The 115343-nt window shown below is 72.0% G+C and carries 89 protein-coding genes, 2 tRNA genes and 1 pseudogene (2 of these 92 cut by a window edge); 44 read left to right on the top strand and 48 right to left on the bottom strand.

Going from position 1 to position 115343, the window contains the following annotated elements:
- From ACFYL4_RS14770 to ACFYL4_RS14745, 6 genes are all read right to left on the bottom strand, one after another.
- Positions 1-309: the 5' end (the start) of an alpha/beta hydrolase gene (locus ACFYL4_RS14770; RefSeq protein WP_357763969.1), read on the bottom strand. Its footprint begins 528 nt before the window's first position; 309 of the gene's 837 nt are visible here — the first part of the coding sequence; it begins with the start codon at positions 307-309; the stop codon falls past the left edge of the window.
- A 9-nt stretch (positions 310-318) separates the two neighbouring features.
- Entirely contained in the window at positions 319-1719 is a 1401-nt protein-coding gene (locus ACFYL4_RS14765) for an acyltransferase (protein ID WP_387518747.1), read from the bottom strand.
- Between the two features lie 363 nt (positions 1720-2082).
- On the bottom strand, positions 2083-2913 hold the full coding sequence (gene nadE, locus ACFYL4_RS14760; RefSeq protein ID WP_357763975.1) for an ammonia-dependent NAD(+) synthetase: 831 nt from the start codon (positions 2911-2913) through the stop codon (positions 2083-2085).
- Between the two features lie 75 nt (positions 2914-2988).
- A complete protein-coding gene (locus ACFYL4_RS14755; protein WP_387518744.1) occupies positions 2989-3567 on the bottom strand; it encodes a putative glycolipid-binding domain-containing protein in 579 nt (192 codons plus the stop codon).
- Positions 3568-3706: 139 nt separating this feature from the next.
- Complete coding sequence (gene putP / locus ACFYL4_RS14750; protein WP_387518822.1) at positions 3707-5299, bottom strand: sodium/proline symporter PutP; 1593 nt, start codon at positions 5297-5299, stop codon at positions 3707-3709.
- Between the two features lie 351 nt (positions 5300-5650).
- Complete coding sequence (locus ACFYL4_RS14745; protein WP_387518742.1) at positions 5651-6379, bottom strand: FadR/GntR family transcriptional regulator; 729 nt, start codon at positions 6377-6379, stop codon at positions 5651-5653.
- A gap of 289 nt (positions 6380-6668) precedes the next feature.
- Here ACFYL4_RS14745 and ACFYL4_RS14740 point away from each other — a divergent pair, with 289 nt between their 5' ends.
- Entirely contained in the window at positions 6669-8561 is a 1893-nt protein-coding gene (locus ACFYL4_RS14740) for a serine protease (RefSeq protein ID WP_387518740.1), read from the top strand.
- Between the two features lie 241 nt (positions 8562-8802).
- A complete protein-coding gene (gene fxsT / locus ACFYL4_RS14735) occupies positions 8803-12720 on the top strand; it encodes an FxSxx-COOH system tetratricopeptide repeat protein (RefSeq protein WP_387518738.1) in 3918 nt (1305 codons plus the stop codon).
- A 49-nt stretch (positions 12721-12769) separates the two neighbouring features.
- On the opposite strand, the gene ACFYL4_RS14730 is transcribed toward fxsT, so the two are convergent.
- Positions 12770-12970, bottom strand: coding sequence for a DUF397 domain-containing protein (locus tag ACFYL4_RS14730; protein WP_387518736.1), 201 nt, complete (start codon positions 12968-12970; stop codon positions 12770-12772).
- Positions 12971-13132: 162 nt separating this feature from the next.
- Between ACFYL4_RS14730 and ACFYL4_RS14725 the strand changes: the two genes are divergently transcribed.
- Positions 13133-13459: a CU044_2847 family protein gene (locus ACFYL4_RS14725; RefSeq protein WP_387518735.1), complete on the top strand. Its 327-nt coding sequence runs from the start codon at positions 13133-13135 to the stop codon at positions 13457-13459.
- Positions 13460-13499: 40 nt separating this feature from the next.
- Here the strand turns inward: ACFYL4_RS14725 and ACFYL4_RS14720 are convergent, their stop codons facing one another.
- The 6 genes from ACFYL4_RS14720 to ACFYL4_RS14695 all read right to left on the bottom strand — a co-directional run bounded on the left by ACFYL4_RS14720 (position 13500) and on the right by ACFYL4_RS14695 (position 24907).
- A complete protein-coding gene (locus tag ACFYL4_RS14720; protein WP_387518733.1) occupies positions 13500-14693 on the bottom strand; it encodes an acyl-CoA dehydrogenase family protein in 1194 nt (397 codons plus the stop codon).
- A 235-nt stretch (positions 14694-14928) separates the two neighbouring features.
- Positions 14929-16011 carry a ribonucleotide-diphosphate reductase subunit beta gene (locus ACFYL4_RS14715; RefSeq protein ID WP_357767728.1) on the bottom strand — a complete coding sequence of 361 codons (1083 nt, stop codon included), beginning with the start codon at positions 16009-16011 and terminating at the stop codon, positions 14929-14931.
- Positions 16012-16120: 109 nt separating this feature from the next.
- Positions 16121-18676: a ribonucleoside-diphosphate reductase subunit alpha gene (locus tag ACFYL4_RS14710; protein ID WP_387518731.1), complete on the bottom strand. Its 2556-nt coding sequence runs from the start codon at positions 18674-18676 to the stop codon at positions 16121-16123.
- 778 nt (positions 18677-19454) lie between these two features.
- Positions 19455-20024 (bottom strand): hypothetical protein, encoded by a 570-nt coding sequence (locus tag ACFYL4_RS14705; protein ID WP_357767733.1) that lies wholly within the window; start codon positions 20022-20024, stop codon positions 19455-19457.
- 26 nt (positions 20025-20050) lie between these two features.
- Entirely contained in the window at positions 20051-21796 is a 1746-nt protein-coding gene (locus tag ACFYL4_RS14700; RefSeq protein ID WP_387518729.1) for an NYN domain-containing protein, read from the bottom strand.
- Between the two features lie 210 nt (positions 21797-22006).
- Complete coding sequence (locus tag ACFYL4_RS14695) at positions 22007-24907, bottom strand: sigma-70 family RNA polymerase sigma factor (protein WP_387518727.1); 2901 nt, start codon at positions 24905-24907, stop codon at positions 22007-22009.
- A gap of 230 nt (positions 24908-25137) precedes the next feature.
- Between ACFYL4_RS14695 and ACFYL4_RS14690 the strand changes: the two genes are divergently transcribed.
- The 3 genes from ACFYL4_RS14690 to ACFYL4_RS14680 all read left to right on the top strand — a co-directional run bounded on the left by ACFYL4_RS14690 (position 25138) and on the right by ACFYL4_RS14680 (position 27760).
- Positions 25138-25893: a hypothetical protein gene (locus ACFYL4_RS14690; protein ID WP_357767742.1), complete on the top strand. Its 756-nt coding sequence runs from the start codon at positions 25138-25140 to the stop codon at positions 25891-25893.
- Positions 25894-26243: 350 nt separating this feature from the next.
- Positions 26244-26693 (top strand): hypothetical protein, encoded by a 450-nt coding sequence (locus ACFYL4_RS14685; RefSeq protein ID WP_357767745.1) that lies wholly within the window; start codon positions 26244-26246, stop codon positions 26691-26693.
- Positions 26694-27205: 512 nt separating this feature from the next.
- Entirely contained in the window at positions 27206-27760 is a 555-nt protein-coding gene (locus tag ACFYL4_RS14680; RefSeq protein ID WP_387518724.1) for a hypothetical protein, read from the top strand.
- Here ACFYL4_RS14680 and ACFYL4_RS14675 read toward each other — a convergent pair.
- The 3 genes from ACFYL4_RS14675 to cutA are packed head-to-tail and all read right to left on the bottom strand — an operon-like array spanning position 27757 to position 29367.
- Positions 27757-28413: a GNAT family N-acetyltransferase gene (locus tag ACFYL4_RS14675; protein ID WP_387518722.1), complete on the bottom strand. Its 657-nt coding sequence runs from the start codon at positions 28411-28413 to the stop codon at positions 27757-27759. The two genes, ACFYL4_RS14680 and ACFYL4_RS14675, sit on opposite strands and share 4 nt — an antisense overlap.
- Positions 28414-28459: 46 nt before the next feature.
- Entirely contained in the window at positions 28460-29029 is a 570-nt protein-coding gene (locus tag ACFYL4_RS14670) for a hypothetical protein (protein WP_387518720.1), read from the bottom strand.
- Entirely contained in the window at positions 29026-29367 is a 342-nt protein-coding gene (gene cutA, locus ACFYL4_RS14665) for a divalent-cation tolerance protein CutA (RefSeq protein ID WP_357767757.1), read from the bottom strand. The genes ACFYL4_RS14670 and cutA overlap by 4 nt, the downstream gene beginning before the upstream one ends.
- Before the next feature lie 69 nt (positions 29368-29436).
- On the opposite strand from cutA, the gene pyrE reads away from it, so the two are divergent.
- Positions 29437-29970, top strand: a complete 534-nt coding sequence (gene pyrE, locus ACFYL4_RS14660) for an orotate phosphoribosyltransferase (protein WP_387518718.1) — start codon at positions 29437-29439, stop codon at positions 29968-29970.
- Positions 29971-30080: 110 nt separating this feature from the next.
- Here the strand turns inward: pyrE and ACFYL4_RS14655 are convergent, their stop codons facing one another.
- On the bottom strand, positions 30081-30464 hold the full coding sequence (locus tag ACFYL4_RS14655) for a RodZ domain-containing protein (RefSeq protein ID WP_357767808.1): 384 nt from the start codon (positions 30462-30464) through the stop codon (positions 30081-30083).
- Positions 30465-30881: 417 nt separating this feature from the next.
- Between ACFYL4_RS14655 and fbaA the strand changes: the two genes are divergently transcribed.
- The 11 genes from fbaA (at position 30882) to ACFYL4_RS14600 (ending at position 42917) form a co-directional block, all read left to right on the top strand.
- Positions 30882-31904 (top strand): class II fructose-bisphosphate aldolase, encoded by a 1023-nt coding sequence (gene fbaA, locus ACFYL4_RS14650; protein WP_357767763.1) that lies wholly within the window; start codon positions 30882-30884, stop codon positions 31902-31904.
- Between the two features lie 332 nt (positions 31905-32236).
- A complete protein-coding gene (locus ACFYL4_RS14645; protein ID WP_387518716.1) occupies positions 32237-32644 on the top strand; it encodes a hypothetical protein in 408 nt (135 codons plus the stop codon).
- A gap of 42 nt (positions 32645-32686) precedes the next feature.
- Positions 32687-33448 carry an ATP-binding cassette domain-containing protein gene (locus ACFYL4_RS14640; protein WP_357767768.1) on the top strand — a complete coding sequence of 254 codons (762 nt, stop codon included), beginning with the start codon at positions 32687-32689 and terminating at the stop codon, positions 33446-33448.
- Positions 33445-34761 (top strand): ABC transporter permease, encoded by a 1317-nt coding sequence (locus ACFYL4_RS14635; protein WP_387518713.1) that lies wholly within the window; start codon positions 33445-33447, stop codon positions 34759-34761. Before ACFYL4_RS14640 ends, ACFYL4_RS14635 begins: the two co-directional genes overlap by 4 nt.
- Positions 34758-35402: a hypothetical protein gene (locus ACFYL4_RS14630; RefSeq protein ID WP_387518711.1), complete on the top strand. Its 645-nt coding sequence runs from the start codon at positions 34758-34760 to the stop codon at positions 35400-35402. The genes ACFYL4_RS14635 and ACFYL4_RS14630 overlap by 4 nt, the downstream gene beginning before the upstream one ends.
- Positions 35403-35427: 25 nt before the next feature.
- Complete coding sequence (locus tag ACFYL4_RS14625; protein ID WP_357767777.1) at positions 35428-35844, top strand: DUF3151 domain-containing protein; 417 nt, start codon at positions 35428-35430, stop codon at positions 35842-35844.
- Positions 35845-36122: 278 nt separating this feature from the next.
- Positions 36123-37406 (top strand): adenylosuccinate synthase, encoded by a 1284-nt coding sequence (locus ACFYL4_RS14620; RefSeq protein ID WP_357767780.1) that lies wholly within the window; start codon positions 36123-36125, stop codon positions 37404-37406.
- 47 nt (positions 37407-37453) lie between these two features.
- Positions 37454-38704 carry a phosphoribosylamine--glycine ligase gene (purD, locus tag ACFYL4_RS14615; RefSeq protein ID WP_357767783.1) on the top strand — a complete coding sequence of 417 codons (1251 nt, stop codon included), beginning with the start codon at positions 37454-37456 and terminating at the stop codon, positions 38702-38704.
- A gap of 120 nt (positions 38705-38824) precedes the next feature.
- Positions 38825-39730, top strand: a complete 906-nt coding sequence (locus tag ACFYL4_RS14610; RefSeq protein ID WP_387518708.1) for a phosphoribosylaminoimidazolesuccinocarboxamide synthase — start codon at positions 38825-38827, stop codon at positions 39728-39730.
- 375 nt (positions 39731-40105) lie between these two features.
- Positions 40106-41401: a UDP-N-acetylglucosamine 1-carboxyvinyltransferase gene (gene murA / locus ACFYL4_RS14605; RefSeq protein ID WP_357767788.1), complete on the top strand. Its 1296-nt coding sequence runs from the start codon at positions 40106-40108 to the stop codon at positions 41399-41401.
- Positions 41402-41651: 250 nt separating this feature from the next.
- Positions 41652-42917: a hypothetical protein gene (locus tag ACFYL4_RS14600; RefSeq protein ID WP_017544398.1), complete on the top strand. Its 1266-nt coding sequence runs from the start codon at positions 41652-41654 to the stop codon at positions 42915-42917.
- 84 nt (positions 42918-43001) lie between these two features.
- On the opposite strand, the gene hisC is transcribed toward ACFYL4_RS14600, so the two are convergent.
- Positions 43002-44084 (bottom strand): histidinol-phosphate transaminase, encoded by a 1083-nt coding sequence (hisC, locus tag ACFYL4_RS14595; protein WP_387518705.1) that lies wholly within the window; start codon positions 44082-44084, stop codon positions 43002-43004.
- Positions 44085-44192: 108 nt separating this feature from the next.
- Between hisC and ACFYL4_RS14590 the strand changes: the two genes are divergently transcribed.
- The gene (locus ACFYL4_RS14590) at positions 44193-44912 is read left to right on the top strand and encodes a hypothetical protein (RefSeq protein ID WP_357767793.1); all 720 of its coding nucleotides are present in this window, start codon (positions 44193-44195) and stop codon (positions 44910-44912) included.
- Here ACFYL4_RS14590 and ACFYL4_RS14585 read toward each other — a convergent pair.
- The gene (locus tag ACFYL4_RS14585) at positions 44887-45873 is read right to left on the bottom strand and encodes a MauE/DoxX family redox-associated membrane protein (RefSeq protein WP_357767796.1); all 987 of its coding nucleotides are present in this window, start codon (positions 45871-45873) and stop codon (positions 44887-44889) included. The two genes, ACFYL4_RS14590 and ACFYL4_RS14585, sit on opposite strands and share 26 nt — an antisense overlap.
- A 3-nt stretch (positions 45874-45876) precedes the next feature.
- Entirely contained in the window at positions 45877-46839 is a 963-nt protein-coding gene (locus ACFYL4_RS14580; protein ID WP_387518702.1) for a hypothetical protein, read from the bottom strand.
- A gap of 466 nt (positions 46840-47305) precedes the next feature.
- Here ACFYL4_RS14580 and ACFYL4_RS14575 point away from each other — a divergent pair, with 466 nt between their 5' ends.
- From ACFYL4_RS14575 to ACFYL4_RS14565, 3 genes are all read left to right on the top strand, one after another.
- Positions 47306-47833 (top strand): SigE family RNA polymerase sigma factor, encoded by a 528-nt coding sequence (locus tag ACFYL4_RS14575; protein WP_387518700.1) that lies wholly within the window; start codon positions 47306-47308, stop codon positions 47831-47833.
- Between the two features lie 312 nt (positions 47834-48145).
- Positions 48146-50098 carry an ATP-binding cassette domain-containing protein gene (locus ACFYL4_RS14570; RefSeq protein WP_387518698.1) on the top strand — a complete coding sequence of 651 codons (1953 nt, stop codon included), beginning with the start codon at positions 48146-48148 and terminating at the stop codon, positions 50096-50098.
- A gap of 86 nt (positions 50099-50184) precedes the next feature.
- Positions 50185-50271, top strand: a tRNA-Ser gene (locus tag ACFYL4_RS14565).
- Positions 50272-50960: 689 nt separating this feature from the next.
- Here ACFYL4_RS14565 and ACFYL4_RS14560 read toward each other — a convergent pair.
- Positions 50961-51131, bottom strand: a complete 171-nt coding sequence (locus tag ACFYL4_RS14560) for a hypothetical protein (RefSeq protein ID WP_387518696.1) — start codon at positions 51129-51131, stop codon at positions 50961-50963.
- A gap of 306 nt (positions 51132-51437) precedes the next feature.
- Between ACFYL4_RS14560 and ACFYL4_RS14555 the strand changes: the two genes are divergently transcribed.
- The 7 genes from ACFYL4_RS14555 to ACFYL4_RS14525 all read left to right on the top strand — a co-directional run bounded on the left by ACFYL4_RS14555 (position 51438) and on the right by ACFYL4_RS14525 (position 57075).
- Positions 51438-52310, top strand: a complete 873-nt coding sequence (locus ACFYL4_RS14555) for a helix-turn-helix domain-containing protein (RefSeq protein ID WP_387518694.1) — start codon at positions 51438-51440, stop codon at positions 52308-52310.
- Between the two features lie 182 nt (positions 52311-52492).
- The gene (locus ACFYL4_RS14550) at positions 52493-52684 is read left to right on the top strand and encodes a DUF397 domain-containing protein (protein ID WP_387518692.1); all 192 of its coding nucleotides are present in this window, start codon (positions 52493-52495) and stop codon (positions 52682-52684) included.
- A 390-nt stretch (positions 52685-53074) separates the two neighbouring features.
- Complete coding sequence (locus ACFYL4_RS14545; protein WP_387518690.1) at positions 53075-53776, top strand: GPP34 family phosphoprotein; 702 nt, start codon at positions 53075-53077, stop codon at positions 53774-53776.
- 60 nt (positions 53777-53836) lie between these two features.
- A complete protein-coding gene (locus ACFYL4_RS14540; RefSeq protein WP_357766133.1) occupies positions 53837-54916 on the top strand; it encodes an NAD-dependent epimerase/dehydratase family protein in 1080 nt (359 codons plus the stop codon).
- 70 nt (positions 54917-54986) lie between these two features.
- Positions 54987-55745 carry a glycosyltransferase family 2 protein gene (locus ACFYL4_RS14535; RefSeq protein ID WP_387518689.1) on the top strand — a complete coding sequence of 253 codons (759 nt, stop codon included), beginning with the start codon at positions 54987-54989 and terminating at the stop codon, positions 55743-55745.
- Positions 55742-56407: a DUF2064 domain-containing protein gene (locus ACFYL4_RS14530; protein WP_357766132.1), complete on the top strand. Its 666-nt coding sequence runs from the start codon at positions 55742-55744 to the stop codon at positions 56405-56407. The genes ACFYL4_RS14535 and ACFYL4_RS14530 overlap by 4 nt, the downstream gene beginning before the upstream one ends.
- On the top strand, positions 56404-57075 hold the full coding sequence (locus tag ACFYL4_RS14525) for a class I SAM-dependent methyltransferase (RefSeq protein WP_387518688.1): 672 nt from the start codon (positions 56404-56406) through the stop codon (positions 57073-57075). Before ACFYL4_RS14530 ends, ACFYL4_RS14525 begins: the two co-directional genes overlap by 4 nt.
- A 100-nt stretch (positions 57076-57175) precedes the next feature.
- On the opposite strand, the gene ACFYL4_RS14520 is transcribed toward ACFYL4_RS14525, so the two are convergent.
- Both ACFYL4_RS14520 and ACFYL4_RS14515 read right to left on the bottom strand, forming a co-directional pair.
- Positions 57176-57670: a hypothetical protein gene (locus tag ACFYL4_RS14520; RefSeq protein WP_387518687.1), complete on the bottom strand. Its 495-nt coding sequence runs from the start codon at positions 57668-57670 to the stop codon at positions 57176-57178.
- Positions 57667-59037: a molybdopterin-dependent oxidoreductase gene (locus tag ACFYL4_RS14515; RefSeq protein WP_387518686.1), complete on the bottom strand. Its 1371-nt coding sequence runs from the start codon at positions 59035-59037 to the stop codon at positions 57667-57669. The genes ACFYL4_RS14520 and ACFYL4_RS14515 overlap by 4 nt, the downstream gene beginning before the upstream one ends.
- 185 nt (positions 59038-59222) lie before the next feature.
- Here ACFYL4_RS14515 and ACFYL4_RS14510 point away from each other — a divergent pair, with 185 nt between their 5' ends.
- The 4 genes from ACFYL4_RS14510 (at position 59223) to ACFYL4_RS14495 (ending at position 63899) form a co-directional block, all read left to right on the top strand.
- Positions 59223-60614 carry a hypothetical protein gene (locus tag ACFYL4_RS14510; RefSeq protein ID WP_387518685.1) on the top strand — a complete coding sequence of 464 codons (1392 nt, stop codon included), beginning with the start codon at positions 59223-59225 and terminating at the stop codon, positions 60612-60614.
- Positions 60615-60718: 104 nt separating this feature from the next.
- Entirely contained in the window at positions 60719-61108 is a 390-nt protein-coding gene (locus tag ACFYL4_RS14505) for a DUF2267 domain-containing protein (protein ID WP_387518684.1), read from the top strand.
- Positions 61109-61279: 171 nt separating this feature from the next.
- The gene (locus ACFYL4_RS14500; RefSeq protein WP_357766117.1) at positions 61280-62662 is read left to right on the top strand and encodes an NAD-dependent succinate-semialdehyde dehydrogenase; all 1383 of its coding nucleotides are present in this window, start codon (positions 61280-61282) and stop codon (positions 62660-62662) included.
- Positions 62663-62870: 208 nt separating this feature from the next.
- Positions 62871-63899: a methyltransferase gene (locus ACFYL4_RS14495; protein ID WP_357766154.1), complete on the top strand. Its 1029-nt coding sequence runs from the start codon at positions 62871-62873 to the stop codon at positions 63897-63899.
- Positions 63900-63992: 93 nt separating this feature from the next.
- Here the strand turns inward: ACFYL4_RS14495 and ACFYL4_RS14490 are convergent, their stop codons facing one another.
- The 3 genes and pseudogenes from ACFYL4_RS14490 to ACFYL4_RS14480 all read right to left on the bottom strand — a co-directional run bounded on the left by ACFYL4_RS14490 (position 63993) and on the right by ACFYL4_RS14480 (position 65559).
- Positions 63993-64643, bottom strand: coding sequence for a tRNA-dependent cyclodipeptide synthase (locus tag ACFYL4_RS14490; RefSeq protein ID WP_387518683.1), 651 nt, complete (start codon positions 64641-64643; stop codon positions 63993-63995).
- A 61-nt stretch (positions 64644-64704) separates the two neighbouring features.
- A pseudogene (locus ACFYL4_RS14485) lies at positions 64705-65021 on the bottom strand (DUF6092 family protein).
- Complete coding sequence (locus tag ACFYL4_RS14480; RefSeq protein ID WP_387518682.1) at positions 65002-65559, bottom strand: nitroreductase family protein; 558 nt, start codon at positions 65557-65559, stop codon at positions 65002-65004. The pseudogene ACFYL4_RS14485 and the gene ACFYL4_RS14480 overlap by 20 nt, the downstream one beginning before the upstream one ends.
- Before the next feature lie 124 nt (positions 65560-65683).
- On the opposite strand from ACFYL4_RS14480, the gene ACFYL4_RS14475 reads away from it, so the two are divergent.
- Positions 65684-66733: a methyltransferase gene (locus ACFYL4_RS14475; protein WP_387518681.1), complete on the top strand. Its 1050-nt coding sequence runs from the start codon at positions 65684-65686 to the stop codon at positions 66731-66733.
- Positions 66734-66819: 86 nt separating this feature from the next.
- On the opposite strand, the gene ACFYL4_RS14470 is transcribed toward ACFYL4_RS14475, so the two are convergent.
- The 11 genes from ACFYL4_RS14470 to eccD form a co-directional block, all read right to left on the bottom strand.
- Positions 66820-70110, bottom strand: coding sequence for a right-handed parallel beta-helix repeat-containing protein (locus tag ACFYL4_RS14470; protein WP_387518679.1), 3291 nt, complete (start codon positions 70108-70110; stop codon positions 66820-66822).
- A gap of 93 nt (positions 70111-70203) precedes the next feature.
- A complete protein-coding gene (locus ACFYL4_RS14465; protein ID WP_387518678.1) occupies positions 70204-71832 on the bottom strand; it encodes a hypothetical protein in 1629 nt (542 codons plus the stop codon).
- Between the two features lie 90 nt (positions 71833-71922).
- Positions 71923-83610: a hypothetical protein gene (locus tag ACFYL4_RS14460; protein WP_387518676.1), complete on the bottom strand. Its 11688-nt coding sequence runs from the start codon at positions 83608-83610 to the stop codon at positions 71923-71925.
- A gap of 5 nt (positions 83611-83615) precedes the next feature.
- Positions 83616-83972 (bottom strand): hypothetical protein, encoded by a 357-nt coding sequence (locus tag ACFYL4_RS14455; RefSeq protein ID WP_357766095.1) that lies wholly within the window; start codon positions 83970-83972, stop codon positions 83616-83618.
- 87 nt (positions 83973-84059) lie between these two features.
- Positions 84060-84365 (bottom strand): YbaB/EbfC family nucleoid-associated protein, encoded by a 306-nt coding sequence (locus ACFYL4_RS14450; protein WP_357766151.1) that lies wholly within the window; start codon positions 84363-84365, stop codon positions 84060-84062.
- A complete protein-coding gene (locus ACFYL4_RS14445) occupies positions 84286-87390 on the bottom strand; it encodes a hypothetical protein (protein ID WP_387518675.1) in 3105 nt (1034 codons plus the stop codon). Before ACFYL4_RS14445 ends, ACFYL4_RS14450 begins: the two co-directional genes overlap by 80 nt.
- Before the next feature lie 81 nt (positions 87391-87471).
- The gene (locus ACFYL4_RS14440) at positions 87472-87909 is read right to left on the bottom strand and encodes a hypothetical protein (RefSeq protein WP_357766089.1); all 438 of its coding nucleotides are present in this window, start codon (positions 87907-87909) and stop codon (positions 87472-87474) included.
- Between the two features lie 126 nt (positions 87910-88035).
- Positions 88036-88338 carry a WXG100 family type VII secretion target gene (locus ACFYL4_RS14435; RefSeq protein WP_357766086.1) on the bottom strand — a complete coding sequence of 101 codons (303 nt, stop codon included), beginning with the start codon at positions 88336-88338 and terminating at the stop codon, positions 88036-88038.
- 65 nt (positions 88339-88403) lie between these two features.
- Positions 88404-88733, bottom strand: coding sequence for a WXG100 family type VII secretion target (locus ACFYL4_RS14430; protein ID WP_357766083.1), 330 nt, complete (start codon positions 88731-88733; stop codon positions 88404-88406).
- 25 nt (positions 88734-88758) lie between these two features.
- Complete coding sequence (gene eccB, locus ACFYL4_RS14425) at positions 88759-90210, bottom strand: type VII secretion protein EccB (protein ID WP_387518674.1); 1452 nt, start codon at positions 90208-90210, stop codon at positions 88759-88761.
- 25 nt (positions 90211-90235) lie between these two features.
- Positions 90236-91633, bottom strand: a complete 1398-nt coding sequence (gene eccD, locus ACFYL4_RS14420) for a type VII secretion integral membrane protein EccD (RefSeq protein ID WP_387518673.1) — start codon at positions 91631-91633, stop codon at positions 90236-90238.
- A gap of 355 nt (positions 91634-91988) precedes the next feature.
- On the opposite strand from eccD, the gene eccCa reads away from it, so the two are divergent.
- A complete protein-coding gene (eccCa, locus tag ACFYL4_RS14415) occupies positions 91989-95936 on the top strand; it encodes a type VII secretion protein EccCa (protein ID WP_387518821.1) in 3948 nt (1315 codons plus the stop codon).
- Positions 95937-95995: 59 nt separating this feature from the next.
- Positions 95996-97192, top strand: coding sequence for a S8 family serine peptidase (locus tag ACFYL4_RS14410; RefSeq protein WP_387518672.1), 1197 nt, complete (start codon positions 95996-95998; stop codon positions 97190-97192).
- A 135-nt stretch (positions 97193-97327) separates the two neighbouring features.
- On the opposite strand, the gene ACFYL4_RS14405 is transcribed toward ACFYL4_RS14410, so the two are convergent.
- Positions 97328-99676, bottom strand: a complete 2349-nt coding sequence (locus ACFYL4_RS14405; protein ID WP_387518671.1) for a DEAD/DEAH box helicase — start codon at positions 99674-99676, stop codon at positions 97328-97330.
- A 233-nt stretch (positions 99677-99909) separates the two neighbouring features.
- Between ACFYL4_RS14405 and ACFYL4_RS14400 the strand changes: the two genes are divergently transcribed.
- A complete protein-coding gene (locus tag ACFYL4_RS14400; RefSeq protein ID WP_357766068.1) occupies positions 99910-100257 on the top strand; it encodes an STAS domain-containing protein in 348 nt (115 codons plus the stop codon).
- 13 nt (positions 100258-100270) lie between these two features.
- A complete protein-coding gene (locus tag ACFYL4_RS14395) occupies positions 100271-100825 on the top strand; it encodes an ATP-binding protein (RefSeq protein WP_357766065.1) in 555 nt (184 codons plus the stop codon).
- Positions 100826-100913: 88 nt separating this feature from the next.
- On the opposite strand, the gene ACFYL4_RS14390 is transcribed toward ACFYL4_RS14395, so the two are convergent.
- The 3 genes from ACFYL4_RS14390 to nth all read right to left on the bottom strand — a co-directional run bounded on the left by ACFYL4_RS14390 (position 100914) and on the right by nth (position 103563).
- Positions 100914-102092 carry a MarP family serine protease gene (locus tag ACFYL4_RS14390; protein WP_387518670.1) on the bottom strand — a complete coding sequence of 393 codons (1179 nt, stop codon included), beginning with the start codon at positions 102090-102092 and terminating at the stop codon, positions 100914-100916.
- A gap of 23 nt (positions 102093-102115) precedes the next feature.
- A complete protein-coding gene (locus tag ACFYL4_RS14385) occupies positions 102116-102769 on the bottom strand; it encodes an NUDIX hydrolase (protein WP_387518669.1) in 654 nt (217 codons plus the stop codon).
- Positions 102770-102906: 137 nt separating this feature from the next.
- The gene (gene nth / locus ACFYL4_RS14380) at positions 102907-103563 is read right to left on the bottom strand and encodes an endonuclease III (RefSeq protein ID WP_357766145.1); all 657 of its coding nucleotides are present in this window, start codon (positions 103561-103563) and stop codon (positions 102907-102909) included.
- Between the two features lie 413 nt (positions 103564-103976).
- On the opposite strand from nth, the gene ACFYL4_RS14375 reads away from it, so the two are divergent.
- Positions 103977-104651, top strand: a complete 675-nt coding sequence (locus ACFYL4_RS14375; RefSeq protein ID WP_387518820.1) for a Crp/Fnr family transcriptional regulator — start codon at positions 103977-103979, stop codon at positions 104649-104651.
- 139 nt (positions 104652-104790) lie between these two features.
- Here the strand turns inward: ACFYL4_RS14375 and ACFYL4_RS14370 are convergent, their stop codons facing one another.
- The 4 genes from ACFYL4_RS14370 to ACFYL4_RS14355 all read right to left on the bottom strand — a co-directional run bounded on the left by ACFYL4_RS14370 (position 104791) and on the right by ACFYL4_RS14355 (position 107226).
- Positions 104791-105597, bottom strand: a complete 807-nt coding sequence (locus ACFYL4_RS14370) for an MBL fold metallo-hydrolase (protein ID WP_387518668.1) — start codon at positions 105595-105597, stop codon at positions 104791-104793.
- A gap of 94 nt (positions 105598-105691) precedes the next feature.
- Positions 105692-106531, bottom strand: a complete 840-nt coding sequence (locus ACFYL4_RS14365) for an NUDIX hydrolase (RefSeq protein ID WP_387518667.1) — start codon at positions 106529-106531, stop codon at positions 105692-105694.
- A gap of 59 nt (positions 106532-106590) precedes the next feature.
- Positions 106591-107052 carry a RidA family protein gene (locus ACFYL4_RS14360; RefSeq protein ID WP_357766051.1) on the bottom strand — a complete coding sequence of 154 codons (462 nt, stop codon included), beginning with the start codon at positions 107050-107052 and terminating at the stop codon, positions 106591-106593.
- Complete coding sequence (locus ACFYL4_RS14355) at positions 107053-107226, bottom strand: DUF4177 domain-containing protein (protein ID WP_017546677.1); 174 nt, start codon at positions 107224-107226, stop codon at positions 107053-107055.
- A gap of 145 nt (positions 107227-107371) precedes the next feature.
- Between ACFYL4_RS14355 and ACFYL4_RS14350 the strand changes: the two genes are divergently transcribed.
- Entirely contained in the window at positions 107372-108439 is a 1068-nt protein-coding gene (locus tag ACFYL4_RS14350; RefSeq protein WP_387518666.1) for an ArsA-related P-loop ATPase, read from the top strand.
- Complete coding sequence (locus tag ACFYL4_RS14345; RefSeq protein WP_387518665.1) at positions 108436-109671, top strand: ArsA family ATPase; 1236 nt, start codon at positions 108436-108438, stop codon at positions 109669-109671. The genes ACFYL4_RS14350 and ACFYL4_RS14345 overlap by 4 nt, the downstream gene beginning before the upstream one ends.
- A gap of 153 nt (positions 109672-109824) precedes the next feature.
- Here the strand turns inward: ACFYL4_RS14345 and ACFYL4_RS14340 are convergent, their stop codons facing one another.
- Positions 109825-110151: a WhiB family transcriptional regulator gene (locus ACFYL4_RS14340; protein ID WP_357766042.1), complete on the bottom strand. Its 327-nt coding sequence runs from the start codon at positions 110149-110151 to the stop codon at positions 109825-109827.
- Positions 110152-110586: 435 nt separating this feature from the next.
- Here ACFYL4_RS14340 and ACFYL4_RS14335 point away from each other — a divergent pair, with 435 nt between their 5' ends.
- Positions 110587-112977, top strand: coding sequence for a penicillin-binding protein (locus ACFYL4_RS14335; RefSeq protein ID WP_357766142.1), 2391 nt, complete (start codon positions 110587-110589; stop codon positions 112975-112977).
- 83 nt (positions 112978-113060) lie between these two features.
- Here ACFYL4_RS14335 and ACFYL4_RS14330 read toward each other — a convergent pair whose 3' ends face one another.
- Positions 113061-113513 carry a GatB/YqeY domain-containing protein gene (locus ACFYL4_RS14330; RefSeq protein ID WP_357770038.1) on the bottom strand — a complete coding sequence of 151 codons (453 nt, stop codon included), beginning with the start codon at positions 113511-113513 and terminating at the stop codon, positions 113061-113063.
- A gap of 97 nt (positions 113514-113610) precedes the next feature.
- Here ACFYL4_RS14330 and ACFYL4_RS14325 point away from each other — a divergent pair, with 97 nt between their 5' ends.
- Positions 113611-114531, top strand: a complete 921-nt coding sequence (locus ACFYL4_RS14325; RefSeq protein ID WP_387518664.1) for a metallophosphoesterase — start codon at positions 113611-113613, stop codon at positions 114529-114531.
- Positions 114532-114604: 73 nt separating this feature from the next.
- Positions 114605-114678: transfer RNA gene (locus tag ACFYL4_RS14320), tRNA-Pro, on the top strand.
- Between the two features lie 400 nt (positions 114679-115078).
- Here ACFYL4_RS14320 and ACFYL4_RS14315 read toward each other — a convergent pair.
- Positions 115079-115343: the end of a sugar phosphate nucleotidyltransferase gene (locus ACFYL4_RS14315; RefSeq protein WP_387518663.1), read on the bottom strand. It continues 533 nt past the right edge of the window; 265 of the gene's 798 nt are visible here — the last part of the coding sequence; its start codon lies off the right edge, out of view; its stop codon occupies positions 115079-115081.

The raw sequence follows: 115343 nt of genomic DNA, 5'->3' as shown, positions 1-115343 counted from the left end.
CCCCTGGACCCCCAGTTCCAGGGCGATGGAACCGCCCAGGGAGTTGCCGGCCAGGTGCGGGCGCTCCAGGCCGTGGAGCTCGCAGAACTCCCGCACCACCCGCACCAGGCTGTGCACGTCGTAGGGTTGGCGCAGTTCCGGCGCCGGGGAGTCGCCGAACCCCGGGAGGTCCAGGCTGACCACCTCGAAGCGGTCGGTCAGCCTGGGCGACACCGACTTCCAACTCTGTCTGCGGTCGCCGAGGCCGTGCAGCAGGAGGACCGGGCGACCGCTGCCGCGCCGCTCGAACGCGATGTGCCTGGGGTTCATCCCACCGGTCTACCCGAGGTAACCGTCCCGGCCACCGGGTCGGACCAGGAAACTGGGCAAAAGCTGTGCCCCCGTTGACCCGGCGACCGGGCGCGAACGCGGGGCGGCGGTCAGCAGCAGACCCGACACGACGGCGACCAGGCCCAGCACCGGGGCGAGGCCGAAGCCCAGACCGGCCACGGTCAGGGCCAGCAGCCCGCCGCCGATCAGCGCCGCCGCGACCAGGACGCGGACCAGGCCCGGGTCGCCCCGCAGGACCTTGGGTGGCTCCTCGAAACGCACCGCCCAGTGGGCCAACGGCAGCAGGAGCGGCAGCAGGACCGCCACCCCGAGCACGCCCCACAGCAGCCACAGGCCGGTCATCGGTTCGGGGGTGTCGATCCCCAGCCCGTACACGACCGCCCCCGCGACCACCGAGATCGGCAGCATGTGCCACAGGTACACCGTCATCAACTGGGGCGACACGCGGTCCAGCATCCGCGCCGGGCCGGTCCGGTCCGACCACGCGGAGATCCGGTTCCGCAGGAGCATCGCCACACCGACCTGCACGGCGCCCAGCGCGGCCAGCACCAGGGTCGGCGGGGCCACGTTCGAGGTCTCGGCGGCGAACACACCCGTCATGTTCAGCGAGTAGGGGCCCACGTACACCAGGACCACGGCGGTGACGGCGCCGACCCCGGTCATCCACACCGCGTGAGGGCGGCGGATCGATGCCGTCGCGTATCGGAACCCGAGCTGGTGCACGGCCAGCCAGACGAAGGCCACGTTCAGGAAGCCGAAGGCCTCGACCCCGAAACCGAACCGGCTCAGGTCCACGACCACGGCACCGAGGAGCAGGGCCGCCGGGACCCACCAGCCGAACCGCTCCTGGGCGGCGACCAGGACGGGGGTCGCCACGACCACCAGCACGTACACGGCCAGGAACCACAGCACCATGCCCGCGGCGCCCGCGCCGACCAGGACCGGCTGTTGGGGGGCTCCGCCCAGCACCGCCAGGTGCGAGGCGAGAATCCACACCACCGCGAGGGGCACCACCGGCCAGGCCAGTCGCCGCAGCCGCTTGGCCCACCAGACCGGGGCCGACTCCCCCCGTCCCCGGGCCGAACGCCAGCTGATCAGGTTGGCCGCGCCGCCCACGAAGAAGATCAGCGGCATGACCTGGGAGACCCAGGTGAGCGCGAACCCTCCCGGCGTGCTCAGGACGCTGGTCGCCGCGAGGTCCCCCTCGGACTGCACGGTCAGCACCGGCAGCCACCAGTGCTGGACGACCACCAGGACCATCACGAACAGGCGCAGGGCGTCGAGGAAGCGGTCACGTCCTCTGGGACGGGGCATGCCCGCCGCCGGAGCCGCGGAGGGGGCCGGGGTCCGGTCCCCGCCCGCGTTCGCGGGATCGGCGATCAGGGTCATGGATTGTCGCTCCTTGGTCTTTCCCGGAGTCCGGGGGCCGTGCACGCCTTCCGTGCCCGCGCGCGCCATCCGGTCCGCGCGGCCCCGACGGGACCGGCTCGGGCCGACGCGCGCCCTCACCACGGGTGCCCGCAGCCGAGCGCGCGGTCGGGCACGTGGTGGCGCATCGCTGGTATCGACCCTAGGTTCGGGGCGCGGGGGGCCGCGAGGGCGCTGGGCACCCTCTCCCCCGGCGGCCAGCCCACCCCTCTGGGGTGGTGCCAGCACTACCGTGTCCTCTGGTTCCCTTGGGGCGCGGGGGTGTTCGCGTCACCGGAGGGGATGACCGGCCCGAATCCGGTGGGAGCGGTGGGCCGCGAGGGGTCAGGGAGCGGTGGGCACAGCCCGCTTGTGGGCGGTCACACCGTAGCGTTCCACGAGCGCGCGGACCACATCGTCCGCGACCGGCAGGCCCTCGAGGAAGTCGTCGATCTGATCGTAGGTCAGCCCGAGCGCCTCCTCGTCGGGCTTTTGCGGGGTGAGCGTCTCCAGGTCCGCGGTGGGCACCTTCTCGACCAGGTCCTTCGGGGCACCCAGCCTGGCGGCCACGGCGCGTACCCGGCGCTTGGTCAGACCGGCGAGGGGGACCAGGTCGACCCCGCCGTCACCGTACTTGGTGAAGAAGCCGGTGACCGCCTCGGCGGCGTGGTCGGTGCCGACCACCAGGCCGCGCGCGGCCCCCGCGATCGCGTACTGGGCGATCATCCGCTGCCGCGCCTTGACGTTGCCGACGACGAAGTCCTCGGCGAAGGCGTGTTCGTGGGTCACCCCGGCCCGGGTGAGGGAGGCCGCCATGGCGTCCGTGGCCGGACGCACGTCCACGGTCAGGCAGCGGTCCGGCGCTCCGAACTCCACGGCCCGGGTCGCGTCCTCCTCGTCGGCCTGGGTCCCGTAGGGCAGGCGGACGGCCACGTACTCGGCCTCGTGCCCGCTCTCGCGGGCCCGGTCGACGGCCAGGCGGCACAGGCGCCCGGCGGTGAGCGAGTCCACGCCCCCGCTGATCCCGAGGACCAGGGCCCGGGAACCGTTCGTGGTGAGCCGCTCCGCGAGGAAGGCCACGCGGCGCTCGATCTCTGCGTCGACGTCGAGGTGCTCGGGGACCCCCAGGTCGCGGATGATCTCACGGCGCTGTTCGTCCAGCTCGGTCTCGGTCACGGGAGCTCCCTGCCTCTGGTGCGTGGTCCACCGATTATCACCCGTGGCACGGAGCGCTTCACCACGTGGTCAGGCCTACGCGCGCAGGCGCTCGGCGAACCGCTCGTAGTCGACCACGACCCCGTCGCCGTCCACGGACAGCCGGTACTCGCCGTGGAGGGGGTCGCGGTAGGTGTACCGCTCCAGCCCGTCCTCCGCCGGGTGGCGGGTGTAGCGCTGACGGACACGGCGGACCCTCAGGGAGGGGACGTCGATCCACGCGACCGTGATGTCGCGGTGCTCCCCCGGCCGCAGGCCCAGGCGTCGGATGGGCAGCGTGTTCGTGAGCGGGGTGGCGGCGACGTCGGCGTCCAGGCAGCCCACGAGCTCGGGGAGGGGTCGGCCGTCCCCGTCGCTCCAGCGGCCGTCCCTGGCCCGGAGCGTGACCGCCCGGGGGCCGGAGGCGGAGAGCACCTCGGCACGGACCTCGCGCGTCGTCCACGCCAGGTCCGTGCGAACGGTGAAGCGCACGAAAAAGCGCTCCTCCCCCTCCACCACGGTCTCCCCGGCCTCCAGCCGGTGACCGTCGGGGTCGGGCAGCACGGCTCCCACCCCCAACCCCCGGGGGACGTCGGTGCGGGTCCAGGCGGCCGGGTGTTCCGTCAGTGACGACATGTGACCGTTCTACCGTTCTGGGCGGTGCCGCGCCAGAGCGCGAGCGTGCCCGTGCCGAACGTGACACGGGCACGGAAGCCTTTCGTTACGGGACCCGCGGCCCGTTCCGGGGAACGCCGCGGGTCCCGTGGGAGGGGTGTCAGGAGACGGTCTGCGGCTCCTCGTCCCGGCCGCCGGCCCTGACCTCGTCACGCATGCGGTCGAAGTCCTCCTCCATGTGCTTGCTGACCCTGCCCAGACCGTTGAAGGCCAGGATGCACAGCACGCTCAGGAGGACGGCGGGGACCATCGCGTAGATGCCGACGAAACCCACCACGAAGTCGCCGAACGCGTTCATGAGCACCGCGTCCGAGGGGGCGGCCATGACGGCGTACACCGCGGTGCCGGAGAACCACTCGCCCAGGGACTCCCAGACGATGGCGACCGTGGCACCGGCGACCATGCCCGCCAGAGCGCCCGCCCAGGTCATCCGGCGCCAGAACAGGGCGAAGAGCAGCACCGGACCGAAGCCCGCCCCGAAGCCCGCCCAGGCGTAGCCGACCAGGCCCATGACGGACTGGTCTCCATAGAGGGCGACCAGCGCCGCGACCACGGCCACCACCACGACGGCCAGGCGGCTGAGCCACATGAGCAGCTTGGGGCTGGCGTCCTTGTTGAAGTAGGCGCGGTAGACGTCCTCGGTGATGGCGGAGGAGGCCACCAACAGCTGGGAGTCGGCGGTGCTCATGACCGCCGCCAGGATCGCGGCCAGCAGGAAGCCCGCGACCCACGGGTTCATCAGGGCGTCGATGAGGCGGGGGAAGACCTGTTCGGGGTCGTCCAGCGGCGTGTCGAAGTAGGCGATGCCGACGAATCCGACGATCAGCGCGAGCGCCATGGCGGTGACCGCCCAGGAAACGCTGATGGTCGCGGCCTTCGGAATGTCCCGGAGGGAGCGGATGCCCATGTAGCGGGAGAGGATGTGCGGCTGGCCGAAGTAGCCGAAGCCCCAGGCCAGACCGGAGGCGATGACGACCCAGCCGAGCGTCTCCGCGGAGACCCAGGCGCCGTCGGCCAGGGACGAGCCGCCGAAGGCCGACATCAGGTTCTCGCCCTTGGCGTTGACGCCGTCGACGACCCCGCCGAGGCCGCCCACGACGCTGATGGCGACGACGGGAACGATGAGCAGGGCCAGCCACATCATCATCGCCTGCACCACGTCCGTCACGGAGACCGCGAGGTAGCCGCCGATGACCGTGTAGGCGACCACGATGCCGAGGCCGATGAGCACGGCCAGCTCCGGATTGAGCCCGAAGACCTGGTCGAACAGCGACATCATCGCGGTCATGCCGGAGGCGACGTAGAAGAAGTAGAAGACGATGATGACGATCGCCGAGACCGCGCGCAGGAGGCGCGTGCGGTCGTTGAACCGGTTCTCCAGGAAGGAGGAGAGGGTGAGCGAGTCCGACTCGCCCCCGTGCCGGGAGTCGGTGACGCGTTCGGTGTACACCCGCAGGCGCGGTGCGATGAGAATCCAGCTGCCGAGGAAGCCGGAGGCGAGTCCGACGGCGATCCAGGCCTCCCCGAGACCGGACATGTAGATGGCACCGGGCAGGCCCATCAGGAGCCAGCCGCTGAAGTCACTGGCGTTGGCGCTGAGGGCGGTGACCAGACTGCCGAGTTTGCGGCCGCCCAGGACGAAGTCGGACTGCGACTGCGTGCGGCTGTAGAAGTACACAGCCATCGCGACCATGAGGCCGAGATAGATCACGAAGGTCACGATCGGTCCGACCAAGGAGTCGGGATTCAACCGTCTCCTCCTTTCCCTGAAGAACGGCGACGTTCGGCCGCTTAGCGCTGATTGCGAAGAACAGGGCGATCATTACGGTTGGTAGCCCGGACCACAATGCCCTGTGTGCGAAACAACACCCGGTCGAGACCTGGTCGAGTTCTTGACCAGGCAGAATTGTCCACTCGGCCATCGACGCCGAGGGCTGTTTGTCTGATCGGACATACGGAGCCTCCTCGCGGCGCGCGATCGTCCCGCATGGTGAGACAGTGATCGCACCCGGTCACACCGGCGCCCCGCGCGGGCCCCGCGCGCTCAGGTGAACAGCTCCCGTAGCCGCCGTTCCACCCGGGCCAGGTGCCCGCCCAGGGCCAGCCGCGCCGCCTCGGGGTCGCGCGCCCGCACCGCACCGACGATCCGCCGGTGCTCGCCGTCACTGGCCGCCAGTCCGCCCTCGGACGGCGGTGCCGCGTCCATGAGCTGGTTGATGCGCATCCGCGCGTCCGTGAGGGCGGCGGCCGTCCACTCCGAGCCGGTCAGCTGGGCCAGGGTGATGTGGAAGACGGTGTCGCAGCGCCGGTAGTCGGCGGGCCCGGCGCCGGCGGCCACCCCCACCCGCCGGTCCAGGAGGTCGTGCTGGTCCACACTGAGCCCGGTCTCGGCCAGCCGGACCACGGCACCCGTCTCCAGCGTGCGGCGGAAAGCGAGCAGGTCCTCCAGGGCGGTGCCGTGCGCGCCCAGCCCGCGCCGCGCCTCGTCGGGCGTGGGTCTCGGGGGGAGGTGGGCGACGAAGGTGCCGCCGCCGCGCCCGCGCCGGGACCGCACGTGGCCGCGCTCGCGCAGGACGCGGATCGCCTCGCGCAGGGTGACGCGGCTGACGCCGAGCCGGGAGGAGAGGTCGCGCTCGGCCGGGAAGCGGCCGCCCGGCGGGACGACACCGAGCCTGATGGCGCACATCAGCCGCTCGACGGTGACCTCCAGGGCGTTGTCGGCGCGGACGCGGCGAAAGACCGCGTCGGCCGCGGGATCACGGGAAGGGATCACCCGGCCAGCTTAGGCCGTGTTCCCCACGCTCGCCCGGAAAAAGGCCTATCCTCACCTTATCGACCCGTCGTTTGTCTGTGGGATGAAAGGAACACGCAACTCACGGTGCATCTGCTTTCACATGAGCCACAAAAGAAACTCCAGAAACATCGAGCGATGAAATTCCCACAGGTCGCACCGAACCCCACCCCCTCCTGGTCACGCCCTCCCCCTCCTGATTTGCCCCGCCCCGTCAGGGGAAGTGTTGTGGGGTAGCGCGACGATCCGGTACCTAGAGAGGTCCGCGACTGTGGACACCCCCCGCCAGCCCCCACCCGACCCGCGTCCCAACGAGCCCTTCTGGCAGTTACGGGTGCTCGGTCGGCACGGAGCCGTGGTCGGGGGAGCCGTCCTGGTGTCGCCCGGCCTCCTGGTCACCTGCGCGCACGTCGTCTCGGACGTCCTCGGCACGGACCCCGCCTCCCCGGACCACCCCGGGACGGAGGAGCCGGTCGTCCTGCTCTCCTTCGACGGGCGCCCCTGGACGGCCTTCGTGAGCCCCGAGCTCTGGTCCTCCGGGCCGGGCAGCCGCGACCTCGCACTGCTCCAGTTCCCCAAAGGGCGCGGCCAGCCGGACACCGGGTTCCCCACCCTGGGCCGGGTCCGTGACCTGGAACGGGGGCAGCCGCTCACCACCGTCGGCTACCCGATGGACCTGCGCTCGCTCTCGGCCCAGCTGTCCTACGAGGGTATGAGCGGGCCCACCGACCACTCCCACCAGGTGCTCACGCCGCATCCGCACGCGGCACAGATCTCCCCCGGGTTCAGCGGATGCGCCGTGCGCGGCGCATCGGGCGAGGTCGTGGGCATCGTGCAGCACACCCTCGACGACGGCCGCCGGGACTCCGGCATCAGCTTCTTCCTCCCGGTGGAGGAGATGGTCGGGGCGCGCGACGGGGTGGGGGAGCCCGTCACCCTGGAGCGGCTGGCGGTCGAGGCCCTGTGCGGCCGCCAGACCTACGAGAGCCTGCACGACACCCTGGAGTCGGTCTCCGTCGACCAGGCGCCCCCCGAACACCTGTTGAGCCCCCTCGAACTCCGCCGGGCCCGGCAGCGGCACGGCGCGCTCACCAACGCGTGGGACGTGTTCGTCCCGCTGCTGGACCACGTGTCGCCGCGCGGCGAGCCCCCGCTGCACCTGGCCTGGGTCCACCACGTGTTCTGGGAACTACGGGGCTCGCGCCGGATCGTCCCGCCCGTGGTCTGGCGGTGGATCGGCGAGGAGGCCGACGGTCTCGGTCTCGGAAGCACCTGGGAGGAGGCCCTCAAGGAGCAGCGCGACCAGCGGACCGGCCGGACCGGTGAGCGGCTGGCGGACCGGAACGGCGCGCCCGGGGCGGACGCGCCGAAGCGCGCGCCCCAGCCCGAGACGATGGTGCTGTTCGAGCTCGAACAGGTGAGCGACGGCTACCAGCTGTCCCACAGCGTCGCCTACCACGTGGGGAGCGGTTACGATCTGCGCCCGCAGGACACCCGGCTGGTGCGCGAGGAACAGATCTGCGACCAGATCGGGGCGCTCATCAGGGACGTCTCCATGAACCGCCTGGTGCCGGCCAACGGCCGCCCGCTGCGGCTGCGGGTCCTGCTCCCCAAGAACCTCCTCCACCTGGACCTGGGCCAGGCCACGCTGCCGCACGACTCCGCCGCGATCCGTCCGCACCTGGGCGCGCTGCACGAGATCGTCTACCACATCCGCGACCGCGTCCTGGACCCCGACTTCATGACCTGGATGCCGGGCCAGTGGCAGGACCGTTCGCAGCGGCAGGCGCGCCAGGGGACCATCGGACCGCACAACCTCCTCCGCACCTGGGAACAGGAGGTGTCGGAGCTGGCCAACGTGCTCACCAACGACGACTACACGGTCTGCGTCGTGGACTCCGACGACCCGGACGCCGGACACGTGTACGAGGCGGTCATCCTCCAGGGCATCCCGACCATCCTGCGCGGCCCCAGGGCCGAGGTGGCCGCCCTGGTGAAGGAGATCCTCGAACAGGCGCCCGACGCACGGGTGCGGGTGGCCGCGCTCGCGGACCACCTGCGCAAGCGGTCGTGGTCCCACCCGGAGGGCCGGAGCGTGGCCCTCGTCCAGGACGACTTCGGCGACGAGCTGCTCCAGAGCGTGCTCACCAGGCCGCACCCATGAGAGGTGATCGGGATCTTCGGCAACGTGAACAAGTTTCACACGGAGCAATAACTCACGCAGGGGACCCACGACAGGAAAGACCTGACATAACACCGAAATCGGAGGAAACGACCACAGCTCGGGACGCATCTCGAACTCCGTTCCGCACGCATATGCTAGCGTGGAATGGTCCGGCATCCTTCGGCCGAAGAATGCCTCTCGCCGGAGCCTGCTTCTTGACGCCACAGGGCGGAAAAGACGAATGCCTCAGGATGATCTGACGCAGAAGTACCACCACGCGCTGCTCGAATTCGCCGAGACCGGTGGTCCCTCCGCCATCCTGATGGACGTCTCCCCCCTGATGGACCTCCACCACCGGACCGTCACCGCGCTCTCCCGCGCCGCACGTACCGCGCACCTGCCCGTGGTGCCCTTCGCCCCCGGCCGCTACCTGCCCCCGCAGGCCGAGCGGGCGGCGCCCTGGCCCCTGCTCTGCCCACTACCCCCCGAGGTCACCAGCGCGCTGGTCGTCACCGACGCCCACGACCGCGCCTGGCGCCAGCCCCGTGTGGGCACCTGGCTGGCCGCGCTGGGCGAACGGGTGTCCATCGCGCTCCTGCACCTGCTCGACCGCGGGTCCTGGGCCCGGGGACCGATCACCACCCAGCCGATGTCGTGGACGGGGCACGCGCCCAACGCGCCCGACGCGTGGGAGCCCGCCACGCCCCCGGACCCCGCCGACCCCGGACCGCCCCCAGGAGTGGTCCGCGCCGCGCCGGTCCTGGAGTGCTCGCCCGAAGCGATCACCGCCTGGGCCAGGGCCCTGCGTGATCCGGCGGGCGGCTGGGAGGCCGACGTGTGGGCCATCGGAGCCCCACGCCGACCGGTGCGCGGACCCGACGCCGAACCGGTGACCCAGTTCCTCACCCACTCCTCGGCCGGGGCCCGGGAACTCGCCGTCCGGCTCGCCCAGGCGCCCGTGAACCTGCCCGTCGCCGAGGTCATCCAGCGGAGCATCCCCCAGGCCCCGCGCGACGAGCGCGCCGCCATCACCGAGATCGCCGAGGTGTTCGGCAGCGACCTGATGGACCCGACCCACGTGCCCGGAGCGCTCAACGACCCGGCGAGCGCGGCCCTGCGGTTCCGTTCGGGGGCCCGGAGCGAGCTCCTCAGCCGCGACGGCGAGCTGAGCGCGATGCGGGCGGTCTTCTACGCCCTGGGCATCGAGTTCAAGGACCACGCCCGGGTCTACCAGTGGCTGTCCCGCATCGAGAGCGGGGTCTCCCAGGTGACGCCGGAGTCCCTGGAGGGCGAGGAGGAACTCGCGCGCGCGATGCTGCCCGCCCTGTCCGAGATGCCCGGCGAGTACCGCAGGTTCGCGGACCAGCTCCGCCTCGCCCTCGGCGACGCGCCGTCGGCCCCCGTGGCCGCGCGCGTCCCCGATCCGGTGCCGGGACCGGGGCCGACGGGTCGGCCGGTCGACCCGGCCCCCGTCACGGAACCGCCGCCCCGCAAGCTCCGCAAGCGCCACCGCCGACCCCCGCCCCTTCCACGAGAGGAACCCAGCGCCGCCGTGTCCGAGACGTCCACGCCCTCCACCGCCAGGGAGCCGTACGGTTCCGAGCCCATCCAGATCGGACGGGGCACCGGCGGTCAGCCACGGCACCAGCGCACACGGCAGATGGCCAGGTTCGGCGGAGTCCCGCCCACCAACCTGCACTTCACCGGGCGGGCGCTGGTCCTCGGGCGCATCCACGAGTCCCTGGAGGAGGCCGAGGGGCCCGGCACCTTCCTCCTGTGCGGCGGCGGCGGCATCGGCAAGACGCAGATCGCCACCGAGTACGCCCACCTGCACCGGGACGACTACGACCTCATCTGGTGGTTCCCCTCCCACAACGACACGGACGTACAGCAGTCCTACGCCGCGCTCGGCCGGTACCTGGGCATCCAGGACGAGGCGGGCGGCCCCAGCGTCACCTCCCAACGGGTCCGGGACGCTCTGGAGGACGACCCGGAGATCGGTCGCTGGCTGCTGATCTTCGACGACTTCACCGACCTGAGTCGGCTTGGGGTGCGCAACATCCCCCTGAACGGCCCCGGCAGCGTGCTGGTCACCTCCCGCGAGCAGACGTGGCTCTCCAGCGGACGCAGCAACGGGATCGTCGTCCCCAAGCTCACCCCCGAGGAGAGCGTGGCGCTACTGCGCAAGGTCTGCGCCCAGGGCCTGGAGGACGACACCACCGCCCTGGACATCGCCGAGAAGCTGGAGTACCTCCCTCTGGGCCTGGCCCAGATGGGCGCCTACCTGCGCGACTCGCTGATGAGCGCGGAGGACTTCCTCCAACTCCTCCAGGAGAAGTTCGCCGACCTGCTCGACCACGTGGAGCCGGAGGGTACCTACCCCGTCCCGCTCGCCGCCGCCTGGAACGTACAACTGGACGACCTGCGGCGCAGCAACGAACCCGAACGCGAGCTCAAACGGATGGTGCGGGAGTTCATCCAGCTGTGCTCCTTCTTCGCCCCGCGCCCCCTGCCGCGCACACTGTTCCACCGGGCCCGGGGCCTGAGCACCGACCCCGCGCTGTCCCGGCTCCTCGGCAACGAGATGTACCTGTCCCGGGTGCTGAGGTACGTGAGCAGGCACAGCCTCGCCGAGTTCGACCGCACCAAGCACACCTTCCAGCTGCACGGCACCTTCCAGGCCGTGGTCCGCAGCACCCTGAGCACCGAGGAGCGGGTGCGGCACCAGGACCTCACCCACCGGCTGCTGGCCCAGAGCGATCCGCTGGCCCCCGACCGGCCGCAGAACTGGGACGAGTACCAGCTGCTGTTCACGCACGTCCGGGCCTCCGAGGCCTGGCGCAGCCACGACCCGCAGGTGCGCGGACTGGTCCGCAACGTCATCCTCTACCTCATCGAGACCCGGCACCCGATCGCCGCCCTGGAGCTGGCCGACCACGCCATCGGGGCCTGGTACGACGACCCGGCCCAGCGGTTCCAGGTCCAGCTGATGCGCAACCGCATCCTCAGCAGCCGCGGCGACAACGTGACCGCCCTGGCCGAGGCGAGGGCGATGCACGCGGAGCAGGTGGAGCTGGAGGGGTCCGAGAGCGAGGAGGCGCTGGACGCCCACCGCGCCAGTGCGGTCGCCCTGACCAACCTGGGCCACTTCGAGGACGCCCGGCGGATGTACGAGGAGATCCACCGGATCAGGGTGAGCCGGAACGGTGAGGAGGACGAGAGCACTCTGTCCTCGGCCCACGACCTCGCCTACTCCCTGCGGATCGCCGGTCGGTTCCGGGAGGCGCTGGAGATCGACGAGCGCAACCTCGAACAGCGCACCTACGTCTTCGGACCCAACGGCATCCCCACCCTGCGCAGCCGCCTGTCCGTCGGGGTCAGCCAGCTGGAGCTGGGCCGCCTCGACCAGGCCAGGGCCACCCTGGAGGACGCCCAGCGCAGGTTCGAGGCCACCGAGGCGGACGGCAGTGTGCACTCCATGGAGATCCCGCTGTCCCTTTCGCTGATCCACCGGAGGCGGGGCGAGCACGAACGGGCGCTGGAGTTGTCCGAGGGGGCCGGGGAGGCGCAGGCCCGCTGGTACCCGGGTACGGCCCGCTCGATGCTGTACTTCCAGAACGTGCACATGGTGAACCTGGCCTTCGGGGGCGAGCTGGCCGAGGCCGAGCGGACCGCCCGTGCCCTGTTGGACGCGGTGGAGACCACGTACTCGGAACGGCACGTCTTCCCGTGGGTGGCCCGGGCCAACGCCGCCCTGGTATTCCGGCTGGCCGGCCACCACGCCGAGGCCCTCGAACTCGACCGGCTGGCCCTGAGCAAACTGCGCGAGACGCACGGGGACAACCCCATGCTCTTCGCCCCGGTGGAGATCAATCTCGGCAACGACCTGTTCGCCCTCGGGCGGCTGAAGGAGGCGTTGGCCCAGGACCAGGCCAGCGAGCGACTCTGCCAGGAGGTACTGCCCGAGGACCACCCCTCACAGTGGGTGATTCGACGCAACCTGCTGATCAGCCGACAGGCTCTGGGCGAGGACGTGGAGGAGTCCTGGACGGAGCTGCGGAACGGGTACGCGGTCCGGTTCGGCCCCGATCACACGTTCGTCACCAGCATGAACGGTTTCGAACGGCACGACTGCGAGGTCTCCCCCGTCGCACGCTGACCACCCCGGAACACGGGGGCGGCGGTCCACCGCCGTCCCCCGGGTGGCGTCAGCGCACCCTCGCCACCAGGGACAGCCACTCCTCGGGGTCGAACCGGAGGAAGCCCCGGTCGGGGTTTTGCGAGTCACGCAGGAGCACCCGCCCCCGTTCCCTCAGGGAGGCCTCGCAACAACCATTGTTGGGCTCCGACCAGGACGACTTGCGCCACCCGGTGCCGTCACGTCCGTCCCGCCAGGTAGAACTGGCCATTCCTCGCCCGGTCATAACTGTCAGGGCCCACCATCTCTTCACCACGCACGGCACCGTTGTGTAGTCGAATCAGGGACATCCTCCAACATTTTAACCTTTGGTCCACAACACCGCATTAATCGGTATCAGGAATGATCGAAGACTGGGGTCACAGTGAGCAATGTGATTGATTTTCGCACCGACGACGACGCCGTGATCAGCATCGAGGCCGTTCCCGTGCGTCGTACGGGCGCCCAGCCGGTCTCCCGTGGCGGGACCGTCACCGGCGACCGCCGGCTCGACGCGGTCGTCTCCCGCGTCCGCCAGGTCGCCGCCGCCGTCTCCAGGGAACTGGGGTCCTTCGACCCGCGGGAGTTCGGCCCCACCAAGACCGAGATCGAGTTCGGGGTCAGCGTGAGCACCGAGGCGGACGTGTTCGTCGTGAGGGGCGCCGCCGAGTCCTCCTTCAAGGTGAAGATGACCTGGGAGCACGGCGGGACCGGCGCGTAGCGTCCGGCCCGGCCGCCACGCGCACCCGCCCGGGACCGGGTCAGCCGGCCCCGGCGACCAGCCGATCGGAGAGACGGGCGGACCACTGACCCCGGTCCGTCCCCAGGGCCGCCTCCCCCAACCGCAGCAGCTGCACGTCCGAGGTCCCGGCGGGCGCGAAGACGTGGTGGGCGTCCCGCAGGTAGCGCTCGATCGGCCGGTGGGTGTAGAGCCCCTGAGCCGCGTGCACCTCCATGGCGTTGCGCGCGGTGTCCAGGACGTACTCCACGTTCACGAGCTTGGCGTTGATCAGCTCGTTGTCGCAGGGCCGCCCCCGGTCCAGCAAGGAGACCGCGTGGTAGAGCGACAGCGCCGCGACCATCAGCCGGGACTGCATCTGCCCGAGCCTGAGCTTGACCGACGGCACCTCAGCCAGCGGCTTCCCGTAGCGGAGGACCTCCGACGCGTAGGCGCAGGTCTCCTCGACCAGGGCCCGGTGGATGCCCAGGGCCACCGCCGCCAGGTTGGCCCGCCCGTACAGCACGCTCGACGAGTAGGCCACCGACAGTCCGTCCCCCTCCGCACCCAGCAGGTTCGCGGCGGGCACCCGGCAGTCCTCGAAGACCAGCTCGCCGAAGCTGAAACCGTGGAGGCCCATGGTGCCCCGGTGGTCACCGAGCGAGAACCCCGGACGGTCGGACTCCACCAGGAAGGCGGAGAGTCCCCGCGAACCGGGTCCCGTGCGGACCACCACCCCGTGCAGGTCACCGACGTGGCTGTTACCCACGAACACCTTCTGCCCGTTCAGGACGTAGTCGTCGCCGTCGCGCACCGCGCTGGCGGTCATCCCCAGGACGTGCCCGCCAGAGCCGTACTCGGTGACGGCGATGGTGGGCAGGCAGCGCCCCGCGGCGACCTCCGGTAACCACGTGACGCGCTGCGCCTCGTCGCCGAAGTGCACGATCTTGGCGACCCCCAGCTGGGAGGCCTGCACCATGGCGCCCATCGCGCCGCTGACCCGGGCGATCTCCTCGATCACGATCGTCTTCGCCAGGTGCCCGAGCCCCATCCCGCCGTAGGCCGGGTCGACGGTGATCCCGATCCACCCCTGCTCGGCGATCAGCCGGGAGAGCTCGTGGTCCACGCGACGGTCGCGCTCCATCGCCGCGACCCGGGGCCCGACCTCCCTCAGCGCGAAGTCGCGGACCCGCGCCCGCAGCTCGTCGTGGCGTCCGTCCCCGAAGTGCCGTTCCATGCCTTTCCCTTCCGCGCCAGGAACCTCCTGGTCGCATGGGGTTTCGACGCGCCGGGAGCGGCGTGGTTGCGGTTCTGGCCCCCTCCGGTCAGCGTCTGACCGGAAGCGGTCGGGCGCTGCTCCCCGCCCGGGCGGTCGCCTCGGCGCCCCGGTCCCGGGCGCGCGAACGGCCCGGGGCGCGCGCCCGCCCCGGGCCGTCGGGAGGGAGGGACTGCGTGTCCTCCCGGGTAAGGACCTAGTCCCAGTCCAGGCCGCCACCCGTCTGGTACTCGATCACTCGGGTCTCGAAGAAGTTCTTCTCCTTCTGGAGGTCCATCATCTCCGACATCCACGGGAACGGGTTCTCGGTCTCGCCGAAGATGGGGGCGAGGCCGATCTGCTCGGCGCGACGGTCGGTGATGAAGTGCATGTACTTCTCGCACAGCTCGGCGTTGAGGCCCAGCACGCCGCGCGGCATGGTCTCGCGGCCGTAGGCGACCTCCAGCTCGCAGGCGTCGGTGAGCATCTGCCGCACCTCGGCCTGGAACTCCTCGGTCCACAGGTGCGGGTTCTCGATCTTGATCTGGTTGATCACGTCGATGCCGAAGTTCAGGTGGATCGACTCGTCGCGCAGGATGTACTGGTACTGCTCGGCGATGCCGACCATCTTGTTGCGGCGGCCCAGCGACAGGATCTGCGCGAAGCCGGTGTAGAACCACATGCCCTCGAAGATCACGTAGAACGCGACCAGGTCACGCAGGAAGGCCTGGTCGGCCTCGGGCGTGCCGGTGCGGAACTCCGGGTTCTCCAGGTTCTGCGTGTACTTGAGCGCCCAGGCGTCCTTGGCGGTGATCGAGGGGACCTCGCGGTACATGTTGAAGAGCTCGCCCTCGTCCAGGCCGAGGCTCTCGCAGATGTACTGGAAGGTGTGCGTGTGCACCGCCTCCTCGAAGGCCTGGCGCAGCAGGTACTGGCGGCACTCCGGGTTGGTGAGCTGGCGGTACACGGCCAGGACGATGTTGTTGGCGACCAGGGACTCCGCGGTGGCGAAGAAGCCGAGGTTGCGCTTGAGCATGAGGCGCTCGTCCTCGGTGAGCCCGTCCTTGGACTTCCACAGCGCGATGTCGGCCTGCATCGCCACCTCAGTGGGCATCCAGTGGTTGTTGCACCCGGACAGGTACTTCTCCCACGCCCACGTGTACTTGAGGGGCAGCAGCTGGTTGACGTCGGCACGGGCGTTGATCATCGACTTGTCGTCGACGTTGACGCGCTCGGCGTCGCGCTCGATCTCGCCGAGGCCGCTGGTGGCCGCTGCGCTGTTCTCGGAAACCGCGGTCATGCTCGAACTTTTCCGTTCTCCGGTCGGGCCGGGGTCGTCTTCGGGGAGAGGAGGGGGCGCGAGGGAGCGGGGGCGCCCGCCGGTGCGGCGGGCGCCCCGGGGCCCCTCGTTACTGGCAGGCCTCGCACTCGGGGTCCTCGATGCTGCACGCCTGGCCGTCGACGATCTCGAACTCGTCCTCGGGCTCGGGCGCCACCGGCTCGGTCACCGGGGCCGGGCTGGGTGCCGGGCTCGCGACGGGGGCGGGCGACGGGGCGGCCACGGGAGCGGCGGGGGTGGAGGCGACCGCGTTCAGTCGGCCGTCCGTGCCCTTGAGCGTGCTCTTCTCCACGTGGGTGGCGCTCTGCGAACGCAGGTAGTAGGTGGTCTTGAGACCGGAGCGCCAGGCGCGGCGGTACAGGGCGTCCAGCTTCCTACCGCTGGGCGCGCCCATGTACAGGTTGAGCGACTGGGCCTGGTCGATCCACTTCTGGCGGCGCGAACCGGCGTCCACGAGCCAGTTGGGGTCGACCTCGAAGGCCGTGGCGTACAGGGCCTTGAGGTCGTCGGGCACGCGGTCGATGGCGCCCAGGCTGCCGTCGTGCATCTTCAGGGCGGACACCATCTCCTCGTCCCACAGACCCCGCTCCTTGAGGTCGCGGACCAGGTAGTCGTTGACGACGGTGAAGTCGCCGGACATGTTCGACTTGACGAACAGGTTCCGGTAGACCGGCTCGATCGACTGGCTGACGCCGGTGATGTTGGCGATGGTCGCGGTGGGCGCGATCGCCATCACGTTGGAGTTGCGCATACCGGTGGTCCGGACCCGCTCGCGCAGGGAGTCCCAGTCCAGGGTCTCGCCGCGGTCCATGTCGAGGTCGCCGCCACGGGAGTCGGCCAGCAGGCGCAGGGAGTCGATGGGCAGGACGCCCCGGCTCCACAGCGAGCCCTCGAAGCTCTCGTAGGAACCGCGCTCCTTGGCCAGCTCCATGGACGCCTCGATGGCGTAGTAGCTGATCAGCTCCATGCTCTCGTCCGCGAAGGTCACCGCGCCCTCGGAGGCGAACGGCGTGCGGATCTTGAAGAGCGCGTCCTGGAAGCCCATGAGGCCCAGGCCGACCGGGCGGTGGCGCATGTTCGCGCGGCGCGCCTCGGGGATCGTGTAGAAGTTCACGTCGATGACGTTGTCGAGCATGCGCACGGCGGTGCGGACGGTGCGGCGCAGGCGCTCGACGTCGACGCCGTTCGGGCCGACGTGCTGGGCCAGGTTCACCGAGCCGAGGTTGCAGACCGCGACCTCGTCCTTGCTGGTGTTCAGCGTGATCTCGGTGCACAGGTTGGAGGAGTGCACCACGCCGGTGTGCTGCTGCGGCGAGCGCAGGTTCGACGGGTCCTTGAAGGTGATCCACGGGTGGCCGGTCTCGAACAGCATGGTGAGCATGCGGCGCCACAGGTCCACGGCGGGCATCTTCTTGAAGACCTTGATACGCCCGGCCTCGGCGGCGGCCTCGTACTGCTCGTAGGCCTCGGCGAAGTCCTTGCCGTACTTGTCGTGCAGGTCGGGGACCTCGTCCGGCGAGAACAGGGTCCAGGTGCCCTGCTCCTCCACACGCTGCATGAACAGGTCCGGAACCCAGTTCGCGGTGTTCATGTCGTGGGTGCGGCGGCGCTCGTCACCGGTGTTCTTGCGGAGGTCGAGGAACTCCTCGATGTCGATGTGCCAGGTCTCCAGGTACGCGCAGACCGCGCCCTTGCGCTTGCCGCCCTGGTTGACCGCGACCGCCGTGTCGTTGGCGATCTTCAGGAACGGGACGACACCCTGGCTCTTGCCGTTGGTGCCCTTGATGTGCGAGCCCAGGCCGCGGACCGGGGTCCAGTCGTTGCCGAGGCCGCCCGAGTACTTGGACAGCATGGCGTTGTTGCTGATGCCGTGGAAGATGTCCTGGAGGTCGTCGCCGACCGTGGTGAGGAAGCAGGACGACAGCTGTGCGCGGACCGTGCCCGAGTTGAACAGGGTGGGCGTGGAGGCCATGAAGTCGAACGAGCTCAGCAGCTCGTAGAACTCGATGGCACGGGCCTCGCGGTCGTCCTCGTTGAGCGCCAGGCCCATCGCGACGCGCATGAAGAACGCCTGCGGGAGCTCGTAGCGGACCTCGTCGCTGTGCAGGAAGTAGCGGTCGTACAGGGTCTGGAGGCCGAGGAAGGTGAACTGCTCGTCACGGTCGGCGTGCAGGGCCTTGCCCAGGCGCTCCAGGTCGAACTGCGCCAGCGCCGGGTCCAGCTGTCCGAGGTCGATGCCGCGACCGACGTAGGCGGACAGGTAGGTGGCGTAGCGGTCCTCCATGTCGGACTGGCCGGCGGTCTCGGGGGCGCCGCTGACGAAGCTCAGGGCCTCGGTGCGGAGCTTGTCGAGCAGCAGGCGGGCGGCCACGTAGGAGTAGTTCGGGTCGACCTCCACGTAGCTGCGGGCGGCCATGACCAGGGCCAGCTCGACCTCGGAGTCGGCGATCCCGGGGTAGAAGCCCCGACGGGCCTCGGTGAGGACCTTGGCCGCCGAAACACCGGTGAGCCGCGCACAGGCCTCGGTTACGACGTGCTCGATCCGGTCGATGGCGGCGGGGGCGCCGCCGCCGTGGGTCGGCGCGGGCCGAACGGATGCGGGCACGGCCTCGACGTCAAGGGTCATACAGCGGCTCCAACCTCGGTAAAGAAGAGTCCCGGCGGGGAACGGGGTTCACGAGTAGCAGACGCGCGGCTCGCACCGGCGGTCCCATCGCACTGGATGCGGGTGGGCCCACGACCGGAGGGTCGCGGCGACTCCCCTCGAAGCCCCCTCGTCTGCGTTGTTGATGTCGGGTCCTGGAACCCGTGGGTGACCTACGCGATCTCCGCTTCCCGTGGCCGATCGGGCCTCGTGGCGCGGGCGGTCGTCGTTCCCGTCTGCTTCACCAGGGTGGGAACCCCGGTGAACCACCAACGGGACCCGATACTACATCTAGGGGGTGCCACCTTGGAACACCGCAAGATGATGGCGTGTCGCGGATTTCTCGGATTCATCGACGGATGTCGAACACACGCCTGGAGCGTGGTATGAGTGCCTCACGGGCGCCCTGTGACAGGGCGTCTCCGGCCGGGCTCGCGGGCCTTCGTGGGGGGTCGGACCCAGCCTAGGACGTCGGCGGGGCGGACGTGTCCGCACACCCGCCGGAGATCGGCCACAGGGCCCTGCCGACGCGCGGGAACGGGGTCGTAAGGCCGGGGGTCGACGACCGAACCTGGCGTACCCGGTCGGCCCGGATACGGGAATCGGACCCCGCGCGTCCGGAGGCGGACGATCACGACCCCGGGCGGGGCGGGAACGGGGGCGCGTCAGAAAGCTCACTTCCCGGGGGTGTCGCCCGCCGCGGCACGCCCCTTCCCCGTGCGGGGCGGCGTCCCGACCCGCGCGGCGCGCACCGTGCGGGTCACGCGTCCAGGAGGCGGTCCAGATCGTCCTCGGGCAGGCCCAGGTCGGTCCGGATGCGGAACCGGATGCGCAGGAGCTCCTCGAACAGGTCACGGGTGTAGGACGACAGCGTCCTGTGCGCGAACCAGCGCGCGCCCGCGGTGGCCCAGCGCTCCGCGCCCTCCAGGTCGTCGTGGGCGTAGAGGACCTCGGCGACGTGGATGTGGGTCTGGAGCCCGGGATGGTGACCGCTCTCCAGACGCTTGAGGTGTTCGTAGGCGAGCTCGCGCTCGTCCAGCTGGAGCAGCGCCCCGGCGCTCAGGGCGTGCGCGTCGACCACGGTGGGACCGCCGTCGTCCATGGCCCGCTGGTAGGCGGCGCAGGCCCGCTCGAACTCCTGGGCGATCTCCCACTGCTCACCCGCGCGCACGAACAGCTCCGCCCGGGTCACCTCACTGCCCGCGTCGACCCGGTTGGCCAGGTCCAGCAGCTGGGCGGCGATCCGGCCGTGCTCACCCGACCGGACGGCATGGAATTCCAGCCGGTCGAGTTCTGCCGTCGTCACCTGGGTCAACCGCATCGCCCCCATCCCCTACTCGCACTCGCGCGTGCCGGTCAGGGCCTGGCACGCTCCAGCGCCTGCCAGAACCCCTGGCGCAGTCCGTCACGGACCTCGTCACGCAGCAGGTGGTCGATCGGGAGTGAGGACCCCTGGAGAAGTCTGGCCTCCAGGTCGGAGGGCATCCTGGGCCTTCGGGCCAGGACGGCCTCCACCCACAGGGCGGGCGCCTCACGTGCGATCGACTCCGCGAAGTCGTTTCCTTCCTTGTGCGCGACATGCACCGCGTCATCAACGGTATGCGTGCCGGGGCCCGTCTGCTGGGCATATCCAGGACTGGGGATGGATTCCTGGTATCCAGACGTGCCGAACCGGCTGTCGTACTCGGGACCAGTAGGCCGCCGTTCCCCGAATCCGGGGGCGGCGCCACCGCGGCGCGCGGTGTCAGTTGCCGTACTGGTCCCATAGGTAGGGTTTGCGTCCGCCCCACCTCCGAAGCCTGGTTCCTCACCGGGACCGAACCGCGGGTCCGGGCCGGGCGGGGCCGCGTTTCTCTGCGGTGGCCCCTGCTGGAGGTCGGCGAAGGAGGCCTGGGGCCCGGTCCCCGCGTCGAAGGACCGTTGCGGGCCCGTGCCGTTGAAGGACGGCTGGGGCCCGGTTCCGTTGGTGAAGGCGGGCTGGGCTCCGGTCAGTGTGTGACCCTGCGGCGGCGCCTGACCCGGTCTGCCGGGGAGGCCGAAGGCGCCCGGGTCGGCTCCGCGCATGGAAGGGTGCCCGCCGGTGCCGGAGGGCGGGTAGCCGCCCTGGCCGTTGGGCCCGTGGCCGTTCTGCGCCGCGGCGGGGTTCGGGGCGGGATGCGCCCCGGAGGCGCCGGGGTAGGAACCGTTGCCGTTCACACCGGGCGGTGCCTGACCGCCGGACGGGAAACCGTTCGCGTCGATGCCCCCGCCCGGGGAGCCCTCCGTTCCGGGCCCGGCCAGGTGGTCGACGCCGCGCTGCTGCGCTATCGAGCGGCGCATCGCGCGCAACTGCTCCATGGCGCTGCCCTGGGGCACGGGCTGTCCGCCGGTGCCCGCGAACATCGCCTCCAGGCCGCCGGTGGAGGCGGTGACCGACTCGGGCCGGCCGTTGCCGCCGGACGGGGCCGTCGCGGGCTGGCGGGGCTGGGGGGCCTCGGGTGCGCGCGGGGGCTCGTTGGCGGAGCGGCCGCGGCCGTTGGCGAAGGGGGTGGTGGTCTTGGCCGCGGTCTCCTGTGTGGAGCCGCCGCCGGAGAGGAGGTTGACGTGCGGGCGCAGGTGACCGGCGCCGATCTCGATGAGGTCGTCGCTCTCCCGGCGCAGGGCGCGGGAGATGGTCCAGTTGCCCTCGACCGAGATGTGCACGACGGTGACGCGCACGCCCATGTCCTGTACGTCGGCGACCACGGGCGCCATGTCCTCGTCGCCGCTGACCAGGACCGCGTCGGACAGGACCCCGGTGCGGGCCAGGGTGGTGAGGTCGCGCTGGACGTAGCTCTCCACGCCCTCGCGGCGGCCCGGGCGTATCCGGGCGGCCCTGAACTTGATGCCGGGGATGTCGGCGATGCCGTCCTGTTCCTGGGCCCGCCGGTCGTCGGCGATCGCCTCGTACCAGTAGCAGCGCAGGAGCGGCAGCCCCGTGCGGTCCCGGGCGACCTCGTTGAGGAACTGGACGAGACCGGAGTAGTCCCAGGCGACGGAGTCCCGGTTACGGGTTCCGTGCACGGCCATCGCACCGTCGGCGAGAAGGTATCCCGCGTCGACGAACAACGCGCAGCGGTCCACGTGACACCGCCCCCTTCCCTGTCGATCTCTGGGGCCATATCCATGACCGGGGCACAGCCTAGCCAAGTCTGTCTCGTTTTGCGTGCCATCGACGGACACCGAAAGTGACTCGGCGACTACCCACGGGAGGGGATTCGGGGTCGCACGCGTCCCCCCGGATGCCCCACCAGGCCCGGAAGGGCCACGGAAGGGGCATCCCGACCACCGGGCTCAGGTGCGCATGGGAGCCGTGAGAGCGACGACCCCGACCACCACCGCGTCCTGGCCGGACGGGATTCGGATATCCGTTTCGCGCCCGAGAACCGCGTCGAATCGGGCGACGTCGGTCCCGAACGCCATCGGATCGCCCACCGCCCCGCGAGCGGAACCCACGAAGACGTTGTCGGCGCTCCCGTGCCCACCGGTCGGCGCGAGCGGGGTTCCGCCCACCATCACCCGGTCTCCGCCGAGGTCGGCGTCCCCCTCCCAGGCCACCACGTCGAACCGGGCCGGGACCGACTCCGGCAACAGGCCGGACACCGGGAAGCGCGCCCCCGTGTCGTCCTGGAAGACCGCGGTGGTCTCGTCGAGCACCATCGCCTGGTGGTAGCCCTCCACCGACGGGTCCTCCAGGACCACCACGAGGCTCCAACCGGCGTGCACGCCCCTGCCCTCGCTGGCCGGGACGTCGGCGACCCACCACTCGCCGCCGCCAGCGGAGCGCACCAGGGCGGTGACGTCGGCGAACGCCTGGTAGGCGCGGTAGCCGGGCAGGTCGGCGACGCGGGTGTCGGTGGCGGTGACGGTGGTGTAGGCGGCCATACCGGGGCCCTTGACCCGCGCGGTGGGCGACGCCGGCTCCCCCGCCGCCGAGAAGTACAGCCCGGCCCAGCGAACCGCGCCGCCCTCGGGGAGCTCCCAGACCGCCGAGCTGGACGAGGTGGTGGTGGGGTCCAGGTCGCGGTCGAGCGGGGCCATCACCCAGTTGTCGTTGTCGAGCCGGTCGCCGATCCGCTGGCGGGCGTCGGCGCAGGCCCCCGGGGCCTGCTCCGCGTGCTCTTCGTCCTCGTCGGTGTATCCGGGGTCGGTGGGTTCCGGGGAACCGGAGGGGTCGGAGGGCACCTCGGGTTCCGGCCCGCCGCCGTGACCGCCCTCGGCCCCCTCGCCGCCCCCATCGCCCTCGGGGGCGCCCGGTTCCTCCTCCTCCGGCTCGGGTGAGGAGCCTCCCGGGGCGTCACCGAGCAGGTCGCCGAGCCCGCCCCCACCGGAACCCGGCGCGGCGGGCTCGTCGGCGTCCGCCGGGGCCGGACGCAGGTCCGCGTCCGGCGGGGGGTCCACCCGGCCGTCCCGGGCGGTGGTGCGCCCGTCCGGAGGGGCCACCTGGCCGCCGCCGGGCCACCCCCACCACGGCCAGGGCCACCCGCCCTTCGGCGGTTCGGGTTCGGTGCAGGTCAACAGGGCGTTGCCGACGGTCTCCGTGCGTACCTGCCCGGCGGTCGCGTAGCGGGCGGCGATGCCGTCCGGCGTCACCCCGCGCTCCCCGACCGCCTCGAATCTGGCCTCACCCGAGGAGATCACCACGCTGGCGGGCACGTGCACGTCGGCGTCGGACGCCACCCGGACGTCGAGGAACTGGGTGCTGTTCTCCCCCTCCGCCATACCGGTGCGTACGCACTCGCCGCCGCCGCTGCCCGCCGCGCAGCCCCAGTCGCCGTGACCGACCGCCAGGGGAACCGCGTTCCCGGCCCCGCCCGAGGAGACCATCTCCACCCCCGGGGGCAGGGTGATCGCGGCCAGTACGTCACCGGCGGTGGCCGTGCCGGTGTTGAGCACGTCGAGGACCATGATCCCGTCACTGCCCGGGACCAGCGAGCCGACCGGGTCGATGCCCGCCGCGAACACGGGGCCGGGGTCCTGCGGCGCCTCGGGCGCGTCCGGCTCCTCCGGGGCGGGCGGGGCGTCGGGGGTGTCCGGCGCCGGCGGCTCCTCCGGCTCGGGGGCGGGCTCCGGCACCGAGGCGGCGGGGACGTCGGCGGGCACCGAGGGCACGGGTTCCGGATCGGGCGCGGGCGCCGCCGGGGCCGGGTCGGCGGGGTCGGCGGGGTCGGCCGGGCCCTGGGCGGGCGGGTCGGCGGGCGCCGCCGGGTTCCCGGCGGCCGGGGCGTCCTCCTGGGGAGCGGCCACCGGCGGGGGGTCGGAGGGCGGCACGCCCTCTCCGCCCACCAGGGCGAGCGCGACCGCGACGGCCACGCCCGCGGCAGCGGCGGCCCCGGCGGAGACCTGCTGCTGGCGCCGGGACATCCGGTTCCACCAGGCCCCGGTCGCGGCGCCGCCCGGCGTCACGGTGAGGTAGCCCGTGGCCCCGAAACCCACCACCAGCGGCAGCACGATCCCGCGCAGGCCGACGTTGACGTCCATGAGCTCCGCGTACACCTCGCGGCAGTCCCCGCAGTCGTCCATGTGCCGGTCGACCTTGGTGGTGTCGCGCTTGGACAGGCCGCCGCGCACGTACGCGCCGAGCAGGCCGAGCGTGGGTCGGCAGGCCTCGGCGGCGCCCCCGCCCGCCAGGTGCATCTGGAGGTAGGCCTGGCGCAGACCCTCCCGGGCGCGGTAGGCCAACGCGGCCACACCGTTGGCGTTCATCCCGAGGATGGTGGCGGCCTCGGCGGGTTTGACCCCCTCGATCTCCGTGTGCCACAGCACCGACTGCCAGCGTTCGGGCAGGGACAGGAAGGCGCGGGCGATCAGCGAGCGTTCGAGGCCCTCCAGCGCCGGGTCGACGAAGGGTTCGCCGGAGTCGTAGGTCTCCATGTCGTCGGTGACGACCTGGCGTCGGTCCCCCCGCCCCCGGTCGTAGGCGGCGTTGCGGACCGCCGTGAGCAGGTACGGGCGGAAGGCGTCGCTGGGTCCGCCGCCGCGCTGGATGACGCTGAGCACCTTCGTGAACGCCTCGGCCACCGCGTCCTCGACCTCGGCCTCACCCCGTAGGAGCTGGCGGGCCAGGCCCCGGGCGGCTCCCGCGTGGCGTTCGTAGAGGGTGCCGTAGGCGGCGTTGTCGCCGGCCTTCACCCGTTCGATGATCTCCGCGTCACCGATGAGTGTCTCAGTGTGCTCGCCTTCGGCGTGGGTCACACCGCGCCCTTTCCCTCGTGGTCCCGTATCCCCCCGCCGCGAGCCAGATCCGGGGTTCGGGAGGCAGGGGTTCGGCGTCGGGGCATCACGTGCTCGAAAAAATATCTCGTATCCGCGTCATAGCCGCTACCGATCTCCGTGATTGGGGTGAGGGCGAACGGAGGGGGCCCACCGCGGGGGCGCGGGCCCACCTTCGTTCACCTGGCCAAACGACGACCGGGAGCGATGCCATGCGCGAGACCGATGTGGGAGCCGGGACACGGGGCCGTGTGGTGCGCCGTGCCCGGGATCTACGGACGCCGTGGGGGCGCCGGAGCGCGGAGCGGGGATGGGGCCCGGCCGAGGACTGGTGGACGCCCTCCGTGGACGCCGTCTGTGAGGCGCACACGTCCGGGGAGGACCTCGTCGACGCGTGCTCCCGGCTCGGGGAGGCCCGGGCCCGTTCGGGAGTGGACGTCGGCCGGGCCCTGGCCGACCTCGCCGCCTTCGGCGAGGTCGTGGGCTGGGGGCACGTCCCGCTCTCCCTCGTGCGGGCCCTGGCCGAGGGCTGGGTCGAGGGCGGCCGGGGCCGGGACACCTGCCAGGACCCGTTGACCGGGCTGGCCAACGCGTCGTACCTGCGCACCCGTGTCCGCGAGCTCTACCGGAGCGCGGAGGAGACGGTCCCGGCCGCGTTCGACCACCGCCTCGTCGTGGTGTCCCTGGACCCCGCCCTCGACCCCTGGCGGCGCGCGGCCCGGCTGATCGTCCTGGGGCACGAGCTGAGCCGCTTCTTCACCCGGGGCGAGTCGCTGTGCCTGGTGAGCCGGGGCCGGATCGCGGTCGTGGCGCGGGACGTCCCGGCGCTCAGGACCGAGCTCGACGAGCTGCGGTCGGGGATCGGCTGGGAGCACGGCGCCGCCGTCTGGTCCGTGCCGCTGCCCGCGACCCACGGCGAGGCGGCCGCCCTGATCGACGGCCTGGGCGGTGCGGTCCGCGACGAATGACCCTCAGACGCCGCGTCGGAGCACACCGCCCTCCCAGAGGGGAGAGGGCCGGTCCCGACGCGGCACCGCCGACCGCCGCGCACGTCTGAGGGGGCGTACGCGGGGCGGTCGGCCCCGTCCGACGGGCCCGGGCCCTCTGGCCCCCGAGTCGAGGGGCGGCCCACGAGGCCCGTCGGACGGACACGGGCACCGCACCGCGGTGCCCCGGGGGCGCGCTCACACAGGGGAGGTGGGCGCGCCCTTCGTCGTCCGGTCCCGGGACGTCCCGCCCCACGGGGCACGGGAGAATCGCCGCGAACGACGGACGCCCCCGGCGTCCGCCCTCCGCCCCCGACCCCCCGAAGGAAACCATGGAGAAGGAAGAAGAGATCCGCCTGCTGTCCCGTATCGGACAGATCCTCCTGCACTCGGCGCCTCCCGGGTCGAGGGAGGTCGAATGCACCGCCGCGATGGTCGGCGACATGGGAGAGATGTGGACAAGGGCCGTCGTCGCCGACGGCTCCGAAGCACACGTCAGCACCCCGATCGATCTCAGTTCCGCGTTCAGGGAGCTTCGCTCCGGGATGTGGGCGCCCGGGAGGGGGACGTGGTTCTCCGCCCGGTACCTACTCACTCCGCCCTCGTCGTTCTCGGTCACCTACAACTTCGACCGCGAAGTCGAGTTCAGCCGCCCGCGACCCGACTCCGTCGACTACTACGAGGACCTTCTCGAACACCCCCGCAGCCCCGAGAACACCCCCGTGTGGCTCCGGGAGAGGATCGAGGCGGCGGCGAGGGCGATCGCCACCCCGCGAGAATGAGAAGGGGCGCCGTCCCGCACCGGCACGGCCCGGAACCCGACGGGTGGACGTGCCACGGCCTCCTCCAGCACGGGAAAGAGTTCGTCCGCCCTCCAGGCACGCAGGACAGAGGAAATGACACGAGAGCCCGTCGAAGACGGGTCCGAGCTCCGACAGACGGAGATCCTCAGGAAGATCGGCTTATCCACGAAAGATGGAGGTCGCGGGTCAGGGCGGCGACCGCCTCACCACCGAATACGGAACGGTGGAACCGAACAGAGCAGCGCACCCGAGGCGTTTCCCAGCGTGGAAGACGGACTCCGGGCCGACACGCACAAGGAGAGCGGCGGAACCCGGTTCTCCATGAATGACGTCCTCACGCGCCCGTCCCCGGCCGTTTCGGATCGACTTTCGCTACCCACACACTCGGGAAACGCGACGAAACTCCAACACAAAGCGATACCGAAATCACCTTGCGTCACGGAAATCGTGCGGGTGCCATTGATCGCATCGTCCCCTGGTAAATTCCGGGAATGTTCTCACGTTTTTCCGGGTTCTTCGTCGGAGCCTTCTTCGGGCTGGTGTTCGTGCTGGTCAACAGCGGCCCCCCGCTGCCCGACGCGGCCGCCCTCGCGGTGCGGGTCCTGGCCGTGGGCGCGGCGGTCGCGATCGTCGTCCTGGCGGTGCTCGCCATGCGCGGGAGCGCCCCGTCCGAGGACGACGGCTCCCCCAAGCCGAGCTTCGGCGCCTTCTTCGGGGTGGTCACCATGGTCGAGGTCGCCCTGATCGTCGGCGGCGCGATGACCATCAGCAGGCTCGACTCCGTCCCGGACGAGGCCGGTGTGGCCTGGGTGGCCCTGGTCGTCGGCCTGCACTTCTTCCCGCTGGCCTGGCACTGGAAGCAGCGGGAGATCCTGGTCGTGGCCGGGTACGCCTCGCTCCTCGGCGCGACCGGACTCGTCATGGCCCTGACCGGCCACCCCGCGTGGGTTCCCCTGGTCAGCGGCGTCGTCACCGGCGCGGGCATGCTGTTGGGCAGCCTCGGCGGCGTGGTGTGGATGTCGCGCCAACGACGTGTGACCGCCTAGGCGGGGAGCTCGCCCAGTCCGAAGTACGGCAGGCACCGTTCCAGGCCCTCCACCTCGACGGGGACCGTGCGGTGACGTTCCCAGTCCTCCCGGGTCAGCCGGAACCTGGTCTCGCCGACCCGTTCGCCCCGGACCGCGACCAGGTTGGTGCCGTCGGGCCGGTAACCGAGCCCGAGCGACACCCCGCGTGAGGCGACCGAGGTGTCGAAGGCCTCCGACAACGCGGCCACCGCCCCCAGCTCGGCGAAGGCCAGGTGGAGCACGGCCGCGCGCATCTCCTTGCCGAGGCCCCTCCCCTGGTACCGCCGTGTGAGCCACGAACCGGTGTTCACCTGCCGGGCCACTCCGAAGTCGCTCGCCGCCAGGTCCTGGACCCCGATCACGGTGCCCTCGTGCACCACGACCGCGTTGAACGTCCACTTCTGCGGGGTCCACGCCGCCATGGTGGCCCAGTTGTGCTGGACGACCGCCAGCGCCAGACGGTCGGGCGGCTGGTCCGTCCACGGGGTGAGGAAGGGCATGTGCGCGGGGTCGTGGACCCCCGCGAGGGCCGCGTCCGCCAGCTCGGACAGGTCCTGGTCCGAGGGCATCCTCAGCTGGAGGCGCGGGGTGTTCAGCCGAAGCCCCGCCGGGGGGAAGTGGTCTGCGATCATGCCCCGATTCTGCGGGCCCCCGCCGCGCCTGTCACGCGGGTTTCGGTCAGCTGACCAGGGCCGTGACGAGCGCCGCCAGCTCCACCGAGGCCGTGGCCCGGCTCCCCGTGGCGTCACGGACCACCCAACCGCGCATCCCGGCCAGGTGCGCGGGGTGCGCGTGGGCCGGGTCGGTGAGCAGGTAGCCGCACGGGGCGTCCGGCCAGTCGGGGACGGTGGGGAGGCGTTCGGACCGGTAGGCGGCGGGTTCGCCCTCCCGGGCGGGCACACCGGTGAGCAGTTGGTTCCGGGCCAGGTCGGCGCGGGTGGGGCTGCCCGGCTGTGGCAGGGGCGCGTCGACCAGCACGTAGCCGAGCACCGGTCGGTGCGCGGAGCGCTGGGCCGCGCCCACCGCGCCCAGGAGGGGGCCGCCGTCGCCCTCAGCGACGAGGACGACGGGGGTGCGGTCGCCGACCAGCCGACTGATCTCCAGGCTGGCACGGGCCACGTAGCGGGCGGCGTGGGGGGCGGTGACGTCGTCCGTGATCCGGGGGAACACCGGGCGGGTGAGGACGTCGGCGGCGCTCGGGAGGGAGAAGGGCGTCCCGAGGCCCGGGGGGAGGAGAACGGTGATCACGCGGGGCCGCCCCCGCGGGTCTCGTCGCGCACCCAGGCCAGGTAGGAGGGGTTTCCGCCGGTCACAGGCGTGGCGACGACCTCCGGGACGTCGTAGGGGTGCGTGGCCACCAGGTGCGCGACCAGGTCGTCGAGGCGGTCGGCCCGCGTCTTGATCACCACCGTCCACTCCTGGTCGGCCCGGACCTCGCCCTCCCAGCGGTAGAAGCTGGAGACGGGCCCGCCCACCTGCGCGCAGGCGGCCAGCCGCCGTCCCACCACGGACCGGGCCACCTCCTCGGCGCCCTCTCTGCTGTCCACGGTGGTCTCCACCCGGTAGGCCCCGGTGTGCTCCTGCATGGTCATCCCAACTAGGGCGGAGCGGGCCTGGTCCGCGCGGCCCCACCCGGTGTTCTAGGCTCACTGGTCATGAGCGAACGTGATGAACTCCTGCGTCAGATCAACGATAAGGCGGTCGTGCGCGGGAAGGTGACCCTGTCCTCCGGCAAGGAGGCCGACTACTACGTCGACCTGCGCCGGATCACCCTGGACGGGGAGGCCGCGCCGCTGGTCGGCTCGGTCCTGTTGGACACCGTCGAGGACCTGGAGTTCGACGCGGTGGGTGGTCTGACCCTGGGCGCCGACCCGGTGGCCGCCGCGATGCTGCACGCGGCGCACGCGCGCGGCCGCACGCTGGACGCCTTCGTGGTGCGCAAGGCGGGCAAGGCGCACGGTCTCCAGCGGCGGATCGAGGGTCCGGACGTGAAGGGGCGCCGTGTCCTGGCGTTGGAGGACACCTCCACCACCGGCGGTTCGGTGATGACCGCTGTGGAGGCGCTGCGTGAGGCGGGTGCGGAGGTCGTCGCGGTCGCGCTGATCGTCGACCGGGGCGCGCGCGAGCGGCTGGAGGAGGAGGGCCTGGAGTACCGGCCCGTCTTCGAGGTGTCCGACCTGGCCGTGTGAGGACCGGTTCCGCGGGGCGGGGCGTTCGCGTCCCGTCGCGGGGCGGGCTCCGGGCGGGGCGGCGGTAGGACCGGCGGGCCGCGCGGGGGGTGCCCGAAGGGCGGGGGCCGTCAGGGCTTGAGGGTGAAGCTGTGACCGGGTGAGCGGTCGGAGACGTCGCGGAGGCCGCCGTTGACGTACACCTCGACGGCGGTCGGGTCACCGATGGTGACCTCGAGTCCGGCCTCGTTGTCGGGGTAGGTCACGGAGCTCCCCTGGGTGAGCTCCTGGTCCAGGAGCACGTCCCCGCCGGGGACGCGGACGAAGACGTCGCTGGACTCGCCCACCACCCGGATGTACAGCGCGCCCATGTCGTCGGGGTCCACGCTCTCGGCCGCGGCCTCAGAGGCGTTCACGCTGGCGCTGGCGCCGTTGCCCGGGAGGGACTGGTACAAGAAGTACCCGCCGAGGGCCACCAGGGCGACCAAGAGCGCTACAGCCCCGACGATGGCCATCACCTGGCCAACGCCGCGCGGATCATTCCTATGCCTTCCCACGGCGACGAATGTAGCGCGTATCACGACAAAAAGCGACAGCGGCCACTGGAAACGCGCGGCTCACCACCGGTCCGGCACCCGTCGGCCCGCAATGGGGGTCCTGTTCCGGGGCCCCTCAGCCGCCTATCGTCGCCGCCCCCGTAAGCTGCGGGTACGTCGCCGAACCCGGAACAATATGGTCTAGACCTTTCCAACGGCTCAGGCCATTCGGGATACTTGGACGACACCTGGCGGACGCCACCGGACACACGGCCCACGGGCCGACCCCGGCGGTCCGGTTTCCGCCGCCAGGGCAACGCACGTGGGGTGCCGCCGGAACGCGAGGGTCTCGTGTCGGCGGCCGCTCGCTCCAGGCCGAACCAGGGAGAGTCAAGCATGCCCATCGCCAGCCCCGAGGTCTACACCGAGATGCTGAGCCGCGCGAAGTCCGAGGGCTTCGCCTACCCGGCGATCAACGTGACCTCCAGCCAGACGCTGCACGCCGCCCTGCGCGGCTTCGCCGAGGCAGAAAGCGACGGCATCGTCCAGATTTCCACCGGCGGCGCGGAGTTCCTCTCCGGTGCTTCGGTCAAGGACATGGTCACCGGTTCGGTCGCCTTCGCGGAGTTCGCCCGCGTGGTCGCCGCCAAGTACCCGGTGAACATCGCCCTGCACACCGACCACTGCCCCAAGAACAAGCTCGACGGCTTCGTCCGCCCGCTGCTGGAGATCTCCAAGGAGCGCGTGGCCAAGGGCCAGGAGCCCCTGTTCCAGTCCCACATGTGGGACGGCTCCGCCGTCGAGCTGGAGGAGAACCTCCAGATCGCGGACGAGCTGCTCGCCGCCTCCAAGGCCGCCCGCACCATCCTCGAGATCGAGGTCGGCGTGGTCGGCGGCGAGGAGGACGGCATCGTCGGCGAGATCAACGAGAAGCTGTACACCACCCCGGAGGACGCCCTGCGTACCGCCGAGGTGCTGGGCCTGGGCGAGAAGGGCTACTACATGACCGCCCTGACCTTCGGCAACGTGCACGGCTCGTACAAGCCCGGCTTCGTGAAGCTGCGCCCGGAGGTCCTGAAGGCCGCGCAGGAGGCCGTCGCGGCCGAGTACGGCCGGACCAAGGCGTTCGACTTCGTGTTCCACGGCGGCTCCGGCTCCACCATGGAGGAGATCCACGAGGCCATCGAGTACGGCGTCGTGAAGATGAACATCGACACCGACACCCAGTACGCGTACACGCGTCCGGTCGTCGACCACATCATGCGCAACTACGACGGCGTCCTGAAGGTCGACGGCGAGATCGGCGACAAGAAGGCCTACGACCCCCGCGCCTACGGCAAGGTCGCCGAGGCCGGCATGGCCGCCCGCGTGGTCGAGGGCGCCCAGCACCTGAAGTCCGCCGGGAACAAGATGAAGTAGGACCCGCCCCGGCACGGTGCCCGTCGGCTCGGCCGCCGGGCACCGTCGTCGTTTCCGGCCCCGCCGGGGCCGGGCCCGGGTGCCGGGCGACCCTTGATCGCCCCTTCGGGCATCGGCCACGGCGCAATACGGACCGTGTCATGTCCGCATTCGTCCGACAACGGCGTCCCGGGCGCCCGCCCCGGAAAAAGCAGGGATCACTTTTCCCCGCGTTTCGCGACCAACCCTCCGAAAACGAATCGCGCTCTCCACACACCGCCTCCGCCTGCGGTTTCGCGCCCCCGACCCCGGGAATTCCTTCTGCACCCTCCCCCCGAACGGATCGAGGAATCGTGGAAGGCAATCGATCTCTCCGTCTGGTGGTCGTCGGCGCGCTCGTGGCCGGTGCCGCCCTGGTCGGCGGTTCCGCCACCAGTGTCGTGTGGGCGTCACCCGCCGACGCCGCCCCCTCGGCGGCGTCCTCCTGCGGGCTCGGCGCCGACACCCCCACCACCTCCGGTACCCACATCTCCGGCGTCGGCTCCCGCACCGGCTGCGCGGGCTCGGTGACCCTGACCGTCGAGGTGCGCAAGCACCGCCCCGCCTGGCCCGACGCGGTCGTGGCCGAGAACAGCCGCTCCGGGTTCGGCGCCGGATCGCTCCGGGCCTCGGGCGGCTGCGACGGCAGGGGCACGTACTTCACCGAGACCAGGAGCTCCAACGGCAACAAACTGTCCTCCGCGAGGGTGACGCGGTGCTGACCGGCCCCCTCCGGCCCCCGGAGAGGGAGGGGGCGCCGACGGATGCGGGTCACCGCTGAGGGCCTGGACTTCGGCTACCGGGGCCGCCGCAGGGTGCTGGACTCCCTCACCTGGACCGTGGAGCCCGGGGTCACCGGGCTCCTCGGGCCGAACGGCGCGGGCAAGACCACACTGCTCTCGCTCATCGTGACGCTGCTCCCCGTGCGCGGGGGGCGGCTGGCCATCGGGGAGCACGACCTCTCCTCCAGGACCGGCCGGACCCTGGCCCGCCGGGAGCTGGGGTTCGTGCCGCAGCGCTTCTCGCTGGCCGGAGAGCTCTCCGTCGCGGACACCGTGGCCTACGCGGCGTGGGTCCACGGGCGCGAGCGCCGCGAGTGCGCGGCCGCGGCCGCCTCGGCCCTGGCCGCCGTCGACCTTTCCGACCTGGCCGAACGACGCACCCGCACCCTGTCGGGCGGCGAGCGCCAGCGCGTGGCCATCGCCGCCGCCCTCGCCCACGACCCCCGGGTCCTGGTCCTGGACGAACCCACCGCTGGGCTCGACCCGGGGCAGCGGCTCCGCGTGCGCGAGGTCCTGGCCGGCCTGGGAGAGGACCGCACGGTGCTGATCTCCACCCACCTCATCGAGGACGTCGCCCACCTGTGCTCCCGGGTCGGGGTTCTCGCGGGCGGCCGGATCGAGTTCCACGGCACCGTGACGGAACTGGAGGCCCTCATCGACGACTCGACGGGCGGGAGCCGCCTCGGCTCCGGGTTCGAACGGGCCTACGACCAGCTGGTCACCCGGGTGGGGGAACGCGGGTGAGCGCCCCCGAGGCCCGCTGGACGTCCTCCCCGCTGCTCTGGCCGCTGCCGCCGCACGCGGTGCTGGTCCCGGCGGGGCTCATCCTGGTCCTGACCCTGGCCTCGACCTGGGGCCAGCTCTCCTGGCGGGCGCTGGACTGGGTGTACCTCTCCGGGCAGGTGGGGGCCCAGGCCCGGCTGCCGGTCGCGGTGGCCGCCGGTGCGGCGGCCCTGGTGGCGGTTCGGTTCGCCCGTTCGAGCCTGGTGTTCGCCCAGTCCTGGCAGCCCCGGGTGGAGCGGGACGTCCCGGTGCGGCAGGCGGCGCTGGTCACCGGCTGGTGCCTGGGCGCCTATCTACTGGGGCTGCTCCCCCTGACCGCCGCCGTGGCCTCGGCGGGAGCGGGCCTCCCCCAGCCGGTGCCGGTCCTGGGCGCGCTGACCGGTTTCGCGGCGCTCACCCTGTTCGGCTACCTGTGCGGGGTGGCGCTGCGCGGGCTGGTGGCCGTGCCCGTGGCGGTCGGCGCGGTGTTCGTGTTCACCAGCCTGCCGCTGGTGACCGACGCCTGGACGGCACTCGCCCTCCAGCTGCCCTTCGACACCTTCCTGGGCGTGCGGGAGAACTCCGCGCTCGGCCTCTACCGCCTGGGGTTCTTCCTCCTGTTGGCGGCCGCCTCGGCGTGGACGGCCAGCTCGCTGCTGCGCGCCCCGCGCCGCCCGTCGGCCCCGCACGCGGCGGCGGTGACGGCCGTGGCGGCCGCCGTCGTCCTGCCGCACCTGTACGCGTTCCCGCTCGTGGTGCACGCCACGGGCGGCACCGAGGTCTGCGAGGCGCGTGACGGGGTCCGCTACTGCGTGCACGAGGGCCACGCGGACGAGCTCGCGCCGATCGTCGACCTGGCCGCGCCGGTGGTGGCCGCGTACGGGTCGGCCGACGCCACACCGGCCCAGGTCCGGGACCAGAGCCTGGCCACCGGCGACCGCGAGGTACTCGACGGAGTCGACCGGGGCGTGCTCTGGCTCCGCGTCCACCCCGGCTGGGAGCCCCGCCGAGAGGTCCCGTGGGCGGTGGCCGAGTGGCTGGCACCCGACGTGTTCGTGTGCGACTCCAAGGGCGTGGCCAGCACGGACGAGGGGGCCACGCCGGAGGAGCGCCGGGCGGCCGTGGTGGCCGGACTCCAGGCCTGGCTCGCCTCGGAGTCGCTTCCGGGCGGCCCCCGGGACGGGGGTCCCTTCGCCGGGGCCGACCCCGACCAGGTCCGGGCGTGGATCAGCGCCAACGAGGACGCCCTCGCCTCCTGTTCCGTGGAGCCCGAGGACCTGCCGTGGTGGCCGTGACCCTGCGCCCTTCCCTGCTGCCGGGGCTCGGGGCCCTGGCCGCGGCCCTCGCGGCGGCGGTCCTGGGGCTGGTCACGGCGGGCGCGGTGGTCCCGGTGGCGATCCTCGACTGGCCCCACGAGGAACAGCGCGTCCCCGTGGCCGAGCTGCTGTGCGTGTGCGCGGCCACCGCCGGGGCCTGGGCCCACCGCCCGCGCCTGTGGGAGTGGGAGCGGCTGGGCGGGGCCCGGACACGGGTCCGCGCCGCCTCGGTGGCCGCTTCCGGCGTGCTGATGCCGGTGGCGGCCGCGCTGGCGCTGCTGCCCTCGGCGTCGGGTGCCGACAACGCCTGGCTGCTGGTGACCAACGTCCTGCTGGCGGTCTCGGCCGTGTACCTGATGGCGCCCTTCCTCGGCGCGGTGCCTTCGGGGATGGCCGTGCTCTCCGGTGTCCTCCTCGGGGCGGCGGCCTGCAACGTGGTGACGGGCCTGAACCGTGTGAGCCCGTACGCGTACGTGGGGTCGGACGGGTGGGTGGCACCCGCCCTGTGCCCCGGGGCCGGGGTCGCGGTCCTGGCCGTCGGCCTGGCCGGGGCCGCGGTGTGCGCGCACGCGGCCACGCACGGCTCCACGGCCCGGCTCCGCGGGCGCGGGTCCCCCTGAACCCGCCCGGTGGCAGGATGGGGGCATGAACCTGCACCAGAACCTGCTGAACGAGCCGCCCGAGACCCGACTGGCCGACGACCCCGAGGCGCGCGAGGCGCTGTCCTTCTCCGACGACCCGACCCCGGTGGCCGGACGGTTCCCGAGCTACTCCGCCGCGTGGGCCCGCCTCGCCGAGCTGGCCCTGGCCGACGGTCAGCCGGTGGCCGCCTACGCGTACGCCCGGACCGGGTACCACCGGGGGCTGGACCAGCTGCGCCGCTCGGGGTGGAAGGGGCACGGCCCGATCCCGTGGGAGCACGAGCCGAACCAGGGCTTCCTGCGCGCCCTGCACGCCCTGAGCCGGGCCTCGGAGCAGATCGGTGACACCGAGGAGGCGGAGCGCTGCGCGACCTTCCTCCGGGAGTCGAGCGCGGAGGCCGACCGGGTGCTGAACGCCTGATCCCCGGGTTCGCCTACGAGCCAGCGCGGTGTGGGAAGACGCACGCGCCGGCCGGGGGCGGGGCCCGGGCGACCACGGCCCCGCCTCCCGCCGACGGTCCCGGAGGGGTGCGCCGCACCACGGTGACCCGAAGGGCGCAAAGCCCCACTTAACCCGGATGCGCAGGTCGTGTACGCTCAATACGCAACGGCCCCTGTCGCTGCCTTGCGCCAGGGGTTCTTCCGTGTCCGGGGTCGGAAAACGCCCCGGCCAGGTGTCGAGCGAAGAGGTAGAGACCAATGCCGGCGATCACGCTCGTGGGTGCCCAGTGGGGCGACGAGGGCAAGGGCAAGGCGACCGACCTGGTCGGTGACCGCGTGGACTACGTGGTCCGTTACCAGGGCGGCAACAACGCCGGTCACACGGTGGTCATCGGCGACCAGAAGTACGCCCTCCACCTGCTGCCCTCCGGCATCCTGTCCCCGAACGTGGTCCCGGTGATCGCCAACGGCGTCGTCATCGACCCGGGCGTGCTGTTCGAGGAGCTGCGCGGCCTCCAGGAGCGGGGCGTGGACACCTCCCGCCTGGTCATCTCGGCCAACGCGCACCTGATCATGCCCTACCACCGGGCCCTCGACAAGGTCAGCGAGCGCTTCCTCGGCAAGGGCAAGATCGGCACCACCGGCCGCGGCATCGGCCCGACCTACGCCGACAAGGTCACCCGCCAGGGCGTGCGCGTGCAGGACATGTTCGACCCGAAGATCCTGCGCAAGAAGATCGAGCTCGCCCTCCACGACAAGAACCAGCTCCTCACCAAGGTGTACAACCGGCGCGCCCTCGAGGCCGAGCCGATCATCGAGGAGTACCTGGGCTACGCCGAGAAGCTGCGGCCGCACGTCGCCGACACCTCCCTGATCCTCAACAAGGCGCTGGACGAGGGCAAGACGATCTACCTGGAGGGCTCGCAGGGCACCCTCCTGGACATCGACCACGGCACCTACCCGTTCGTGACGTCCTCCTCGCCCACCTCCGGCGGCGCCGCGGCCGGCGCGGGCATCGGCCCCAACCGCATCACCAAGGTCGTCGGCATCCTCAAGGCCTACACGACCCGTGTCGGCTCGGGCCCCTTCCCGACCGAGCTCGTGGACGAGCAGGGCGACTGGCTGCGCACCCAGGGCGGCGAGTACGGCGTGACCACCGGCCGCGACCGCCGCTGCGGCTGGTTCGACGCCCCGATCGCCCGCTACGCCACCCGGATCAACGGCATCACCGACTTCTTCCTGACCAAGCTCGACGTGCTCACCGGCCTGGAGCGCATCCCCGTGTGCGTGGCCTACGACGTCGACGGCGTGCGTCACGACGAGATCCCGATGACGCAGACCGACTTCCACCACGCGACGCCGGTCTACGAGTACTTCGACGGATGGTCCGAGGACATCACGGGTGCCCGGACATTCGAGGAACTCCCCAAGAACGCGCAGGCTTACGTGCGTACTCTTGAGGAGATGGCCGGTGCCCCGATCTCCGCCATCGGCGTCGGTCCGGGCCGCGAGGAGACCCTCCAGCTGCGCTCGCTGGTCTGACTCGGCGACACACGACACTCCTCCAGTAGAAGAAGAGGCCCCCTGTAGTGAAAGCCCTCGTTCTCGGCGGCGGAGGCCGCGAGCACGCACTCGTCCGCGCCCTGTCCCTTGATCCGGGCGTCACCAGCATCCACAGCGCCCCCGGCAACCCGGGGATCTCGGACCTGTCCGAGAACCACGTCATCAACGTGACGGACGGGTTGGCCGTGACCGAGCTGGCCGCGCGCATCCGCGCCGAGCTGGTCGTGATCGGACCGGAGGCGCCGCTGGTGGCCGGGGTCGCGGACGCCCTGCGTGACCGGGGCATCCCGGTGTTCGGCCCCGACAGGGAGGCCGCCCGGCTGGAGGGTTCCAAGGCCTTCGCCAAGGAGGTCATGGAGGCCGCGGGCGTGCCCACCGCCAAGGCGCGGGTGTGCCGGAGCGCGAGCCAGGTCTCCGAGGCCCTCGACGAGTTCGGCGCCCCGTACGTGGTGAAGAACGACGGCCTGGCCGCGGGCAAGGGCGTCGTGGTGACCGAGGACCGCGCCCTCGCCGAGCGGCACGCCCGGGAGTGCGGCCGGGTGGTGATCGAGGAGTACCTCGACGGTCCCGAGGTCTCCCTGTTCGTGCTCACCGACGGCGCCCACGCTCTGCCCCTGCTGCCCGCCCAGGACTTCAAGCGCGCCTACGACGGCGACCAGGGGCCCAACACGGGCGGCATGGGCGCCTACGCGCCCGTGCCGTGGGCGCCCGCCGGGCTGGTCGACGAGGTCATGGAGTCGGTCGTGCGGCCGACCGTGTCCGAGATGAACCGCCGGGGCCACCGCTACCAGGGCCTGCTCTACGTGGGTCTGGCGCTGACGTCCAAGGGCCCGCGGGTGGTGGAGTTCAACGCCCGGTTCGGCGACCCCGAGACCCAGGTCGTGCTCGACCGCCTGGCCACCCCGATCGGGGCGGTCCTCCAGGCCACCGACACCGGCGGGCTGGGTGCGATCGGTTCGCTCCAGTGGAAGTCCGGAGCGGCGGTGACCGTCGTGGTCGCGGCGGAGAACTACCCGGGCGACCCGGTCAGGGGCGACCTCATCGGGGGCCTGGACGCCGCGAACGCCCTGGAGGGCGCCTACGTGCTGCACGCGGGCACCGCCTGGGACGGGGTGCGCGACGTCAAGGCCAACGGCGGCCGGGTGCTGAACGTGGTCGGTACCGGCGCGGACCTGCGTCAGGCCCGTGAGCGCGCCTACGAGGCGGCGAGCCGGATCGAACTGCGCGGTTCGTTCTACCGCACCGACATCGCCGAGCGCGCCTCCGCCGAGGTGTAGGCGGCCCGGGGGCCGTCTCCCGAACCCCCGCCGGGGTCCGCGACCGCGGGCCCCGGCGCTTGCGGCCGCCGTCCGGCGGCCCCCGCAGAGCACGGACGGCACGACCGAGAGAGAAGCGTCATGAGTGGCTTCGTCACCGTTCCCGAACCCGTCGAGGTCCCGGGGCTGACCCACCTGCACACCGGCAAGGTGCGCGACCTGTACTCGACGGACTCGGGCGCCCTGGTGATGGTGGCCAGCGACCGCGTGTCGGCCTTCGACTGGGTGCTGCCCACCGAGATCCCGGGGAAGGGCCGCCTGCTCACCCAGCTGTCCCTGTGGTGGTTCGAGCGCCTCGGCGACCTGGTCGCCAACCACGTCGTCTCCGACACGCCGCCCGAGGGCGCGCCCGCCGACTGGGCCGGGCGCACCCTGGTCTGCGAGCGCCTGGACATGGTTCCGGTGGAGTGCGTCGCCCGCGGCTACCTGGCCGGGTCCGGGCTGGCGGAGTACCGGGTGGACCGCACGGTGTGCGGGGTCCCGCTCCCCGAGGGGCTGGTGGACGGCTCCGAGCTGCCCGAACCGGTGTTCACCCCGGCCACGAAGGCGGAGGTCGGCGACCACGACGAGAACGTGCCGTTCTCGGTGGTGGCGGAACGGCACGGCGAGGCGCTCGCCCACGAGCTGCGCGACCTCACCCTGCGCGTGTACGGGCGCGGCCGCGACGTCGCTCGGGAGCGCGGCGTGATCCTGGCCGACACCAAGTTCGAGTTCGGCCGTTCGGCCTCCGGCGGGCTGGTCCTCGCCGACGAGGTGTTCACCCCGGACTCGTCCCGGTACTGGCCCGCCGACGAGTGGCGCCCCGGCCGACCCCAGCCGTCCTTCGACAAGCAGATCCTGCGCGACTGGCTGACCTCGCCCGCCTCGGGCTGGGACCGCGCCTCCGACACCCCTCCGCCGGAGCTTCCCGAGAACGTGGTGGAGCGCACTCTGTCCCGCTACAAGGAGATCCACGAGCGCCTGACCGGCGCGGCGCCGGTGCTCTGACCGACGCCGCGCGCGTGATTCCGCGCACGGGGACGTCGTTTCGGCTGCGGGAGCACGTATGGTGGTGAGGTCGTAGGCAACACCGAAGTAACGGCCAGCCATGCGTACGACCCATGGTCTCTCCCTCCGGCGTAATGCCTCTTTGGCCGTTTGGCGGGACTTCAACCGCGATCTGCGGGTATACCACGTTCTGGGCGGATTTTCGCGATCCGCTTGCTATAGAGTCGTCGCGAACCGACCGGCTCACCGGCCGTGCAGGTCACACGAGATGGTCACAACGTTTCAGGGCGAACCCGCGTCTCAAACGCATACAGGCGATACCCGACGAGGGTGACCCTTTCTTTTCACATCTGCCTCACGAAGGAGCACATGAGCATGGGCCAGGAGGTTCGTTACCGCGTCCGCGGCGGACGCCCCCTCAGCGGAACGGCGTTCATCCAAGGCGCGAAGAACGCCGTCCTGCCGATGATCGGGGCCGCCCTGTTGGCGTCCAAGGGACGTACCGTGCTGCGGAACGTCCCCGTCATCGAGGACGTCTACCGCGCACTTGAGCTCGCCGAACACGTGGGCGCCAAGGTCGAGTTCCACGAGTCCGAGCGCACCGTCGTCATCGACGCCTGCGGCCTCAACGACCCCGAGCGCGCCGTCCTGCCCGCCGATATCGCGGCCCGCTTCCGCGGCTCCGTGCTCTTCGTGCCGGCGCTGATGCACCGCACCGGCCGCGCCCGCATCGAGGGCGTCGGCGGCTGCAACCTCGGTAGCCGCAACCTCGACTTCCACTACCGCGGCTTCGCCCGCCTGGGCGCGGAGGTCACCGAGGACCTGGAGCGCAACCACATCAACGTGGAGGCGAGCCGGCTCCGGGGCGGGCGTCTGTACCTGGACACCCCGTCCCACACCGGCACCGAGAACCTCCTCATGGCGGCCGTGCTGGCTCCCGGCACCACCGTGATCGAGCACGCGGCCCTCGAGCCCGAGGTCATCGACGTCATCAACTTCCTCTCCGCCATGGGCGCGAAGATCAGCGGTGGCGGCACCGGTCTGATCACCGTCGAGGGCGTCGAGGAGCTCACCGCCGTCGAGCACAGCATCATGTCCGACCGCATCGACGCCGGTGTGTTCGCGATGACCGTCGCCGCCACCGGTGGCGAGGTCAGCCTGGTGGGCGCCCACCTGGACCACCTGGGCGTGGCGCGCTGGAAGCTGGAGCAGATGGGGGTCGGCTTCTCCCAGGAGGGCGCCGTGCTGCACGTCCAGCGGGACCCGTCCGTGCCGCTGCGCCCGATCAACGCGGTGACCTCGCCGTTCCCGGGCTTCGCCACGGACCTCCAGTCGCCGCTGATGGCGCTGGCCACCCTGGCCGAGGGCGAGAGCTACATCCACGAGGCCATCTACGACGGCCGCTTCGCCCTGGCCGACGAGCTCAACAAGATGGGCGCCAAGATCGAGGTCGAGGGCACCCGCGCCATCGTGCACGGTTCCACGAACCTGCGCGGCGCCGAGGTGATCGCCCACGATCTGCGCACCGGCGCGGCCCTAGTCCTCGCCGGACTGGTCGCCGAAGGTGAGACAATCGTGGCGCCTGGTTATCTGGTTGACCGCGGTCACGCTCAGTTCGCGTCGCGGCTCGCCGCGCTGGGCGGCGACGTGGAGCGCGTCACCGTCTCGTAGGAGCCGTAGGCGCAGTTCAAGCCGGGGTGGGGGGCCTCCTCCCACCCGGGCTTTCGGCGTTGATATGGAAAACGATCTTCTTTGGCCCCGCACAATGGGTACGATCTCGGCAATCATGCCGTGACAGAGATCGGGTCGGGAAACCAGTGGGCGCACATAGTGAAGAGCGTGGAATGGTAGCGGGGAGCAACCCGAGGTGAGTGCGCAGCGTACTGGCGATTTGACGATCGGCGTCATAGGACCTCATGAGGTGGTCGAACGGGTCATGCTCATGGGTCCGGGGTCCACTGGACCCCTCAACGCCAGACTCATCGCCGCCGCCTACCGAGACGAGCAAGAGGCGACGGACAAGGTCGTCAGGCTGGGGTCGGCGATCGACGCCTACCTGTTCGCCAGCCCTGTCCCCTACGAGTTCGCGCGGAAGGCGGGCGTGTTGACCATGCCCGCGACCTTCGTGCCACTCGGCGGGGCGAGCCTGCACGAGGCCCTGCTCCGAGCGACACTGGACGATCGATACGACCCGACCAGAGCCAGTCTGGACGTCCTCAGCCGCGCCGACGTGGTGGAGGCCTACTCCGAGGTCGACCTGCCCGTGGACGGCATCCACGTGCACGAGGAGCTGACCAACACCGCCCAGCTCACCTCCTTCCACGAGGGCCTGTGGCGGCGCAAGGCCACCAAGATGGCGATCACCTGTGTGCGCGGGGTCGCCGAGCGGCTGGAGGCCATCGGGGTTCCGGTGATCCGGCTGCGGCCCACCAACGCGGGTGTGCGCAGCGCCCTCCAGACCGCCGGTCTGCTGGGTGCGCACCACCGTCTGGAGGAGGCCCAGCTCGGGGTGGTCGTCGTGGACGTGCCCACCCTGCGCGACTCCTCCCGGCGCTCCACCCCGCGCTACTGGCGTGAGGAACTGCGGCTCTCCCTGCACCGTCTACTGCTCCAGGAGGCCCACCGGATCAACGCGACGGCGCACCGGCTGGACGACCACTCGTTCATGGTGACCGCCACGCGCGGCTCTTTGGTGACCGCCACCGAGGGATTCCGGCAGCCGCCGTTCGTGGAGCGGATCAAGGCGGAGCTGGGGATCGCGATCGAGGTCGGCATCGGTATGGGCCGCACCACCCAGGACGCCGAGTCGCACGCCCGCGCGGCGCTCAACCGCGCGCAGGCCTCACGGCAGAGCTTCGCGGTGGACCGCGAGGGCCGTTCGCTGGTCCCGGCCCAGCGCGCCCCGGCCCGGCAGTCGTCGGAGCCGCTGCGCACCAAGGGCCGCGAGACCCTGGTCCGCCTCTCGGAGAAGATCGCCGAGGAGGACGGGCCGCTGGTGGTCGACGCGGAGAACGCCGGGCGCATGCTCGGGGTCACCTCCCGGACGGCACGGCGCCTGCTGCGCACCCTGGTGGAGGAGGGCCTGGCCTGGCCGCTGCCGCCCAACCGCACGCTCCAGCCCGGCCGTCCGCGCCAGCTCTATCGGCTGATCGTGGAGAAGCTGGACAAGGACGCGGCGGGCAAGTAGCCCGCCCGGGCATCGCGAACGGGGGCGGTTCCCTTGTGTGGGGGCCGCCCCCGTCGGCGTTCCCGGCGCCCTCGGGGCCTCGGGTCAGCGGCGCCGGGCGTAGGCGGTGGCCACGCCGAGGAACACGTCGTTCTCCTCGGGGGTGCCCAGGCTCACGCGGGCGCCCTCGCCGTCGAACGGACGCACCGAGACGCCCTCCCGCGCGCACGCGGCGGCGAAGTCGAGGGTGTCCTCATCCAGCCGCAGCCACACGAAGTTCGCCTCACTGGGGGGCACGGTCCACCCGGCGGCCACGAGGGCCTCACGGACGCGCTCACGCTCCTTCACGGTGGTCTCCACACGCTCCAGGAGCTCCCCTTCGGCGTCCAGGGAGGCGATCCCGGCAGCCTGGGCGAGGTGGTTGACGGCGAAGGGCACGAGGGTCTTGCGCACGGCGGCCGTCACCGAGGGGTGGCCGACGAGGAAGCCGAGGCGAACGGCGGCCAGGCCGTAGGCCTTCGAGAAGGTGCGCAGGACCGCGACGTTGGGCCGGTTCCCGTACAGGGTGACGCCGTCCGGGACCTCGGGGTCGCGCACGTACTCGCGGTAGGCCTCGTCCAGGACGACGAGCACGTGGTCGGGGACGCGGTCGAGGAAGTCGACCAGTTCCCGCTCCCGTACGGCCGTGCCGGTCGGGTTGTTGGGGTTGCACACCAGCACCATGCGGGTGTCGTCGGTGATGGCGGCGAGGAGTGACTCCAGGTCGTGGGTCTCGTCCTTGAGGGGGACCCGGACCGACGTGACACCGGACAGCTCGGCGAGGAGCGGGTAGGCCTCGAAGGAACGCCAGGCGTAGACGACCTCGGCTCCGGGCTCCCCGACGGCCTCCAGGAGCTGCTGGAGCAGGCCGACCGAGCCCGCGCCGAGCGCGACGTGCTCCTCGGGGACGCCCAGGTGCGCGGCGAGCCTGGTGACGAGCTCGGCGGCCCCCGGGTCCGGGTAGCGGTTGAGGTCGGCGGCGGCCCGGGAGACGGCCTCACGCACGGACGGGAGCGGCCCGAGCGGGCTCTCGTTGGAGGACAGCTTGATGGAGCGTCCGTCCGGTCCGACGACCTCGCGGCCGGGCTTGTACGCGGGAATGGACTCCAGTACCGCCCGCAGATATGGCGATTTCGACTCCGACACCATGGTCCTTCCTCAATACTTTGTGCTAACCCCGCGACACTCTCGGCAATGAGTGACCCGGGCCGGTCACCGCTCCAAGCGGAAATATCGCACAAACGAGGAGATATCACCATGCGTTTGCGTCATCGTTCTGCCCGTTCCGCTCCGGGCGCGGCCCTGCCCGTCGCGGTCGCGCTGACCTCGGCGATCGTCCTGAGCGCGTGCGGAGGCGCCGACGGGGCCCAGAGCGACGACGCCAACGCCGAGGCCGCCGCCCAACTCCACGACGCCCAGCCGATCAACGTCGGCGACGTGACCCTGCTCCCCGAGAGCAGTGAGGCCGGAACCTACTCCGAGCTTGTCACAGTGCGGTACTCGGAGGAGGTCCGGGCCTCCACCGAGCTGGACAAGCCCGAGTGCATGGACGCCGCCAACCGCTGGGGCGACCTGGAGGCGGTGCGCGACGCCCCCGCCTCCGTGGCCGCCTACGAGTGGGAGAAGGGCAACGTCTCACACATCCTCGTCCAACTCGACGAGGAGACCGCGGCCGAGGCCCTGGCCGTCCGCCCACCCGACGCCTGCGCCGAGTACACCGCCACCTACGAGGACGGCAGCAGTTCCGAGTACGGCGTCGCCGACCTGGACGTCCCCCCGGTCGGCGACGAGTCGCGCTCCTTCTCCATCCAGGTCAGGGACGACGGCGGCGAGAACCAGATGTACACCGTCATGTACCGCAACGGCGGCCTGCTGGGCACCACCTCCGTGATGGGCCCCGGCGGGGCCGAGGACTACGAACAGCTCCTCCTCGACTTCAGCGAGGCGGCCATCAAACGACAGGGTCAGATGCTCTGATCCGGTCCAGACCGCGCCCGGACTCGCCCGGGAACTCCTTGGCGAGGGTGCCGGGCTTGGGTCCGCCCCGGCCCTCGGCAGCGTCCCGTCGCGCCGCCTCGCGCGGCCGGGGCAGCCTGCGCGGCGGCCCCTGGAGGTCGAGCGTGGTCACCGCGCCGAAGGAGGCGATCACCGTGCCGCTCTCACGGTCCACCAGGACGGCGCGGACCCCGGTCCGGCGCGGGCCGCCGATCCGCACCGCGTAGACCACGTCCACACGGCGGCCGTGGCGCAGGCCGTCGTAGCGCACGAACCGCCAGCAGCCGTGCCGCCAGGTCTCCTCGGGGGTGTCCTTGAGCATCACCTTGGTGTTCGTCCGCCAGACCTCGCTGCCGCGCAGTCGGCGCAGGGTCCGGCGTTCGGAGACCTCGCGCAGGGCACAGGGTTCGGACGTGGCGGCCCGGGCCGCCGCCTCCCGGATTTCGGGGCTGAGCAGGGCCAGCACGAGCAGCTGCGCGCCGAGCACCACCCCGTGGGTCACGGTCGGGGTCGAGGCCACCTCCCAGCCGGTGGGCGCCAGCCCGACCGTCGCCGCAGCGCCCGCGGCCAGCAGTCCGGTGCGGGTGAGCGTGCGCCAGCCGATCGGCGCCCGGCTCAGTCCGCCGAAGCACCCGCACCCGGCCTCCGGGTCGCGGCGGCGGGCCACCAGCAGCAGCACCAACGACGCCGCGAACATCAGGGCGGTGAGCACCCGGGCGGCGTCGCCGAGGAGGCCGGTCGCGGTCAGCAGCGCCACCGCGAGGGCCGCCTCCAGCACGCAGGTGGCGAGGGTGAGCGGACGGCGCAGGCGCTCCGGCAGCAGCACGGACACGCCCGTACCGGCGGCGCGCGGGTCGGCCTTGGCGGCCGCGCCGAGCAGGAGCAGGGCGGCCAGGAGCGGTAGCGCGACCTCGCGGACCGCTTCGAGAACCTCCGGGAACATGGGTCACCCCTCCTGGTCGGCGACGGTCATGGTCGCGTTGAAGCAGCCCGCCTCCAGCCGCCCGCCGAGGGCGACGAAGGAGGTCATGGTGAGGGAGGCGAGGCGGCCCGCGCTCTGGCTCCCACAGGAGGGGCAGAGGTCGCACAGCCAGCTGTCAGCGGCGGCGCAGTCGACGACGGAAACGACGGCGGTGTCACCGGTGCAGTCGTTGCGCAGGCTGAGCGTGGCGCCCGTGGACAGCAGGGGCAACGGCACACAGGAGGTGCGCCGGTCGCACCCGTCCCCGTGTCCGACCCGGTCGAGCGCCGGATAGGCGGCCCCCGCCGCCACGGCTCTCGGGTCCAGGTGGCTCGCGCGCCCCCAGGCCGGGTCGTACCAGGTGGCGATCCCGGACACGGTCGTGGAGTACTCGCGTGTGGGCGGTCGGCGCGGGGTGGAACCCAGCGGGTACGGCGGCTGCGTGGTGACCGGGCGGACCGCCTCGACCTCGCCGTTCCTCCAGACCCCGACCGCGTCGAACAGGTATCCCGGTTCCAGTCGGGGGTGGCGCACCCCGATGCGCCCCGAGGAGCGGTAGGGCAGGACCACGGACAGGCGCGGGCGCCCGTGGCCGGGGTCGATACTGAGGCAGTCGCCCTCGCGGTCGGTGATGACACCGGTGGCCCGGGCGGCCTGGGCCCACACCCGCTCGGCGACCAGACGGCCGTCGTGCGAGCACCGCACCACGACGTCGTCGCCCGGGCGGAGCTCACCGGGCATGACCTCGCCACCGCGCCAGAAGGAGGTGACGCGTTCGTAGAGGAACCGCTCCTCACCCGCGGCTGTGGCCACACAGAGCATGTACGAGGTGGCGTCGACGACCACGCCGCGCGCGACGCGGTGGTGGACCGGAGTGGGCTCGGGTACGGCGTCGGCGCCGAGCACGGCGGCGGTGAACCGCCTACGGCTCCGATCACGGTCCGTCATCACTGACATGTCCTTCGCGCCCCCTTGTAGACCGACTCGTCCGTCTGCGCCCATTGTCTCCCCCGTCTCCCGAAACGCCCGTTCACACGCCGACACCCGTCCGTTCGTGTCGGCGCCCCGCCACGGTGCGCACCGCGCCGGCGCGGGCGGCCGCTTCGCCTGCCTCCCTGGGGAAGCGCCACGTCGCCACTCCACGATGCTCCGTCACCGCACGCAAGCATTTGTACACACTTTGTGCGCACGAGGTGATCGACGCGCCCCGAACGGCCACGCCACGACACGCCCGGGCCGCGTCCGCGGCCGACACCACCCGACTCCCCCACGGTGTTTGTTCGCAGTTGGTGCGGTTTGTCGGCACGTGGTGGTCAGATTCCTGGGGGTTTGCGTTCGCTGTGTGAGAGTGAGACTCCAGGGCGGTCCGTGAAGGCGGCACACGCGGCTGGGTCGGCACGGCCCGCGAAGGGCGGTGACGAGTGTGAACGGAACGACACGGACACCCAGGTCCGAGGAGTTCGACGCGTACGTGTCCGAACGCGGACCGGCCCTGCTCCGCATGGCCCGCTCCCTCACCAACAGCCACGCCGACGCCGAGGACCTCCTCCAGGCCGCGCTCGTCAAGACCTTCCTCGCCTGGGGCCGCATCGCCAACCCTCGCGCCCGGGACGGCTACGTGCGCCGGGCCATGGTCAACACCCAGATCTCCGAGTGGCGCCGTAAGCGCCTGGACGTCTACCCCACCGACGAGATCCCCGAACAGCGGATCGACGACCCCACCTGGCGCAGCGACCTGGCCGACGTCGTGGGCCGCTCCATCGAGCGACTGCCCGCCCGGCAGCGCGCCACCGTGGTGCTGCGCTACTACGAGGACCTCACCGAGGCCCAGATCGCCGATCGCATGGGCGTCACCGTCGGCACCGTCAAGAGCACGCTCTCCCGAGCCGTGCGGAAGCTGCGCGGCGACGCCGACCTCATCATCGAACGCACCACCTCCTGAGCCCCCTGTGGAGGCCCGGGACCGGGCCACCCGGTCCGTGCGCCACCGCCCGGCCGCCCCGGGTTTGCGGACACCGGGCCGTCCGCCACCGGCGACCTCCGGGCGGGCTTAGCGCGCGGCCGATTCGTACAGGTATTCGGATCGCGACTTTCCCCGGGAATCCGAACGCGACCCTCCCGGCCCCTCGGCGCGCTCTCGCGCCGACACCGAGATCCGGACCGTCCGCAACTCCCGGGGGCTCCCCGCGACGTCGTTCGCCCGGGCCATGATCGGCACCTCCCGAACCAGCCCCGGCCCTCAGGAGGACCACCCGTGCGTACCGCCCACGCTCCCGAAACCCTCGAACCGGAGGAGCCCGACAGCGGACTCGACCTGCCAGAACTCACCCCGCCCCGGTGGCTCGGGCACCACGCCGACCTCGCCGGGGCCTCCTGGTACCGGATCGCCCGCCACATGCCCGAACTCCTCGGCCGCGCGGCCGCGCTGGCCTGGCGGGCCGGCCCGCGCGACCTGGTGTCGACGGTCGTGTTCACTCTCGGCAGCGGCGCGGCCACCGCCTGGGCGCTGGTCGCCACCACCTCCGTGCTCACCGAGCTCTTCGCCGAGGTGCCCACCGCCGCCCGGGTGGCCGCCGCGCTCCCCTCTCTGCTCCTGCTCGCCGTGGCGCTGCTCTCCCGGGGCTGCTTCGGCGCCCTCGCCGGGCGGTCCCAGGCCCGGCTCACACCCAAGGTGGTCCTGGCCGCCGAACGGAGCCTGCTGCGCGACGCCACCTCCGTGGAACTGCGGGCCTTCGACGACAGCGACTTCCACGACCACCTGTTCCGCTCACACGCCAAGGGCTGCGACGAGGCCGGGGCGCTGGTCCGCCAGGCCACGGACCTGCTCACCGGCCTGGTGGGCATCGTCGCCGCGGCGGGTGTCCTCGCCGCCCTGCACCCGGTGCTGGTGCCCCTGCTGGCCCTGACGATGCTCCCCCAGTGGTGGAGCGCCGCCTCGGCGGCGCGCACGCGGTACCGGATGGTGCTCGCCTTCACCGAGGGGCGGCGCCGCAAGTTCATGCTGGAGCAGCTCATGACCGCGCGGGAGAGCGCCGCCGAGGTGCGTTCGTTCACGATGGAGCGGCGCCTGCTCTCCGGGTTCGACCGCGTCGCCCGCCGGGAGCTGGACATCCACCTGAAGCTGGCCACCCGCCAGTCCGTGGTGCGGCTCGCCGGGGAAGCCGCCAGCGGGGTCATGACGGCCGGGGTGTTCGCGGCGCTGGCCGTGCTCCTGGTCCAGGGAGTGGTACCGATCGCGGTCGCCGGCGCGGCCGTCGTCGCCGTCCGTGTGGCGCAGGGTGCCCTCGGCAACACCCTGCACGCGGTGGCCGGGGTGTACGAGTCGGGTCTGTACTTCTCCGACTTCACGACCTTCCAGCGCGAGGCCCGGGCCCGGTTGCCCCGGCCCGGTCTGGCACCCGCCCCCGCCGGGTTCGACCGTGTGGAGCTGCGGGACCTCACCTTCTCCTACCCGTCGGGCGAGGGCCCGGCCCTGGAGGGCGTGAACCTCACGTTCCACCGGGGGCGGACCGTGGCGCTGGTCGGGGAGAACGGTTCGGGCAAGAGCACGCTCGCCAAGCTGCTCTCGGGGCTGTACACGCCCCAGGAGGGGAGCGTGTGCTGGGACGGCACCGACCTGTCCGGTGTGGACGGGGTGAGCCTGCGCGAACGGATCGCCGTGATCGCCCAGGACCACACCCACTGGCCGCTCACGGCGCGCGGCAACACGGTGATGAGCAGCGCGGCCTGCGCCGAGCGGTTCGCCCGCGCCACGGCGGCGGCCCAGGCCGACGGCGTGGTCGCGGGCTTCCGGAACGGATGGGACACCCTGCTGGACAAGCGGTTCGCCCACGGGGTCGAGCCGTCCGGCGGCCAGTGGCAGCGGCTCGCGGCCGCCCGGTCCTTCTACCGGGGCGACGACGGTGACACGGTGCCGCTGCTCATCGCGGACGAGCCGACTGCGGCGATGGACGCCCGCGCCGAACACGGGTTCTTCGCGTCCGTGCACGCGCACGCCCGCCGCACCGGGGCGGCCGTGGTCCTCATCACGCACCGGTTGGCCTCGGTACGGATGGCCGACCACATCGTGGTGCTCGAACGCGGCCGCGTGGTCGCCGAGGGCACGCACACCGAACTGATGGCCGGCGGCGGCCTCTACCGGGAGCTGTGGGAACTCCAGGCCAGCGCCTACCAGGCCCCGACCGTTCCGGAGCAGAGGAGGCCCTGACCCGACGTGGGCGGGCCCCGGGGCCCGCCCGCGCGGCCGATTCGTTTTGCGCAGGACCCCCGCCCTCTGTAGGCTGGTCGCAGCCAGGAGGATTCGCCTAGAGGCCTAGGGCGCCGCACTGCTAATGCGGTTGGGGGGCAACCCCCTCATGGGTTCAAATCCCATATCCTCCGCCGGTCAGAAGGGGCCCCTGCCCACGTGGTAGGGGCCCCTTCGTCGTGTCCGGCACCCCTGGCGCGACGCGATCACCCGGCCCGTCCACCCCGCGCGGGGCCGGGCCCACCTGGGACCGCGCCGTCGGACGTGGTCTTCCGGGCCGACTTGAAGCGGTCGCGCGGCCCACAGCTCACTCTCCGTGCAATGCCGGAGCCGACCCGCCGCCCCCCGGGAGTCGGGGACAGGATGCGCGACCAGCAGCCACGGTCGATACTCCGGGTATAAGGTAAGGCACACATAGTCATGGTCGGTGTCGGATTTGAACGGTGACGTCCTTTTCCCGAGGGCAACCACCACGACTCGACCGGGGGGCCAGGTTCTCGGCCCGAGGTGAATACCGGATAGAGTTTGGTCGCGTTCTTGCCGGAGCCCACGCGGTGGTGGCCAGTCAGCACGCCCGAAGCGCACGCGTGGCTTTCTGGGCACACCAGGCCCGGCCTCCTCGATGTTGCGTCAAAGAGGCCGGACCGGGTACCACGGTGGTCAGCTTCCAACGAAGCTTCGTCCACTCAGTGAGGGATTCGGTTTTCTAGACGGCGGCCGCTGACCTCGCAAAAGTTCGAGCGAGCCGCCCAACGGCCCCGAGGGAGTAGCGCCTAGCGCACCCCTCGGGGTTCCTCACCGGTGATCCCATCGGCGCCAATCATCATTCACCCCCAGTCGTGGACTCGACACCGGCGTCGCCGTCGGGGTCTCCCCCGAACAGGCGATCCGCCAGCTTCAGCAGGCTGAGCACGAAACACAGGGACCTGAAAAGCCAGGCAAGTGGCTTGAGCCACCTGTGACGTCCCGCCCCCGGGTTCTCCTTCTCCGACATCCACTCTCCTTCCCTTGCGGCGCCCCAACCGGGCACCCGAGAGGACGGTGGGTCCTCCCGGCCGGAGAGGACCACCCCTGAGAATGGTGTCGCATTCGCGTGTTTGACTACACCGACATTGCTTTCCTACATTCTGGGCAAACATCGAGATTCTTGACCGATTTGCCCCTTCTTCATCCGCCCTGGGTGCTGCCCCCGGGAAGGACTGGAAAGACCCACAGAAGGTGAACGGTCACACTTATGCTATCGGCACCCACCGACCCAGCGCACGCCAGGCGTTAAATCTTCAGAAGTCGAGGAGGTCCCATGACCGGCCACCACGGGCGCGGTCCCGTCGTCCACCAGGAACTCCTGATCCAGAGGCTGATCGAGCTTCGCCGCATCAACGGACTGACCCAGGAGGGGGTCAGCGGCTCCCTGTCCTGGTCCCTGGCCAAGGTCCGCCGTTTCGAAGGGGGACAGCAGGCGCTGCCCTTGCACATGCTGGAAGAACTGCTCGATCTGTACGAGGTCTCCGGAACTCGCCGTGGCCAAGAACTACGACAACTGGGAATCGAGGCCAGGAAGCGGTCATGGTGGTCGAAATATCGCTCAGTCATGTCCCCGTCGTACCGCCGGTTCGTCGGCCTGGAGGCAGGAGCTGATCGAATCCTCCACCTACAGATCGCGGTCATCCCCGGCCTGCTCCAGACCAGAGAGTACGCGCAGTGGATCACCGAGTTCTGGGAGTTCCCCTCCGTCGTCGATCCCCTTCTGGAGATCCGCATGCACCGGCAGACCGCGACCAGCCAGCGCTCTCCACGCCCGCGACAGGTCTACCTCCTGGACGAGAACGCCATCCGCAAACACGTCGGCCACCCGGGGCTCATGGCCCGACAACTGCACCACCTGCTCAAACTCGCAGAGCAACCGGAAATAGACATACACATCATCCCCGACACCTCAGGCATTCACTACGGCCTGTCCTCAGGCTCCTTCATCCTGCTCGAATTCGACAACGGGCTCAACGGCGTCGTCTGCGTCGAGAACAGAAACTCGTGCACCGTAAAGAATGATCCGGGAGAGTTTCAGCGCCACAGAGGAGGATTCAGGAGGACAATGACGGAATCAGCCATGAACACACAGGAATCACACAGTTTGATGCAAAGATACGCAACCCAGATGCAGACAGAACAATGACCCATCCCCCAGGAGCAACCAAAAGATTCCCGCAGCCACCATCGGATTCGCATGGCAAGCTGTTCTGCTCACATTTACAATGGAACCGCGTTCCACCGGTGGGACGCGTTGCACTGCCATGAAGAGTAGTTCCGATTGAGTGGCGGTGCTCCTGTCAAAGCGATCAGGAAAGCGAGGACGCCATGGAACCGGCGGTCGATGCGTCATGGCGCAAGAGCAGCTACTCGCCCAGCGAGGGAAACTGCCTCGAAGTCTCCGAGACCCCCGGGGGTATTTTTGTCAGGGACTCGAAGAATCCCTCGCAATCTGTTCTTCTGTGGGACGTGGTCGAATGGTCGGCCCTGATCTCGCTGACACACATCGGGCGCCCTTGACCACCGCCGAAGGACACAGACGGAACACCGGAGCGTCCTGATCGGAGCCGGGGGTCACCTTGATCCCCGGCTCTTCCCGGGCGGAGAAGTCGTCTCGGCGGCCGGAGTGAAGGCCGGGCCAGACACATGAACCACCCTTCGGGCCGTGGCGGAACCCTGACGGCCAGGGGCACGGAGCATGGGTGGATCGATGACGGACCCCGGCACCCGGCCCGGTGACCGAGCGGCACCGTGGGCGGTGTGACACCGTGTCACGTCCCCCGTGCACGGATGTCACGTGGTCGTGTGACACCGCGGCACTGTGCGGCGAACGCTCCGGGGGCTTGGATCGAGGGGCGGGGCCGCGCGGCCCCGCCCCGCCGCACGATCGACCGCGAGGAAGGGCCCACCATGCCGGAGAGCTCCGGAGCACACGACACCGGCGACGACGCGGAACGGGCCGGGCGTTCGCCGCTGATCGCGGAGGACGTCCTCCTCGTGCTCTTCCAACCCGCGTCGGGGACGATCGCGGGTGAGAACACCCTGTACTACGTGCTGGGTGGCGCGGTCCTCACCGAACTGGCCCTGCGCGGCCACGTCACGGTGCGCGGTTCCTTGGTGCGCGCGGGGGCGGAGGCGCCGACCGACGAGCTGCTCAGGTCGGCGTGGGACTACGTCGACCGGAAGCCGCGCGGTGTGCACACCGTCCTCGCGGCGATCGGCCCACGGCTGCGGGCACCGCTGCTGGACCGGCTCGTGCGGTACGGGGACATCGAGCGCGAGGACAGGCGCGCCCTGGGGTTCGTTCCCCTGACCGTCCTCAGGGCGGGCCGTTCGGGTCGGCACGAGGAGGTGTTCGAGAGGGTGCGTTCCGTCCTGGTCGACCGGGCCGAACCCACCCGGCACGTCGCCGCGGTGACCGCCCTGGTGTCGGCGAGCGGGACTCTGCCCCACCTCGACGGGCGGATTCCCTGGAACTCGGCCGTGGTCGGGCGGGCGATGGAGCTGGAGAGGGGCGACTGGGGCGCGGGGGCCGCGGCGGCCGCCGTGGTCAGCGCGAACGCGGCGGTCGTCGTCAACGCCATGCTCGCGTCCGGAGTGCTCTCGCGGTGACGCCCCGACTCACCGGAACACATGGCGTGTCGGACCGGGCACGCGGCGTAGGTTGACCCCATGCGTGTACTTGTCACGGGTGGGGCCGGGTTCATCGGATCGCGGGTGGCGGAGGAACTCCGCCGGGCCGGACACGAGGCGGTGACCCTGGACGCCTACCTGCCCCTGGCGCACGCGGGGCGCGATCCCGCCGACGGGGGCTCCGTGGACGTCGTGGCGGACGTCCGCGACGGCGCGGCCGTGGAGCGGGCCCTGCGCGGGGTGGACGCGGTCTGCCACCAGGCGGCGATGGTGGGTCTGGGGTCGTCGGACTTCCTGGACGCGCCCGACTACGTGGGCTGCAACGACCTGGGGACCGCGGTGCTGTTGGCCGCCATGACCCGTGCGGGGGTCGGCCGTATCGTGATGGCCGGTTCGATGGTCGTCTACGGGGAGGGCCGGTACACGTGCCCCGGGCACGGCGACGTCCGGCCCGGCCCGAGGGCCGAGGCGGACCTCGCGGCCGGGGTGTTCGACCCTCCGTGCCCGCGCTGCGGCACCGCCCTGGTCCCGGGCCTGGTGCGGGAGGACGCGCCGGGCGACCCCCGCAACGTGTACGCCACGACGAAGCTGGCGCAGGAGCACCTGTGCGCGTCGTGGGCCCGCGCGGTGGGCGGGCGGGCGCTGTCGCTGCGCTACCACAACGTCTACGGTCCGGGCATGCCGCGTGACACCCCCTACGCGGGGGTGGCCTCCTTCTTCCGGTCGGCGCTGGCCCGGGGCGAGTCGCCGCGCGTGTTCGAGGACGGCCGACAGCGGCGCGACTTCGTGCACGTCCGCGACGTGGCCCGTGCCAACGTGGCCGCGTTGGAGGCGCTTCCGGACCGCGCCGGGGGCGAGTTGTCGGCGTTCAACACCGGCAGCGGGACACCGCACACCATCGGGGAGATGGCGCTGGCCCTGGCGACGGCGCACGGCGGGCCCCGGCCCGTGGTCACCGGCGAGTACCGGCTCGGGGACGTCCGGCACATCACCGCGTCCTCGGAGCGGCTGATGCGGGAGCTCTCCTGGCGCCCGGAGGTCGGATTCGCCCAGGGAATGGCGGAGTTCGCCCGTTCCGAGCTGCGGGGACCCGTCGGTACCGGCGTTTCGGCGGGGTGATGCCCGATACGCCCGCGTGTCGCGAGCGCCTTCACCGACCGCACCTTTATGGCTTCGTAACGTGATCAGGGTGATCAACGAACCTCACGGTAACGAACAGGCGCGCACGCACCCGGACGCGTCCGGGACCGGCCCGCCCTCGGTCGACGTGGTGCTCCCCTGTCTGGACGAGGCCGCCGCGCTCCCCTGGGTCATGGAGCGCATCCCGCCGGGGTGGCGGGCGATCGTCGTGGACAACGGCTCGACCGACGGATCGGCCGCCGTCGCGGAGGCGCTGGGAGCCGTGGTCGTCCCCGAGTCCCGCAGGGGCTTCGGGGCGGCGTGCCACGCGGGCCTGTCGGCCGCCACAGCCGAGTACGTCTGCTTCTGCGACTGCGACGCCTCCCTGGACCCGGGCCTGCTCCCGGGGCTGGTGGAGCGGGTCCGGCGGGGCGAGGCCGACCTGGTCCTGGGCAGACGGCGCCCGACCCGCAGGGGCGCCTGGCCCGTCCACGCCAGGGTCGGCAACGCGGTCGTCGCGCGGATGCTGCGTTCCCGCACGGGGGTGCGGGTCAGCGACATCGGACCGATGCGGGCCGCCCGCCGAACGGGGCTGGTGGGGTTGGGAATGACCGACCGGCGCTCGGGCTACCCCCTGGAGACGGTCGTGCGGGCCGCCGACGCCGGGTGGCGCGTCACGGAGGTGGACGTCCCCTACCGGCCGAGGTCCGGGGTGTCCAAGGTGACCGGGACGTGGCGCGGGACCTGGACCGCCGTACGCGACATGACCTCGGTGCTGCGCGAACCGCCGACCGGGGCGCGCGTGGGCACGGGGGGAGGCGAGCGATGAACCGCACCGGGCGGACCGGCCTTCCCGCCACGACCCTGCTGGTGATCGCCAAGGAACCCGTCCCCGGCCGGGTCAAGACACGGCTGACGCCGGACTACTCCCCAGAGGAGGCGGCGGCCGTGGCAGAGGCCGCGCTGGCGGACACCCTCGACACGGTGCGCTCGCTGCCCGCGCGTCGACGCCTCCTCGTGCTGGAGGGGCGGACGGGTTCCTGGATGCCGGACACGGGGTTCGAGGTGGTCCCGCAGTCCGGCGGAGGCCTGGACGAACGTCTCGCGCACGCGTTCTCCGTGTGCTCGGGGCCCTCCCTGCTGATCGGTATGGACACCCCGCAGGTCCGCGCCGCGCACCTGGCGCCCGCCCTGGCGCCGGACGCCTGGGCGCACACCGACGCGTGGTTCGGCGCGAGCGAGGACGGCGGGTTCTGGGCGCTCGGGATGGCCGACCCCGACCCCGGCCTGCTGCGCGGCGTGCCGATGTCCACTCCGCACACCGGACGCCTCCAACGCGCGCGACTGGTGGACGCCGGTCTGCGCGTGGGTGACCTGGAGGTGCTCAGAGACGTGGACACCCCCCGGGACGCGGCCGCCGTGGCCCGTCTGGTGCCCGGGAGCCGCTTCGGCCGGGTCGTCGGAGCCAGGAGAACGGAGGTCCGGTCGTGAGGGCCCCGGAGATGGGGGCGGGCACGAGGGCGGCCCCGTGGCGGTGCGACCCGTACTCGCGGGCCCTGGCCAACGGGCACGGACCGCTGTACCTGCGCAGGTCCGACGGGTGGATGCTCCCGTTGGAGGTGGAGCGGTGGTGCGGGACCACCGACGCCGCCGACGAGAGCGTGCTGGACCGTACCGAGGGCGACACCCTCGACGCGGGCTGCGGCCCGGGTCGGATGGTCCTCACCCTGACCGCCCGGGGCCACCGGGCCCTGGGCGTGGACACCAACCCGGTGGCGGTGTCGCGGGTGGTGGAGGCGGGCGGCCGGGCGGTACACGCCTCGGTGTTCGACCCCCTGCCGGAGGAGGGCCGCTGGCACACCGCCCTGTTGATCGACGGCAACATCGGGATCGGCGGGACCCCGTCGGCCCTGCTCGCGCGGATGCGGGACCTCGTGCTGCCCCGGGGGCTGCTCATCGTCGAGGCGGCCGACCGGGACGTCCACGAACGGGTGACCGTGCAGGTCACCGACGGCTGGGGGCAGCAGGGCGCACCCTTCACGTGGGCCCGGCTCGGGCTCCCGGCCCTGCGTTCCTACGCGGAGGGCGGTGGGTGGTGCTGGGAGGAGTCCTGGCGGGAGGGGGAGCGCCGGTTCGCGGCGCTGCGCGCGCCCCGCTGACCAGCGGTGGCGGCCTGGGTGCGAACCGGTTCCGGCGAAACGGTGGGCGTCCGGCGGGCCCCTCGGCGATCCGGGGCGGCCTCCCGCCGGTGTCCGGTGGTCAGCCCGGACGGTCGCGCCGCGCCGCCCGTCGGGCCCGGGCCGCCCCCACCGCAGCCGAGGCCGCGAGCAGGACCGCGCTGACCAGGAGCCACCGCGCCGCGAACGGTTCCCCGGTCAGCCCCGTCTTGGACACGTAGGCGTCGGGAGGTCCGAGGATCAGCGGGAGGTAGACCAGGAGCAGGAGTCCGGAGGCGGTCGCGGGAACCAGAACGAGGTCCGGCACGGCCGTGCTCCCACGGCGTCCGGCCCCGCGTCCCGCGTGTCGGCCGACCCTCCGCCCCACCCGCCGGACGGCCCGGCCCACGAGCGTGTAGGCGGGGACCAGCACGAGGTCGTGCAGGAGCGCGCCGCCCGCGAACCACACGGCGATCATCCACGGGTCGCCCCCGTGGAGCAGGCGCGTGCCCGCGTAGGCGATGAGGGCCAGCACGCCGACCATCAGGAGCAGGTGCCACGGGGAGGCGCCGTACACGCGGCGCGGGAGCGACGTCACACCGCGCCGAAGCTGAGCCGGGTGACCCACTTGGTGTTGTGCACGCCCGGACAGGCGGGCGCGATCACCCGGGCGGGGTAGCCGTGGTCGACCGACAGGTCGGCTCCGTTGACGCGCAGGGCCAGCAGCGACCGGGGATCGGCGACCTGGTTGTCGCGGAGCGCGGCGCTGGAGAAGGACCCGGAGGTCTGTGCCGACTCCACGAAGACCCCCGGCGGCCCCTGGGCCGCGACCAGGGCGGCGAGGTCGGCCAGCCGCACGCCCTCCCAGTCGAGGTCGCGGGTGGACCACCCCTCCACGCAGGCGATGGGCAGTGCGGATGTGTGCTGGGGGAGGTCGAGCAGGTCCTGCCGGGTGAGGACGACCGCCCGGTCCGCGCCGCGCACGGTCAGCCGCCAGTCCGGGCCGGTGTCGGCGTCGGTGACCCCCGCGTGGGCGGCGGTCGTGTTCACCGGGAACCCGTCGGCGCCCTCCCCGGGCAGCCGTCCGTGGGGCGCCAGGACCGCCGTCGGCCTCAGCGCGCCCCCGAGGCTCTGCCCGACCGTGGTCAGGAGGAGCGCCAGCGACCCCAGCCCCACCGCGCCCAGCAGTGTGCGGCGCGAGGCCGCCTCGGGGTCGGGGTCGGGCGCGACCAGCGCGCCCCGCTCCGCGTGCGGCCCCTTCCCCCGGTCGCTCAGGGCCTCACGGAGCCCGCGAGCCCGCAGCTCCCGGACCGCGGTCGGCAGTTTCAGCACCGCGTGGGAGAACAGGGCCGCCGCGAACACCCAGGCCCCGTACAGGTGCAGGGGGTAGAAGGAGCCGGGGAAGAGGTACTCCAGCTGGATGTTGAGGATGCCGGTCGCGAAGACGAACAGCGCGCCTCCCACCAGGAAGAGGACCGTCAGGCGTTCCAGTGCCCGGGCGACGGAGTCGGCCGGGGGCCAGCGGAAGAGGAGCGGCGCGACCGACCACAGCTTGGCCAGCAGGACGGGGACCAGGGTGATCCCGAGCGTGACGTGCACGCCCTGGGTGAGGCGGTAGAGCCACGGGGGGTCGGTGGGCCAGGCGAAGAGGTAGAACCCGAGCAGCCCCCGGTCGGGGGTCTTGTCGTTGCCCGCCAGGTCGGGGTTGTAGGCGGCGTAGGAGAGCAGGCCGGTGACGAACAGGACCGGGAGCCCGACGAGGAGGACCGTGCCCAGCAGCGAGGTCAGCCACGGCCCGCGTGAGGGGCTGCGCCACCAGCCCGGCCGGACGGGTCCGAGGGCCGGGCCGCCCCTCAGCGCCGCCCGCAGCCGTTCGCCCCGCGTGCGAGCCCTCGAGTCCCCGTCCGGGCGCCCACCGCCCGGCGTCGCCTCGGGCGTGCGCCCGCCCTGGTCGTTCTCGTTCACGCGGTCGATCGCCTCCCGGTCGGGCGGGGCCAGCTCGCGGTCATGCTAGGCCGCGCCCGCACGGTCGCGGCGCACCGCCGGTCTCACGGAGTGTCACCACCCGCGCGAGACGCTTCCTTCCCGGCGTCGGCGACACGCCCCGGCGCCACCGGGCCACGGGCGCCGACCTGACCTACGGTGACGGCGTGACGCAGCCCGATCTCCAGAGCCCGAGCGGCGGGACCGACACGGACCGCGCCCCGATCCGCGCCGACCTGCTCGTGGCCGTTCTGGCCGTGCTCCTGTTCGCCGCCGCCGCCGTGGTCGGCACCCTGATCCAGAACGCCCACGGCGTCCTGTACGTGGCCTGGCCTCCGCTGTACGCGTCCTGGCTCCCCCATGTGGGTCCCGGCACGGTCCCCGCCCTCCTCCTGGCGGCGGTGGTGGTGCTCCAGGGGCCCGCCGCGGCCCGGGCGCTGCCCTGGCGCCCGCTGGTGTGGTCGGTCTGGGGCTCCTCCGTCCTGTGGACCACCGCCCTCGCACTCGTCGACGGCTGGCGGCGCGGGATCACCGACCGCCTCCTGTCCCCCCACGAGTACCTGGCCTCGGTCGACCGGTTCCAGGACGTCGGCGCCGCCCTGAGCACGTTCACCCGGCACATCCTGGTGGGGCAGCCGGACAACTGGCCCACGCACGTGGCCGGGCACCCGCCGGGCGCGGTCCTGACCTTCGTCGCCCTGGATCGCGTCGGGCTGGGCGGAGGGGCGTGGGCCGGGGTCTGGTGCGTCGTGGTCGGCGCCTCCGCCTCGGCCGCGGTCCTGGTGGCCCTGCGGGCGCTGGGTGCGGAGGAGACGGCCCGCCGGGCGGCCCCGTTCGTGGTCCTGGTGCCCGCCGCCGTCTGGGTGGGGGTCTCCGCCGACGGCTACTTCGCGGCGGTCACCGCGTGGGGGCTGGCCCTGCTCGCCGTGGCGGCGTCCCCGCGCGCCCGTACGCCGCGTCTCGCCGCGTTGGCGGCGGGGGTGCTTCTGGGATGGTCGGTGTACCTGTCGTACGGTCTCGTGCTCATCGGCTTCCTGGCCGTGGCCGTGCTCCTGTGCGCGCGGAACGCCCGCCCCCTCACCTACGCGCTGGCGGGCGCCCTCGCGGTGGCCGCCGCCTTCACCGCCGCCGGTTTCTGGTGGTGGGAGGGGTACCAGCTGTTGGTGGAACGCTACTACCAGGGGGTGGCGGCCGTCCGCCCCTACGGCTACTGGGTCTGGGCGAACCTGGCCACCGTGTGCGTGACGGCCGGGCTGGCGGCCGTGGCGGGGGCGCGCCGGGCCCTGGCGCTGGTGCCGGGCACCGTGCGGGGTCTGCGCCGGGCGCCGTCCCGGGACGACGCGACGGTGGCGCTGCTGGTGACCGCCGCGCTCTGCGCGGTCGCCGCCGCGACCCTGTCCGGGATGAGCAAGGGCGAGACCGAGCGCATCTGGCTGCCGTTCGTGCTGTGGCTCGTACCCGCCGCGGCCCTGCTGCCGGGCCGCCACCGGAGGGCCTGGCTCGCCGTTCAGGCGGTCACGGCCCTCCTGGTCAACCACCTCCTGCTCACCGGGTGGTGAACGCGCGGATCGTCCTCCTCGTGTCTCCAGGTGACGTGTTGGCGCGGGCGCACCCGGGCAGGCTGGTCCCCAAGGCACTCGAAGTCGTCTGACGAGGGGGAAGGATGCGCTACGACGAGTTCCTGGCACAGGTGCGCGACGTCGGCGAGTACGAGGACCAGCGCGAGGCCGAACAGGTGACGCGTGCGGTGTTCTCCGTCCTGGCGGAGCGGTTGCCGGGCACCACCCTGGACCACCTGGCCGCGCAGATCCCCGGACCCCTGGACGAGGCCCTTCGGCCCCTGGACGGGTTGGAGGCCGAGCCCTTCGGGATCGAGGAGTTCTACAGCCGTGTCGCCGAGGCGACCGGGGCCCGGCCGCTGACGGCGCAGCAGGACTCCGGCGCGGTGCTCAGCACCGTGGGCAGGGCGGTGTCGGGCGGCGAGCTGAACCAGGTGCTGAGCCACCTGCCCTCCGGCTACGCGGTCGTGTTCGGCAAGCCCGAACTGGCCTGACCGCGCGCCGACGACGGCGAACGGACGTACACGACCGCCGGGAAGCGGGTTTCGGGCTCCCTTCGGAGTGAGCGGGTCCCCCTACGGGAACCGGGCTCCGTGCGAAGCGCACGGTCGCTCCTCGAAGGCCCCTCCGCGACCTCCGGCGGGCACACGGACAGAGGAGGAACCATGGTCTACGCGACCACGAACCCCTACACGAACGAGACCCTGGCGACGTTCGCGCAGATCTCGGACGAGGAGCTGGAACGTGCCCTCGGCACCGCCCAGAGCACCTTCGAGTCGTGGCGCACCAGGTCCTTCGACGAGCGCGGGGAGGTCGTGCGGCGCGCGGCCCGCATCCTCCGCGAGCGCACCGACGACTTCGCGCGGCTCCTCACCCTGGAGATGGGCAAACTGTTCGAGGAGAGCCGGGGCGAGGTGGAGCTGGCCGCCTCGATCCTCGACTACTACGCCGAGAACGCCGAGGAGTTCCTCGCCCCCGAGAGGGTGGCGACCGACGACCCCGGGGTGGGCGAGGCGGTGGTCGTCAGCGACCCCATCGGGGTGCTGTTCGGCGTCCAGCCGTGGAACTTCCCCTACTACCAGCTGGCGCGGTTCGCCGGTCCCAACCTCATGGCCGGGAACGTCGTCGTGGTCAAGCACGCCTCGATCGTCCCGCAGTCGGCGGCGGCCTTCGAGTCGCTGTTCAGGGAGGCCGGAGCTCCCGAGGGCGCCTACACCAACGTCTACGCGAGCAAGGACCAGGTCACCCGGGCCATCAGGGACCCGCGCGTGCGCGGCGTCGCCCTCACCGGCAGCGAGGGGGCGGGTTCCAGCGTCGCGGCCCACGCGGGCGAGCAGCTGAAGAAGAGCACCCTCGAACTCGGGGGGAGCGACGCCCTCGTCGTGCTGGGCGACGCCGACCTCGACCTCAGTGTCGAGCGCGCGCTCTGGGGCAGGCTCAACAACGCGGGGCAGAGCTGTGTCGCCGCGAAGAGGATCATCGTCGTCGAGGAGGTGGCGGACGAGTTCCTGCGGCGGTTCGCCGAGGGGTTCGCCCGGCTGAGGGCGGGTGACCCGTTCGACTCCGGGACGACCCTGCCCCCGCTCTCGTCGCAGAGCGCCGCCGACGACCTCCAGGAACTCGTGGACGAGGCCGAGGAACACGGCGCGACGGTGGTCACCCCGGGCGATCCCGTGCCCGAGGAGGGCGCGTTCGCGCAACCGAGGATCATCACCGGCCTCACCCGGGACAACCCCGTGTACGACAAGGAGTTCTTCGGGCCCGTCGCCCTCTTCTTCCGGGCGGAGGACGAGGAGGACGCGGTGCGGATCGCCAACGACTCCACCTTCGGTCTGGGCGGATCGGTGTTCACCGAGGACGTCGCCCACGGAGCGGACGTGGCGCGGCGCATCGACACCGGCATGGTCTTCGTGAACCACCCCACCTGGACGCGCCCGGACCTGCCGTTCGGCGGCACCAAGAGGTCCGGTTACGGGCAGGAGCTGTCCGCGGCGGGCATCCAGGAGTTCGTCAACAAGAAGCTCGTCACCGTGATGCCGACCGGTTAGCGGCGGGTGGCGACCGCCGCCCCGCGTCATCGCCGAGCTGCTGGAGTGCGTCCGCGTCCGTCTGACCGCCGCGCCGAGCACCGTCCTCACCGAAGCTCCCACACACCACGCCCGGAACTGGCATCGTCACCTTCTGTGACGGAGATTCGGACGAGGGGAGCGGGTCGCGGTGCTTGAGGGTGACGGTGTGGCGGTCAGTGTGGGACGGATGAACGGGGCGGCGGCGGGCCCGGGGCAGCGCACGGAGGCGCCCCTGGCGAGGATCGTCTCCTCCGCGATGCTCCTCCACGCGGTCTCGGCCATGGTCGAGCTGGGCGTGGTCGAAGCGCTGGCGGACGGCCCGCGCCCGGCGGCCGACCTGGCGCGGGAGCTGGGGGTCCCCGAGGAGCGGCTGCTGGTGGTCCTGCACGCCGTGACGGCGGCGGAGCTGGTGGAGCGGACCGGGCCCGGCGTGTACGCGCTGAGCCCCGCCGGGGACCACCTGCGCGCCGACGACCCCCTGGGCCTGCGGGACCTCTTCCGCATGTGCACCTACGGGGACCTGTTCCAGGCGTGGACACGGCTGGGCGGTTCGGTGAGCTCGGGGCGGACCGCGTTCGAGATCCAGACCGGAAGCCAGCTGTTCGACTACCTGGGCGAGCACCGTGACGCGGCGGACGTGTTCAACCGGGCGATGAACGCCTCCAGCCCCGCGGCGACCCTGCTCGGCGCCGTCGACCTGGAGGGGACGGGGACGGTGGCCGACCTGGGCGGCGGGGAGGGCGCCACGATCGCCGCCGTGCTGCGTGCCCTGCCCGGGGCCCGGGGTGTGCTCCTCGACCTCCCGGAGGTGGTGGCGGGGGCCCCGTCCCTGCTGCGCGCCGAGGGGGTCGCCGACCGCTGTTCGGTGGTGGGCGGCAGCTTCTTCGAGGAGGTCCCGGCGGGGGCGGACGTCTACGTCATGGCCCGGGTGTTGCAGAACTGGTCCGACCGGGACGCGGTCCGTGTCCTGGGCAACGTCCGCGCGGCGATGGCGCGGGGGTCGCGGCTGCTGGTGGTGGGGCACCTGCCCGACCGGGAGCGGCCGAACGCGTTCGTGGAGGCCATCGGCCTGAGCATGTTCGTGCTCTACGGGGCCGCGGCGCGTTCGTCGGAGGAGTACGAGGCGCTCTTCGCGCAGGCGGGTCTGCGACTGCACGCGGTGCACCGGGTGCCCGACGGGGAGTCCGTGATGGACGTGCGGCCCGTCCTCACCTGATCGGCGGGGCGGGCGTGCTCCGGCCGCCGACCGATACGGCGGCGCCGTCCCGGTCACCGACCGGTGGGGCGGGCCTCCCCCGCCCCACCGGTGTCACCTCGGCCGGAGGACGAGGTGCCCCTGGCCCGGGCGGATGCAGGAGGTGTCGCCCTCCAGCTCGACCAGGAGCGGCAGCAGCTCGTGGTAGCAGCACACCGACGTGGGTACCGACAGCACCTCGGGGGTGCTGAGCAGGAAGGGCAGCTCGGCGCGCAGGTAGGCCATCCCCGCCGCGAAGCGGGCCCCGGCGGGCCCGGGCCCGTCACCGACGATGGTCCGCACGTGTTCCTCGCACGCGCGCAGCACCGTGGGGTCCTCGGCGAGCTCCCGGTCGATCCGGGCGAGGGCCGTCCGGTACCCGGGCAGGTCGACCGTCTCCGACAGGGCCAGGGCTCTGACCCGGGCGGGCACGTCGGAGGCCGCCTCCATGGCCCGGCGGACGCGGCGCCGTACGTCCCGCAGCGCCCGGCTGGCCCGTCTGGCGGCCTGTGCCGCGTCGTCGCCGCACGCCCGGTACATGGTGTCGAGGTGCAGGTCGGCGTAGAGGAGGTCGACGGAGGCGAACCTGTGCCCGATCCAGTCGATGATCTGGGCGAGCCGCCGCTGACTGAAGTAGCCGTTCCCGGCGCTGATCCCGATGAGGGCGTGGTCGCCGCGTTCCACGAGGAGCTCGCACGTCCGGGTGAAGGGGCTGGCCTCGAACACGCCGTCCCCCGGTGATCCGACCTCCGAACCACCCCGGCCGGGCTCTCCCGGCCACGTCGTCTCAGGCGGAAACGGCACCGGGCTCCTCCAGGGCGGCGGCGAGCCGGTCACACAGCTCGTCGAGCAGGACGTCCAGCTCCCGGTCGGCCATCGCCCCGCACATGACGTCGTCCATGCGCGCCTTGAGGTCGGTCAGTTCCGGGGAGTCGGGGAACCGATCCCGGACCGCAGGGAGAGGACGCGTCGGGCGGCGTCCAGGCAGCGGAGGGGGCCGTACGCGGCCGGTTCCTCCAGCAGGCCTCTGCCGCTGCTGAGCAGGTAGGCGGCGAGCAGCACCAGTTCCTCACCGGTGCGGTGGTCATTCACCCCAGCACTCATGGCTGATCACCTCGTTCCGGCCGCGCCTGGGCGCGGTCTCGGGGGTTCGGTCCGGGTGCCCGATCGACACCAGGAGCAGTGGTTGCAGGTGGCTCGGCAGCCTGAGGAACCTGCTGACGGGGCCCTTGCGGAAGCTGGCGGAGGGGCAGGCTCCGAGGCCCACGGCGTGTGCGGCCAGCAACAGGTTCTGCACGGCCATGGCCACGCAGAGCATGCCCTCGTCCCAGGCGCCGCCGCCGACCGCGCGGGAGCGGTCGAAGCAGGCCGCCACGACGAGGGGCGGGCGCTCGATGATGCCCGGGGAGAACGCGTGGACCAGTCTCAGGGTGCGCGGGCGACGGACCGTGACGAACGCCCACGCCTGCTTGTTGGAGGCGGAGGGTGCCGCGAGCATGGCGTCCAGGAGGGGTTCGAGGAGGTCGTCCTCCACCGGTCTGTCGCTGAAGGAGCGGACGACTCTTCGCGTGGTCAGAACGTGGAGTGCCTGTGCCGCCCGGCTCTGGGCCGGGTGCCGCGGTTCTTCGGCCACCACAGCCATACCCACTCTCCGTATTGGTTAAAATTCAGGGAGTAATATAGCGTGTCGCCTGGCCTTGCGGAGGCCGTTGGACCCTCCGGCCGACCCCCGGCTGAGGGCAGTCATCGAAAGGCGCAAGACACCCGTGTCCTCTCCTCCCCTCTCCTCGGTGCACGACGGCCCCACGCCGCTGAGCGGCCCCGCCCTGAAACTCTTCGAGCTGATCACGTCCAGCTGGGTCGCGGCCGCCGTGAGCGCCGCCGCCGAGCTCGGTGTGGCCGACGCGATGTCCGCCGCCCCGACACCGGTCGACCAGATCGCGAAACTGGTCGGGGCCGACCCCGACGCCCTGCACCGGCTGCTGCGCGCCTGCGCCGACCTCGGCCTGGTCGAGGAACTCCCGGGGCGGGCCTACGCGCTCACCGAGGTCGGCCGGGCCCTGCGTTCGGACGCGCCCGACTCCATGCGCGGGTACGCCCGCTGGCTGGGCAGCCCGGCCGAGCGCTCCACCATGGCCCACCTGGCGGACGCGGTGCGCACGGGAGGGCCGGTGTTCGAGGCCGTCCACGGTGCCCCGGTCTGGGACTACATGCGCGACCACCCGGAGTCCGCCTCGGTGTTCGACCAGGGGATGACCGACATCTCCTCGCAGATCACCCGTTCCCTGGTGGACGAGTACGACTTCGGCGACAGCGCGTGCCTGGTCGACGTCGGGGGCGGACGGGGCCGCCTCCTGTCCCTGCTCCTCACGGCCCACCCGCACCTGACCGGGGTCCTGTACGACCGGCCCGAGGTGGTCCGCGACGCCGACCCGGCGCTGTCACGGGAGGGGCTCGCGGGGCGCTGCCGGGTCGTGGGCGGGAGCTTCCTCGACTCCGTGCCCGAAGGGGGCGACACCTACCTGCTCGCCAGCGTCGTCCACAACTGGAACGACGCCGACACCGTCCGCGTCCTCACCCACTGCCGGAACGCCGTGACCGACGGGGGCCGGGTCCTGCTCGCCGAGGTGCTGGTGCCCGACGGCCCCGCCCCCGAGCGGACGGCCAAGTTCATGGGCCTCAGCATGCTGGTCCACTGCGACGGCAAGCAGCGGACCCGGGCCGAGTTCGCCGAGGTCGCCGAGCGCGCCGGGCTCCGGCTGAACCGGGTGGTGCCGGGGACCGGGGTCAGCGTGGTGGAGCTGGTGCGCGCCTAGGTGTCCTGACCATGGAGGTTGAGTACACCCGGGAACGCGGGGAGATCGGTGCCCGCCCGTCACGGGGGCGGGCGGGCACCGCGCGGTCAGGGCACGTCGGCCGGAGTGAGCAGGGTCAGGTCCTCGCGCGTGGGCTCGGCGAGGGCGATGGTGCGCCCCGCCTGGCGGGTGATCATCCGCTCCAGGACCTGGCGCGCGTACCGGGCGTTACCGAAGGACTCGGTGCGCGGCACGCCCGCGAAGTGCGCCTCCAGGGCGGCCACCGTCTCTCCCGGGACGGTGAACCCGCCCGCCTCCGCCATGCTGTTGACGATGGAGACGAGTTCCTCGTCGGAGTAGTCCGCGAACCGGACGTGGTGGGCGAACCGCGAGGCCAGACCGGGGTTGGAGTCGAGGAAGCGCCGCATCTCCGCGTTGTACCCGGCGACGATCACCACCACCTCGTCCCGGTGGTCCTCCATCAGTTTGACCAGGGTGTCCACGGCCTCCTGACCGAAGTCGCCGTTGGCCCCGGTCGGAGTGAGCGTGTACGCCTCGTCGATGAACAGCACACCGCCGCGCGCCTTCTCGAAGGTCTCCAGAGTGAGCTGCGCGGTGTGTCCGATGTAGCGGCCGACCAGGTCCGAGCGGGCCGCCTCCACCGTGTGCCCGAGCGGCAGCACTCCCAGGGCCCGCAGCAGCTGGCCGTACAGTCGGGCGACGGTGGTCTTACCGGTACCGGGCGGGCCCGCGAAGACCAGGTGGTGGCTCAGACTGGGGGCGGGCATCCCGATCGCGCGCCGGCGTTCGGCGGCGACCAGCACGTTGACCAGGTCGTTGACGGTGGACTTCACCTCGGACAGACCGGTCAACGCGTCGAGTTCGGCGCGCAGGCCCGCCACGTCGTCCCCGCCGGGCCCGGCCGACCGCTCGGGAGCGGCGCCGAGGTCGTCGGGGGTGAGCACGGTGAGTTCGGAGGGGTCGGCGGGCGGGTCCTCGCCGAGCCGGTGCGCCTGGCGGTCCACCATCTCCTCGAAGACCTTGCGGGCCTCACGACCGTTACCGAACGCCGGGCCCTTGGGCAGCGCCTCGAAGTGCTGGAGCAGCAGGGGGCGCAGGTCCGGGGAGAGCGTGTACTGGTGGACGGCGCCGAGGCGCTCCACGATGCTCACCAGTTCCTCGGCCCCGTAGTTGGGGAAGGTGATGGTCCGCGCGAAACGCGAGGCCAAGCCGGGGTTGGAGGACAGGAAGCCGTCCATCTCGGCCGCGTACCCGGCGACGATCACCACCACCTCGTCGCGGTGGTCCTCCATGAGCTTGACCAGGGTGTCGATGGCCTCCTGACCGAAGCCGCCGTTGTCCTCGGAGGAGAGCGTGTACGCCTCGTCGACGAACAGCACGCCGCCCCGGGCCTTCTCGAACACCTCGGTGGTCTTGATGGCGGTGGCACCGACGTACTGCCCGACCAGGTCGGCTCGGGCGGCCTCGACGACGTGCCCGTAGCGGAGCACGTCCAGGTCGGCCAGTACCCGGCCGTAGAGGCGTGCCACGGTCGTCTTGCCCGTGCCCGGAGGACCGGCGAAGACCAGGTGGCGGGCGACCGGCGGCGAGGGCAGGCCCATCTCGGCGCGGTGGCGGGCCATCTTGTTGCGGTTGATGAGGGTGGTGACCTCGTCCTTGACGCTCTCCAGCCCGATGAGGGCCTGGAGTTCGGCCAGCGGGCCCCGCTCCTCGTCGTCCTCCGGGTCGTCCTCGGCCGACGCCCCCGGCACGGAACCGGCCCCGGCCGCCACGGCGTCCGGCCCAAAGAGGTCCTCCGCCTGGTTGTCCTCGCTGACGAGGGAGCTGGCCCGGACGTGGTCACCGGCGACGGTCTGGCGCAGCCCGGCCCGGCCGTTGCCGCGCACCGTGCAGCCGTCGAGGACGACCTCCTCGCCCGTGCCGACGAGCACGCCGTCGCCCCCGTTGCCGACGAGTTCGCAGGAGCGCAGCACGGCGCGGGCGCCCGCCGCCACCAGGACGCCGTTGCGGGTGTTCTCGTGCGAGCGCACGCGCAGCGCCGCGATCTCCCCCTCCGAGTGCACGGCGACCCCGTCGCCGCCGCACTCGGAGACCTCGCTGTCACGCAGGTCGAGGACGGCGCCGCCAGCGGCGGCGAGCCCGTTCTCCCGGGCGCCGACCACGCGAACCCCGCTCAGGGAGGCCCGCGCCCCGGCCGCCGCGTACACCCCGGTCCGCCGGGGACGGGTGACCTCCACGTCCTCCACGCGTCCGCCGCCGCCCTCCCAGCGCACTCCGTGGCCGCGCGCCCCGGTGACCGTGCCGTTGCGGAGGAAGGGGGCCGCGCCGGAGAGGATCTCGACACCCGCTCCGGCGGTGCGCCCCACGGTGACGCGGTCGAACTCGGCGGTGGAGTCCTCGGCGACGTGGATTCCGGCGGACTCCGCCCCGTGGACGTTCAGGCCGCTGAACGCGGTGGAGGAACGGCCCGTGACGCTGACCCCCTCCGCCTTGGCGTCGCGGACGTCGCACTCACGGAGGTGACCCCGGGCCTTGTCCTCGGCGACGATGCCCGCGCCACCGCTGCCGGTGACGCGGACCCGCTCCACGCGGGGGTCGGTACCGGCACGCAGGACCAGGCCCCGGCCCGCGGGACGGTCGACGGTGAGGTCGCTGACGGTGACGGAGGACCGGGTGGAGATGACGACGCCGTCGTCGGCGACCGCGTGCACCCGCAGGCCGCTCAGGCGGGTGGCCGCGTGCTCGTCGATCACCACGGCGGCCTTGGTGGTACCCGAGACCGTGCAGTCGCTGATGTGTCCGGCGCCTCCGCCGGCCGCGTAGATCCCGTTGGCGCCGGCGTCGCGGATGGTGCACCGGCGCACCTCGGGGGCGCCCTTGTCGTTGATGACGACGCCGCTGGTACCGACGTCCTCGATCACGCAGTCCTCGATGACGCTGGTCTGCTCGGAGGTGACGACGATGCCCGCGCCCTCACCGCACCGCACCGTGCAGCCCCGGAGCGCCAGGGCGCCCTTGTCCCGGGCGAGCACCGCCGCCCAGGAGGAGCCCTCGACCTCGCAGTCGGCCAGCTCGACCTGTCCGGCGGCGGCGTCGACCACCGGGGCCTCCTTGTCACGGCCGCGCAGGACGAGGCCGGTGAGCTTGACCGCCTCGGCGACGGAGGTGACCGCGGAGCCGGAGGAGCACAGGATCTCGACGGTCCCGGGCCCCTCGGCGGCCATCAGCGTGACCACGCGTGAGAGCACGAGCTTCTCGTCGTAGCGGCCCGGTGCCAGTGACAGTACGGCTCCGTCACTGGCGGCGGCGAGGGCCTCGCCGATGGTGCGGAACTCGGCTCCGCCGGAGGGGTCGACCGCGCGCACGTGACGGTTCATCGCCTGTCGTCTTCCTTTCTGTGCCCGCGGGCCGGTGGGCCCGCGGGCTTGTCCTACAGTGCCGGTCAGGGGTTACCGGCGACTACCCGGCCGTCAGCGGCACTCGGTCTCGACCACGGAGATGGGCAGCTGCGGGGCTTCGCCGCCCTCGGGGATGGGGCCCCGGTTGCGTGCGCGCAGCGTGAACGAGTTGCCCTCGGGCTGGAACTCGGTCAGCGCCCAGTACCGGCCGCCGTCGGGCTTGGTGACCTCGAAACCGCCACGGAAGCCGTCAGCGGTGTTGTCACCGTCGAACAGCTCGTAGTGCATCGGGACGCCGTTGGCCCACAGCGGTTCGGGACCGTTCTGCACGAGGATCTTGACGGTGCAGGTGGACCCGGGCCGGTTGGGCCAGAACGTCCACTCCGCGGAGGTTCCGCCACCGTCGGGGTCGCCGCTCACGGCCATGACATCGTAGCCGTCGACGCATCCGCGCTCGGTGTAGCCCGAGGGTCCCGAGCGCCAGACACCGTCTCCGTGCACCCGGTAGCGGGCGCCCTCGTTGCTGCACCCGGGACCCGAGACCGCGAAGAAGGACTCCGGCTCGGACTGCGGCTCGGGTTCGGGCTCCGGCTCCGGGTCCGGCTCCGGCTCCGGGTCGGGCTCCGGCTCGGGGTCGGGCTCGGACCGGTTCTCGTCGGAACCGGTCTCCTCGGGCTCCGCGCCCTCGCTGAGCGGTGTGCCGCTCTGACCGGACCGGGCGGTGAGCGGTGATGCCACCGCACCGTCGGGCTCGCCCTCGACTCCGCCCTCGGGGTCGCCCTCCTCGTCCTCGTCCTCTTCCTTCTGCGGGCCCTTGCCGGGGGCCGGGTCCTTGGACCCCTGCGGGTCGTCCTGGCCCTGGCCGCCGCGTTCGTTCAGCAGGGTGTCGAGTAGCGAGCCCTTCTCCACGGTCACGCCGAGGGGGTCGCCGACGCCGCCGCCCTCACCGCCGCCGCCGTCGCGGCCGCCGTCCTCGTCGTCCTCCTCAGAGGCGCCGACCGGCGGAACGCCCTGAGGACCCCCGGACGAGGGCTCCACGGGACGCTCGGGGACGCCCCCGCCCGTCCCTCCGGCGGCACCCGCGCCCGCGCCGGCGGAGGCGGGGTCCGGCACGGAACCGGGCTCGGTACCGGTGTCGGCGCCGGGCGGAACGGGGGTGTTCGGCTGGACCTCGGGAACGTACCCCTGCACGCCCGTGCCCGAGGCCGACGCGGAAGCCGAGGAGGTGGCCTGGTCCGCGAAGCCGCCGCCCGCCGCGAGGTCGCCCTGGAGCAGGGCGTCGCCCTGCTGGTCCTGGGCGGCCGAGAAGCCGAAGGGGGCGGCGACCAGCATGAGCCCGGCGATGGCCGCGACCGCGAGCACCGGACGGCTCGGACGGTAACGGTCGTCGTCGGCCTTCACTGCGCCGTCCGCCGAGCGGTCGGCACCGCCGCGCAGGGCCAGCGCCCCGAGGAGGGCGCGGCGTCCGCGCTCGGTGCTGTCGGTCGCGGTGTCGGTCGCGGTGTCGGCCGCGACCGGGGCGGCCCCGGTGGACGCGGCCGCGGGGGTGGTGGGAGCGGTGTGGGGGGCTGTCTGTCCTGGGCCGGGCTCGGACGGGGCCCCGATGGCGTCCCTGGCCTTGGCCGAGGGCGCCTCCCCCGTCGAGCTCAGCACGGGCCCCGGGCGGTGGGGACCGCGCGCTGCCTCGTTGTTGTCCGTCATTCTTCGTTTCTTCCTTTCGGAAACCGGAGGTTCTCCGGCGGGTCGGGGGCGGCCGCGAAGAGCGGCGCGGTGGGGAGGGTCTGTGGACGGTCAGCCGCGCGGGTTGATGGCGGAGAAGAAGGTCGACAGTACCGAGGGTCTGACCGGGGGGTCGGTGGTCGGCTGGAGGGGCGGCGGGTTCTGGGGGTTCTGGGTGTTCGTGTTCTGGGACTGGTTGCCGCGCGTGTTCCGGTCACGCCGGTCCTCGCGCGAAGTGTCGGTGGTGTCGCTGGTCTCCGTGGGGGCGGGGAAGGCGCTCTCCAGTGAGTCGAAGTAGGCCCTCAGGGCCCGGCGGTGCTTCGTGAGGGCCTCGTGCAGTTCCTGGCGGCGTTTGACGAGGTCGCTCAGGGCGTCGACCGTCTCCTTCGAGAGCCCGTTGGTGGTGCCCTCGCTCTCCCGCAGCCTCTCCAGTTCGTTCTTGGCCGTCTCGTACTCGGCCGAGGTCCGGGCCTCCGGACGGTTCCAGCCGCGGTCCTCGGCGGTGGAGCCGAGGAACTCCCGGATCGCCTGGACTCCCCGGGAGGTCTCCGCGGACCAGATCCGCGGGTCCAGGTCGGGGCCCACGGACAACAGGTCCCGGGCCTCCCGTGCCCGGGTCCGGGCGTCCTCCGAGCGGTCCAACCCCAGCTCGTTGTCGACCGCCTTGCCGAGTTCCTTCTCGGAGTCGGCCGCCTTGTCCTGGTTCTCGGCCACCGTGTTCCAGGCGTCGATGGAACCCTGGTCCACCCCGGTGGCCAGCGCCCGGACCTGCTCCGCACTGAGCCAGACGTCGACGGTGGTCCGGGTCGACTCCGCCTTGGGCGGCGTCCCGGATGCGGTGTCCTGAGCGACCAGCAGGGCGTCGACGGGGAAGCGCACCAGGTAACCCTGGCCCTTGGCGGGGGCGGCGGCGTCGGTGCGCGCGGTGGAGGACGCCTGCTTTCCACCGCCCGAACCGGTACTGCTCGCGCCCGCGTCGGACAACCCGCCGCCGACGAGGGCCGAACCCTCGTTGAAACCGGAAGCGGGCGAGGAGACTCCCTTCATGCCGGACAGGTCGATCCCGGTGTTGAGCGCCGCCGACCCGCTGTGCGCGACGGAGATCTCCTCGCGGTGCGTGTTCGAGCTCTCCTTGCCGGTCGCCAGCTCCTTGACGGCACCGATGATGGTGGCGTTGTCGGGGTCGACCTTGGTGAAGAGCTTGGTCTCCAGGCCGGGTACGGCGAAGGGGCCCTGCGGGTCGTCTCCCACCAGGGTCGCGCCCCCGTTGTCGGACGACTGGCCGAACAGCCCGCGCAGCACCTGCTCGTCCACGGCCGCGGACAGCATGTCCGCGCGCGATCCGGCCCGGCCCTCGCGGAGGAACGTGACGGCGTCGCCGACGTCGCGCGAGGCGCCGTCCGGGTCCCAGCCCAGTGCGCGCGCCTGCGCGATCAGCGCCGCGTCGGCGATCGGCCCCCGCCCCACCGACTCGGGCGGAGGCAGGGCGTGGTCCGAGCGCCCGGGCCCGCCCCGCCAGTCGTCGGCGAAGGACTGGATGTCCCGGCCTCCGCCAGCCGGAGGGGTGACCGCCTGGGGGGTCGGGGGCTCTGGCGTCTCGGCGGTCGGCTGTGTGGGCTGGAACGCCCCCGCCTGGAACACCTCGTTCCGGTCGCCCACCGGAACGGTCCCGTTGAGGACCCCCCGTGAGCCGCTCCCGTACCAGCGGTCCAGGGACAGGGAGAAGTCGACCTTCATCTGCGAGGTGGAGTTGACCCCGGGCGCCTTGATGGTGCGCGTGGTCGTGTCCGAGGTGGCGTCCGCCTCCAGCTTCGTGTCGGTGGTCGCGCTCTCCCAACCGGTTCCGGCGGTCCCGGTGTTGGACTGGTAGCGGTCGCCGGGGAACTCGGGTGACCCGTCGGGCTTGGTCCCGGTGGCGTGGACGGGGTTGAAGCCGCCGTCCAGGCCGGCGGTCACGCCGTGCTTCTTCTGCTTGCCCTGGGAGGTGGTCTTCTCGGCGGACTGCGCGAGGGAGCGCTCCGACGCCAGACCGGACTCCACCGAGTGGAACCGGGGCGTGCCGTCGCGCCCCAGGCCCAGGCGTATCCAGCCACTGCTGCTGAAGCGCTGCTCTCCGAAGTTGGCCTCCCGCACCCGGATGGGCAGGACCAGACCGCCGGTCTGGAGCCTGCGGTTGGTCCCCCGCGTGTTGGTGGCGGAGAGGGCCACCTTGATGTCGTGCTTGCTCTGGTCGGTCAGCTCGACCCCGTACTCGCGCACCTGCTGGTCGATCTGGGCCACCGCCCCGGCGGTGTCGATGCCGTTGAGGGCGTAACCGGAGCTCTCCCTGCCAGGAACGAACCCGATGTCGTCCGGGACGGAGCGGGCGTTGGAGAGCGCGGTGTCGAGTCCGGCGGTGCCCGGAAGCGCCCCCTTCTGCGCGAGGTCGAGGACCCGGTAGCGGGACTCGGACGAACCGGCTTCGGTATGGCTCGGCTTCTGGGTCCGACCACCGCCCGAACCCTTCTTGATCGGCACACCGTCAACGTCCTTGGTGGAACCGAACGGCATCGACACGAAGGCGTTCCAACGGGTGCGAATCCTGCCTGCCACGCTGAAGTCGTCGGAGGTCGTCACTCCGACGGTACTGCCGGGCAGGGAGACCTTGTCCTCCTCTCCGAACGTGTTCGAGTCCCCTGCCGTCTGGGTCTTCTTCGAGGCCCAGGGCACGATGCCGAGGGAGCCGCGGACGCGGTTGTTCCTGGTGTCCGACTGGTTGGGGGCGCCCTCGCCCTTCAGCCCGAGCAGCGTGTTGTGCGACGTGCTCTCGCTGGTACCGGTGCCCCGGTCGGACTCGGTCTTGTAGGTGAGGTCGAGGCCGCTGTCGAGCACGGCGTCGGAGGTGCGCATCCCCTTGCGGTCGGCGCTGATGTCCAGGTTGAGGTCGGCGCGTTTGCGTACGCCGTCCTCGAACTGCCCCTGGAGGGGCAACCCGCCGTCGTGGACGTCCATCGTGTGGGCGGCCAGGGCCTTGGGCGAGCTGAGGACCTTCCAGTGGCCGAGGACGGCCTCGCTGGAACGGGAGGCCGCGGTGAAACCGGGGGCGGACTTGACGATGTTCACGATGTGGTTCCAGAGCCCTGGGGACTCCGAGTACTTGGGTGCGTGCGGCAGGCCGTCGAGGTCGAGGGGCGCCCTGCGGCGAGGCGGCGGGGGCCGGTCGTCGGTGTTCTGACCGTCCTGGTCACGCTGGTCGCCGTCGTGGTCACCGTCGTTGTCGCGCTGGTGGTCCGGCGACCGCCGGTTATCGTCGTTGTCCCGGTTCGTCCCGTTACCGCCACCGTCCTGGTCACGCCCGCTACCGTCGTTCGACCGGTCGTCGTCGTTCTGACGGTTCCGGTCACCGTCGTCCTCTCCGTTCTGGCTACGCGTGTCGGTCGACTCGTCCTCCGCCGTCGGCCTGTGCAACCGGGTGTCACGGTCACGGGAGAACGCGTGGTCGTCCGCCCTACCGCGTGCCTCGGCGGCGGCCCGGTGGGCGTCCCGCTCGCGTTCCAGAGCCTGGGTCAGCCGGTCCCTGCTGTCGGTGAGGTCGTCCCGCGCCCGGACCGACTCGTCCCGGCGCTCGCGGGCCTCACCGGCCTCCCCCTCCACCTTCTCCGCGTTCTTCGCGGAGTCGTCGGCCAGGGTGCGCGCGTCGTCGGCCTCCGTTCGCAGATCGGTGGCCGCGTTCTCGTCCCGGGTCGCCCCGGCCTCCTCCACGGAGGCCTTGTCGTTCTGGGCGTCGGCCCTGTCCTTCAGGTCGCGTGCGTCCTGGTCCGACCGCTGTGACTGAGCGTGCAGATCCTGGACCCGGTCCGAGGGGGCGGGCCGCTGCGGCGGGGTGCCGGACGCCTCCCCCTCCGTGGGCGGCGTCGCCCGGGAGTCGCGGTCCGCCTCGGCGTCCGCGACGGCCCGGTTCGCCTGCTGTTCGGCGTCGTTCAGCCGGTTCCAGTTGTCCAGGGCCGTGGTCCAGGCCCGGTCGGCGGAGTTCTGGTCCGGTGTGTCCCCGAGGGAGTCCAGTCCCGTGTCACGCAGGTCGGGCAGCGGGGTGGGCCGCGCGGTCCGCTCCTTCGGCGGGGTCTCGCCTCCCCCGGAGCGCTCACGGGAGTCCGTCTCGGCCTGGAGCGCGTCGGCGTAGGCCAGCGCCCGCTCGATCGCGTCCCTGCGCTGCCGGGCCGCGTCCCGCAGGTCGCGGGCGGCGTCCAGACGCTCCTTGGTCGCGTCCCTCCGCGCGTCCTCGGCCTTCTTCTCCGCGTCCTGCGCGGCCTTCTCGCGCTCCTGGGCGATCCTCTCGTTCTCGTCGGCGGTCTCCCGGCCCTCCCTCGCAAGCCGCTCGGCCTCGGTGACCCGGTTCTCGCGGTCGGTGAGCTGACCGGCGAGATCCTCGTTGTTCCTGACCTCGGTGTCGGCCACGTCCACGGCGTCGCGGGCCTGCTGGGCCGTGTCCAGGGCCTGCCGCAGGTCTTCCTGGACACGGTTCTCCGCCGTCGTGCGCTCGGCCTCCGAGGCGAAGGGGCCGAGCTCGCCCGGAACGGGGGTCGCCCTGGGGCCCTCCACCAGAACGCGGGGGCCCTGCGGGGTCGGTCCGGTGCTCTGCGGGGTGACGTCGAAGGGGGTGTTCGTCCCGATCGACGCCTCCAGGTGCAGCGCGTAGGACCACGAGTCCAGATCGCCCTTGGCACTGGAGGCGGACTCCACACCCGACTTACGGTTCCCGGACAGCGGGGTGGCCTTCTCCTGTTCGAAGGTGTAGCTGCCACCGAAGTCGACGATGCCCTTGGGGAAGCCGGAGGACGTCGAGCCGATCCGGGCCTGGACGTTCGCCGCCGCCTCACCGACCACGGCGGTCGAGTTCTGCTGACCCGTTCCCTGCGCCGTCGAGGCGTTGAGGCTGGTGCTGAGGGAGCCACCGCTCCGGGAACCCTCGAACCGGGCGTCGTCGAGCGTGCCCTTGAGCCGGACGGTGACGAAGTCGGCGCCGTCCCTGTCGTCGCCGCGCACGGAGGACGTTCCGGGGAACTTGCTGACGAACGAGCGCCACTTGCCGGGAGCGGGCATCATCGCGTTCCGGAGCCCGCCGGTGCGCAGGTAGATCTCGACCCCGTCCCCGATCAGGTTGTCGGACTCGCCGACCGCGCGTCCCACCTTCTCGTAAATCTCCAGGGTGTTCTGTGCGCGCTGGTCCTGGCCGCGCCAGAGGCTGCCCCAGAACCCGCGCCGGTCCCCCCGGGTCCCAGAGGGGTCGTTCACCAGTTCGGGGTGCTTGTTGAACACCTCCTGGTGGATACGCCGGGCAGCGGCGTTCATGGGGGAGTCGCCGTTGGTGTCGCGCAGGCGTCCATCGCCCCACTCGGACCGGATCGGGACCGCCTGGCTCAGGTTGTCCACGCCGTCGTTGTGGAGGCCGGGGGTACTGGGCGCGGTGGGACGGGGCCCGGTGTCCTGGCCGGTGCCGTTCCCGGCGTCGGCCATGGCCCGGGCGTCGGGGGTGGGCACCTGGTCGAGCGTGGTGAGGTTCAGGGTGCCGGGGCTCACGAGGGGTGTCTTCGCGGCCGAGCTTCCGCCGGGCTCGTTGGTGGTCGTGTTCGTGGTGGTGTTGGTGTTCGGATTCCCGGTGTTGGTGATGGTGGTGTTCGGATTCCCGGTGATGGTGGTGTTCGGATTCCCGGTGATGGTGGTGTTCGTGGAGCTGGTGTCCGGGGTGGTGGTGTTCGTGGAGCTGGTGTCCGGGGTGGGCTGGGGTTCGGTGGTCGTCACGTTGTAGGTACGGGTCACCCGGTAGAACGCGGAGTCGCCCTTGGTCCCCGGCCCGTACACGCGCTCGCTGCCGTGCTCGGTGTTGCGCGTGTGCTTCTGGGTGCCCTTACCACCCCCGCTCACCTCACCACCCGCCCGGATGGCCGGGGTCGAGTCCCCGCCGGGGATGATCGTGCCGAGGACGCCGACACCGACCCGGACGTCCTGCTTGTTACTGCGGCCCGCGCTGCTCTGGGCGTTGGCGGCGGACTTATCGGTGTCGGAGAAGGAGGAGTCCTTCATCTCCGGCCCGATCCGTTCGTAGGCGACCGGTCCGCCACTGATCTCGACGAACTGCGTGTTCCCGTCCTTGTCCTGGTACGGGAAGCGCAGCACCTCGCCCTGGTCGGCACGGCCCAGGTTGTCGCGGATCGTCCGCATGTCGACGGGGAAGTTGCCGGGGGCGTCGCTGTCCAGGACCCCGAGCGTGCGCGAGAACCGGGGGGCACGGATCGGCGTCCCGTTGCCGTCACCCTCGCGCGAGGTCGGGTCGTCGGTTCGGAACCGCTGCGGAGGGGTCTGTCGGCTCGTGCCGGACTCGCCGTCACCGTCGCCGTTCTCGGTGCGCAGATGCCCCGGCAGGACCACGTCGACCACGTCGTTCAGCCGGTCGGAGAACTCGACCCGGACGGGCTCCCCATCCGACTCCTGCTGCTGTGGCCGTTGGTCGTCCCCCTGTTGATCGCCGCCGGGCTCGGGCCGGGTCGGCGGGGGCGTCGTCTCCAGGGTGGCCGTCACGGTGACGTCGGCGGTGAAGCGCGCGGGGTCGTCCCCGTCGACGTCGACCTTGCGCTTGTGGCGCCGTTCCCCGCTCATCTGGTACTCGGTGCCGCGTTGGCGGACCGAGAAGTTCGTCTTCACCTTCGGGGTGATCAGCGCGGGCTTTCCCGCGATCTCGCCGATGACGGTGACCGGGACCACGGGGTTGAACCCCTTGCGCCCCTGCTGGGCTCCGGTGCTCACGGACTTGGCCCGGTTCTCCGAGGCATGTGCGGAACCGGTCTTCCGGTCAGGTGAGCTGGTGGTGTCCCGCCACTCCCGGTCGACGGTCAGCTGGAGGTTGCCCCGCGGTGGCGGGGTGGTGTCACCGGTGGTGCGGTCGCCGGTGGGGAGGTCGTGGACGGGGATGGTGAACGTCTGGTCCTGGTCGGGGCGGACCTGGCCGTTGGAGATGTGGTCGAGGGCGCGGTCGAGCGCCTCGGGGTCCGGCCGGACCCCGTGCTCGGCCAGTTGGTCGGTCAGGCGCTGGCGCAGCCCCTGGACGTCGACGTCGGGGTTGACGTGCACGCCGGAGAACTCGCCTCCGTCGTTCCCGGAGTCGATGTCGGTGAGCAGGTCGAGGACCTGCCGCGTCTCCTCGCTGACCGGGGTCGGGGTGGTTTCGGTGGTGGTCGTCTCGGTGGTCTCGGTGGTGACGTTCGGGTCGACGACCACGTTCGAGTCGTCGTTGAGGTTGTCGGTGGTGCTCTCGCTGTTGCCGAGCCCCTCGGAAGCCGTGGTCTCGGTGGTGACGTTCGGGTCGACGACCACGTTCGAGCCGTCGTTGAGGTTGTCGGTGGTGCTCTCGTTGTTGTTGAGACCCTCGGAAGCCGTCGTCTCCGTGGTGGTCGTCGCCTCGGTGGTGACCTGCTGCGGCGGCGGTGGCGGCCCCTGCCCGTGGCTCGTGTCCTCGTTGCTCGGGCCGCCGCGCCGGTTCGAGACGTCCGTCATCGCGTGGTTCTCGGGCTTGGGTCCCCTGTCGAACCACCTGCCGAAGGGAGACGCGGCACGGTGGTTCCCACCACTCTCGGTCGTCACCGGCGTGGGGCCGCTCGGCATCTGCGACAGCGGTGACTCCATACCGGCCCCGCGCGCGGTGTCGAGGGCGTGGTCCCAGCGTCCGTCCGAGGTCCACTCGCGCACCGCGTCGTCGAACGCGTCCCGCAACCGGGGCGGCAGGTCGGACCGCACCCGGTCGTCGTCGCGGCCGAGGACACGGTGGTCGTAGGCGGCGCCGAACAGCGCGATGGTGTCGTCCTGGCTCCGTGTGCCCTCGGGGTCGAGCAGACCGGCCAGGTCACGGTGGACCGAACCGGGGAGGTCGCCCAGCCGGGTCGGCGGGTCGTAGCGCGACCCACCGTCGGCCTGCTGCTCGATCTGCTCCAGGTAGTGGTTGAGGATCTTCGGCGGCGCGCCGTCGCGCCCGCCGGGGGCGTCCATGTAGCCGCCCGCGTCGTGGATCGCGCTCGAACCGGGCGTCCCCCGGAGCACCGCCTGGGGGCGGCCGGACTCCTCCTGGGAGGGGTCGCGGTACTCGTCGTTGAGGCCGAGCCGGTGCAGGGTCTCGTGCAGCCACACGTCCGCCCCGTCGTCCAGGCGCCAGTTGGCGGTGTCGCTGCGGCCCTTCAGGTCCGGGTTCTCGTGGACCCAGGTGATGTCGGCGTGTGGTTGCCCTTCGGGGCCCACCTGCTCCACGCGCACGTGCAGCTGGTCGCCGCTGTCGGGCAGCCGGTAGCGCTGGTTCACCACCTCGTTGAGCCGGTCCGTGAAGTCGCGCCGCGCGATGGCCGCCTGGTCCGGAGTGACCCCGGGTCCGGTGTCGAAGTTGATCCGGACGGTGAGCTCGGTGACGTGTGTCGGGCCGTCCGGGTCGGGGTTCGGCAGGGGGACGCGGCGCACGTCGAAGCCGCGTTCGGCGATCGAGACGATCGGGGAGTCCTTGGTGGACCCGTCCAGGATCTCGACGCCGTCCGTGTCGACCCCGGACCGGTCGCGGTTGTTTCCGACCCTCGTCGGTTCGACGCCGTCGCGGGCGTCCTCCCAGTCCGTGGGCGGCCGGAGCCCCTCGGAGACGGGGGCCGGGGCGTCGGGGTCGGGGCGCGCTTTGGGCGGCGGCGGGGTGTTGGCCGGACCGCGTCTGGCGTCGCCTGTGGTGGAGTCCGTTCCCTGGCCGGCGGGGTTGTTGGGGGCGACCACGACGGGCACGGGAGCGCCGTTGGTCTGGGGGGTGGTGTCGCCCGAGTCGCCGCCCTGGTACGTCGCCGCACCGGGGTTGTCGTCCCGGACCTGGTTCTGGTCGTCACCGTGGTTCTGGGTGACCTGTGCGTCGGGGTCGGGACGAACGGGGGTGTCGGTGTCCTGCGAGCGCGTGTCGTCGCGGCCGGGGTCGTCCTGGAACGGCCGGGAGCCGGTGTCCGTGGTCTCGTCGCCCGCGGGCGTCTCGACGTCGCCGTCGCGGCCGGTGCCGTTAGGGCGTTGGGTGGAGGTCTGGCCGTCGTTGGAGCCCTGTCCGCCCGGGTTCGGGTTCGACGCGGTCGGGGTCTGGGCGGGAGCGCCCTGTCCGTCGCCGGTCCGGTCGCTGTCCTGGTCACCGGAGCGGTTGTCGTTCGCCGGTGCGTCCTGGTGGGGCGATTCCTGGACGGGGGCGTTCGGGTCCGGCGACCCCTGGTCGGACTCAACCGGGTTCGCAGTCTCACGCACAGGAGACTCCCCGGGCCCGTCCTGGTTCTCCGGACCCGGGCCCCGCACCACACCGTCACCGGTCGACCCGTCGTTGACCGGCGAGTCCTGGTTCGACCGCTCCTCACCGGACTCGTTCCGTCCGGGGGTCTCCCGCACGGGCCCGTCCTGGTTCGGGTTCTCCCGGAGCGGCGCGTCACCGCTCTGGTTCGGGGTACCCGTCCGCCGATCGTCGACCGTCGTGTTCTGGTGCGGCGACTCCTGTTCGGGCTCGCTCTGGTTCGGGGTCTGGTCGGTGGTGTCCCCGGCCCCGTTCCGGTGCTCCGACCCCGGCCCCTGGATCGCGCCGTCACCGGTGGACTCGTCCGGGACCGACACGTTCTGGTCCGGGACCGGCACGTTCTGGTGCGGGGAGTCCTGGACCGGCCGCTGCCCGGACTCGTTCTGCTGCCCGGTCTCTTCGGCGGTGTCGTTCCGACCCCCGGTGTTCTCGTCCTGACCGCCGACGACCGGAGCGTCGCCGGTCCCGTCGTTCTCCTCGGAGGTGTTCGGCGGGCCGCCCCGGTTCAGGTGGTCAGTGTCGTTCCCGTCGCCGCGCTGGTCGTTCCCGGACTCGTCGGAGGTCTGGTTCCGGGAGTCGCCCGACCCGGCCTCGTTGGAGCCACCGGCCTCGTTCGAACCACCGGCCTCGTTCGAACCACCGCTCTCATTCGAACCACCGACCTCATTCGAACCACTGCTCTCATTGGAACCGCCGCTCTCATTCGAACCACCGCTTTCGTTGTTCGGCGGCGCGGCGGGCCGGTAGGGGCCCTGGTCCGACTGGCTGTTGGTGTCGGAGGACTCGGTGGTCACCTGCTGGGGTGGAGGGGGAGGCGGCGGGGCCGAGTTCCGCGAGGACTCGGTCGACGTGTCCTCGTCCCGCGAACCGCGCGATTCGTCGCCCCGGCCCGACGAGGAGGAGTCGTTCGAGGTGGAACCGTCCGAGGAGGTACTCGTGGACGCGGTGTTCGTCGTGGTGTCGTTCGAGGACGACTCCGAGGAACCACCGCCCGTGTTCGGGAGCCCGCCACCGGCTCCGTCGCCCGTGCCGCTCCCGCCGCCGCCCTCGACCGGCCCCGGCGTGGGATTGGGGACGTTGGGCACCCCGTTGGGCAGCCCCGCGTTCCTCAGCTGGTCGAGGAGCAGCAGCCCGCCCTGGGTGAGGCTCTGCTGGACCGCGCCGGAGACGAGCCCCGACACACCGGAGAGCCACGTGATGGAGAAGGTCTTCTCGTCACTGAAGAGCAGGTTGAACAGGCCCTCGCTGAGCATCCCCTGGGCCGCGTTGGCGATGCCCCCGCCGCCGAGCTGGGCCAGGAAGTTCTTCCAGTGCGACCCCACGTCGGAGAGCCCGTCGCGCACCCCGGTGGGCACCCCAGTGGTGAGGAAGTCCTTCAACTTCGGGTCGAGGTTGCGCCCGTACTTGTTCACCACGTCGTTCAGGGCGTCGCCGAGGCCCTCCTTCCCCCAGTTGCGGGTGAAGGCGTCGGCGTACTGATTGCCGAACTCGCGCGCCTCGTTGCGGCCCAACGAGTCGCCCAGCGAGTTGGAGAACTGGTCCCCCATGTCGTTGCGGAAGCGCTCTCCGTCGACGGGGCGGTTCCACCCGGGCCGGTTGTCCATGCCGTAGGGACGCAGCAGTTCGTCGCTGTTGCGCCCCATGATGTCGCCGATGCCGTTGGGGAGGTCCCCCGGGCCCTTGCCCGCGCTGCCCGAGGGGAAGTTGTCCCCGAGGTTCTTGGAGATGGAGGGCCCGGTGGTGTTGCCGAGCAGCTTGTTGAACTGGTTCGACAGGGCGCTTCCACCATAGACGGCGGCGGTGCCCAGGAACCCGTCCAGCATCGCGCCCTTGGCGGCGTCCTCGGTGAGCTTGCGGTCCCACCCGTCGCGGTTGCCCTGGTCGATCTGGATGCGCTGGATCAGCGCGTCCAGCGTGAGGGCGAAGAACTGGCTGATGGCCATCTGCTGGATCAGCGTGGAGAGCAGCCGGAACAGGACCCGGCCGATGACGGTGCGGGCGATCGCCTGGAAGATCGGGATCTTGGCCAGAGAGGCGCCGAAGGTGTACGGCGCCATGGCGATCGCCCAGGCGATCTCCAGGGCCAGCTGCACCAGCTGACCGATGATCATCCACTTGGCGTACTGCACCTGCGTGCCCGCGTTGTGGACGTACTCCTGGAGACCCCGGGCGACCGCCGTGCCCTCGCCGAGGTAGTTGTTCTGCCCCGCCGTGAACTCGTCCACCGACTGGTCGAAGAAGTCCGCCGCCGTGGCGTCGAAGTTCTCCCGCACCTTGTTCTTGATCCGGATGACGAGCTGCGGAAGCTCGATCTCCAACCGGTCAGCGGTGGTGCCGTAGACCTGGGCGAGCTCCCACAGCCTCGTCTCGTCGGCGGTGGGCCACTCCGAGCCCGTCAGGACCGAGAACAGGTTGCGGAGTTCGGCGGGCAGTTCCATTCCCATGCGGGTCAGTGCCTCCCGCTGGTACCACCGGCGCCGCCCTGGATACCACCCAGGCGTGCCGCCGTGTCGATGCCGTACTGCTCGGAGCGGCCGAACTGCTTGGCCGTGGCGATGGTGGCCTCGGCGGTGTCCTCGAACGCCGTACCGAGAGTCTTCAGGAAGACCGTGAACTCGTCGCGTGCCGGGAGGTAGTTGGCCTCGAACGACTTGGCGACGGCGTCGCCCTCACCCCAGCACTCGCCCAGGGCGTCAGTCGCGGTGGTGTACCACCGGTCGATCGCCCGTACCTCGGCGGCGAGCTGGTGGATCTCGGCCCCGTCCCTGGCCACCGCTTCGGGGTCGATCGAGATGCGGTCCGACATGGCGCCTCCTTGCTCGTCCTGTCTCTTCCTCATCGTCGCGGGCCGGGAGCGGAGGAGGGTCGGCCCTCCTCCGCTCCCGGCCGACCGTCACCTGGGCGGGTGCACGTTGCCCAGGCCCAGTTCCTCCAACAGCGCGGTGGGATCACCGGCCACCGCCTGTTCCCGTGCCGCCGAGTCGCCCGGGACCAGCCCGCCCATGGCCGTCGAGACCTGCTGGGCCACGTCGCGTCGGGCTCGTTCGACGACCTCGATGATCACCGCGGCGAGTTCCGCGGGCGCCATCATCCGGTACTTCTCGGTCTGGAACCGCATCTCAGCGATCTCGCCTCTGGCGTTCACCTTCACGCTGAGCATCCGGTCCTTGGACACCGCTTCGGCGGTAACCGACTCCAGGTTTGCGCTTGCCTCCGCCAGCCGCTCCTGGCTCTGGCGAAGTTGTTCGAGTGACCTCTCCATCTGACCCTGCAGGGACATGTCCAACGCCGCTCACTCCCTTGTCTTTTCGTGTTCCCGGGCGTCCCAGTGAGGCGGGACCGCCCCGAGCAGAGGTGCCCCACACCTTCTCGTCCTCGGAGAGCCACGTGGTGCGGCTGCGTTCCTGTCCGCCCCCGGCCCCACCACCGCCGGCGCCTCCCATGCCGCCCGGAGGCATCATGGGCATACCTGGGGTGCCCGGGGTGCCGGGTGCCCCGGGGGTGCCCGGGCCTCCGCCCGTGGCGGAGCCGTCCTGGCCACCGCCGTAGCCACCGAACGGGCTGGTCCCACCCGGACCGTTGCCGCGTCCGCCTCCGCCGCCGTCGGCACCGCCGCCCACGGAGCCCGAGTCCGCGCGGGGGGTCATCCCGCCACCGCCCGAGCCCGGACCCGAGCCGGACGAGGAGTTCAGGTCGCCGGGACCGCCGATACCACCGATGCCGCCGACACCACCGCCGCTACCGCTGCCCGAGCCCGGACCCGACGAAGAGAGGTCACCGGGTCCACCGATGGAGCCGACACCGCCGGGGCTCGGGTATCCGCCGCTCCCGCCACCTCCGGAACCGCCGAGGACCGGTGGCGGCGGGATCTCGACGCGGTCGGAGCCACCGCCGATGTCGCCCGAGCCACCGGAGATGGGAGAACCGGGCCCGTTGCCGTTGCCGCTGCCACCGGAACCGCCCAGGGCGGGGGGATCGGGGAGCGAGGGACGATCCGCGTTACCCGGACCCCCGATCTCACCGGACCCACCCGGGACGGGCGCTCCGGGTCCGTCCCGGTCACCATCGGAACCGCCCATGATCGGAGTGTCCGAGAACCCGGGACGATCCGCGTTACCCGGACCCCCGATCTCACCGGACCCACCCGGAATCGGCGAACCGTTCCCACCGGTGCCCGAACCACCCGACGAGAGATCCAGGTCCCCCCCGGTGGGGACGCGAGCCGGGGGCGGCGGCACGCTGCCGCCGCCCTGGCCCCCAGTGGAGGACGAGAGGTCGAGGTCGCCGAGACCGCCCGGCGGCGGCGCCCCGATCGAGGAGGGCGGCTGGCCGCCGCCCTCCTCGGAACGCGAGCCGTCCGGGTTCAGGACGCTCCCGTCGGGAAGCCGAATGCTGCCGTCGGAGAGCCGCGCGCTCCCCTCCGGGAGTGGCGTGCTCCCTTCCGGGATCTGCGCGCTGCCGTCCGGAGGACGCGTGCTGCCGTCGGGGTTCACGATGGTGCCGTCAGGTAGACGTGTGCTCCCGTCGGGGAGCAGAGCGCTGCCGTTGGGAAGCGGGGTGCCCTGCTCCCGGCGTCCAGAGCTGTTCGAGCCGCCGCCGGTACCGCCGCCGCCCAGGCTGCCCATACCGGGAGCCACGGGTGGTGGGAGGAATCCGCCCGGACCACCGCCGGAGGACGAGGGGTCGCCCCCGATCCCGTCGAGGGGACCTCCGCCGGGGCCGCCCACGCCCTCACCGGGCCCGCCCCCGCCATCGCCGGGGAAGGTGGCCGAACCGCTGACGGGGGACAGGGGTGTTCCGTCCGGGGTGTCCGAACCGGGCGGGCTCGGCGGACCGTCGAGATCACCCGACCCGGGCGCGGGCGGACCGTTCAGCTCGCCCGAACCCCCGGGCACGGGCCCGCCGCCCTCGGGGACGTCCGACCCTCCGCTGTTGGGGCCCTGACCGTTCAGGTACTCCTCGACGATCTCGTCGATCGTGCGGCCGTCGCCCAGAGGCCCGTTACCGCCGCCTCCACCGCCGCCGCTGCCGTCGCCGCCACCACCGCCGCCCTCACCACTACCGCCGTTGAGGTACTCGTCGATGATGTCCTCGATGGTGCGATTGTCACCGTCACCGTCACCGCCGCCACCACCGCCACCGCCGTCGCCGCCGCCGCCGAGCAGCTTTTCGAGGATCTCGTCCAAGGAGGGGGGGCCGTTCTCACCGCCGCCACCACCGCCGCCACCACCGCCGCCACCGGGTGGGGTGACCGCGACCGGAACGAAGGGCAGGATCTCCGAGGCGGAGGTGCTGTAGGTCGTCGAGACCTTGGAGATGCCCGTCGTGGCCGCCTCGCGCAGGTCGGCCAGGTTGTTCCACCAGCGTTCCTTGATCTCGGTCTCGAAGGTCTCCCAGGTGGCCTTCTCGTCGGTCCGCATACCGCGGATCTTGATGATGCTGTCCTCCCAGGTGACCTTGTCCCGCTGGTCCTCCCACCAGTTGCGGATGGTCGAGCGGGGACTGCGGTCGGAGCTGCTCTGCCAGTCGTTGAAGGCGCCGATCACCGCTTGGAGGTAGGTGGGGTTGGCGGCGAGGCGCGCCGAGTTCACCGCGTCGATGGCCGGTTCGACGTAGGTGGCGATGTTCTGGAACTCCAGGGCCAGCTTCCTCAGGTACCCCCGCAGGGCCTCGGCTCCGGCGCCCTCGAACTTCTCGTTGCCCGGCTTCATCTCCTCGGCCAGGGCCCACATCTCGTCGTAGCGGGCGCTGGAGAAGTCACGGAAGTCGCCGAGGTCGGTCTCGATCCGGCTGAGGACACCGCTGTTGAAGGTGCTCGTCCCCACACTGGAGGTGGAGGCGGCGTTGAGGATGGTGCGCATCCGGTCGATGAAGTTGCCCCACACCGTGCCGTCGGTGTCCTTGACGGCGTCGTTGATGTGGATACCGGAGTAGACCGCGAAACCCCACTCGTACCCGCCGAGCTGTTCCGCGTCGGAGGCCCGGCTGTCGAAACCGAACCACTCGTCCGCGCTCTTGGGGTTGTTGACGTTCCAGAAGTAGTTGCTCAGCCAGTTGGTGTCCTTCACCGCCTGGGCGGTGCCCATCGGAGGCGCCGCCCCCTTGTCGTCTTCGTCGGCGAAGGCGTTGATGGAGTGGGCCATCTCCTCGCTGTCGACGGCACCCCCGGACGCGGGCGCCGCGGGGTCGGTCCCCTGCTTCTCTGGGAGGTCCTCGTCAGCCATGGCTTTTCCTCAGGGGCGGGTTCGTGGGGCGAAGGGTCGCTCGGGGAAGGAGCGGACGGGCGCTGTGCCGAGGGCCTCGGCTCAGGACGACTCGGGGGTCTGGTTGGGGGTGTCGTTGGGGCCGTTGCCGCCACCACCCCCTCCGCCCATGGGCGCGCCGTTGGACATGATCTGGCCGACCTGGGCGGCGTCCAGCTCGGCGTCGGACTCCAGCTCCTCGTAGGTGATCGCGCTGTTCCGGATTCCGGCGGACATCCCGACGAGGCGGGTCTCCAGGTCGGTGATCAGGGTGGTGAACTGCGACAGCACGGCGCCGACCTCCGACGAGAGCTCACCGGCGTAGGGGAGAAGTGTCGGGTTGCCGAAGGGCACCTTGGGCGCGGAGGCGCCCTCGCCACCCGGGTAGTGTGTGGACGCCTGCGTCTTCATCTTCGAGACCCTCTCCCGAAGCGGATCGATGTGCGCCGTCTGCAACGTCTTGAGGTAGTCCAGCGTGACCTTGGTCTTTTCCTCTGACACGTCCTGCCCCGTCCTCTCCTGTCCAGCTCTTCGTCGAGCCGCGGTGCGGCGTCATCCGGTGTGGTGCGGTGTTCCCTCGGCCGCGGCGCGGCCCGACCGGACCGGCGCCGCGGCCGAGGGGGGCGGTCAACGGCGGGCACTCCAGTTACCGGCTTCCTGGAGGTCGCCCCTGCGGTAGCGCTCGGTGATGTCGCCGAGGGAGACCTGCGCGTGGCCCAGCAGGGCGCGCATGTCGGCGATGTTGCGCCGCCAGGAGGCGAGGCGCTGGTCGTACTGGTTGGCCGCCTCGCCGACCCAGTCGGCCTTGACCGCCTGGACCTTCGCGTCCAGTTCGTTGATGGCCTGCTCGATGATGTCGGTCTGGCGGCGCAGGTCGATGCCCGCGTCGTCGGCACCGCTGTACTTGATCTCGAATCCGTCCATGGGCATGGCTCCGGTTTCTCTCGATGGTGCGCCCCCGGTCGCGGGGGCGTCGCGGGTCGGATCAGGTCAGGTCAGCGAGCGACGTCGGCCTGGTTGGGGTTGAGCTGGGTGATCCAGTTGGCGGACAGCATGTTCTCGTCCTCCATGGCGTGGAAGTTGCGCTCGGTACCGCCGAGGATGCCGATCATGTCGTTCATGTCGTTCGTGATCAGGCGCAGCTCCTCCAGCCACTTGACCAGCGCCGTGTCGTACTGGGTGGCGGCGCCGCCCTGCCAGTTGCCGCCGAGCAGGTCCCGGACGCCGTCGACGCTGGTGTAGACGCCGTTGCACGTGGTGTGGGCGGTCTCCATGGCGTCGCGGCCGGTCCGCATCGCCTGGTCGGTACTGCGCATCATCGACATGGGGGTCTCCTGGTTCTGTGGGGAGTCACTGGGAAAGGCACCGGGGTTCCCCCGGTTCCGCGAGGGCGCCGACGGGTTCCGTGGCGGCCTGCGGGGTCAGGTCGGGCCCGGTGGGCAGCAGGTCCAGCAGGGCGGTGGAGACGGCGGAGGCCCCGCCGGGCGCGTAGCCCAGGGTCTCGGCGGTCTTGGCGTCGGGCACCGGGTACTTGGCCCCGGTGTCGGTGACCAGGAAGTAGGAGCCCCGGAGCGCGGCCCCGCCCGCCGGAGCCGCACGGACCAGGCCGCCCTCCCCGGAGGGGACGTCGATGAGGTCGGGGGCGGTGCAGGCGGAGGTACTGCCCGCCGGGGGGCGGGCGGCCCGGCCGCCGATGTCGGCCGGTGAGGTGAGCGCCAGCGCGAGCGCGCCGTCCCCCTGGTCGACGACGCACAGCGCCGCGCCCTGGGGGTCGGTGAGCGGCGGGGGCGTGGTGGGCAGGCCGTCGCCGGTGATCGACTCCTCCCCCGACAGGTGCGCGCGCAACTCGTTCACGGTGAGTTCGACCGGGGCGGGATCGGCGCCCCCGTAGGCCTCCTCCGCGGTGAGCGGGTGCCCCAGCAGCAGACGCGCGTGGGTGGCGTCGGTGGGGGTCAGGCCGCCCCGGGTGAGGACGTAGTACTGCTCGGGGCCGCCCTCGGCGGCCGGGACGGTGAAGACCTGGCCCACCCGGGTGTCGGCGCCGCTGACGCGCGGCCCGTCCTCGCCGCGGCCGTCGACGTCGAGCGCGCTGAGCTCGGGTCCGGCGGGCACGCCGTCCAGGACGGCGGCCGAGACGGGGTGCGGGATCACGGTGCCGTAGCCCAGGGACTCCAGGGCGCCGTTCTCCTCGTCGACGGCCAGGCGGTTGCCCTGCCACAGCAGGTGGACGCCGCCGCCGGGCCCGCGCACCAGGACCCCGTCGTCTCCGCCGACGGGGGAGCCGAACGGCGACCGGCCCAGGGTGAGCGAGGTGAGGGTCTCGACGCCGTCACCGGTGTTGACGGTGGTGGCGCACACCTGCCAGACCATGGGGCCCTCCGGGTCCGGCGCGGGGAGGGCGTCGGGGGCGCCCGCGATGCCCAGGGGGGCGCCCACGGGTGTGCCCTCCAGGGAGCGGGCGGCGACCTGGACCGGTTTGGGGTTGGCGGCCAGCAGCAGGGCGGAGGCCTGGTTGGTGACCGGCCACAGGACTCCGCCGGAGAAGACGTACCGGCCCCCGCCGCCCTTGACGGCGACGAGCGTCCCCTCGTTGCGCCAGGAGGTGGCGCCGCCGGGGAAGATCAGACCGAACACGAGGAACCCCACGCACAGCAGTACCGCGAGGACGAGCCCGATGAAGGCGCCGTTGCGGGTGCGCCGTAGGGGCGCCTCGGCGGCGTCCGGGTCGGCGGCGGCCATGGCGGTGGAGAGTCGGCGCACCATGAACGAGTGCGCCTGTACCTGGTCGCGACGGGTCTGCATCAGACCACCCGCTTTCCGGTCCGCCTCATCCGCCGATCCCCCGCATCAACGCCAGCAACCCCAGGTTCGCCGGTACCAGGCACACCAGCACTATCGCGGCCAGGCTCTGGATCAGTTCGCCCGCGCGCCCCCAGTGCGGGATGGGGCGGTTGCCCGGCACGGACCACGCGGCCAGGAGCAGCCCGAGCGCGGCCACCAGCAGCAGGCCGAACAGGACCAAGCGGGCGGTGTCCCCGCCGACCAGGCCGCCGCCGACCGCCATGGCCACCAGCCCGTAGACGCCGGAGCCCAGCAGGCACACCCGGTGCCACACGCCGCTGAGTCCGCGCGACTGGAGGAGCAGGATCAGCGCGACGCACACGCCCGCGGTGGAGGCCGTTCCCCCGGGGTGGGCGGCCAGCACGGTCATCGAGGCCGCGCAGACCGCGCCCACCACGGCCAGCAGACCGCCGAGGTAGTGGTCTCCGCGTTGGGTGCGCACGCGCACGTCGCGGGCGGGGTGGGGGTCGATGTACTCGCCGAGCTGGCTGACGCCGTCGGGGAGCGGCGGCAGGCGCATCCCCGCCAGCCGGAAGGCCAGGGCGGGGGCGAAGGAGCACAGCAGCAGCACCAGAGCGGCGGCCGAGACGGCCACGCCCGGGGGCGGTGCCTGGTCCCAGAACAGGAGGAGTGCTCCGGCCGCGGCGGTGAACAGCGCTGTGCCGATGATCGCGGTGAAGAACGGCAGGCAGGCTGCCACGGCGGCGATCGCGAGGACCGCCGCGCCGGTCGCCGTCGACGCCCCGGAGAGCATCCGCGCCCCGGTGAGCGTGTTGCTGGGGTCGCCGCCCGGCAGCGTGGCTCCGGCGAAGGCCATGAACAGCACGGCGGCGCCGCCGGTGACCGCACCGGCGACGGGCGCGTCGAAGGCCCGGGAGGCGGCGGCCGCCGCGAGCAGCAGGAGCAGGCCCGTGGACGCCGCGGTCGCGCCGGCGATCCAGGTGGGGCCGAGCAGGGTCAGCAGGGCCAGGGCGCCGAGGAAGCCCACGGCGGCGGTGCCGGTCAGGACGCGCCTGGAGACGACCGGCCCCCACCCGTCGGAGCGCTCGGCCAGGGTGTCGGCCACCCCGTCGACGAGGTCGTCGAAGTGGATCTCCGGCATCTGGTCGGCGCGTTCGCGCAGGTAGAGCGTCTCACCGTCGGTGAGGCCGAGGGTCTCGGCCGTCTCGGACTCGTCGAGCGGCGGCGAACCCAGCCGCTGGAGCACCCAGCCGCCGTGTTCGAGCCCGCTCTCGTCCAGGTCCTCGGTCTCGTTCTCGGCGTAGAGCAGGAACGTGGGAAGCAGCTCGGCCAACGGGAGGTCACAGGGGACCGCGATCTCGAAGGAGGCGTTGGGAGCGCGCACGACCAGGCGGCACAGATCAGCGGCGACGACGTCCGACATCGGTCCTCCTCGCTGGACGACGGTGGCTGGGTCGGTTTACGGGTGCGGGATAAATACACCCGTGGAGGAGACTGGACCGGGGCACGCCATTCCTCCTCGGAAGGGCTGGGGACGGCGCCCCCGATCACGAAATGCTGGGCTAGACTAGCACCACTTGCGGAATTCCGGACATGACGTTTCGGAAACTCTGCCCCGGGGATACCGTTGCTCATTCGGGCCTCGGGGCCCGCCATCGGAAACCGAATCCGACTCTGGGGTTCGGTCCATTCACCCTGTCGTAATAACACCGGTTCGGTCCGCCCGACGCCCCTGCCGCGAATCCCGGCTGACCAGGGGAAAGAGAAGGGATACGCCGATCAGCACCATCCTCGTCCGCAGACCCGCCCGCCGGCCCGGGCCCGAGCCGCCCGAGGGCGAGCTCTCCCTCCAGGAGCCGCCGGTCCTCCCTGAGCAGGAGAACAGCATCTCGGGGGTCTTCATGTACCTGCCGATGGCGCTGAGCTCGCTCGCGATGGTGATGATGTTCATCCGGCCCTCCGGGGCGGGTGCCCTGGGCACCGCGATGCCCTTCATCGCGGGCGGCATGATGGTCGTCGGCGCGGTCGCGATGGTCGGCGGCCAGATCCTGCGCGTGCGGATCGAACGCAGCCGCAGGCTCTCCGGTGACCGGCGCGACTACCTGCGCTACCTCGGCCAGATGCGCGGACGGGTGCGGGAGGTCGTGGTGGCCCAGCGCGAGGCGCGCGCGTGGAACGGACCCGACCCGGACGCGCTGTGGTCGCTGGTGCGCACGAGCAGGCTCTGGGAGCGCAGGGGGAGCCACGACGACTTCGCCGAGATCCGCGTGGCCGTGGGGGAGCAGCCGCTCCAGACGCGCATCGCCCCGCTGTCGACCAAGCCGGTGGAGGACCTCGAGCCGCTGTGCGCCCACGCGCTGCGGCGCTTCATCAACGCGTACGCCACCGTCGCGGACTTGCCGGTCTCGCTTTATCTACGCGGATTCGCGCATCTGGGGCTGAGCGGCGACGCCGAATCCAGCCGTGCAATGGTGCGCGCACTCGTGGGTCAGGTCACAGTTTTTCACGCGCCGGATGAATTGCGTGTGGTCGCTTGTGTGAACGACGAGCGAATGGCCGACTGGGAATGGATGAAATGGCTCCCGCATTGCATGCACCCGAAGGAGCGCGATGGTGCCGGACCCGTCCGGCTGATCGCCCCCGACGCCATTGAGCTGGAAAGACTCGTCGGCCCGGACCTGGCGGACCGGCCGCCCTTCGACCCCCAGGCGGTGCCCGGCCGTGACGAGCCGTTCACGGTCATCATCGTCGACGGCGGAGTCGTGCCGCAAGGGTCGAGGTTGCTCAGCGGCGGCTTTCGCAACGCGATCGTGATCGAAGTGGGCACTGATCGCATGTGGGACGGAGCGCCTCACACACTCTCACTCAGGGTCGAAGGGGATTCCCTGGAGATGTGCGAGCTGGACCGTTCCGGCCGCGAGTCCTTCTCCCACCTCGGACGTCCCGACGCCCTCGACCTGCCGCGCGCCCGCTCCCTCGCGCGCATGATGGCGCCCTACCGGGTCAGCGTCGCCGCCGACGTGGTGGAGCCGCTCACCACCGACTTCGACCTCACCGCCCTGCTGGGCATCCCCAACCTCCACACGTGGGACGCCGCCCGCGAGTGGGAGCGCGAGCGCCCGGAGAGTCGCCTGCGGGTGCCCATCGGCATCGCCGCCTCGGGCGCTCCCCTGGAACTGGACCTCAAGGAGTCGGCTCTGGGCGGCATGGGCCCGCACGGCATGCTGATCGGCGCCACCGGTTCGGGCAAGAGCGAGCTGCTGCGCACGCTCGTGCTGTCCCTGGCACTCACGCACTCCTCCGAGAAGCTCAACTTCGTCCTGGTGGACTTCAAGGGCGGCGCCACGTTCATCGGTCTGGACGGGCTCACCCACACCTCGGCGCTGATCACCAACCTGGCCGACGAGACCTCCCTCGTGGAACGCATGCAGGACGCCCTGCACGGCGAGCTGATCCGCCGCCAGGAGCTGCTGCGATCGGCGGGCAACTTCAGCTCGGTGCACGAGTACGAGAAGGGCCGCCGGAGCGACCCGACCATGGAGCCCATGCCCACGCTCTTCGTGATCGTGGACGAGTTCAGCGAGCTGCTCGCCGCCCACCGGGACTTCATGGAGCTGTTCGTCATGATCGGCCGCCTCGGCCGGAGCCTGGGCGTGCACCTGCTGCTGGCCTCCCAGCGACTGGACGAGGGGCGCATGCACCAGTTGGAGAGCCACCTCTCCTACCGGATCGCCCTGCGCACGTTCTCCGCGATGGAGAGCCGGGGCGTGCTCGGTGTGGCCGACGCCCACCAGCTGCCCCCGGCCCCCGGGTCGGGCTACCTGAAGTCCGACACCGAGGAACTCACCCGGTTCAAGGCCGCCTACGTCTCGGGCCCCTACCGCGCCAAGCGCCGCACCGCCCGGGCCTCGGCAGCGGCGCGCGAGATCACCCCCTTCCTCCCCGGGTACGTGGCCGGGCCGCCCGTCGTCGAGGCGGAGCCCGAACCGGAACCGTCGGAGGAGGCGGACACCACCCTCCTGGAGACCGCGCTGGAGGCCGTGCGCGACGTCGGCCCCCCCGCGCGTCAGGTGTGGCTGCCTCCCCTGGACCAGGCCCCCACCGTGGCCGAACTTTTGCGTGCCGAGGGCGCACCCGGCCTGCCCGTCTGGGGCACGGACCCGGTGCTCACCGTTCCCGTCGGCCTGGTGGACCGCCCCTTCGAGCAGTTGCGCACCCCGCTCACCGCCGACCTGCGCGGCGCGGGCGGGCACACCGCCGTGATCGGCGGGCCGCAGAGCGGCAAGAGCACGCTGCTGGTCACGTTGATCACCGCGCTGGCCCTCACCAACACCCCGGAGCAGGTGCAGTTCTACGTCCTGGACTTCGGCGGCGGCACGCTGCGCGGTGTGGCGGACCTGCCGCACGTGGGCGGGATCTGCGGGCGGATGGACGTCGAGCGCGTCACCCGCACCGTCGCGGAGATGACCGCCCTGCTGGGCCGCCGCGAACAGTTCTTCGCCGAGCACGGCGTCGACTCGATCGGCGCCTACCGGCGCCGCCGGGCGGCCGGGGAGTTCTCCGACCAGCCCTACGGCGACGTGTTCCTGGTCATCGACGGCTGGGCCACGGTGCGCGCGGACATGATCGACCTGATCGCAGAGATCACGCAGATCGCGCAGCGCGGCCTCAACTACGGCATCCACCTGATCGTGGCGTCGCCGCGCTGGGCCGACGTGCAGTCCAGCCTGCGCGACCTGCTGGTCACCCGGTTCGAACTCCGGCTGGGCGACGCCGTGGACTCGGCGATCAACATGCGCCAGGCGGAGAAGGTGCCCCGTATCCCCGGGCGCGGCCTGACCGCCGAGTACAAGCACTTCCTGTCCGCCCTCCCCCACCTGGTGGAGGGGCCCGACGCCTCCGTGGCCGACGTCGTGGAGGCCGTCAAGGAACGCTGGGACGGGGCCCGCGCGCCGCAGGTGCGGCTGCTGCCCCTGTCGCTCCCGGCGTCGGACCTGCCCGCCCCCCAGGCGGGGCCGAAGATCGCACTCGGCCTGGAGGAGCGGCGCCTGGAACCGCTGTGGCACGACTTCTCCGTCCTACCGCACATGCTCGTGGTCGGCGACACCGAGAGCGGCAAGACCAACCTGCTGCGGCTGATCACCCGCACCGTCAGGGAGCGCTACAGCGCCGACGAGGCGCGTGTGGTCGTGGTGGACCCCCGGCGCGGCCTGTTCAACGCGATCCCGGAGGAACAGCGCCTGGGGTACGCGGTCACCGGCGAGAGCGCCCGCGAGATGATGATGGCCGCGGCCCAGGCCCTCAAGCCGCGGCTGCCCGGGCCGGAGGTCACCCCCGAGCAGCTGCGTGAGCGGTCGTGGTGGGAGGGGCCCGAGCTGTTCGTGGTCATCGACGACTACGACCTGCTGAACTCCGGCGGCGGTGGGCCGCTGACCCCGCTCATGGAGATGCTGCCCCACGGCGCCGACATCGGGTTCCACCTGATCCTGGCACGCGGCGCCGGCGGGTTCAGCCGGGCCATGGGCGAGCCCGCGCTGCGGATGCTCATCGACGCGAACACCCCGAGCATGGTGTTGTCGTGCCCGCCCTCCGAGGGTGTGCTGTTCGGGTCTTTGCGGCCGCAGCGCCTCCCCCCGGGCCGGGCGCTGCGCTTCGACCGGCGCGACCCGGTCAAGGTGCAGCTGGCGCTGGACCCGGAGACCGAGGAGGCGGACTCCCGCGACTGACGGGGGCCGTGTGGGGTAGGCGACCGCGAGGTCGGTGGCAGAGAGGATCGGGAGGCCCCGTGGCGAACGGAGCGGAACGGAGACGGCGATTCGGGGCCGGGGCCGGACTGACGGCGGTGCTGTTCGCGGCGGCGGCCGGACCCGCCCTGGCGGACGAGGTGCCGCCCGCGCTGACGCAGGTCGCGCCCGAGTTGGCCGAGGACGTGTGCGTGCCGCCCTCCGAGGAGGTCGTGAACCAGGAACTGTGGACCGAGAACGCCCTGGGCCTGCCCCGGGCGCGGTCCGCGTCCTCCGGGGCCGGGGTGACCGTGGCCGTCGTGGGGACGGGTGTGGACGACTCCTCCGCCGCGCTCAGCGGCGCGGTGGACGGAGCCGGTGAGGACTGCACGGGGTTCGGGACCTTCCTCGCCGGGATCGTCGCCGCGCGGCCGCAGCCGGACAGCGGCCTCGTGGGGGTGGCACCGGGGGCCCGGGTGCTCGCCGTGCCCGTCACCGACGACTGGGGCGGCACCGACGCCGACGCGGTCGCCGAGGGCATCACCGACGCCGTCGGCGACGGCGCCGACGTCGTGCTCGTGGGTGTGGCCATCCCGGTGGGCAGCTCCGCGTTGGAGAAGGCGGTCGACACCGCCGTGCAGGAGGACGTCCTCGTGGTGGCGCCGTCCATGGCGCTCGTCCAGCGCGACGCCTACGCGGCCGTCCCGGCGACCCGCAGCGACGTGTTGGGGGTGGCCGGAACCGGTACGGACGGGGTCCCGCTGGTCCCGGCGCCCCCCGGTGGCGGGGTCTCGGCGCCCGACCTCACCGCGCCCGGCCAGTCGGTGCTGAGCCTGGCCCCGGGCGGCGACGGGCACGCCGTGGGCGAGGGTGACGCGGTCGCGGCGGCGTTCGTCGCCGGTGTGGCGGCGCAGCTCCGGTCCGACGACCCGGAGCTCAGCGCGGCCCAGACGGCCGAACGGCTGGTGATGTCCGCGTACCCGGACGCCGAGGGCGGGGCGGGCTTCCTCGACCCGGTGGGCGCGCTCACCCGGAACCTGGGCCCCCGCTCGGGCGACGGGGCCGAGGCCGAGTCGTTCGCCCTGGACCTGCCCCGTGAGCCGCACCGGGGCGCGGTCATGGCGGTGGTCGGTGGGACGGCGCTCCTGGTGACGATCTGTGCCGTCGGCGCCGCCGCCGCCCGTCGCCTCAGGTCCAAGGCCGAGGCCGGGGCGAAGGCGGGAGCCGGGGTCGCCCCCAGGGCGCGGAGCGTGCTCTGACGGACCCTCGACGCGGGCGTTCGGGTGCCGGGCGTGGTGGCCGTCGCGAGTGGGAGCGGGTCCGGGTCCCGTCTCCGGAGGGCACTGTCCACAGCCTGTGGGCAGCCCAGCCCGAACCGACCGCCGTCCGCGTCCTCAGCGGTCCGCCGCTCCCCCGCCGCCAGGCAGCCCGCCGCCGGGCCCGGGGCCGTCCGCCCCGGGTCCCCCGAGCACCTCGTCCAGGAGCCGGAGCGCCCCGGACTTGCTCAGGGGCTCGTTCCCCGTCCCGCACTTCGGGGACTGGATGCACGACGGGCACCCCTGGTCGCACTCGCAGTCGGCGATCGCGGCCCGGGTCGCGGTGAGCCACTCCCGGGCGGCTGCGTACCCCCGCTCCGCGAACCCGGCTCCGCCCTCGTACCCGTCGTATACGAAGACCGTCAGCTTCCCGGTGTCCCCGTGCAGGGCTGTGGACACCCCGCCGATGTCCCAGCGGTCACAGGTGGCCAACAGCGGCAGCAGCCCGATGGCCGCGTGTTCGGCGGCGTGCGCCGCCCCCAGCAGGGCGACGTCCGCCCCCCGCAGCCGGTCCTCCCCCTCCCTCGGCAGCGTCCACCAGACCGCCCGTGTCTGGAGGGTGCGTTCGGGCATGTCCAGCGGTTGTTCGCCGAGCACGGAACCGGTGCGCACGTCCCTCTTGAGGAAGCCCACCACCTGACGGACCACCTCGACCTCGCCGAAGCACACCCGCGCCCCGCTGGGCCAGGTCTCCTCCCGCAGCACCGACCGCACGGTGATGTCCGTGGTGTCCCGCGCCCAGGTGCTGTAGGGCGGCTCGGCGGCGTGCACCAGGGCCACGCCCTCCTCCAGGTCGAGGTCGTCGACGAGGTAGGTCGCCCCGCGGTGCAGGTACACCGCTCCGGTGTGGACGGTCCCGTGCGCGGCGGCCTCGTCGATCTCCCCGAGCAGCTGCCCGCTGGCGGTGTCGACGATCTGGACCGGCGGCCCGCCCGCGCCACGGATATCGGCGAGGTCACTTGCCCGTTCGTTACTGGTCCAGAACCAGCCCCGGGGGCGCCTGCGCAGCATCCCCCTCGCCACCAGTTCGGTGAGCCTCGCCTCCGTGGTGTCACCGAAGAGGGCGAAGTCGTCACGGGTGATCGGGAGTTCCTGGGCGGCGGCGCACAGGTGCGGCCCGAGGATGTGCGGGTTTTCCGGATCGAGGACGGTGGCCTCCACCGAGCGTCCGAAAATGGCTTCGGGGTGGTGGGCGAGGTAGGTGTCCAGGGGGTCGTCCCGCGCGATGAAGACCGCCAGGGCGTCCTGCCCGCGGCGGCCGGCCCGCCCCGCCTGCTGCCACAGGGACGCCAGTGTGCCCGGCCAACCGGCGATGAGCACCGCGTCCAGCCCGCTGATGTCCACCCCCAGCTCCAGGGCGTTCGTGCTGGCCAGGCCCAGCAGCTCCCCCGAGCGCAGGGCCTCCTCCAGCTCGCGCCGTTCGCTCGCCAGATAGCCACCCCGGTAGGCCGCCACCCTCCCGGCCAGGTCGTGCTCCCCCTCCTCGGTGAGCATCCGGCGAGCGTTCATGGCGACCACCTCCGCCCCCTGGCGCGAACGCACGAACACCAGCGTCCTGACCCCGTCCCGCACCAGGTCGACCAGCATCTCCGCGGCCTGGGACGAAGCGGTCCTGCGCACCGGGGCGCCCTGCTCCCCGGTGAGGTCGGTGAGCTCCGGCTCGACCAGTGCCACCGACATCCCGGGCCGGGGAGAGCCGTCCTCGCTCACGGCGGTCACGGGCACGCCGGTCAGCCGGGAGGCGCTCTCGGCGGGCGAACCCGAGGTCGCCGAGGCCAGCACGAACACCGGCTCCGAACGGTAGCGGGCGCACACCCTGCGCAGACGCCGCAGGATCTGGGCCACGTGCGAGCCGAACACCCCCCGGTACCGGTGGGCCTCGTCGATCACCACGTAGCGGAGCCGCCGCAGGAACCCCGACCACGCGCCGTGCCGGGGCAGGATGCCGTGGTGCAGCATGTCGGGGTTGGTGAGGACGTAGTTCCCGTGCTCGCGCACCCACGAGCGCTCCTCGGGTGTGGTGTCACCGTCGTACACGGCGGCCCGCATGCCCGAAAGTCCGAGGTCCGTAATCCACCGGAGCTGGTCCTGGGAAAGGGCTTTCGTGGGAGAGAGGTAGAGCACGGTCTGCCCGGAGTCAACCGCGTCAACTGCGGGCATAAGGAAGGCAAGCGACTTCCCCGAGGCGGTACCCGTGGCTATGATCACATCGCGGCCCGAGCGTGCGAGGTCGGCGGCGGCTGCCTGGTGGGACCACGGACCCGTGATCCCCCGTTCAGCGAGCCGTTCGACGAGATGGGAGGCTGTCCATTCCGGCCAGTCCCCCCTCGCTCCCGCGTTCCGGGCCACATGCTCGACATGGGTGACCTGCGGGTACCGGGTGTCGTCACGCCACACACCGGGGAGCGCGGGCTCCGATCGCCTCATCGAGTCCCCTCCTCACTGGACGCCTTCGCGGGTCGTCGGCCCTCGTTCCCGGATTCGGGTCACCGCTCGACGCCGGTTTCAGTGTGACATCCGGGGTAGGAGTGGCGCGGGGTCACCGTTTTCCCGTGCATCGCGGGAGGACACTCTCGACACCCGTGGTTGAATGCGTGCTGGTGGGGTAACGCCCGGCAGAGATACTTCGCGATATTTCGCGGTTCGGCGCTGGAGGACTAGTGGATTTGAAGCTTGATCATTACACCGAGGGCGACACCGAGATCGTCGTCGTTGAGGGTGAGATCGATGTCTATACCGCGCCCCGGCTCCGCGAGCTGCTGATCGACCTGGTCAACAAGGGCAACTTCCACCTCGTGGTGAACATGGAGAAGGTGGAGTTCCTGGACTCGACGGGCCTCGGTGTGCTTGTGGGCGGGTTGAAGCGGGTCCGTGCACACGACGGGACCCTGGACCTGGTCTGCACCCAGGAGCGGATTCTGAAGATCTTCCGGATCACCGGACTGACCAAGGTGTTCGGCATCCACAGCTCGGTGCAGGAAGCCATCGACAAGCGTCCGTCGAAGTAGCCCAGAGCGAGCGATGGCAACCATCACGCTCACGATCAGCGCGCTCCCGGCCCACGTGCGCACGGCCCGGCTCATGGCCGCGACCGTCGCACGGCGGGCGGGTATCGCCGCCTCCGCGATCGACGAGATCAGGCTGGCGGTCGGAGAGGCCTGCTCCCGGGCGGTCGCGGCGCACAAGCTGCACTGTCCCACGCAGCCGATCCAACTCCAGCTGATCGACGGCAACGGCCGTGATCCGGTGGCGGACCCCCGTACCGAGGCCCCGGAACGCACGCCGCTCTCCAACGGGAGCGCGACGCGGCGTTTCGAGGTCGTCGTCTCCGACCGTGCCCCCGCGAAGGACACCGAGGAGACGACCCACCACCTGGAGCCGTTGCTCGACGGCCTCTTCCTCGACGGCGGGGACACCCCTCCCGGCGGGATCTCGGGGTTCTCCCCCGGTCTCGGCTTGGCGGTGATCACCGGCCTCGCGGACGAGGTGAGCATCGAACCCGAGGAGTCGGGCACGGTGGTGCGGATGAGCTGGCCGATCCAGGCGGACCAGAACCAGAACCCGAGCTCGAACTAGGCACCACGTCACGAGGGGGCGCCTCCCTGTGCGGGAGGCGCCCCCTCGTCGTACCGGTGCCTCGGGGACCCGGCGCGGGGCCCCGAGGTCAGTCGCAGGTCTGGGAGGAGACCTCGGCGGTCGCGGTGAGCCCCGTCGCGGCGTTGTCGGCGACCTCGTCGGCGGTCAGGACGTAGCCGGTCTCGTCCTCGTTGGTGGCGGCGGCGAACACCACGCCGTACACGGTGCCGTCGGGGGCGAGCAGCGGGCCGCCGGAGTTGCCCGGGCGCACCACGGCGCGGACCTGGTAGATCTCGCGGCTCACCTGCTGAGCGTGGTAGAAGTCCGAGCCCTGCGCGGTCTGCTTGGCGCGGACGCGGGCCGGGACGGCCGTGAATCCGCTGTTGCGCGGGAAGCCCGCCACGACGGCGTCGTCGCCCTGGGCGGCCTCGCCGTTGAACTCCAGGGGCTCCAGGTCCATCCCCGGCACGTGCAGCACGGCCAGGTCCTGCTGGGCGTCGAAGAGCACGAGCGTGGCCTCCAGCTGGTGGCCGTCCCGGGTGACCACGCGCAGGTCCTCGGTGACCCCGGCGACCACGTGCGCGTTGGTCATGATGCGGTCCGGACCGTAGGCGAAACCGGTGCCCTCCACCCGCCGCTGGCAGGAGGGGGCGGTGCCGAGCACCTTGACCACACTGCGGCTCGACTCGATGAGCTCGGGGGTCGTGAGGACGTCGGGGTCCGGGGGGTCGACCTCGGCGAGTTCACCGGTGCCCAGGCCGCTGAACACCTGCGGGAAGGCGCTCTGGTCCACCACCCGGCGGAAGGTCGAGAACCCCTGGTGGGCGGCGCCCGGCATCAGCGCGTCCACCGACTGGAGGATGCGCGAGTCCTTGACCTGCTGGGACACGTAAGGCAGGGCCGAGTTGGCCACCGTGCTCCCGATGAACCAGGCGACCAGGAGCACCGAGACACCGCTGACGACGGCGCCGCCCAGGGCGTCCACGACGCGGGCCGAGTCCCAGGTGACCTTGTTGCGGACCATGGTGCCCAGGTAGGAGGCGAGGAACTGGCCCAGGGCCGCGGACAGGAACACCACGGCGATGGCCAGCAGCGCCTGGCGCCCGGGGTCGGCCACCCAGTCCTGGATGTACCCCGGAGCGGTGAGCGCCGCGACGATGCCGCCGCCGATGAAGCCGACGAAGCTGAACACGCCGACGATGAACCCCTGCCGGTACCCCGTCACCGCGAAGAGCAGCAGCAGGATGACCAGAACCGCGTCGAGCACGGATGCCCTCCAAGAAGTGAGCGTTACCCGACCGGACGGAGGCCCTGCGGGGTGGCTTCGAACACGTCAGTGAGACCCCGGTCGTGCCAGGGAAGTTCCCATTCCCCGAGAACGAGCAGGCTGTCGATGATCGCGCCGGTGAATCCCCACACGAGCATGTCGTTCACGCGGAAGCCGGGGCCCCATCCGGGTCCGGCCCCGTAGCGGACCTTGACCCTGTTGGCGGGGTCGGCGAGGTCGGAGACGGGGACCCGGGCGACGGCGGCGACCTCGCCCGCGTCGGCCGCGCGGACCTCGGAGGGTTCGCGCCACCAGCCGAGGACGGGGGCGACCCGGAAGTCGCTGAAGCTGAGGTAGAGCTCGGGGAGGCGGCCGACCACGTCGATCCCGTCGGGGATCGCGCCGGTCTCCTCCTCCGCCTCGCGCAGCGCCGCCGCTTCGGGGGAGGCGTCGCTGGGTTCGATGCGCCCGCCGGGGAAGGCGGGTTGGCCCGCGTGGCGGCGCAGCCCGGCGTTGCGCTGGATGAGCAGGAGGTCCGGCCCCCGGTCGGTCTCCCCGAAGAGGATGAGCACCGCCGACTCGCGGCCGCCCCGCTCCGGCGGGCGCATCGGCTTGGGCACCGGCATCGTCTGGGCGGCGTCCGCGAGCGCGGACAGCCAGAGCGGGGTGGAGTTCATTCGCTGGGAACCTGTTCCGGGGTTGTCACGCGGAGTTCGGTACGGGTGCGGACGCCCGGGGCCCGGTGTGCGCGCACTCACGTCAACTCAGAGTACAAACTCCGAGGCTGCCCGCACCCGTACGGCCCCGTGCCGGTTCAGGCGAACGAGCGCAGACGGAGCAGCTTGGTGGCGGTGGCGGTGTCCGTGGGGCCCTCGCCGAAGGACGGGCACCAGCGGGCCACTCCGCACGCGCCGCAGGCGGGCCGGCGGGCGTGGCACACCCGGCGGCCGTGCCACACCACGTGGTGGGAGAGCATCGTCCAGTCTTTGGGCGGGAAAAGCTCGCCGACCGCGTGCTCGACCTTGACCGGGTCCTCCTCGTCGGTCCACCCGAAGCGCCGGACCAGGCGCCCGAAGTGGGTGTCCACGGTGATCCCCGGCACACCGAAGGCGTTACCGAGCAGTACGTTTGCGGTCTTTCGTCCTACACCGGGTAGTTTGACCAGGTCGGCGAGGTTTCCAGGGACCTCGCCGCCGTGTCGTTCGCACAGGGCCTGGCCCAGCCCCATCAGGCTGTTGGCCTTGGCTCGGAAGAACCCCGTCGAACGGATCATCTCCTCCAGCTCCTCGCGCCTGGCCGACGCGTAGGCCTCCGCGTCGGGATAGCGGGCGAAGAGCGCCGGAGTGACCAGGTTGACCCGCTTGTCCGTGCACTGCGCGGACAGGATCGTCGCGACCAGCAGCTCCAGCGGGTTGGTGAAGTTCAGTTCGGCGTGGGCGTCCGGATACAGCTCGGCGAGCTCCCGGTTCATCTTCCGGGCGCGGCGGACCAGCGCGAGTCGGCTCTCCCCGGTGGGCGTGGCGTCCTCCGGCACGGCCGCTCCGTCGTCGGGCGCGGCGTGGCGGGACTCTGGAGTGTGGGACATCGTCACAGGGTAGGCGTCCGGTCGCGGGGGCACGCCCGGGTCGCGCGCGCGGTTGTCGGGATTCGACCGCGTGCCGACGTTTCGACTGGTGACCGAGATTATGTAACCAATGTCCGGTCACCCGGCGCGGACACGCCCTGTCCCAGGTCGACAACGACTAGGATCACATGGGCTGACGTCGGCTGTTGTGGGCACGTTGTCTCCCGGCGGACATGCCGTGGTCACGAACTGGATTCCCACCCGGTTGCGATATACGTCACACTGTTGACGGTCAGGTTTTAGGAGGACGTGTGGACGAGATCAACGAGGTGCTCCGGAAGGCCCCTCTGTTCGAGGCGCTGGACGAGGAGGACACGGCCGCGCTCCGCTCCTCGGTGAACGAGGTGCGTCTCGGTCGCGGTCAGACCCTGTTCAACGAGGGTGACGAGGGCGACCGCCTGTACGTGATCCTCAGCGGGAAGGTGAAGCTGACCCGCACGGCCATCGACGGCCGCGAGAACCTGCTGGGCGTGCTCGGCCCCAGCGAGATGTTCGGCGAGCTGTCGCTGTTCGACCCGCGCCCGCGCACCGCGAGCGCCGTGGCCGTCACCGACTCCGTGCTCGCCGGGCTCGGCCACGACGACCTGCGGCCCTTCCTCTCCAGCCGCCCGCAGGTGGGCCTCCAGCTGCTGAAGTCGCTGGCCGCACGACTGCGCCGGACCAACGACGTGATGGCCGACCTGGTCTTCACCGACGTGCCCGGCCGCGTGGCCAAGGCCCTGCTCGAACTCGCCGACAAGTTCGGCAAGGAGGGCGACGACGGCCTGCACGTGCACCACGACCTCACCCAGGAGGAGCTGGCCCAGCTGGTGGGCGCCTCCCGCGAGACGGTCAACAAGGCCCTGGCCGAGTTCGCCCTGCGCGGCTGGCTGCGGATCGAGGCCAAGGCCGTCGTCCTGCTGGACGTCGAGCGCATGCGCCGCCGCGCGCGCTAGCGGCGCCCAGCCGGGTCACACACGCTGTGCGGCCGTCGCCCCCCAGGGCGGCGGCCGCAGCGCTGTCAGGGGGACGTCAGGAGCTCTCAGCCGCCCCGGGCCCCGCACGGAGTCGCCGCGCGCGGAGCGAGGGCGTGGCCTAAGCGCCGAACCCTTCGGGCAGCTCGCCCAGGATCTGGAGGTAGCGCAGCTGGGCCCGCACCGAGGAGGCCGCAGCGGGGCGCACGCTCTCCACCACGTCCGGGTACACGCGGTCGACGATCTCCCCGACTCCCGCCGCCCCGGCCGCCACCGCCGCGCGCACCTGCTCCAACCGCGCCTCGCGGTGGTCGATGTAGGAGTTCAACGCGGCCAACGGCGAGGTGAGCACCGGCCCGTGCCCCGGCAGCAGGGTCCGCACCCCGTACTCCTCCACCAGGCCCCGGAGCCGGAACAACGACTCCATGTAGGGAGCCAGGCCGTCGTCGCCGTCGATCACCGTGGTGCCGTGGCCCAGGACCGTGTCACCGGTCAGGATCGCGTCGTCGGCCTCCAACAGCAGGCACACCGAGTCGTCGGTGTGCCCGGGAGTGGCGATCACCCGCGCCTCCAGGCCCTCCACCTCGATCAGCTGGCCGTCCGCCAGCCCGGAGCCGCCCACCCTCACCTCGGGGTCCACCGCGTGCACCGGCGCCCCCGTCAGCTCGGAGAAGTACCGCGCGCCCTCGGCGTGGTCGAAGTGCCGGTGCGTCACCACGGTCATCTGCACCTGGGCGCCCTGCTCCTGCACCGTCCGCGCCACCCGCTCCAGGTGGCGCTCGTCGTGCGGGCCCGGGTCGACCACGACCACGCCGCGCGCGCCCGGCTCGCGCAGAATCCAGGTGTTGGTGCCCTCCAACGTCATCGCGCCGGGGTTGGGGCAGAGCACACAACCGGCGCGCAGTGTCCCGGAACCGTCGATCCTCATCGCACCTCGCTTCGATCGCCGTACCCGGACCGTTCCGAGCGCCAGCGCGGGGCCGCTCCGTCTCGGGCGCGCCCCGATGCGGGGGTGCCCGCGCTCAGCGCGCGGCGTCGGGTCCCGGCAGGGGGAATGCGCCGCCACCCGGCGTCACGACCCGGATCTGACCGTCAACCTCACGAACGTCCGGTTCGAGGGGAACGATATCCCGTTGGGCGCTTCTCACACCTTCGAGGGTCCGCCGGTCGGCCAGCTCCGCGCAGGCGACCACGGTCGGGGGCAGCATCGGCATCCGGCCCGCGGCCCACTCCCCGGCGACCTCGGCCGGATCGGTCCACCGGGTGAGGTCGGCCTCCCCGCCGACGTCGCGGGCCTCCTGGCCGGGCGGTAGCTCGGCGGTGAAGAACCAGGTGTCGAAGCGGCGCGGCTGGCTCCTCGGAGTGATCCACCGCGACCACGCGCGCAACCACTCCGAGCGCAGCACCAGCCCGCGACGGCGCAGCACCTCGGTGAAGGAGTACGTGCGGTCGATCAGGCCGAGCCGGTCCCGCTCCCAGTCGTCGGTGGAGGTGTCGAGGGTGATGGCCTCCTCACCGGCCCGTTCGGGCTCGCTGGCCAGCAGCACCCCGGTCTCCTCGAAGGTCTCGCGCACCGCCGCGCACACCAGCGCGCGGGCCCGGGGGACGTCCGTCCCCAGCACCCCCGCCCACTCCTCGGGGGTGGGGCCGGTCCAGGGCAGGCCGCCGTCGGCGTCGCGTTCGTCCACGCGGCCGCCGGGGAAGACGTACGCGCCCGGGGCGAAGCCCATGGACGCGACCCTGCGCATCAGCAGGACCTCCATGGGGCGTTGTGCCCGCTCCGCCCCGGAGCCCGCCACGGGACGCAGCAGCATCACCGTGGCGGCGGGGCGGGGCCGGGCCACACCGTCGTTCTCGGTCATCGACACACTCCCGTCGTTCGCGAAAGCCGCGCTGTGGCCCGGGTCGTCCTCGGGTCCGGTCAGCGGACCTCGACGATCATGTCAACCTCGACCGGCGCGTCCAGCGGCAGGGAGGCGACTCCCACGGCGGCACGGGCGTGCACCCCGGCCTCGCCGAACACCTCGCCGAGCAGCTCGCTGGCCCCGTTGACCACACCGGGGTGGCCGGTGAACGCGGGGTCGCTGGCCACGAAACCGCCGACCTTGACGATCCGCACGACGTCGGACAGCTCACCGATCTCGGCCCGCACCGCCGCGATGGCGTTGAGGGCGCACACGGCGGCCAGCTCCTTGGCGGTCTCCGCGCTGACCTGCGCGCCGACCTTGCCGGTGACCGGGAGCGCGCCGTCGACGAACGGCAGCTGGCCGGAGACGTACACGTGGTCACCGCTGCGGACCGCGGGCTGGTAGGCGGCGACCGGGGGCACCACCTCGGGCAGGGTGAGCCCCAGCTCGGAGATCCGCTCCTCGGGGGTCGCCATCTACTTCGCCCGCTTCATGTAGGCGACGTACTGCTGGTTGCGCGGGTCGGTGCCCTCGGGCAGCGGCGCGGGCACGACGGAGACCAGCTCCCAGCCGTCCTCGCCCCAGTTGTCCAGGATCTGCTTGGTGGCGTGCGACAGCAGCGCCACGCTCTGGTACTCCCACTTGGTCATCGTCTACCCCTCTCGGTCACCGGCGGCCCGGGGGACCGCCCCTCAACGCCGCTCACCTTACTCACCCGCGCTCGCCCCCGAGGTCAGGCAGACCCGGTCGCACCTGCCCGGCCGCCCTCCGGGGCCCGCACATAGACTCCGTGGGGTGAGCGATCGTGAACAGGCACCGCGCGGCGACGATCCGGGAGCGGCGTTCGCCGGTGCCCGACTGCACATCGTGACGGGCAAGGGCGGCACGGGGAAGACCACCGCCGCCACCGCACTGGCCCTGGCACTGGCCTCCCGAGGCGGCCGGGTGCTCCTGGTCGAGGTGGAGGGCCGCCAGGGAGTGGCCGCGCTGCTCGGAAGCGCACCGCTGCCCTACGAGGAGCGCGAGATGCTCACCGCGCCCGGAGGCGGCTCCGTACGTGTACTGGCCGCCGACCCCGAGTCGGCTCTGCTGGAGTACCTGGAGCTGTTCTACGGCCTACGCCGGGCCGGTCAGGCCCTCACCAGGACGGGAGCCGTCGACTTCGCCACCGGCATCGCGCCCGGTCTGCGCGACGTCCTGCTCACCGGTAAGGCCACCGAGGCCGTGCGACGGCGCGCGGGCGGCCGGGGCCGCTCCTCCACCCCCGCCCCGGGCGCACCCTTCCGCTACGACGCCGTGGTCATGGACGCGCCGCCCACCGGCCGGATCGGCCGGTTCCTCAACGTCGGCTCCGAGGTGGCCGGGCTGGCCCGGGTGGGACCGGTGCGCGACCACGCCGACCGCGTCACCGAGGTGCTCCGCTCCGCCTGGACCCGCGTGCACTTCGTGACCCTCCTGGAGGAGATGCCCGCCCAGGAGACCCGGGACGGCATCGACGAACTCCGCGGGCTGGGCCTGCGTCCGGGGGCGGTCCTGGTGAACCTGGCGACCCCGGCGCGGCTGGACGCCGCGACCGTCACCTCCGCCGCCACGGGCGACCTGGACACCGCGCCGATCGCGGCGGGGCTCAAGGCGGCCGGACTGCGCCCCGAGCTGCTGGAGGCACACGAGGAGCTCGCCGCCGACCTGGCGGCCGAGGTGCGCGCGCACGCCGTGCGCCAGCTGTTGGAGGAACGGGTCCGACGCGACCTGGCGGAGCTGGGAGCACCGATCGTGGAACTTCCCTGGATGGAGGGCGGGGTGGACCTCGACGCGCTGGGCGCGCTGGCCCGGAGCCTGATCGACCAGGGGGTGGAACGGTGACCGGGGACCGGCCGGGAGGCGGCGCGGGCCCGCTGGGGGCGGGCGGGGGCGCGGCGCTCGACGTCGACGCGCTGCTGGACGACCCCCGCACCCGGATCGTCGTGTGCTGCGGGTCGGGCGGAGTCGGCAAGACCACCACCGCCGCCGCGCTGGGGCTGCGCGCGGCCGAACGCGGGCGGCGCGTGGTGGTGATCACCGTGGACCCGGCCCGGCGCCTGGCGCAGTCCATGGGCCTGGGCGAGCTGGACAACACCCCCCGCCCGGTGCCGCTGCCGGACTCCGCCGGGGGCACCCTGCACGCGATGATGCTCGACATGAAGCGGACCTTCGACGAGGTGGTCCGGGAGCACGCCGACCCCGAGCGGGCCCGCCAGATCCTGAACAACCCCTTCTACCGGACCCTCTCCACCGGCTTCTCCGGCACACAGGAGTACATGGCGATGGAGAGGCTGGGGCAGCTGAGCCAGTCCGGTGAGTGGGACCTGATCGTGGTCGACACCCCGCCCAGCAGGTCCGCCCTGGACTTCCTGGACGCGCCCAAGAGGCTGGGACGGTTCCTGGACAGCGGACTGCTCCGTTTCCTGAGCCCTCCGGCGACCGGGGCGTTCCGGCTGCTGGGCGCCGGGTTCAACGTGGTGGGGTCGGTCGTGGGCCGGATCGTCGGCACGCAGTTCCTGAACGACCTGAGGTCGTTCGTCTCGGCTTTCGACTCGGTGTTCGGCGGCTTCCAGGAACGCGCCCAGCGCACCTACCGGCTGCTGCGGACCCCGGGGACGGCGTTCCTGGTGGTGGCGGCTCCCGAGCCGGACGCGATGCGTGAGGCCTCCCACCTCATGGACCGGCTGGCCGCGGACTCCCTGCCGCTGGCGGGGCTGGTGGTCAACCGCACACACCCGTTGCCGTCCGGGGCCGCCGCCCGGCTGGGCGCCGAGGAGGCCTCTGCCGCGGCCGACTCCCTGGCGGAGGCGGGCGCCCACCCGCTCGCGGCGACGGCGCTGCGGCTGCACGCGGAACGGGTCCGGACGCACGAACGGGAGGAGCGTCTGCGGGCGCGGACGCTGGCGGCGCACCCGGGGGTGCGGGTCGTCGGGGTCCCGGCCGGTCCGGAGGACGTGCACGACCTCGACGGCCTGCGCGGGATCGGTGGGGCGCTCGCGCGTCCGGCCCGGCGGGCCAAGGAGAGGGCAGGGGCCGAGGAGACGGCAGGGGACGAGCGCACCGGGGAGCCGTAGGGCCGGGGCCCGGAGCGGCCGTGGGGCACGGCAACGCCCGGCCGGGCCCGACGGCGGTGCCGGGCGGGGCGAGGGCACGGCCGAGGGGAGCCGTGCGGAAGGGCACCCGTCGGCTCCGGCACACGAGCCCGGCTCGCCGAGCCCTCCACTGGCTCACCCGGGCCAGGGGGGCGTGTCCCGCAGGGTGCGCGCGAGCCGGGACAGGTCGTCCTCCCCCTCCCGGCACACCTCCTCCAGCACCGGCGCCCAGTCCGTGACGTCCGGGTGCTTGCGCAGCAGGGAGCGGCGCTCCCGCTCCGTCATGCCGCCCCACACCCCGAACTCGACCCGGTGGTCGAGCGCGTCGGCCAGGCACTCGACCCGCACGGGGCAGCCGTGGCAGAAGAGCTTGGCCCGGTTCTGCGCCGCGCCCTGGACGAACAGGGCGTCGGGGTCGATGTCCCGGCACAGGGCCTCGGTCGTCCACTGTTCGGTCCACATGTGGCCCACTTCCCAGACGTGTGCTAGCGCCCACGGTCAAAGGTGGTTGGTGTGCTCTGGTTGAGTGGAGGTACACACGGTGGCCTCCCGCTACCGCGTGGGGCGCGACGCGCACGCATCGTCACCGCGCCCCGTATCTCGAAAGTACGGTTCGGATCGCCGCGCCAACAGAACCCACTCGACCCACTTTCCGTCTCACGGATATGGCCCGAGCGGGCCATTGCGCGACCGGCCGACCACCCTCCCCAACCAGGGCAGGGGCGCGTGTCGGCCGAACCGCACCCGGGACTGACGGCGATAACCGTGGAAAGATGGTCCGGGGCACGACTCGTGCGTCGTCATGGCGATTCAGCGCGAAAACGCACCGTCCGTTACCGATCGCACCGCTTCTGAGCGTTCGTGGTCACTTAGTCTGATGGGGTGGGTCAGGGGACATTGCTTCAAAGAATCAGCCAACTGGTCGTCGTCGGCGCGATCGCCGGCCTCCTCGTCGCCGCACTCGCCCTCCCGGCGGTCGGCGGCATGGGGATCACCGCCCGCAACGTCGCCAGCGGCTTCCTGGACATGCCCAGCCAACTGGAGACTCCTCCACCTCCTCAGCGGTCGACCATCTACGACCGCGAGGGCGGTGTGATCGCGGAGATCTTCGACCAGAACCGTGAACTCGTCGACATCGACGACGTCTCGCCCGTGATGGTCGACGCCATCCTCGCGATGGAGGACTCCCGCTTCTACGAGCACGGCGGCCTGGACGTGTCCGGCACGCTGCGCGCCGCCCTGCGCACCCTCGGCGGCAACACCGAGGGCGCCTCCTCCATCACCCAGCAGTACGTGAAGAATGTGCAGATCGAGGCCGCCACCTCGCAGGAGGAGCTGGAGGAGGCCCGCGAGGAGACCATCGCCCGCAAGATCCGGGAGCTGCGCTACGCCGTGGCCCTGGAACAGCGGATGTCCAAGGACGAGATCCTCGAGGGCTACCTCAACATCGCCTACTTCAGCGACGGCGCCTACGGCGTCGAGTCCGCCGCGCAGCACTTCTTCCAGGTGCCCGCGAGCGAGCTGGAGCTGCACCAGGCCGCGACCATCGCCGGTCTGGTCCGCTACCCGTACCTGTACAACCCGCGCTTCTTCCCCGAGCAGACCACCGAGCGGCGCAACGTCGTGCTCGACCGCATGGTCGCCACCGGGGCCATCACCGAGGCGGAGGCCGACGAGGCCAAGGCCGAGGACATGGAACTCGACCTCGACACGCCGCCCAACGGCTGCGTCCCCAGCGACCAGCCCTTCTTCTGCGACTACGTGGTGCAGGAGATCGAGCAGGACGAGCGGTTCGGCCCCAACGAGACGGAGCGGGCCCGCTGGCTGCGCACCGCTGGTCTGGAGATCCACACGACCCTGGACCCGCAGGTCCAGGAGTCCGGCCAAAAGGCCGTGGACAAGTGGGTTCCGCGTGAGAACGACTCCCGCAAGGTGGCCGCCCAGGCGGTCGTCGAGCCCGGCACCGGCCACATCCTCGGCATGATGCAGAGCCGCAACTACGGTCCCGACGAGAGCAAGCTCGGCGAGACCTCCATCAACTTCACCACCGACGCGGACCGGGGCGGCAGCAGCGGCTTCCAGGCCGGGTCGACGTTCAAGGCGATCACCCTGGCCGCCGCCCTGGAACAGGGTCTGCCGTTCGGCACCTCGTTCAACTCACCGAGCTCCACCACGGTGAACGGACAGACCTCCTGCAACGGGGGACGGCTGGCGTCGTGGTCGCTCAGCAACGCGGGTGACAGCAACGCGGGCACGCACAACATGATCTCCGGCACGAAGGCCTCGTCCAACACCTACTTCGCCCAGCTCCAGGCCCGCGCGGGTCTGTGCAACACCATGGAGATGGCCGAGAAGATCGGGCTGAAGCGCGCCGACGGCACGCTGTTCACGGAGAACGAGAACTCGCTCGCCAACAGCAGCTTCACGCTGGGCAGCGAGGAGGTCTCCCCGCTTCGGGTGTCCAACGCCTACGCGACCTTCGCCTCCGGTGGCGTCTACTGCGAGCCGCAGGCCATCACCCGGATCGAGGACCGCCAGGCGGGCACCACGATCGAGATCGAGCCCGAGTGCGAGCGCGTGATGGACGAGGACGTCGCCGACGGCACCAGCTACCTGCTGTCGCAGACCTTCAACGGCGGCACCGCCGCCAGCCTCGGCATCGGCCGTCCGGCGGCGGGCAAGACGGGAACCACCGACGGTTCCGCGGCGGCGTGGTTCGCCGGGTTCACCCCGCAGATGGCCAGCAGTGTGTTCGTCGGCGACCCGCGCGGCCCCCAGCAGCACCCGCTGCGCAACGTGCGGATTGGTGACCGGTACTTCGGCACCGTGTACGGGGCGACCATCCCCGGCCCGATCTGGCAGGAGACCATGCGCGGCGCCCACGAGGGCCTGGAGACCCAGCAGCTGGCGTCCGCACCCGGCAAGTTCGGCTCCACCTCCGAGCCCGCGCCTCCGAAGAAGGAGGACGACGACGCGGACGAGGAGGCCAGCCCGGCCAGCCACGACGGGGGCGTCCCCAACGTCATCGGTCTGAGCGAGACCGACGCCGTGGCCGCCCTGGAGGCCGCCGGCTACTCGGCGAACGTGTCCGGCACCCGGGTGCGCTCCGCCGAGCCCGAGGGCACGGTGGCCGTGGTCAACCCCGACCCGGGTCGGCCGCTCCCCGAGGGCGCGACCGTCAACGTGTTCCTGAGCAGCGGTGGCGGCCGGGCCAACGCCGAGGACAGCCCGGGCCGCGGCGACTGGTACCCGGTGACCCCGGCGTCCCGCGGCGGCCGGGAACACTGACCCGCGGGCGACCGAACGACGGGAGGGGCGGCGGTGACCGGGTCACCGCCGCCCCTCCCGCGTTCACCCAGTCCGGGGACCGCTCAGGCGAGCTGGCGCTTGACCTCGGCGGCCACGCGCGAACCCTCGGCGCGCCCGGCGATCTGGGGGTTGACCACCTTCATCACCTGGCCCATCTCCTTCATGCCGGAGGCACCGGTCTCGGCGACCGCGGCCGCGACCAGCTGGGAGAGCTCCTCGTCCGTGAACGGCTTGGGGAGGTAGTCCGCCAGCACCTCGCTCTCGGCCCGCTCGTTGGCGGCGGCGTCGGGGCGGTCGCCCTTGTCGAAGGCCTCGGCGGCCTCACGGCGCTTCTTGGCCTCGCGGATGAGGAGCTTGGTGACCTCGTCGTCGTCGAGCACGCGCTGGGAGGAGCCGGCGGACTCCTCGGTCGCGATGGTGGTGAGCACCATGCGCAGGGTGGCGGTGCGGACCTTGTCCTTCGCCTTCATGGCGGTGGTCAGGTCGGTCTTGAGACGGGCTTTGAGTTCGGACATGGCCCGATCCTACGGCCGCCCCGGCCGGACCGACCAACGGTTTGCGCGCGGGACACCCGGGATCTGGGACGATCGGTACACGACGAAGGAGGGCCGGATGGGCGCCGACAACAGACCACTCCTGCGCCGGATCGGGCGCGCGGCAGCGATCACCGGGGCGGTCGGTGTGGCCGGGCTGGGATACGCATCGGTCATCGAACGCAACTGGTTCCGGTTGCGCAGGTACGAGCTGCCGCTCCTGCCGCCCGGCAGCCCACGCCTGCGGGTGCTGCACCTGTCGGACGCGCACCTGACGCCCGGACGGCGGATGCTCATCGACTGGATCAGGGGCCTGGAGGCCTACGAGCCCGACCTGGTCGTCAACACCGGCGACTCGCTGGCCCACCCGGACGCGGTGGGGCCGTTCATCGACGCCCTGGGGCCGCTTCTGGACCGGCCCGGGGCGTTCGTGTACGGGTCCAACGACCTGTTCTCCCCCCAGCTGAAGAACCCGGCACGGTACCTGTGGCGGACCAGCAAGACCGACTACCGCAAGCGCCGGGTGCCGGACCTGCCGTGGCGTGAGCTGGGCGCGTCCATGTCGGCGTCCGGCTGGCTGGACCTGAACAACCACAAGGGTTCCCTGAAGGCCAACGGGCTCGACGTGGCCCTGGCGGGTGTGCACGACTCCCACATCAAACTGGACCGCTACGAGGACGTCGCCGGGCCGGCCGACCCGCTGGCCGACGTCCGGCTGGGCGTGCTGCACTCGCCCGAGCCCGCCAACCTGGACCGCTTCGAGGCCGACGGTTACCAGCTGCTGCTCGCCGGGCACACGCACGGCGGCCAGCTGTGCCTGCCGTTCTACGGGACGCTGGTCACCAACTGCGGCATCGACCGCCGACGCGCGTGGGGCCTGAACGAGTACGGCGACGCGTGGCTGCACGTGTCCGGCGGCCTGGGGACGTCCCCGTACGCCCCGGTCCGGTTCTGCTGCCGCCCGGAGGCCTCCCTCCTGGACCTGGTCGCACGCGCCTGACCGGCGGACGCACCTCCGCCGAAACGGATGTGCCAAGCACTCCCCGAGTCCGCTAGACTTGGGGACGTTGCTTCGGGGTGTAGCGCAGCTTGGCAGCGCGCTTCGTTCGGGACGAAGAGGTCGTGGGTTCAAATCCCGCCACCCCGACAAGCGACTAGGGAGCGTTCTCCCTGGTCAAAGGTGGTCACCTAGTAGATAGTCGCTACTGGGTGGCCACTCTTTTTTGTCCCGCATGCACTGTTGTGCACTGTCGCGCCGCGGTTGCCATGCGTGGACGGTCCAGTCGGCCGCTCGTCGGCGCGCCCAAGCTGCTCGGATCTTGTCGTGGTTGTCCGGGGCGAGGTGTGCGTACCGAAGCGTCGTCGCGAAGTCCCCGTGACCGAGCAGCCGCTGAATCTCGGTCAGCTCGCCCCCCTGCACGAGCCGGGACATCGGTGCGAGGCTGCGGCAGCAGGTACGTCGGACCGAGGTCGTAGATCAGAGGGGCCGTCGACCTGATGGCCCCGCCCTGGGTTCACACCCCGGGACGGGGGTGATTCGTCGTGTGTCATCCTCCGTCCGACTGCGGAGCCCCGAGGTCGGTCACTGGGGTATCCGAGCGCAGCACCCGGACCGGTTCCCTTCGCGCATACGCGGCGATGGCCAGGGAGAGTTTCGGCTCTCCTGCGGGATGCCGGTAGGTGTGAAGGAAGTCGAGGAAGGCCCGGCCGACGCGCGCCCGGCCTTCGAGGAGCGAGAGGTTGGCTCTTCCGTGTCGGGCTTCGAGTTCTCGGGCGGTAAGGGCGTCGGGCTTCTCGACGAGTCCGACCACG

The sequence above is a fragment of the Nocardiopsis sp. NPDC006938 genome, assembly GCF_042869555.1.
In the GTDB taxonomy this organism is placed as follows: domain Bacteria; phylum Actinomycetota; class Actinomycetes; order Streptosporangiales; family Streptosporangiaceae; genus Nocardiopsis.
This window is presented reverse-complemented; position numbering and strand designations above follow the sequence as displayed.

What these genes read in the sequence shown, in the direction of transcription:
- ACFYL4_RS14765 (WP_387518747.1), bottom strand. Translation starts at nt 1,719, where the DNA reads ATGACCCTGATCGCCGATCCCGCGAACGCGGGCGGGGACCGGACCCCG.
- ACFYL4_RS14755 (WP_387518744.1), bottom strand. Translation starts at nt 3,567, where the DNA reads ATGTCGTCACTGACGGAACACCCGGCCGCCTGGACCCGCACCGACGTC.
- putP (WP_387518822.1), bottom strand. Translation starts at nt 5,299, where the DNA reads ATGGTCGCGATGGCTGTGTACTTCTACAGCCGCACGCAGTCGCAGTCC.
- fxsT (WP_387518738.1), top strand. Translation starts at nt 8,803, where the DNA reads ATGCCTCAGGATGATCTGACGCAGAAGTACCACCACGCGCTGCTCGAA.
- ACFYL4_RS14730 (WP_387518736.1), bottom strand. Translation starts at nt 12,970, where the DNA reads ATGGCCAGTTCTACCTGGCGGGACGGACGTGACGGCACCGGGTGGCGC.
- ACFYL4_RS14720 (WP_387518733.1), bottom strand. Translation starts at nt 14,693, where the DNA reads ATGGAACGGCACTTCGGGGACGGACGCCACGACGAGCTGCGGGCGCGG.
- ACFYL4_RS14715 (WP_357767728.1), bottom strand. Translation starts at nt 16,011, where the DNA reads ATGACCGCGGTTTCCGAGAACAGCGCAGCGGCCACCAGCGGCCTCGGC.
- ACFYL4_RS14710 (WP_387518731.1), bottom strand. Translation starts at nt 18,676, where the DNA reads ATGACCCTTGACGTCGAGGCCGTGCCCGCATCCGTTCGGCCCGCGCCG.
- ACFYL4_RS14705 (WP_357767733.1), bottom strand. Translation starts at nt 20,024, where the DNA reads ATGGGGGCGATGCGGTTGACCCAGGTGACGACGGCAGAACTCGACCGG.
- ACFYL4_RS14690 (WP_357767742.1), top strand. Translation starts at nt 25,138, where the DNA reads ATGCGCGAGACCGATGTGGGAGCCGGGACACGGGGCCGTGTGGTGCGC.
- ACFYL4_RS14685 (WP_357767745.1), top strand. Translation starts at nt 26,244, where the DNA reads ATGGAGAAGGAAGAAGAGATCCGCCTGCTGTCCCGTATCGGACAGATC.
- ACFYL4_RS14680 (WP_387518724.1), top strand. Translation starts at nt 27,206, where the DNA reads ATGTTCTCACGTTTTTCCGGGTTCTTCGTCGGAGCCTTCTTCGGGCTG.
- ACFYL4_RS14675 (WP_387518722.1), bottom strand. Translation starts at nt 28,413, where the DNA reads ATGATCGCAGACCACTTCCCCCCGGCGGGGCTTCGGCTGAACACCCCG.
- cutA (WP_357767757.1), bottom strand. Translation starts at nt 29,367, where the DNA reads ATGCAGGAGCACACCGGGGCCTACCGGGTGGAGACCACCGTGGACAGC.
- pyrE (WP_387518718.1), top strand. Translation starts at nt 29,437, where the DNA reads ATGAGCGAACGTGATGAACTCCTGCGTCAGATCAACGATAAGGCGGTC.
- ACFYL4_RS14655 (WP_357767808.1), bottom strand. Translation starts at nt 30,464, where the DNA reads ATGGCCATCGTCGGGGCTGTAGCGCTCTTGGTCGCCCTGGTGGCCCTC.
- fbaA (WP_357767763.1), top strand. Translation starts at nt 30,882, where the DNA reads ATGCCCATCGCCAGCCCCGAGGTCTACACCGAGATGCTGAGCCGCGCG.
- ACFYL4_RS14640 (WP_357767768.1), top strand. Translation starts at nt 32,687, where the DNA reads ATGCGGGTCACCGCTGAGGGCCTGGACTTCGGCTACCGGGGCCGCCGC.
- ACFYL4_RS14625 (WP_357767777.1), top strand. Translation starts at nt 35,428, where the DNA reads ATGAACCTGCACCAGAACCTGCTGAACGAGCCGCCCGAGACCCGACTG.
- ACFYL4_RS14620 (WP_357767780.1), top strand. Translation starts at nt 36,123, where the DNA reads ATGCCGGCGATCACGCTCGTGGGTGCCCAGTGGGGCGACGAGGGCAAG.
- ACFYL4_RS14610 (WP_387518708.1), top strand. Translation starts at nt 38,825, where the DNA reads ATGAGTGGCTTCGTCACCGTTCCCGAACCCGTCGAGGTCCCGGGGCTG.
- murA (WP_357767788.1), top strand. Translation starts at nt 40,106, where the DNA reads ATGGGCCAGGAGGTTCGTTACCGCGTCCGCGGCGGACGCCCCCTCAGC.
- hisC (WP_387518705.1), bottom strand. Translation starts at nt 44,084, where the DNA reads ATGGTGTCGGAGTCGAAATCGCCATATCTGCGGGCGGTACTGGAGTCC.
- ACFYL4_RS14590 (WP_357767793.1), top strand. Translation starts at nt 44,193, where the DNA reads ATGCGTTTGCGTCATCGTTCTGCCCGTTCCGCTCCGGGCGCGGCCCTG.
- ACFYL4_RS14585 (WP_357767796.1), bottom strand. Translation starts at nt 45,873, where the DNA reads ATGTTCCCGGAGGTTCTCGAAGCGGTCCGCGAGGTCGCGCTACCGCTC.
- ACFYL4_RS14580 (WP_387518702.1), bottom strand. Translation starts at nt 46,839, where the DNA reads ATGACGGACCGTGATCGGAGCCGTAGGCGGTTCACCGCCGCCGTGCTC.
- ACFYL4_RS14560 (WP_387518696.1), bottom strand. Translation starts at nt 51,131, where the DNA reads ATGTCGGAGAAGGAGAACCCGGGGGCGGGACGTCACAGGTGGCTCAAG.
- ACFYL4_RS14555 (WP_387518694.1), top strand. Translation starts at nt 51,438, where the DNA reads ATGACCGGCCACCACGGGCGCGGTCCCGTCGTCCACCAGGAACTCCTG.
- ACFYL4_RS14550 (WP_387518692.1), top strand. Translation starts at nt 52,493, where the DNA reads ATGGAACCGGCGGTCGATGCGTCATGGCGCAAGAGCAGCTACTCGCCC.
- ACFYL4_RS14545 (WP_387518690.1), top strand. Translation starts at nt 53,075, where the DNA reads ATGCCGGAGAGCTCCGGAGCACACGACACCGGCGACGACGCGGAACGG.
- ACFYL4_RS14540 (WP_357766133.1), top strand. Translation starts at nt 53,837, where the DNA reads ATGCGTGTACTTGTCACGGGTGGGGCCGGGTTCATCGGATCGCGGGTG.
- ACFYL4_RS14530 (WP_357766132.1), top strand. Translation starts at nt 55,742, where the DNA reads ATGAACCGCACCGGGCGGACCGGCCTTCCCGCCACGACCCTGCTGGTG.
- ACFYL4_RS14505 (WP_387518684.1), top strand. Translation starts at nt 60,719, where the DNA reads ATGCGCTACGACGAGTTCCTGGCACAGGTGCGCGACGTCGGCGAGTAC.
- ACFYL4_RS14500 (WP_357766117.1), top strand. Translation starts at nt 61,280, where the DNA reads ATGGTCTACGCGACCACGAACCCCTACACGAACGAGACCCTGGCGACG.
- ACFYL4_RS14495 (WP_357766154.1), top strand. Translation starts at nt 62,871, where the DNA reads ATGAACGGGGCGGCGGCGGGCCCGGGGCAGCGCACGGAGGCGCCCCTG.
- ACFYL4_RS14480 (WP_387518682.1), bottom strand. Translation starts at nt 65,559, where the DNA reads ATGGCTGTGGTGGCCGAAGAACCGCGGCACCCGGCCCAGAGCCGGGCG.
- ACFYL4_RS14470 (WP_387518679.1), bottom strand. Translation starts at nt 70,110, where the DNA reads ATGAACCGTCACGTGCGCGCGGTCGACCCCTCCGGCGGAGCCGAGTTC.
- ACFYL4_RS14465 (WP_387518678.1), bottom strand. Translation starts at nt 71,832, where the DNA reads ATGACGGACAACAACGAGGCAGCGCGCGGTCCCCACCGCCCGGGGCCC.
- ACFYL4_RS14460 (WP_387518676.1), bottom strand. Translation starts at nt 83,610, where the DNA reads ATGGGAATGGAACTGCCCGCCGAACTCCGCAACCTGTTCTCGGTCCTG.
- ACFYL4_RS14455 (WP_357766095.1), bottom strand. Translation starts at nt 83,972, where the DNA reads ATGTCGGACCGCATCTCGATCGACCCCGAAGCGGTGGCCAGGGACGGG.
- ACFYL4_RS14445 (WP_387518675.1), bottom strand. Translation starts at nt 87,390, where the DNA reads ATGGCTGACGAGGACCTCCCAGAGAAGCAGGGGACCGACCCCGCGGCG.
- ACFYL4_RS14435 (WP_357766086.1), bottom strand. Translation starts at nt 88,338, where the DNA reads ATGCCCATGGACGGATTCGAGATCAAGTACAGCGGTGCCGACGACGCG.
- ACFYL4_RS14430 (WP_357766083.1), bottom strand. Translation starts at nt 88,733, where the DNA reads ATGTCGATGATGCGCAGTACCGACCAGGCGATGCGGACCGGCCGCGAC.
- eccB (WP_387518674.1), bottom strand. Translation starts at nt 90,210, where the DNA reads ATGCAGACCCGTCGCGACCAGGTACAGGCGCACTCGTTCATGGTGCGC.
- eccD (WP_387518673.1), bottom strand. Translation starts at nt 91,633, where the DNA reads ATGTCGGACGTCGTCGCCGCTGATCTGTGCCGCCTGGTCGTGCGCGCT.
- ACFYL4_RS14405 (WP_387518671.1), bottom strand. Translation starts at nt 99,676, where the DNA reads ATGAGGCGATCGGAGCCCGCGCTCCCCGGTGTGTGGCGTGACGACACC.
- ACFYL4_RS14395 (WP_357766065.1), top strand. Translation starts at nt 100,271, where the DNA reads ATGGCAACCATCACGCTCACGATCAGCGCGCTCCCGGCCCACGTGCGC.
- ACFYL4_RS14385 (WP_387518669.1), bottom strand. Translation starts at nt 102,769, where the DNA reads ATGAACTCCACCCCGCTCTGGCTGTCCGCGCTCGCGGACGCCGCCCAG.
- nth (WP_357766145.1), bottom strand. Translation starts at nt 103,563, where the DNA reads ATGAACCGGGAGCTCGCCGAGCTGTATCCGGACGCCCACGCCGAACTG.
- ACFYL4_RS14370 (WP_387518668.1), bottom strand. Translation starts at nt 105,597, where the DNA reads ATGAGGATCGACGGTTCCGGGACACTGCGCGCCGGTTGTGTGCTCTGC.
- ACFYL4_RS14365 (WP_387518667.1), bottom strand. Translation starts at nt 106,531, where the DNA reads ATGACCGAGAACGACGGTGTGGCCCGGCCCCGCCCCGCCGCCACGGTG.
- ACFYL4_RS14360 (WP_357766051.1), bottom strand. Translation starts at nt 107,052, where the DNA reads ATGGCGACCCCCGAGGAGCGGATCTCCGAGCTGGGGCTCACCCTGCCC.
- ACFYL4_RS14355 (WP_017546677.1), bottom strand. Translation starts at nt 107,226, where the DNA reads ATGACCAAGTGGGAGTACCAGAGCGTGGCGCTGCTGTCGCACGCCACC.
- ACFYL4_RS14340 (WP_357766042.1), bottom strand. Translation starts at nt 110,151, where the DNA reads ATGTGGACCGAACAGTGGACGACCGAGGCCCTGTGCCGGGACATCGAC.
- ACFYL4_RS14330 (WP_357770038.1), bottom strand. Translation starts at nt 113,513, where the DNA reads ATGTCCGAACTCAAAGCCCGTCTCAAGACCGACCTGACCACCGCCATG.
- ACFYL4_RS14325 (WP_387518664.1), top strand. Translation starts at nt 113,611, where the DNA reads ATGGGCGCCGACAACAGACCACTCCTGCGCCGGATCGGGCGCGCGGCA.